This is a genomic window from Streptomyces sp. NPDC015532 (assembly GCF_043078065.1).
Taxonomy (GTDB): domain Bacteria; phylum Actinomycetota; class Actinomycetes; order Streptomycetales; family Streptomycetaceae; genus Streptomyces.
This window is the reverse complement of the sequence record NZ_JBIBSY010000007.1, coordinates 57,672-173,014: the sequence shown is the minus strand read 5'-3', so window position 1 is coordinate 173,014 and position 115,343 is coordinate 57,672. Positions and strand designations below refer to the sequence as shown.

At 70.9% G+C, this 115,343-nt stretch carries 94 protein-coding genes, 5 tRNA genes and 1 riboswitch (2 of these 100 cut by a window edge); of the genes, 29 read left to right on the top strand and 70 right to left on the bottom strand.

Features of this window, described 5'->3' with window-relative positions; genetic code table 11:
* The 4 genes from ACF07B_RS22700 to leuC all read right to left on the bottom strand — a co-directional run.
* Nucleotides 1-268: the start of an HU family DNA-binding protein gene (locus tag ACF07B_RS22700; protein ID WP_369485362.1), read on the bottom strand. The gene continues 371 nt to the left of window position 1, outside the view; 268 of the gene's 639 nt are visible here — the first part of the coding sequence; the start codon lies at nt 266-268; its stop codon lies beyond the left edge, outside the window.
* A 138-nt stretch (nt 269-406) separates the two neighbouring features.
* Nucleotides 407-637, bottom strand: a complete 231-nt coding sequence (locus tag ACF07B_RS22695; RefSeq protein ID WP_362391624.1) for a hypothetical protein — start codon at nt 635-637, stop codon at nt 407-409.
* A gap of 274 nt (nt 638-911) precedes the next feature.
* The gene (leuD, locus tag ACF07B_RS22690; RefSeq protein WP_369485363.1) at nt 912-1,505 is read right to left on the bottom strand and encodes a 3-isopropylmalate dehydratase small subunit; all 594 of its coding nucleotides are present in this window, start codon (nt 1,503-1,505) and stop codon (nt 912-914) included.
* Nucleotides 1,506-1,510: 5 nt separating this feature from the next.
* On the bottom strand, nt 1,511-2,935 hold the full coding sequence (leuC, locus tag ACF07B_RS22685; RefSeq protein ID WP_392180278.1) for a 3-isopropylmalate dehydratase large subunit: 1,425 nt from the start codon (nt 2,933-2,935) through the stop codon (nt 1,511-1,513).
* 191 nt (nt 2,936-3,126) lie between these two features.
* Between leuC and ndgR the strand changes: the two genes are divergently transcribed.
* Entirely contained in the window at nt 3,127-3,843 is a 717-nt protein-coding gene (gene ndgR, locus ACF07B_RS22680; RefSeq protein ID WP_081219617.1) for an IclR family transcriptional regulator NdgR, read from the top strand.
* Nucleotides 3,844-4,072: 229 nt separating this feature from the next.
* Here ndgR and ACF07B_RS22675 read toward each other — a convergent pair.
* The 9 genes from ACF07B_RS22675 to ACF07B_RS22635 form a co-directional block, all read right to left on the bottom strand.
* A tRNA-Glu gene (locus tag ACF07B_RS22675) sits at nt 4,073-4,145 on the bottom strand.
* Between the two features lie 29 nt (nt 4,146-4,174).
* Nucleotides 4,175-4,246, bottom strand: a tRNA-Gln gene (locus ACF07B_RS22670).
* Between the two features lie 16 nt (nt 4,247-4,262).
* Nucleotides 4,263-4,335, bottom strand: a tRNA-Glu gene (locus ACF07B_RS22665).
* Nucleotides 4,336-4,396: 61 nt separating this feature from the next.
* A tRNA-Glu gene (locus ACF07B_RS22660) sits at nt 4,397-4,469 on the bottom strand.
* A 42-nt stretch (nt 4,470-4,511) separates the two neighbouring features.
* Nucleotides 4,512-4,583 (bottom strand) — tRNA-Gln (locus ACF07B_RS22655).
* A gap of 90 nt (nt 4,584-4,673) precedes the next feature.
* Nucleotides 4,674-5,408: an HAD family hydrolase gene (locus tag ACF07B_RS22650; protein WP_392180277.1), complete on the bottom strand. Its 735-nt coding sequence runs from the start codon at nt 5,406-5,408 to the stop codon at nt 4,674-4,676.
* A gap of 203 nt (nt 5,409-5,611) precedes the next feature.
* Nucleotides 5,612-7,081: a glutamate--tRNA ligase gene (gene gltX / locus ACF07B_RS22645; protein WP_369485366.1), complete on the bottom strand. Its 1,470-nt coding sequence runs from the start codon at nt 7,079-7,081 to the stop codon at nt 5,612-5,614.
* A complete protein-coding gene (locus tag ACF07B_RS22640) occupies nt 7,074-7,850 on the bottom strand; it encodes a fumarylacetoacetate hydrolase family protein (RefSeq protein WP_362391634.1) in 777 nt (258 codons plus the stop codon). The genes gltX and ACF07B_RS22640 overlap by 8 nt, the downstream gene beginning before the upstream one ends.
* A gap of 231 nt (nt 7,851-8,081) precedes the next feature.
* On the bottom strand, nt 8,082-8,273 hold the full coding sequence (locus ACF07B_RS22635) for a hypothetical protein (RefSeq protein WP_362391636.1): 192 nt from the start codon (nt 8,271-8,273) through the stop codon (nt 8,082-8,084).
* Nucleotides 8,274-8,874: 601 nt separating this feature from the next.
* Here ACF07B_RS22635 and ACF07B_RS22630 point away from each other — a divergent pair.
* The 8 genes from ACF07B_RS22630 (at nt 8,875) to ACF07B_RS22595 (ending at nt 19,285) form a co-directional block, all read left to right on the top strand.
* A complete protein-coding gene (locus ACF07B_RS22630; RefSeq protein WP_392180276.1) occupies nt 8,875-12,540 on the top strand; it encodes a nitrate- and nitrite sensing domain-containing protein in 3,666 nt (1,221 codons plus the stop codon).
* Between the two features lie 9 nt (nt 12,541-12,549).
* Nucleotides 12,550-12,963, top strand: a complete 414-nt coding sequence (locus ACF07B_RS22625; protein WP_266765867.1) for a roadblock/LC7 domain-containing protein — start codon at nt 12,550-12,552, stop codon at nt 12,961-12,963.
* A gap of 111 nt (nt 12,964-13,074) precedes the next feature.
* A complete protein-coding gene (locus ACF07B_RS22620) occupies nt 13,075-13,473 on the top strand; it encodes a DUF742 domain-containing protein (protein ID WP_037624993.1) in 399 nt (132 codons plus the stop codon).
* On the top strand, nt 13,454-14,029 hold the full coding sequence (locus tag ACF07B_RS22615; protein ID WP_028802395.1) for an ATP/GTP-binding protein: 576 nt from the start codon (nt 13,454-13,456) through the stop codon (nt 14,027-14,029). The genes ACF07B_RS22620 and ACF07B_RS22615 overlap by 20 nt, the downstream gene beginning before the upstream one ends.
* A 351-nt stretch (nt 14,030-14,380) precedes the next feature.
* Nucleotides 14,381-17,614 carry a nitrate- and nitrite sensing domain-containing protein gene (locus ACF07B_RS22610; RefSeq protein ID WP_392180275.1) on the top strand — a complete coding sequence of 1,078 codons (3,234 nt, stop codon included), beginning with the start codon at nt 14,381-14,383 and terminating at the stop codon, nt 17,612-17,614.
* Between the two features lie 10 nt (nt 17,615-17,624).
* Nucleotides 17,625-18,038 (top strand): roadblock/LC7 domain-containing protein, encoded by a 414-nt coding sequence (locus ACF07B_RS22605; protein ID WP_261709979.1) that lies wholly within the window; start codon nt 17,625-17,627, stop codon nt 18,036-18,038.
* 94 nt (nt 18,039-18,132) lie between these two features.
* The gene (locus tag ACF07B_RS22600) at nt 18,133-18,723 is read left to right on the top strand and encodes a DUF742 domain-containing protein (RefSeq protein ID WP_362391644.1); all 591 of its coding nucleotides are present in this window, start codon (nt 18,133-18,135) and stop codon (nt 18,721-18,723) included.
* The gene (locus tag ACF07B_RS22595) at nt 18,704-19,285 is read left to right on the top strand and encodes an ATP/GTP-binding protein (protein ID WP_356469703.1); all 582 of its coding nucleotides are present in this window, start codon (nt 18,704-18,706) and stop codon (nt 19,283-19,285) included. The genes ACF07B_RS22600 and ACF07B_RS22595 overlap by 20 nt, the downstream gene beginning before the upstream one ends.
* A gap of 233 nt (nt 19,286-19,518) precedes the next feature.
* Here the strand turns inward: ACF07B_RS22595 and ACF07B_RS22590 are convergent, their stop codons facing one another.
* From ACF07B_RS22590 to ACF07B_RS22580, 3 genes are all read right to left on the bottom strand, one after another.
* Nucleotides 19,519-19,713, bottom strand: a complete 195-nt coding sequence (locus tag ACF07B_RS22590; protein ID WP_261709981.1) for an acyl-CoA carboxylase subunit epsilon — start codon at nt 19,711-19,713, stop codon at nt 19,519-19,521.
* 57 nt (nt 19,714-19,770) lie between these two features.
* Nucleotides 19,771-21,378, bottom strand: coding sequence for an acyl-CoA carboxylase subunit beta (locus ACF07B_RS22585; protein WP_328447759.1), 1,608 nt, complete (start codon nt 21,376-21,378; stop codon nt 19,771-19,773).
* Between the two features lie 251 nt (nt 21,379-21,629).
* Nucleotides 21,630-22,127: a hypothetical protein gene (locus ACF07B_RS22580; protein ID WP_369486709.1), complete on the bottom strand. Its 498-nt coding sequence runs from the start codon at nt 22,125-22,127 to the stop codon at nt 21,630-21,632.
* Between the two features lie 291 nt (nt 22,128-22,418).
* Here ACF07B_RS22580 and ACF07B_RS22575 point away from each other — a divergent pair, with 291 nt between their 5' ends.
* Entirely contained in the window at nt 22,419-23,051 is a 633-nt protein-coding gene (locus ACF07B_RS22575; RefSeq protein ID WP_392180274.1) for a YceI family protein, read from the top strand.
* A gap of 150 nt (nt 23,052-23,201) precedes the next feature.
* On the opposite strand, the gene ACF07B_RS22570 is transcribed toward ACF07B_RS22575, so the two are convergent.
* Both ACF07B_RS22570 and ACF07B_RS22565 read right to left on the bottom strand, forming a co-directional pair.
* Complete coding sequence (locus ACF07B_RS22570; protein WP_392180273.1) at nt 23,202-24,557, bottom strand: hypothetical protein; 1,356 nt, start codon at nt 24,555-24,557, stop codon at nt 23,202-23,204.
* Nucleotides 24,558-24,678: 121 nt separating this feature from the next.
* Entirely contained in the window at nt 24,679-27,720 is a 3,042-nt protein-coding gene (locus tag ACF07B_RS22565; RefSeq protein ID WP_392180272.1) for a glycoside hydrolase family 3 N-terminal domain-containing protein, read from the bottom strand.
* Between the two features lie 288 nt (nt 27,721-28,008).
* On the opposite strand from ACF07B_RS22565, the gene ACF07B_RS22560 reads away from it, so the two are divergent.
* Entirely contained in the window at nt 28,009-29,871 is a 1,863-nt protein-coding gene (locus tag ACF07B_RS22560; protein ID WP_392180271.1) for a lectin, read from the top strand.
* A gap of 88 nt (nt 29,872-29,959) precedes the next feature.
* On the opposite strand, the gene cimA is transcribed toward ACF07B_RS22560, so the two are convergent.
* The 5 genes from cimA to ureA form a co-directional block, all read right to left on the bottom strand.
* A complete protein-coding gene (cimA, locus tag ACF07B_RS22555; protein ID WP_392180270.1) occupies nt 29,960-31,564 on the bottom strand; it encodes a citramalate synthase in 1,605 nt (534 codons plus the stop codon).
* A 329-nt stretch (nt 31,565-31,893) separates the two neighbouring features.
* On the bottom strand, nt 31,894-32,484 hold the full coding sequence (locus ACF07B_RS22550; RefSeq protein WP_362391660.1) for a TetR/AcrR family transcriptional regulator: 591 nt from the start codon (nt 32,482-32,484) through the stop codon (nt 31,894-31,896).
* A gap of 15 nt (nt 32,485-32,499) precedes the next feature.
* The gene (locus tag ACF07B_RS22545) at nt 32,500-33,537 is read right to left on the bottom strand and encodes an agmatine/peptidylarginine deiminase (RefSeq protein WP_392180269.1); all 1,038 of its coding nucleotides are present in this window, start codon (nt 33,535-33,537) and stop codon (nt 32,500-32,502) included.
* Between the two features lie 23 nt (nt 33,538-33,560).
* Complete coding sequence (locus tag ACF07B_RS22540) at nt 33,561-35,270, bottom strand: urease subunit alpha (RefSeq protein WP_392180268.1); 1,710 nt, start codon at nt 35,268-35,270, stop codon at nt 33,561-33,563.
* On the bottom strand, nt 35,267-35,971 hold the full coding sequence (gene ureA, locus ACF07B_RS22535) for an urease subunit gamma (RefSeq protein ID WP_392180267.1): 705 nt from the start codon (nt 35,969-35,971) through the stop codon (nt 35,267-35,269). Before ureA ends, ACF07B_RS22540 begins: the two co-directional genes overlap by 4 nt.
* Nucleotides 35,972-36,135: 164 nt before the next feature.
* Here ureA and ACF07B_RS22530 point away from each other — a divergent pair, with 164 nt between their 5' ends.
* Nucleotides 36,136-37,569: a cytosine permease gene (locus ACF07B_RS22530; RefSeq protein WP_392180266.1), complete on the top strand. Its 1,434-nt coding sequence runs from the start codon at nt 36,136-36,138 to the stop codon at nt 37,567-37,569.
* 90 nt (nt 37,570-37,659) lie between these two features.
* On the opposite strand, the gene ACF07B_RS22525 is transcribed toward ACF07B_RS22530, so the two are convergent.
* Both ACF07B_RS22525 and ACF07B_RS22520 read right to left on the bottom strand, forming a co-directional pair.
* The gene (locus ACF07B_RS22525; protein ID WP_392180265.1) at nt 37,660-38,748 is read right to left on the bottom strand and encodes a branched-chain amino acid aminotransferase; all 1,089 of its coding nucleotides are present in this window, start codon (nt 38,746-38,748) and stop codon (nt 37,660-37,662) included.
* Nucleotides 38,749-39,023: 275 nt separating this feature from the next.
* Complete coding sequence (locus ACF07B_RS22520; RefSeq protein WP_362391678.1) at nt 39,024-40,067, bottom strand: 3-isopropylmalate dehydrogenase; 1,044 nt, start codon at nt 40,065-40,067, stop codon at nt 39,024-39,026.
* Nucleotides 40,068-40,242: 175 nt separating this feature from the next.
* Here ACF07B_RS22520 and ACF07B_RS22515 point away from each other — a divergent pair, with 175 nt between their 5' ends.
* Nucleotides 40,243-41,811 carry a purple acid phosphatase family protein gene (locus tag ACF07B_RS22515; protein ID WP_384240062.1) on the top strand — a complete coding sequence of 523 codons (1,569 nt, stop codon included), beginning with the start codon at nt 40,243-40,245 and terminating at the stop codon, nt 41,809-41,811.
* Between the two features lie 111 nt (nt 41,812-41,922).
* Here the strand turns inward: ACF07B_RS22515 and ACF07B_RS22510 are convergent, their stop codons facing one another.
* Together ACF07B_RS22510 and ACF07B_RS22505 are read right to left on the bottom strand one after the other, a co-directional pair.
* A complete protein-coding gene (locus ACF07B_RS22510; protein ID WP_103550476.1) occupies nt 41,923-42,054 on the bottom strand; it encodes a hypothetical protein in 132 nt (43 codons plus the stop codon).
* A 269-nt stretch (nt 42,055-42,323) separates the two neighbouring features.
* Nucleotides 42,324-42,866, bottom strand: coding sequence for a GNAT family N-acetyltransferase (locus tag ACF07B_RS22505; protein ID WP_369481741.1), 543 nt, complete (start codon nt 42,864-42,866; stop codon nt 42,324-42,326).
* Nucleotides 42,867-43,049: 183 nt separating this feature from the next.
* Between ACF07B_RS22505 and ACF07B_RS22500 the strand changes: the two genes are divergently transcribed.
* Entirely contained in the window at nt 43,050-43,937 is an 888-nt protein-coding gene (locus ACF07B_RS22500) for an alpha/beta fold hydrolase (protein ID WP_392180264.1), read from the top strand.
* A 136-nt stretch (nt 43,938-44,073) separates the two neighbouring features.
* Here the strand turns inward: ACF07B_RS22500 and pruA are convergent, their stop codons facing one another.
* Nucleotides 44,074-45,705, bottom strand: coding sequence for an L-glutamate gamma-semialdehyde dehydrogenase (pruA, locus tag ACF07B_RS22495; RefSeq protein ID WP_369481743.1), 1,632 nt, complete (start codon nt 45,703-45,705; stop codon nt 44,074-44,076).
* Nucleotides 45,706-45,835: 130 nt separating this feature from the next.
* Entirely contained in the window at nt 45,836-46,762 is a 927-nt protein-coding gene (locus ACF07B_RS22490) for a proline dehydrogenase family protein (protein WP_037622664.1), read from the bottom strand.
* A 164-nt stretch (nt 46,763-46,926) separates the two neighbouring features.
* Between ACF07B_RS22490 and ACF07B_RS22485 the strand changes: the two genes are divergently transcribed.
* Complete coding sequence (locus tag ACF07B_RS22485) at nt 46,927-48,171, top strand: PucR family transcriptional regulator (RefSeq protein WP_392180263.1); 1,245 nt, start codon at nt 46,927-46,929, stop codon at nt 48,169-48,171.
* A gap of 354 nt (nt 48,172-48,525) precedes the next feature.
* On the opposite strand, the gene ACF07B_RS22480 is transcribed toward ACF07B_RS22485, so the two are convergent.
* Nucleotides 48,526-49,101, bottom strand: coding sequence for a TetR/AcrR family transcriptional regulator (locus tag ACF07B_RS22480; protein WP_369481745.1), 576 nt, complete (start codon nt 49,099-49,101; stop codon nt 48,526-48,528).
* A gap of 123 nt (nt 49,102-49,224) precedes the next feature.
* On the opposite strand from ACF07B_RS22480, the gene ACF07B_RS22475 reads away from it, so the two are divergent.
* Both ACF07B_RS22475 and ACF07B_RS22470 read left to right on the top strand, forming a co-directional pair.
* The gene (locus tag ACF07B_RS22475) at nt 49,225-50,826 is read left to right on the top strand and encodes an MFS transporter (RefSeq protein WP_392180262.1); all 1,602 of its coding nucleotides are present in this window, start codon (nt 49,225-49,227) and stop codon (nt 50,824-50,826) included.
* 318 nt (nt 50,827-51,144) lie between these two features.
* Entirely contained in the window at nt 51,145-54,117 is a 2,973-nt protein-coding gene (locus ACF07B_RS22470; protein WP_392180261.1) for an AAA family ATPase, read from the top strand.
* A 102-nt stretch (nt 54,118-54,219) separates the two neighbouring features.
* Here ACF07B_RS22470 and serA read toward each other — a convergent pair whose 3' ends face one another.
* The 6 genes from serA to ACF07B_RS22440 all read right to left on the bottom strand — a co-directional run bounded on the left by serA (nt 54,220) and on the right by ACF07B_RS22440 (nt 64,422).
* Complete coding sequence (serA, locus tag ACF07B_RS22465) at nt 54,220-55,809, bottom strand: phosphoglycerate dehydrogenase (protein WP_362391700.1); 1,590 nt, start codon at nt 55,807-55,809, stop codon at nt 54,220-54,222.
* A 309-nt stretch (nt 55,810-56,118) separates the two neighbouring features.
* Entirely contained in the window at nt 56,119-57,120 is a 1,002-nt protein-coding gene (gene ilvC, locus ACF07B_RS22460; RefSeq protein ID WP_369482798.1) for a ketol-acid reductoisomerase, read from the bottom strand.
* 134 nt (nt 57,121-57,254) lie between these two features.
* Nucleotides 57,255-57,782 carry an acetolactate synthase small subunit gene (gene ilvN, locus ACF07B_RS22455; protein WP_266763065.1) on the bottom strand — a complete coding sequence of 176 codons (528 nt, stop codon included), beginning with the start codon at nt 57,780-57,782 and terminating at the stop codon, nt 57,255-57,257.
* 20 nt (nt 57,783-57,802) lie between these two features.
* A complete protein-coding gene (locus ACF07B_RS22450) occupies nt 57,803-59,656 on the bottom strand; it encodes an acetolactate synthase large subunit (protein ID WP_392180260.1) in 1,854 nt (617 codons plus the stop codon).
* A 233-nt stretch (nt 59,657-59,889) separates the two neighbouring features.
* The gene (locus tag ACF07B_RS22445; RefSeq protein ID WP_392180259.1) at nt 59,890-63,261 is read right to left on the bottom strand and encodes an EAL domain-containing protein; all 3,372 of its coding nucleotides are present in this window, start codon (nt 63,259-63,261) and stop codon (nt 59,890-59,892) included.
* Between the two features lie 219 nt (nt 63,262-63,480).
* Nucleotides 63,481-64,422 (bottom strand): 2-hydroxyacid dehydrogenase, encoded by a 942-nt coding sequence (locus ACF07B_RS22440; RefSeq protein WP_369482795.1) that lies wholly within the window; start codon nt 64,420-64,422, stop codon nt 63,481-63,483.
* 73 nt (nt 64,423-64,495) lie between these two features.
* On the opposite strand from ACF07B_RS22440, the gene ACF07B_RS22435 reads away from it, so the two are divergent.
* Both ACF07B_RS22435 and ACF07B_RS22430 read left to right on the top strand, forming a co-directional pair.
* The gene (locus ACF07B_RS22435; RefSeq protein ID WP_392180258.1) at nt 64,496-65,503 is read left to right on the top strand and encodes an aldo/keto reductase; all 1,008 of its coding nucleotides are present in this window, start codon (nt 64,496-64,498) and stop codon (nt 65,501-65,503) included.
* A 103-nt stretch (nt 65,504-65,606) separates the two neighbouring features.
* Nucleotides 65,607-66,779, top strand: coding sequence for a PQQ-dependent sugar dehydrogenase (locus ACF07B_RS22430; protein WP_392180257.1), 1,173 nt, complete (start codon nt 65,607-65,609; stop codon nt 66,777-66,779).
* Between the two features lie 61 nt (nt 66,780-66,840).
* Here ACF07B_RS22430 and ACF07B_RS22425 read toward each other — a convergent pair whose 3' ends face one another.
* The 15 genes from ACF07B_RS22425 to ACF07B_RS22355 all read right to left on the bottom strand — a co-directional run bounded on the left by ACF07B_RS22425 (nt 66,841) and on the right by ACF07B_RS22355 (nt 85,890).
* Entirely contained in the window at nt 66,841-69,936 is a 3,096-nt protein-coding gene (locus ACF07B_RS22425; RefSeq protein ID WP_392180256.1) for an AAA family ATPase, read from the bottom strand.
* Nucleotides 69,937-70,103: 167 nt separating this feature from the next.
* The gene (locus ACF07B_RS22420) at nt 70,104-70,298 is read right to left on the bottom strand and encodes a hypothetical protein (RefSeq protein ID WP_369482791.1); all 195 of its coding nucleotides are present in this window, start codon (nt 70,296-70,298) and stop codon (nt 70,104-70,106) included.
* A 210-nt stretch (nt 70,299-70,508) separates the two neighbouring features.
* Complete coding sequence (locus ACF07B_RS22415; protein ID WP_392180255.1) at nt 70,509-71,123, bottom strand: hypothetical protein; 615 nt, start codon at nt 71,121-71,123, stop codon at nt 70,509-70,511.
* 34 nt (nt 71,124-71,157) lie between these two features.
* Nucleotides 71,158-71,733 carry a GNAT family N-acetyltransferase gene (locus tag ACF07B_RS22410; protein ID WP_392180254.1) on the bottom strand — a complete coding sequence of 192 codons (576 nt, stop codon included), beginning with the start codon at nt 71,731-71,733 and terminating at the stop codon, nt 71,158-71,160.
* Between the two features lie 4 nt (nt 71,734-71,737).
* Nucleotides 71,738-74,038 carry an MMPL family transporter gene (locus tag ACF07B_RS22405; RefSeq protein ID WP_392180253.1) on the bottom strand — a complete coding sequence of 767 codons (2,301 nt, stop codon included), beginning with the start codon at nt 74,036-74,038 and terminating at the stop codon, nt 71,738-71,740.
* 183 nt (nt 74,039-74,221) lie between these two features.
* Nucleotides 74,222-74,815 carry a hypothetical protein gene (locus ACF07B_RS22400; protein WP_392180252.1) on the bottom strand — a complete coding sequence of 198 codons (594 nt, stop codon included), beginning with the start codon at nt 74,813-74,815 and terminating at the stop codon, nt 74,222-74,224.
* Between the two features lie 110 nt (nt 74,816-74,925).
* On the bottom strand, nt 74,926-76,440 hold the full coding sequence (gene gatB, locus ACF07B_RS22395) for an Asp-tRNA(Asn)/Glu-tRNA(Gln) amidotransferase subunit GatB (RefSeq protein ID WP_369482786.1): 1,515 nt from the start codon (nt 76,438-76,440) through the stop codon (nt 74,926-74,928).
* Between the two features lie 16 nt (nt 76,441-76,456).
* Nucleotides 76,457-76,687 (bottom strand): hypothetical protein, encoded by a 231-nt coding sequence (locus ACF07B_RS22390; protein WP_359019978.1) that lies wholly within the window; start codon nt 76,685-76,687, stop codon nt 76,457-76,459.
* Nucleotides 76,688-76,695: 8 nt separating this feature from the next.
* On the bottom strand, nt 76,696-78,201 hold the full coding sequence (gene gatA / locus ACF07B_RS22385; protein WP_392180251.1) for an Asp-tRNA(Asn)/Glu-tRNA(Gln) amidotransferase subunit GatA: 1,506 nt from the start codon (nt 78,199-78,201) through the stop codon (nt 76,696-76,698).
* Between the two features lie 5 nt (nt 78,202-78,206).
* Nucleotides 78,207-78,503: an Asp-tRNA(Asn)/Glu-tRNA(Gln) amidotransferase subunit GatC gene (gene gatC / locus ACF07B_RS22380; protein WP_015036350.1), complete on the bottom strand. Its 297-nt coding sequence runs from the start codon at nt 78,501-78,503 to the stop codon at nt 78,207-78,209.
* A gap of 351 nt (nt 78,504-78,854) precedes the next feature.
* Nucleotides 78,855-81,077, bottom strand: coding sequence for a putative bifunctional diguanylate cyclase/phosphodiesterase (locus tag ACF07B_RS22375; protein WP_392180250.1), 2,223 nt, complete (start codon nt 81,075-81,077; stop codon nt 78,855-78,857).
* Nucleotides 81,078-81,337: 260 nt separating this feature from the next.
* Nucleotides 81,338-83,533 (bottom strand): NAD-dependent DNA ligase LigA, encoded by a 2,196-nt coding sequence (ligA, locus tag ACF07B_RS22370; RefSeq protein WP_384234033.1) that lies wholly within the window; start codon nt 83,531-83,533, stop codon nt 81,338-81,340.
* Between the two features lie 15 nt (nt 83,534-83,548).
* Nucleotides 83,549-84,556: a methionine synthase gene (locus tag ACF07B_RS22365; RefSeq protein WP_392180249.1), complete on the bottom strand. Its 1,008-nt coding sequence runs from the start codon at nt 84,554-84,556 to the stop codon at nt 83,549-83,551.
* Between the two features lie 30 nt (nt 84,557-84,586).
* On the bottom strand, nt 84,587-85,285 hold the full coding sequence (locus ACF07B_RS22360; protein ID WP_392180248.1) for an SDR family oxidoreductase: 699 nt from the start codon (nt 85,283-85,285) through the stop codon (nt 84,587-84,589).
* Nucleotides 85,286-85,350: 65 nt separating this feature from the next.
* Entirely contained in the window at nt 85,351-85,890 is a 540-nt protein-coding gene (locus ACF07B_RS22355; protein ID WP_392180247.1) for a TIGR00730 family Rossman fold protein, read from the bottom strand.
* Nucleotides 85,891-85,940: 50 nt separating this feature from the next.
* Here ACF07B_RS22355 and ACF07B_RS22350 point away from each other — a divergent pair, with 50 nt between their 5' ends.
* A complete protein-coding gene (locus tag ACF07B_RS22350; RefSeq protein ID WP_392180246.1) occupies nt 85,941-86,264 on the top strand; it encodes a DUF427 domain-containing protein in 324 nt (107 codons plus the stop codon).
* A 64-nt stretch (nt 86,265-86,328) separates the two neighbouring features.
* A complete protein-coding gene (locus tag ACF07B_RS22345) occupies nt 86,329-87,114 on the top strand; it encodes an alpha/beta fold hydrolase (RefSeq protein WP_392180245.1) in 786 nt (261 codons plus the stop codon).
* 230 nt (nt 87,115-87,344) lie between these two features.
* On the opposite strand, the gene mnmA is transcribed toward ACF07B_RS22345, so the two are convergent.
* On the bottom strand, nt 87,345-88,466 hold the full coding sequence (gene mnmA, locus ACF07B_RS22340) for a tRNA 2-thiouridine(34) synthase MnmA (RefSeq protein ID WP_392180244.1): 1,122 nt from the start codon (nt 88,464-88,466) through the stop codon (nt 87,345-87,347).
* A 60-nt stretch (nt 88,467-88,526) separates the two neighbouring features.
* On the opposite strand from mnmA, the gene ACF07B_RS22335 reads away from it, so the two are divergent.
* A complete protein-coding gene (locus tag ACF07B_RS22335; protein WP_392180243.1) occupies nt 88,527-89,231 on the top strand; it encodes an N-acetylmuramoyl-L-alanine amidase in 705 nt (234 codons plus the stop codon).
* A 33-nt stretch (nt 89,232-89,264) separates the two neighbouring features.
* Here the strand turns inward: ACF07B_RS22335 and ACF07B_RS22330 are convergent, their stop codons facing one another.
* The 3 genes from ACF07B_RS22330 to ACF07B_RS22320 all read right to left on the bottom strand — a co-directional run bounded on the left by ACF07B_RS22330 (nt 89,265) and on the right by ACF07B_RS22320 (nt 91,249).
* Nucleotides 89,265-90,434 (bottom strand): cysteine desulfurase family protein, encoded by a 1,170-nt coding sequence (locus ACF07B_RS22330; RefSeq protein ID WP_362391744.1) that lies wholly within the window; start codon nt 90,432-90,434, stop codon nt 89,265-89,267.
* 191 nt (nt 90,435-90,625) lie between these two features.
* A complete protein-coding gene (locus tag ACF07B_RS22325) occupies nt 90,626-91,003 on the bottom strand; it encodes a DUF4190 domain-containing protein (RefSeq protein ID WP_392180242.1) in 378 nt (125 codons plus the stop codon).
* 78 nt (nt 91,004-91,081) lie between these two features.
* Nucleotides 91,082-91,249: a hypothetical protein gene (locus ACF07B_RS22320; protein ID WP_384234046.1), complete on the bottom strand. Its 168-nt coding sequence runs from the start codon at nt 91,247-91,249 to the stop codon at nt 91,082-91,084.
* Between the two features lie 185 nt (nt 91,250-91,434).
* On the opposite strand from ACF07B_RS22320, the gene ACF07B_RS22315 reads away from it, so the two are divergent.
* Nucleotides 91,435-92,061 carry a TetR family transcriptional regulator gene (locus ACF07B_RS22315; RefSeq protein ID WP_392180241.1) on the top strand — a complete coding sequence of 209 codons (627 nt, stop codon included), beginning with the start codon at nt 91,435-91,437 and terminating at the stop codon, nt 92,059-92,061.
* A 330-nt stretch (nt 92,062-92,391) separates the two neighbouring features.
* On the opposite strand, the gene ACF07B_RS22310 is transcribed toward ACF07B_RS22315, so the two are convergent.
* Together ACF07B_RS22310 and ACF07B_RS22305 are read right to left on the bottom strand one after the other, a co-directional pair.
* Complete coding sequence (locus tag ACF07B_RS22310; protein WP_362391748.1) at nt 92,392-92,754, bottom strand: hypothetical protein; 363 nt, start codon at nt 92,752-92,754, stop codon at nt 92,392-92,394.
* 135 nt (nt 92,755-92,889) lie between these two features.
* Nucleotides 92,890-93,852 carry a helix-turn-helix transcriptional regulator gene (locus tag ACF07B_RS22305; protein WP_392180240.1) on the bottom strand — a complete coding sequence of 321 codons (963 nt, stop codon included), beginning with the start codon at nt 93,850-93,852 and terminating at the stop codon, nt 92,890-92,892.
* A gap of 103 nt (nt 93,853-93,955) precedes the next feature.
* On the opposite strand from ACF07B_RS22305, the gene ACF07B_RS22300 reads away from it, so the two are divergent.
* Nucleotides 93,956-94,546, top strand: a complete 591-nt coding sequence (locus tag ACF07B_RS22300; RefSeq protein ID WP_369485660.1) for a TIGR03086 family metal-binding protein — start codon at nt 93,956-93,958, stop codon at nt 94,544-94,546.
* A gap of 325 nt (nt 94,547-94,871) precedes the next feature.
* Here ACF07B_RS22300 and ACF07B_RS22295 read toward each other — a convergent pair whose 3' ends face one another.
* A complete protein-coding gene (locus ACF07B_RS22295; protein ID WP_362391754.1) occupies nt 94,872-95,732 on the bottom strand; it encodes a thioesterase family protein in 861 nt (286 codons plus the stop codon).
* Nucleotides 95,733-95,905: 173 nt separating this feature from the next.
* Between ACF07B_RS22295 and ACF07B_RS22290 the strand changes: the two genes are divergently transcribed.
* On the top strand, nt 95,906-97,213 hold the full coding sequence (locus ACF07B_RS22290; RefSeq protein ID WP_392180239.1) for an alpha/beta hydrolase: 1,308 nt from the start codon (nt 95,906-95,908) through the stop codon (nt 97,211-97,213).
* Here ACF07B_RS22290 and ACF07B_RS22285 read toward each other — a convergent pair.
* From ACF07B_RS22285 to ACF07B_RS22240, 10 genes are all read right to left on the bottom strand, one after another.
* The gene (locus ACF07B_RS22285; RefSeq protein WP_326785392.1) at nt 97,113-97,778 is read right to left on the bottom strand and encodes a trimeric intracellular cation channel family protein; all 666 of its coding nucleotides are present in this window, start codon (nt 97,776-97,778) and stop codon (nt 97,113-97,115) included. The two genes, ACF07B_RS22290 and ACF07B_RS22285, sit on opposite strands and share 101 nt — an antisense overlap.
* Nucleotides 97,779-97,858: 80 nt before the next feature.
* On the bottom strand, nt 97,859-99,250 hold the full coding sequence (locus tag ACF07B_RS22280; protein WP_384233372.1) for a M1 family metallopeptidase: 1,392 nt from the start codon (nt 99,248-99,250) through the stop codon (nt 97,859-97,861).
* 106 nt (nt 99,251-99,356) lie between these two features.
* Nucleotides 99,357-100,616 carry an ABC transporter ATP-binding protein gene (locus tag ACF07B_RS22275; protein ID WP_384233370.1) on the bottom strand — a complete coding sequence of 420 codons (1,260 nt, stop codon included), beginning with the start codon at nt 100,614-100,616 and terminating at the stop codon, nt 99,357-99,359.
* A complete protein-coding gene (locus ACF07B_RS22270) occupies nt 100,613-101,710 on the bottom strand; it encodes an ABC transporter ATP-binding protein (protein WP_369485663.1) in 1,098 nt (365 codons plus the stop codon). The genes ACF07B_RS22275 and ACF07B_RS22270 overlap by 4 nt, the downstream gene beginning before the upstream one ends.
* Nucleotides 101,707-102,714, bottom strand: a complete 1,008-nt coding sequence (locus ACF07B_RS22265; RefSeq protein ID WP_369485664.1) for an ABC transporter permease — start codon at nt 102,712-102,714, stop codon at nt 101,707-101,709. The genes ACF07B_RS22270 and ACF07B_RS22265 overlap by 4 nt, the downstream gene beginning before the upstream one ends.
* Before the next feature lie 72 nt (nt 102,715-102,786).
* Nucleotides 102,787-104,559 carry an ABC transporter substrate-binding protein gene (locus ACF07B_RS22260; RefSeq protein ID WP_392180238.1) on the bottom strand — a complete coding sequence of 591 codons (1,773 nt, stop codon included), beginning with the start codon at nt 104,557-104,559 and terminating at the stop codon, nt 102,787-102,789.
* A 38-nt stretch (nt 104,560-104,597) separates the two neighbouring features.
* On the bottom strand, nt 104,598-105,596 hold the full coding sequence (locus tag ACF07B_RS22255; protein WP_369485666.1) for an ABC transporter permease: 999 nt from the start codon (nt 105,594-105,596) through the stop codon (nt 104,598-104,600).
* 475 nt (nt 105,597-106,071) lie between these two features.
* Nucleotides 106,072-106,872: an enhanced serine sensitivity protein SseB C-terminal domain-containing protein gene (locus ACF07B_RS22250; RefSeq protein WP_369485667.1), complete on the bottom strand. Its 801-nt coding sequence runs from the start codon at nt 106,870-106,872 to the stop codon at nt 106,072-106,074.
* A gap of 227 nt (nt 106,873-107,099) precedes the next feature.
* Nucleotides 107,100-107,873: an enhanced serine sensitivity protein SseB gene (locus tag ACF07B_RS22245; RefSeq protein ID WP_369485668.1), complete on the bottom strand. Its 774-nt coding sequence runs from the start codon at nt 107,871-107,873 to the stop codon at nt 107,100-107,102.
* A gap of 158 nt (nt 107,874-108,031) precedes the next feature.
* Nucleotides 108,032-108,697 carry an AAA family ATPase gene (locus ACF07B_RS22240; RefSeq protein WP_369485669.1) on the bottom strand — a complete coding sequence of 222 codons (666 nt, stop codon included), beginning with the start codon at nt 108,695-108,697 and terminating at the stop codon, nt 108,032-108,034.
* Between the two features lie 175 nt (nt 108,698-108,872).
* Nucleotides 108,873-108,969, top strand: a riboswitch (glycine riboswitch).
* A 145-nt stretch (nt 108,970-109,114) separates the two neighbouring features.
* On the opposite strand from ACF07B_RS22240, the gene gcvT reads away from it, so the two are divergent.
* The 4 genes from gcvT to ACF07B_RS22220 all read left to right on the top strand — a co-directional run bounded on the left by gcvT (nt 109,115) and on the right by ACF07B_RS22220 (nt 113,574).
* The gene (gcvT, locus tag ACF07B_RS22235) at nt 109,115-110,233 is read left to right on the top strand and encodes a glycine cleavage system aminomethyltransferase GcvT (protein WP_392180237.1); all 1,119 of its coding nucleotides are present in this window, start codon (nt 109,115-109,117) and stop codon (nt 110,231-110,233) included.
* A gap of 158 nt (nt 110,234-110,391) precedes the next feature.
* Nucleotides 110,392-110,769, top strand: a complete 378-nt coding sequence (gene gcvH, locus ACF07B_RS22230) for a glycine cleavage system protein GcvH (RefSeq protein WP_369485671.1) — start codon at nt 110,392-110,394, stop codon at nt 110,767-110,769.
* Nucleotides 110,770-110,783: 14 nt separating this feature from the next.
* Nucleotides 110,784-112,043, top strand: a complete 1,260-nt coding sequence (gene glyA / locus ACF07B_RS22225; RefSeq protein ID WP_392180236.1) for a serine hydroxymethyltransferase — start codon at nt 110,784-110,786, stop codon at nt 112,041-112,043.
* Between the two features lie 163 nt (nt 112,044-112,206).
* On the top strand, nt 112,207-113,574 hold the full coding sequence (locus ACF07B_RS22220; RefSeq protein WP_392180235.1) for an L-serine ammonia-lyase: 1,368 nt from the start codon (nt 112,207-112,209) through the stop codon (nt 113,572-113,574).
* 165 nt (nt 113,575-113,739) lie between these two features.
* Here the strand turns inward: ACF07B_RS22220 and ACF07B_RS22215 are convergent, their stop codons facing one another.
* Together ACF07B_RS22215 and ACF07B_RS22210 are read right to left on the bottom strand one after the other, a co-directional pair.
* Nucleotides 113,740-114,933 (bottom strand): hypothetical protein, encoded by a 1,194-nt coding sequence (locus ACF07B_RS22215; protein WP_392180234.1) that lies wholly within the window; start codon nt 114,931-114,933, stop codon nt 113,740-113,742.
* A protein-coding gene (locus ACF07B_RS22210) for an aspartate-semialdehyde dehydrogenase (protein ID WP_392180233.1) crosses the window boundary here: on the bottom strand, nt 114,930-115,343 show its 3' end. Its footprint extends 636 nt past the window's final position; 414 of the gene's 1,050 nt are visible here — the last part of the coding sequence; its start codon lies off the right edge, out of view — the gene reads right to left on this strand; its stop codon occupies nt 114,930-114,932. The genes ACF07B_RS22215 and ACF07B_RS22210 overlap by 4 nt, the downstream gene beginning before the upstream one ends.

Sequence of the window (115,343 nt, the reverse complement as noted above, 5' to 3'; positions counted from 1 at the left end):
CGCTCACCAGGTCCTTGAAGCCCTGGCCGGCGCGGAAGCGCGGCACGGAGGTCTTCTTGACCCGAACACGCTCACCCGTCTGAGGGTTGCGGGCGTAACGGGCGGGGCGGTCGACCTTCTCGAAGGAACCGAAGCCCGTGACCGAGACCCGGTCTCCGCCGACAACCGCACGGACGATGGCGTCCAGTACCGCGTCGACCGCGTCGGCGGCCTGCTGACGCCCGCCGACCTTGTCGGCAATCGCTTCTACGAGCTGCGCCTTGTTCACGTCTTCCCCTTCGGAGACATTGCCCGAACGAATGCGTTCAAGCTTTTTCGCACGTTAGGCAGATATATACCGCAAATCAAACACGAAACGGGCTAATCACCCTTGTGCCGCAACGAACTCGGGCCGTAGCGCAGTTCGTCAGTGATCCCCTTCGAGGAATCGACCCTCGTCGAGGTCGGTGGTGAACCGCTCCAGCCGCCTTGTCGCGTCGGCGAGATCGTGCTTGGCCGCGGCCGTAATGACCAGCAGCTTCCGGGTCAGCGCCATCCGTACGCCCTCCGGGACTTGCAGTGCGCGCACTCTTGTGTGCGCTTCCTTGAGTTGGGCCGCGACCGCCGCGTAGAGCTCGAGTTGGCCGTCACGTTCCATGCACAGATTGTGCCATCTGGGGCGAGTTGTCGCCTGCGCAGGGGGTAACTGCCGCCCACCGGAGGCCTTCTGACCCTCTTGGCCGGAAGTCGCCCGCGTAGCCGCCTACCCAGGCAACGCGCCTTGTAACTAAGGGAGTTGACCTGCCTCGTGAGGGTGCGCGGGGGCCCTTCGGGAGCGAAAACAGCTGTACCCCCAACCGTCCACGATTGGGGGTACAGAGAGGTGTCGCGTGGCTGAAATCAGCCGTGCCCGGCCGGGGCCGGGCCCGGTGTCAGACCTGGAGCGTCTTCGGCTTGTGCGAGGGCCGCTTGGCCTCGTAGGCCGCGATGTCGCCCTCGTTCTGGAGGGTGATGGAGATGTCGTCCAGCCCGTTCAGCAGCCGCCAGCGGGCGTTCTCGTCGAGCTCGAAGGCGGCGGTGATGCCCTCGGCGCGCACCTCACGGGCCTGAAGGTCGACCGTGATCTCGGCCTGCGGGTCCTTCTCCGACAGCTCCTGGAGCGCGTCCACGATCTTCTGGTCCAGAACCACCGTGAGCAGGCCGTTCTTGAGCGAGTTGCCGCGGAAGATGTCGGCGAACCGGGACGAGATGACGGTCTTGAAGCCGTAGTTCTGGAGCGCCCAGACGGCGTGCTCGCGGGAGGAGCCCGTACCGAAGTCGGGACCCGCGACCAGAACCGTGGCGCCCTGGCGCTCGGGCTGGTTGAGGATGAACGAGGCGTCCTTGCGCCAGGCCTCGAAGAGGCCGTCCTCGAAGCCGTCCCTGGTCACCTTCTTGAGCCAGTGGGCGGGGATGATCTGGTCGGTGTCGACGTTGCTGCGGCGCAGCGGGACCGCCCGGCCGGTGTGCGTGGTGAATGCTTCCATGGCTCTCAGACTCCAGCGGGCACGGGGGCGTCGGACAGGTCGGCCGGGGAGGCCAGGTGGCCGAGGACCGCCGAGGCGGCGGCGACCTGCGGCGAGACCAGGTGCGTACGGCCGCCCTTGCCCTGCCTGCCCTCGAAGTTGCGGTTGGAGGTGGACGCGGAGCGCTCACCGGGGGCCAGCTGGTCGGGGTTCATGCCCAGACACATCGAGCAGCCCGCGTGCCGCCATTCGGCGCCGGCCTCCTTGAAGACCACGTCCAGGCCCTCGGAGACGGCCTGGAGACCGACCCGCGCGGAGCCGGGGACGACCAGCATCCGTACGCCGTCGGCGACTTTGCGGCCCCCGACGATCTCGGCGGCCGCCCGCAGGTCCTCGATACGGCCGTTGGTGCACGAACCTACGAAGACGGTGTCGACCTTGATGTCACGCAGCGGCTGTCCGGCGGTCAACCCCATGTATTCCAGGGCCTTTTCGGCGGCGTGGCGCTCCGAAGCGTCTTCGTACGAAGCCGGGTCGGGGACGTTCGCCGAAAGCGGCGCGCCCTGGCCGGGGTTGGTGCCCCAGGTGACGAACGGCGACAGGGAGGCGGCGTCGATGACGACCTCCGCGTCGAATTCGGCGTCGTCGTCGGACTTCAGGGTCTTCCAGTACGCGACCGCGGCGTCCCACTCCTCGCCCTCGGGGGCGTGCGCACGGCCCTTGAGGTAGGCGAAGGCGGTCTCGTCGGGGGCGATCATGCCCGCGCGGGCGCCGGCCTCGATCGACATGTTGCAGATGGTCATCCGGGCCTCCATCGAGAGCTTCTCGATGGCGGAGCCGCGGTATTCCAGGATGTAGCCCTGGCCGCCGCCGGTGCCGATCTTGGCGATGATCGCCAGGATCAGGTCCTTGGCGCTGACGCCGTCGGGCAGCTCACCTTCGACCGTGATGGCCATGGTCTTCGGGCGGGCCAGCGGCAGCGTCTGGGTGGCCAGCACATGCTCGACCTGCGAGGTGCCGATGCCGAACGCCAGGGCGCCGAACGCGCCGTGCGTGGAGGTGTGCGAGTCGCCGCAGACCACCGTGGTGCCCGGCTGGGTCAGACCCAGCTGCGGTCCCACCACGTGCACCACGCCCTGCTCGACGTCGCCCAGCGAGTGCAGCCGGACGCCGAATTCGGCGGCGTTCTTGCGCAGCGTCTCCAGCTGGACCCGGGAGACCGGGTCCGCGATGGGCTTGTCGATGTCGAGGGTCGGGGTGTTGTGATCCTCGGTCGCGATGGTGAGGTCGAGGCGCCGCACCGGACGGCCCGCCTGACGCAGACCGTCGAAGGCCTGCGGGCTGGTCACCTCGTGCAGCAGGTGCAGATCGATGAAGAGGAGGTCGGGCTCGCCCTCGGCGCGCCGGACGACATGGTCGTCCCAGACCTTCTCCGCGAGTGTCCTACCCATCGCTTTCCCTCCGGCCGGCTTGTGTGGCGCCGGCCCAACTAGAGATTTCCGGGGCGGTGAACGTCCGCACCCCTCGTGCCGGACGTCGTCCGCCGGGCCCGTTGGTCCGCGGGCCGCTGTGCCTACAAGGGTGGCTCGTTTCACCGGAAATTGAACTTGCGTTTCACAGAGTGAGACGCGAGTATCGTTTCATGGACAACAGTAGCGGCGTCGGCGTTCTGGACAAGGCAGCCCTTGTCCTGAGCGCTCTGGAGTCCGGTCCGGCCACCCTCGCGGGCTTGGTGGCGGCGACCGGACTGGCACGACCCACGGCACATCGTCTCGCCGTGGCACTTGAACACCACCGCATGGTGGCGCGCGACATGCAGGGCCGTTTCATACTCGGACCCCGGCTCGCCGAACTGGCCGCGGCCGCCGGAGAGGACCGCCTCCTCGCGACGGCGGGCCCGGTGCTCACACACCTGAGGGACATCACGGGCGAGAGCGCGCAGCTCTACCGCCGCCAGGGCGACATGCGCATCTGCGTCGCCGCGGCCGAGCGGCTGTCCGGTCTGCGGGACACGGTCCCTGTGGGTTCCACCCTCACGATGAAGGCCGGTTCCTCCGCCCAGATCCTGATGGCCTGGGAGGAGCCGGAGCGGCTGCACCGTGGTCTCCAGGGCGCCCGCTTCACCGCCACCGCGCTGTCGGGGGTACGACGCCGCGGCTGGGCCCAGTCGATCGGTGAGCGCGAGCCGGGCGTGGCGTCCGTGTCCGCGCCGGTCCGCGGCCCCTCGAACCGTGTCGTGGCCGCCGTCTCGGTCTCCGGGCCGATCGAGCGCCTGTCCCGCCACCCGGGCCGTATGCACGCCCAGGCCGTCATCGACGCCGCCGGGCGGCTCTCCGAGGCCCTGCGCCGCACGGGCTGACCTCCGCTCCGTTCCCGCATGACGGGAGGGTCGGCCTCAACGCCGCGGCAGGCCCTTCCCGAAGCACACCGTCCCGTACGCGGGGTGTACCGGCTCACCGAGCCCGTGCACCCCGCGCCTTGTTTCCGGGGTGATCCAACTCACGGCGACCCGCTCCGTGTTGATCTCCGAAGTTGATCTCCGAACGCCGAAAGGGCCCCCACCGAAGTGGAGACCCTTGCGGACCATGTACCCCCGACCGGATTCGAACCGGCGCTACCGCCTTGAGAGGGCGGCGTGCTAGGCCGCTACACAACGGGGGCCTGCATCCTGCGTTTCCGCAGATGTAAAGCTGGGCTACCAGGACTCGAACCTAGAATGACGGTACCAGAAACCGTAGTGTTGCCAATTACACCATAGCCCATGGTGGTTTAGACCAGTACCCCCGACCGGATTCGAACCGGCGCTACTGCCGTGAGAGGGCAGCGTGCTAGGCCGCTACACAACGGGGGCCCTAGCGATCCTGCATGAGGGGCAGCGGGTGCGACCCGACTGCCTCCCTGGGAAGGATCTGTACCCCCGACCGGATTCGAACCGGCGCTACTGCCGTGAGAGGGCAGCGTGCTAGGCCGCTACACAACGGGGGCTTTGCGGATCTGGATCTCCGCGGTGCAGATGAGCTCTGCGAGCTGGCCTACCAGGACTCGAACCTAGACTAACGGAACCAGAAACCGTCGTGCTGCCAATTACACCATAGGCCACTGAAACACAACCCCACCTCGGGATTCTGTTTTAGCTAGCGCCTCCGAGCTCCGGCCTTTCGGCCCGCTCCCGGCGGCGCAGAAAGAACATTACCCGAAGGTGGACGGCGCTCCAAAACGGGTATCGGCGCCGAGGATCGCGGGCAACTCGGCGAGCGATCCGATGCGGTGCGGACCCGTCCGTCCGGCGGCGCCGGCGGCCTGGGCGCCGCCCCGGTCGATCCAGACCGAGAGCAGACCGGCGTCGGCGGCGCCGCGTCCGTCGATCTCCGGATGGTCCCCGACGTAGGCGACGCGGTGCGGCGGCAGCCCCAGGGCGTCGCAGGCCGCATGGAAGGCGGCCGCCGCGGGCTTGGAGACGCCGAGTTCGGCGGCGCACAGGATGGCCTCGAAGCGGTCGTGCACTCCGAGGACGCGCAGCTTGCGGTCCTGCACGAGGAGGCTGGAGTTGGACAGCACCGCGTGCCGGTGGCTGGCCACGAGCGCGTCCAGGACGGGCAGGACGTCCGGGAAGAGCGCCCAGGCGCCCTCGTAGTGCGTGACGTACCGGTCGAACCACGCGTCGGCCTCGGTGTCGCTCAGCGACTCCCCCAGGAACACCCGGACGCGGTCCCGCCGCTGGCCCTGCCAGTCCGTCTCGCCGGCCGCGTACCTCGCCCACTGGGCGTCGGTGATCTCCCGCCAGCGCGTGAGGGCCTGCTCGACGGTCGTACCGCCGTCGAGCAGGCCCTCGGCCGCGAGATGGTCCCGGATGCCCGCCCGGTCCGCGCTCGTGTAGTCGAAGAGCGTGTCGTCGATGTCCCAGACCACGGCGTCGATGCTCATGCGCCGACGGTATCGCCGAGAGCGGGCGGCTGTCCCTCGGGCGGTGACGATCGCCGAGGCTCATCCGGCACGCGCCCCCCTGGCACAGGCGAGAGTTGATGGCCATCGACGGGAACAGGGAACTCCCGGTGGCGGGCCGGGGCGCACACGTGACAGGGGCGGTGCCCGAACCGGACACCGCCCCTGTCGCGTACAGCTGTCGGCTAGGCCGCGAGCCGCTCCAGCGCGGCGTCGACGCGCGCCAGCGTCTCGTCCTTGCCCAGGATCTCCAGGGACTCGAAGAGCGGCAGGCCGACCGTGCGGCCGGTGACGGCGACGCGGACCGGGGCCTGCGCCTTGCCGAGCTTGAGGCCGTGCGCCTCACCGGCGGCCAGGACGGCCTCCTTCAGGGACTCCGGAGAAGTCCAGTCGGCCGCCTCCAGCTTCTCGCGGGCGGTGCGCAGCAGGGCGTCGCTGCCCTCCTTCATCGCCTTCGTCCAGGACGCCTCGTCGACGGCCGGCTTCGGCAGGAACAGGAAGTCGACGTTGTCCGTGATCTCGGAGAGGACCTTCATCCGCGACTGGGCGTGCGGGGCGATCGCCTGCCACTTCGCCTCGTCGAAGTCCTCCGGCGCCCAGGGCGCGAAGGGGGCGCGCAGCCACGGGGCGCAGCGCTCGGTGAAGTCCTTCACATCGAGCATGCGGATGTGGTCGGCGTTGATCGCCTCGCATTTCTTCAGGTCGAAGCGGGCCGGGTTCGGGTTCACGTCCGTGACGTCGAACGCGGCGACCATCTCGTCGATCGAGAAGATGTCGCGGTCCGCCGCGAGCGACCAGCCGAGCAGGGAGAGGTAGTTCAGCAGGCCCTCGGGGAGGAAGCCGCGCTCCCGGTAGAGGTTGAGCGAGGACTCCGGGTCGCGCTTGGAGAGCTTCTTGTTGCCCTCACCCATCACGTACGGGAGGTGGCCGAAGGCCGGGGTCTCCTTGGCGATGCCCAGCTCGGTCAGCGCCTTGTAGAGGGCGACCTGCCGGGGGGTGGAGGAGAGCAGGTCCTCGCCGCGCAGGACGTGGGTGATCTCCATCAGGGCGTCGTCGACGGGGTTGACGAGCGTGTACAGCGGGGCGCCGTTGGCACGGACGATGCCGTAGTCCGGAACGTTCTCCGGGAGGTACGTGATCTCGCCGCGGACCAGGTCGTCGAAGGTGATCGCCTCGTCGGGCATCCGGAAGCGCACGATGGGCTTGCGGCCCTCGGCCTCGTAGGCGGCCTTCCGCTCGGCGGACAGGTCGCGGCAGTGGCCGTCGTAGCCGGAGGGCTTGCCGGCGGCGCGGGCCGCGTCGCGGCGGGTGTCCAGCTCCTCGGTCGAGCAGTAGCAGCGGTACGCGTGGCCCGCGTCCAGGAGCTTGGCGGCGACGTCCGCGTAGATGTCCATGCGCTGCGACTGGCGGTACGGCGCGTGCGGGCCGCCGATCTCGGGGCCCTCGTCCCAGTCGAAGCCCAGCCAGCGCATCGAGTCGAGGAGCTGGTCGTACGACTCCTCGGAGTCGCGGGCCGCGTCGGTGTCCTCGATGCGGAAGACCAGGGTGCCTTCGTTGTGCCGGGCGAACGCCCAGTTGAACAGGGCGGTGCGGACCAGCCCGACGTGGGGGTTGCCGGTCGGGGAGGGACAGAAACGTACACGGACGTTAGCCACGCTTGATCACCTTGTTGGTGAGAGTGCCGATGCCTTCGATGGTGACGGCGACCTCGTCGCCGACGTTCAGGGGGCCGACCCCAGCCGGGGTGCCGGTGAGGATCACGTCGCCGGGGAGCAGCGTCATGGCCTCGGTGATGTTGACGATGAGGTCCTCGATGGAGTGGATCATCTCGCTGGTGCGGCCGAGCTGCCGCTGCTGCCCGTTGACCGTGCACTGGATGGTCAGGTCGGCGGGGTCGAGGTCCGTCTCCACCCAGGGGCCGAGCGGGCAGGAGCTGTCGAAGCCCTTGGCGCGGGCCCACTGCTTCTCGCGCTTCTGCACATCGCGGGCGGTGACGTCGTTGGCGCAGGTGTAGCCGAGGATGACGTCCTTGACGCGCTCGCGCGGGACCTCGCGGCACATGCGGCCGATGACGACGGCGAGCTCGGCCTCGTGGTGCAGCTCGCTGGAGAAGGAGGGGTACTGGATCGGGTCGCCGGAACCGATCACCGAGGTCGACGGCTTGAAGAAGGCGAACGGGGCGTCGGGCACCTCGTTGCCGAGCTCCTTGGCGTGCTCCGCGTAGTTGCGGCCGAAGGCCACGACCTTGTTCGGGAGCACCGGCGGCAGCAGCCGGACCTTGTTGAGCGGGACCTTCGTACCGGAGAGCTCGAAGTCCGCGAACGGGATGCCCTTGATGATGTCGAGGACGAGCTCGTCCGGCTTGTCGCCCTCGACCGCGCCGAAAGCGACGTTGCCGTCGATGGAGAATCTGGCGATGCGCACGGGATCCTTGCGCCCCTCACTGAGCTGGCTGGAGTCTGACGCTCCAGGCTAACGCGGCAAGGGCTGCGGGCTTCGCGTATATCCGCCGGGACGGTGAGCGGCGGGGCGCGGTCCGGGGCGGGCGGCGGACGGCGGCGCGCCGGTCCGGGCGAGGGGTGACGGCGCCCTCGTGGAGGGAGGGCCGTGACCGGCCGGGCCGCGCGGTGCGCGGCCCTTCGCCGGTCGCCGCGTTCACTCCGCGGCGGCGGAGACCGCGACCGGAGCGTCCATCAGGACGGTGCGGCGGGGGTTGGCCGTCTGGACGGGGAGCTCGACCGAGTGCTCCGGCCGTTCCGGCGTGCGCAGGGCATCGGCGTCCTCGAGGTGCGCCAGCGTCGTGCGTCGCGGATTGGCAATGTTGCGGAACATCATCGTCGTCTTCACCGTTTTGCTCGACCTTGTCGTCCTGGGCGCCGGTCGGGGTCAAAGAGCCCCACATAGGCGCGGGTTGTCGGATTCGCCATCTCTGTAAAGCGTCAGGCTAAACATTCAATTCCCTGGCGATGCCGTGAAGAGGCCATGATCGCTGTGTGAGTTTGCTCACTCGGCTAGGGGCAAACCGGTCAATCGAGGCCCCCAATGCGGCCCGACCAAACGGACATTACTCCACTGAACCAGTCATTCCGCTCCTGATCATCGCGACTGGGACACGGTGGTGGCGCCCATGGCTCGTAGGCCTATGCCCGGTATGTACGAGAACCCCTTACACGCCTCGTGACCTGTCACTCACATGCTGTCACGGAGGTCACAGCCTGGTACACGGGCCTTGTTGGAGATCCTGCACTGTGCTGGAATTCCTCGGACCGCCGCGGATTCACGAATCCGGCGCGCAGGGGCGCTACTCAGCGCCGAGTGGCGGCGGGAAGGGGGAACCTGCGCCGGTCACTCAGACCACATACACAGGGCGCATCTGCGTCCGTGTACAACGCCGACACCGTCCCGCCGTTCCAGCGGAGGGGCGCCTGGTCCAGAGGTTGCGACGCTAGTGCAGGGACGTTTCAAGAGGGATGGCAGCGCTTCGGCGGAGCCGGAGCCGCGCGGCGGGACCGACCGCGGTTCCTCGCCCCAGCACGCCCAGAACCCGGGACCGGCAGAGGTCGGCGGCAGCGGTGAACACTCCGCTCGCGCCGGCGCGAAGCCCAAGGCTCCCGCCACCACGACCGACGCCACGTCGACGGGTACGCCGAGCTACGGCTCGCGTCTAGCCCTGCGGAACTGGCGCATCTCGACGCGACTTGTCTCGCTGCTCGCGCTCCCCGTGGTCGCCGCGACCTCGCTGGGTGCGCTCCGCATCAACGAGTCGATGGACAACATCCAGCAGCTCGACAACATGCGGCTGCTGACCGAGATGACCAAGCAGGCCACCGAGCTCGCCGCCGCGCTCCAGAAGGAGCGCGACGAGTCGGCCGGTCCGCTGGCACACGGCGCCCTGGCCAACGACTACGAGGTCAAGTCGGTGCGCGACGCCACCGACGTGGCGAAGAAGCACTTCCTCCAAGGCACGCAGCAGGTCGACGACGCGACGGCCAAGGGCCAGCTCTCCGGCGTGCACGACAGCCTCGTCGGTGTCGTGGCCGAGCTGTACAAGCTGAACCAGATCCGCAGCAACGCCTACAACGACCCGCAGAACTCGACCCAGACGGTGGACGCGTACCACCGCCTGGTCACCGAGCTCCTCGCGCTGTCGCAGGACATGGCCGAGGCGACCAGCAACCCGGAGATGATCCAGCGCACCCGCGCGCTGGCCGCGTTCTCCTCCGCCAAGGAGTACGCCTCCGTCCAGCGGGCGATCATCGCCGCCGCGCTTCCCACGCAGCCGAAGGTCTTCGGAACCCTCTCCAAGAACGACCAGCAGTACGCGCTGTCCGCGTTCGAGAGCCAGGATTCCGAGAACCAGGCCTTCAAGAACATCTACGGCGACGGCAACACGGAACTGCTCCTGCCCATCGAGGGTGACAACCCGACGATCAAGTCGGCCGACCAGTACGCCAAGCGCGTGCTGAGCAACCCCGAGGGCCTCAAGACGCAGAACAAGCGGTCCTACAAGGACTGGCTCGACGACGATTCGTCCAAGATCGACCAGATGTCGAAGATCGAGACCACGCTGCTCAGCGAGATGGAGCAGAAGGCCCGTGAGCTGCGTAACGAGTCGCAGAGTGAAGCGATCATCTCCGGTGTACTGATCCTGCTCGTCCTCGGCGTCTCGCTCGTCGGCGCCTTCGTCGTGGCCCGGTCCATGATCCGCTCGCTGCGCCGCCTGCAGGACACCGCCACCCGGGTCGCCTCGGACCGTCTGCCCGAGCTCGTCAAGCAGCTCTCGGAGTCGGACCCGCAGGACGTCGACACCTCCGTGGAGTCGGTCGGTGTGCACTCCCGGGACGAGATCGGCCAGGTGGCCGCGGCCTTCGACGACGTGCACCGCGAGGCTGTCCGCCTCGCCGCCGAGCAGGCCCTTCTGCGAGGCAACGTCAACGCGATGTTCACCAACCTCTCGCGCCGTTCCCAGGGTCTTATCCAGCGCCAGCTCTCGCTCATATCCGAGCTGGAGTCCCGTGAGGCCGACCCCGACCAGCTCTCCTCGCTGTTCAAGCTCGACCACCTCGCGACCCGCATGCGCCGTAACGGTGAAAACCTTCTCGTTCTCGCCGGTGAAGAGCCCGGTCGCCGCTGGACCCGTCCGGTCCCGCTGGTCGACGTGCTCCGCGCCGCCGCCTCCGAGGTGGAGCAGTACGAGCGCATCGAACTCTCCTCGGTGCCTGGCACCGAGGTCGCCGGCCGGGTCGTCAACGACCTCGTCCACCTGCTCGCAGAGCTGCTGGAGAACGCCACGTCGTTCTCCTCCCCGCAGACCAAGGTCAAGGTCACCGGTCACGCCCTGCCCGACGGCCGCGTGCTGATCGAGATCCACGACACCGGTATCGGCCTGTCCCCCGAGGACCTGGCCGCGATCAACGAGCGGCTCGCCGCTCCGCCCACGGTGGACGTCTCCGTCTCCCGACGCATGGGTCTGTTCGTGGTCGGTCGTCTGTCGCAGCGTCACGGCATCCGCATCCAGCTTCGTCCGTCCGACTCCGGTGGTACGACCGCGCTGGTCATGCTGCCGGTGGACGTCGCCCAGGGCGGCAAGAAGCCGATGCCGAACAAGCCCGGCCAGAGTGCCGCCGGCGGCGGCCCCGCCGCGGCGCAGGCCTCGGCCGGTGTGGCCGCGGCCCGTCGATCGAGCGGTCCCTCGCTCGGTGCCGGTGCTCCCTCCGCTCCCGGCGGTCCCCTCGGGGCCCCGCCGCAGCGCGGACAGGTCGGCGCGGGCCAGGGTCCGCGGGCCGCACTGCCCGGCAGCAACCAGGGCGGTCGCCCGGGCGGCTCCGGCGGTGCCCGTGGTCCGCAGGGCCAGGGCGGCGGTCAGCAGGGCAGGCAGGCTCCCGCCGGTGCGAACGCCTTCGGGCAGAGCCCGCAGCAGGGCTTCCCCGCTCAGAACGGCTCGCAGCAGCAGGGCTTCGGCAACGGAAACGGCGCCGGACAGAACGCCTTCGGCGACAGCAACGCGGCTCCGGCCGCTCCCGCGAAGGCCCCGTCCAACGGCAAGGGCGGCCGTCGCCGGCCGCAGCTTCCGGGACGCGGTGGCGCGCGCGCCGAGCTGCCCGGTGGCAACACCGGTTCCCGCACGCCGAGCTGGAGCGACGACAACGCGCAGCCTCCGGTCCCGCGGACGTCCCCCGACACCCCGCGTGGTCACGAGGACCCCGACGCCACGTCCCGCATGCCGCGGGTCGACGACCGGCAGAACCCCGCCTCCACCGCGGAGTTCCCCCGTCCCGACTTCGACGCCCCGCGCCCCGGCGCGAGCGCGCCGCAGAACAACGGCCAGAACAACGGCCAGTACGGCTACGCCTCCGGCAACCAGTCCCCGGCCGGCCAGAACCCGGCCGCCACGGGACAGTTCGCCGCCCAGGGCTACGGCGCCTCCCAGTCGCCGTCGTCCACCGGCCAGTTCGCCCAGCCGGGCTACGCGCCTTCCCAGGACCCCGCGTCCACCGGGCAGTTCGCGGCACCCGGCTACGGCAACGGGCAGGGTTCGTCCACCGGACAGTACGAGCGACCGGCAACCCCACAGCCGCCCGCCCGTCCGCAGGCCCCCGAGGCGCTTCCCCCGGCCTCGAACCCCGGTGACGGCCGTACCCCGCTGTACGACACGCTGGAGACCAACTGGTTCCACGGTCAGGCGAACGGCTCGGACGGTGCGCCGGTCAACGGCACCGCCCCCCAGAACAACGGTTCCCAGGGATATCCGCAGGCCGCCCCCCAGCAGCCTCAGACTCCCCCGGCTCCGCAGCGGCCGGCCGCCGCACCGGCCGCCACCACGACGTGGCGCAGCTCTCCGAACGACGACCTCGTCAAGCAGGCGGAGCGTTCCCGTAAGCCGTCGGCAGGCGGGGTCACCACCTCAGGCCTGCCGCGCCGCGTCCCGCGAGCCAACCTCGTCGCGGGCACGGCACAGCAGCAACAGCACCAAAGCGGTCCGCAGGTCTCGCGTGCGCCCGATGACGTACGCGGCCGGCTGACCAATCTCCGTCGGGGCATTCAGCAGGGTCGACAGGCCGGCAACGGCCAGACCGGCAGCTTCCCCAGCCCCACTCACCAGCAGGAGCGTTAGTTGAGCCCGATGAGCCAGGCGGCACAGAACCTCAACTGGTTGATCACCAACTTTGTGGACAACACCCCCGGGGTGTCCCACACCGTCGTCGTGTCCGCCGACGGACTCCTTCTGGCAATGTCCGAAGGCTTCCCCCGCGACCGCGCGGACCAACTGGCGGCCGTCGCCTCCGGACTCACCTCGCTGACTGCCGGGGCTTCCCGGATCTTCGAAGGCGGGGCGGTGGCCCAGACGGTCGTGGAGATGGAGCGCGGTTTCCTCTTCCTGATGTCGGTTTCGGACGGATCGTCTCTCGCGGTCCTCTCCCACCCGGAATGCGACATCGGCCTCGTCGGCTACGAGATGGCACTGCTCGTCGACCGTGCGGGCGCCGTCCTCACGCCGGACCTGCGTGCCGAACTACAAGGCAGTCTGCTTCACTGACCGCCGCCGGATCCAGACACCGCACGAAATCACCGTCCGGCCGCCACAATCCCCCCACCGGCCCCAACAGACGGCACGACTGACCGACTTGCTGTCCCGCCCGGAGGATTCATGACCCCGCCCCCCGCCTCTCATGATCCGTACGCCGAGTCGTACGGGGATGAAGGCGACCAGCCGCTGGTACGTCCGTACGCGATGACCGGCGGCCGGACCCGGCCGCGGTACCAACTGGCCATAGAAGCTCTGATCAGCACCACGGCCGATCCGGCCCAGCTGATGGGACTGCTGCCCGAACACCAGCGCATCTGCCATCTGTGCCGGGAAGTGAAGTCGGTGGCCGAGGTGTCGGCCCTCCTGTCCATGCCGCTCGGCGTGGCCAGGATCCTTGTCGCGGACCTCGCCGAGGCCGGACTTGTCGCCATTCACCAGCCTGGCGGCGATGAGAACAACGGCGGCGCGCCGGACGTGACACTGCTCGAAAGGGTGCTCAGTGGACTTCGCAAGCTCTGACGGAGGCCGGGCGACCACCTCCGCGAAGATCGTCGTAGCGGGTGGCTTCGGTGTCGGCAAGACCACGTTCGTGGGTGCCGTCTCCGAGATCAACCCTCTGCGCACCGAGGCCGTCATGACCTCCGCTTCGGCGGGCATCGACGACCTCACCCACACCGGGGACAAGACCACCACCACGGTGGCCATGGACTTCGGCCGTATCACCCTCGACCAGGACCTGATCCTGTACCTCTTCGGTACGCCGGGCCAGGACCGCTTCTGGTTCATGTGGGACGACCTGGTCCGCGGCGCCATCGGCGCGGTGGTCCTGGTGGACACCCGGCGTCTCGCCGACTGCTTCCCGGCGGTCGACTACTTCGAGAACAGCGGCCTGCCGTTCGTCATCGCCCTCAACGGCTTCGACGGTCACCAGCCGTACAACCCGGAGGAAGTGCGCGAGGCTCTTCAGATCGGCCCGGACGCTCCGATCATCACGACGGACGCGCGACACCGTGCAGATGCGAAGAGCGCTCTCATCACCCTGGTCGAGCACGCTCTCATGGCACGGCTGCGGTAGCAGCCAAGTAGACGACTCTGTATGGAAGTTGTCGTAGACGCATTGGAGCCGGCTGTGTCATTTGACACGGCCGGCCTCAGTGTTCATAACGTTTCGACAGAGAATTTCGCCGGCCCCGACACGCATAGCGGTCGCCCGGTACCCCTGCGTTCATGAAGGCCCCGCCTTTTGGCGGGGCTCGCTCTTTATGACCGTTTTGTCTGTGGTCAGCGCCACTCGGAATCATCCGTTCCGAGTGTTTGGAAGGGCGCTGCTTGACGTGCTGGAATGCGCTGAACTGCCCAGTAGTCAAGGGCGCTGGTAGATACGGCGGCACACAGTAGGTGCCGACGCCGAGAGGTTGTTGGTCGAGTGAGGCGAAGCATGAACGGTCCCGAGCCGTCGGCACGGGGCAACTTCACCCCGCCGGCGCGCGGAGCGGCGCCCGCACAAGTCGCCGGCCCGGAGCCCACGCCGGCACCCGCGCCGAGCGGGAGCCGATTCTCCCCGCGTAACTGGCGTGTGCCGACCAGGCTGAACGCGATCCTGCTCATACCCGTGGTGGTCGGCCTCGTCATGGGCGGCTTCCAGGTGAAGAGCTCGATCGACACCTGGCAGGAAGCGCAGGACGCCGAGAAGACGGCGCGCCTGGTGCAGGCGGCACTGAACTACGGCGACAAGCTGTTCGTCGAGCGTGACCTCAGCGCCTACCCCCTGCTGTCCGGCAAGGGCGCCAAGGACGCGACCGTCATCAAGGTCCGCCGCGACACCGACCTGGCCGCCGACGCCTTCGACGAGGCCGCCCAGGACATGCCCGAGACTCCGGGCCTGGAGCGCCGCCTCTCGGTCTTCCGCAACGTCGAGCCCGGTCTCGAGAAGCTGCGGAAAGCCGCGTACACCACAGCGCTTCCCGGCGTGAAGACCGAAGAGGGCTACCTCCAGATCCAGCACCCGCTGATGGAGTTCGCCAACGAGCTCGGTCTGGGCACCGGAAACATCACCAGCTACGGCCGTACGGTCTACGCGATCTCGCTGTCCAAGGCCGCGCTGTCGCTGGAGCGGTCGATCGGCATGCACATGCTGATCAAGCCGGGTCCCGGCGTCAGCAGTCTCGCCAGCCAGCGCGTCGCCCTGTCCTCGTACGCCTACCTCGAAGGCATCGCCATCGAGGAGTACAAGGGTGGTGGCACCGAGCAGGACTCGGCCACGCTCGAATCCGCGGCGGCGAAGGTCAAGTCGGAGCTGACCGCGAAGGCGCGCGAGGCCGCGGCCGCCGACCCGAACTACGTGCCGCCGCCCTCCGGCGACACCGAGATGGTCAAGGAACTCGCGGGGCTCAAGTCCCCGCTGGAGAGCGACCGCGCGGTGCTCGCCGCGGGGGGCGTCACCGCCCAGAACTGGATGGCGGTCAACACCGCCAAGTACAACGCCTACCGCCAGATCGAGTCGGACCTCTCCGACAAGGCCGTGGCCGAGGCCGGCGACATCTCCGACACCGCCAGGACCGACGCCTTCATCACCGGCGCCGTCGTCGTGATCGCCCTGCTCGCCGCGTTCATCCTGGCCGGCATGGTGGCCCGCCAGATGAGCCGCGCGATGCGCCAGCTCCGCAACGCCGCCTTCAACGTCGCCGAGCAGCGTCTGCCGATGCTGGTCGACCAGCTCTCGCGCACCGACCCCGGCCGGGTCGACACCCGCGTGCAGCCGATCCCGATCACCACCACGGACGAGATCGGCGAAGTCGCCCGCGCCTTCGACCAGGTCCACCGCGAGGCCGTACGACTGGCCGCCGAGCAGGCCCTCCTGCGAGGCAACATCAACGCGATCTTCACCAACCTCTCGCGCCGCAACCAGTCGCTGATCGAGGGCCAGCTGACCCTGATCACCGACCTGGAGAACAACGAGGCCGACCCGGACCAGCTGGAGAACCTCTTCCGCCTGGACCACCTCGCGACCCGTATGCGCCGCAACGGCGAGAACCTCCTGGTCCTCGCCGGCGAGGAGCCCGGACGCCGCTGGGACCAGCCCGTCCCGCTGGTCGACGTCCTGCGCGCCGCCTCCTCCGAGGTGGAGCAGTACGAGCGCATCGAGCTCTCCGGTGTCCCGGAGGCCGAGATCCACGGCCGCGCCGTGACCGACCTCGTGCACCTGCTCGCCGAGCTCCTGGAGAACGCGACCACGTTCTCCTCCCCGCAGACCAAGGTCCGTGTCACCGCGACCCGTCTTCCCGACGGCCGCGTCATGGTCGAGATCCACGACAAGGGCATCGGCCTCACCGCCGAGGACTTCGCGGACATCAACCACAAGCTGGCCAACCCGCCGACCGTGGACGCCGCGATCTCGCAGCGCATGGGCCTCTTCGTGGTCGGCCGGCTGTCCGACCGGCACGGCATCCGCGTCCAGCTCCGCCCCTCGGGCGAGCAGGCCGGTACCACCTCCCTGGTCATGCTCCCCGACGCCATCACCCACGGTGGCGGTGGCGACTACCAGCCGATGGCCGACGAGTTCACCGTGTCGCAGATCATTCCCGAGCAGCAGCAGCAGTCGTTCCAGGGCGAGAACTTCGGTGTCCCGCAGCAGCAGCCCGTGCTGACCGCCGCGGACCTCGGCTTCGACGACAGCCGCTACGAGGTCCCGGACGACATCCGCGATCTGGACCCCGTGGGCCGCTCCCTGATGCGCGAGGAGCGCCGTGCGGCCCTGGAGGCCCAGGCACAGGGTCCGGAGGCCATCGAAGGCCCCCAGGCCTACGCCGAGGGCTTCGACGGACAGCCCGCCGGCACGTACGACAACGGGCAGGCGTCCTTCGACGGCGCCCCTGCGTACGACGGCGCCCAGGGTGTGCACGAGGAGCAGCAGACCACGTACGACCAGCAGACGTCCTACGAGGCGCCGCAGCAGGCCGCGTACGACGAGGCGTACTTCCCGTCCAACGGTGGCTACCCCGACCCCTCCTACACGGAGCCGGTCCAGCAGGAGCACACCGGAATGGGCGGATCCGCCCCGGAGACGCTGGCCGGTTTCGGCGAGCCGTCCTACCAGGACGACTGGCCGCAGCAGGACGCGCGCCAGGACGCGTACCAGGGCGGGTACCGGCCCGACTACGCTCCGCAAGCGGAATCTCCGCAGGTCGCTGACGCGGGCGAGCAGAACAGCGTAGGCTTTGGTCGTCCGGGTCCGGCCTCTTCGGCCCCCCACACGATGACCGGCGCGGGGCTTCCCCGTCGCGGTGCCGCCCCCGCCGGCAACGCCCGGCGCCCCGCGGAGCCCGCGAGGGAGCAGGCGGCGCCCATGTCCTCCGGGAACACGGGCGACGACTGGCGGTCGTCGAACGACGACCGGTGGCAGCGCGCCGAGCAGCTGAAGAAGCCCAAGGCCGGCGGGGTCACCCCGTCCGGTCTGCCGCGGCGGGTGCCCAAGGCCAACCTGGTCGAGGGAACCGCGGAATCGACCCCCCAGGGAGGCCCCCAGGTCTCCCGTGCTCCCGAAGACGTCCGGGGCAGGCTGAGCAACCTGCGTCGCGGTGTCGAGCGGGGACGCAGTGCAGGTAGTGAGACGAACGGTCAGGGCCTCGGTCCTGACAGCACCTACAACCAGGAGCGTTAGTGTGAGCCCGATGAGCCAGGCGGCACAGAACCTGAACTGGTTGATCACCAACTTCGTGGACAACACCCCTGGGGTGTCCCACACAGTGGTGGTCTCCGCCGACGGACTCCTTCTGGCTATGTCCGAAGGCTTTCCCCGCGACCGCGCCGACCAGCTGGCGGCCGTCGCGTCCGGTCTGACCTCTTTGACCGCGGGCGCGTCCCGTATCTTCGAGGGTGGCCACGTGAACCAGACCGTTGTGGAGATGGAGCGAGGATTCCTCTTCCTCATGTCCGTTTCGGATGGTTCTTCACTCGCAGTACTTGCACACCCTGAGGCGGACATCGGTCTCATTGGGTACGAGATGGCGCTTCTGGTGGACCGTGCGGGCACGGTTCTCACTCCGGACCTTCGTGCGGAGCTCCAGGGCAGCCTTCTCAACTAATAGACAGACGGTGCGAATTGGCGTCCCGGGGCCGTAAGGTTTCGGGACGCGGTCCCAGCGTTGGGTGCCCGGCACGGTCGGAGGAGGAGAGAGAGTGGTAACACCCCCAGGCGGTTCGTCTTCGGGCAACTGGTCGTACGGCCCCGGCCAGGGGCAGGGCGGCCAGGGCGACGGTTCACAGAACCCGTACAACTTTCCCTCCGCACCCGGCCAGCGACGGCAGTACCCGCCCCAGGGTCCGCAGGGCCCCGGGCCTTCTCCCTACGACCAGCCGTCGGCGCCGCGCATCCAGCCCGTGCAGCCGCAGCGGCGCTCCCCCGAGGCCTCACCCGCCGGGAGTGCCAGTAATCCCCTGGTGCGTCCCTACGCCATGACGGGTGGCCGCACCAGGCCCCGCTACCAGCTCGCCATCGAGGCGCTGGTGCACACGACCGCGCAGCCGCACCAGATGCAGGGCCAGTTGCCCGAACATCAGCGCATCTGCAACCTCTGCCGGGAGATCAAGTCGGTGGCCGAAATCTCGGCCCTGCTGACCATCCCTCTCGGCGTAGCCAGGATCCTCGTCGCCGACTTGGCGGAAGCGGGCCTGGTCGCCATTCATCAGCCGGGCGGCGACGAGAGCGCCGGCGGCCAGCCAGCCGTGACATTGCTCGAAAGGGTGCTCAGTGGACTTCGCAAGCTCTAGCGGAGGGCCTTCCCGCTCCACCACGTCCGCGAAGATCGTGGTGGCGGGCGGCTTCGGCGTGGGCAAGACCACGTTCGTCGGCGCCGTCTCGGAGATCAACCCGCTGCGCACCGAGGCCGTCATGACGTCCGCTTCGGCGGGCATCGACGACCTCACGCACACCGGAGACAAGACGACGACGACCGTCGCCATGGACTTCGGCCGTATCACCCTCGACCAGGACCTGATCCTGTACCTCTTCGGTACGCCGGGCCAGGACCGCTTCTGGTTCATGTGGGACGACCTGGTCCGCGGCGCCATCGGCGCCATCGTTCTGGTGGACACCCGGCGTCTCGCCGACTGCTTCCCCGCGGTCGACTACTTCGAGAACAGCGGCCTGCCGTTCGTCATCGCCCTCAACGGCTTCGACGGCAACCAGCCGTACCAGCCCGAGGAAGTCCGCGAGGCTCTCCAGATCGGCCCGGACGCCCCGATCATCACGACGGACGCCCGCCACCGCGCGGACGCCAAGTCGGCGCTGATCACGCTGGTCGAGCACGCCCTCATGGCGCGCCTGCGCTAGCGTCCCCCGCTCGTACGGCAACGGCCCCCGCTTCTCCGTCCGGAGAAGCGGGGGCCGTTGCTCGTTCCCCGGCCGAACTCCTGCCCCGTACGGCCCCGTTGGACGGCGGGACGGCCGGGAGTGTCCGAACACCCGTCACAGAGCCCCCTGTCGGCCCTGGAGGGCGTCCTCGGGCTCCGGACACACCGCAGCCCCGCCCTCCACCGGAGGACGGGGCTGTCGGCGTCAGACCCTCAGTGCCAGCTGTGCGGCGCCCGGAAACCGGGCTCCCGCTCCAGTCGGCGCCAGCCCGCCTTGCGGTGGGCGCGGTGGGCGGGAGCGGCATCAGTGGGAGCGGCGGCGGCACGGGCCAGGAGGATCGCCGTGATGGCGGCGACCTCCTCGGGCTCGGCGTGGCCCTTCTCGACGCGGATGTCAGCGTTGCTCATAGGTTTCAGTCTCCATGAGAGAGGTTTCCGCGGGGGTACCGCGGAGAATCCGCAGGGTTACTGCGGGGGGTTGCCGTGCTTGCGGGAGGGCAGGTCCGCGTGCTTGGTGTGCAGCATCGCGAGCGACTTGACCAGGACCTCGCGGGTCTCGGCGGGGTCGATGACGTCGTCGACCAGACCGCGCTCCGCCGCGTAGTACGGGTGCATCAGCTCGGCCTTGTACTCCTTGACCATGCGAACGCGCATCGCCTCGGGATCGGCGGCATCGGCGATCTGACGGCGGAAGATGACGTTGGCGGCGCCCTCGGCGCCCATCACGGCGATCTCGTTCGTCGGCCAGGCGTAGGTGAGGTCGGCCCCGATGGACTGGCTGTCCATGACGATGTAGGCACCTCCGTACGCCTTGCGCAGGATGAGAGAGATACGCGGCACCGTCGCGTTGCAGTACGCGTAGAGCAGCTTCGCGCCGTGCCGGATGATCCCGCCGTGCTCCTGGTCGACACCCGGGAGGAACCCGGGCACGTCCAGCAGCGTGATGATCGGAATATTGAAAGCGTCACACATCTGGACAAAGCGTGCAGCTTTTTCGGAGGCCTCGATGTCGAGGACACCCGCCAGGCTCTGCGGCTGGTTGGCGACGATGCCGACGACCATGCCGTCGAGGCGGGCCAGCGCGCAGATGATGTTGCGGGCCCAGCGCTCGTGGATCTCCAGGTAGTCGCCGTCGTCGACGAGCTCCTCGATGACCTTGGTCATGTCGTACGGACGGTTGCCGTCGGCCGGGACCAGGTCCAGCAGCACCTCGCTGCGGCGGTCGGCCGGGTCCGCGGACTCCGCGCGCGGCGGGTTCTCGCGGTTGTTCTGCGGCAGCATCGACAGGAGGTAGCGCACCTCGGCGATGCAGGTCTCCTCGTCGTCGTACGCGAAGTGGCAGACGCCGGAGGTCTCCGCGTGGACGTCGGCGCCGCCCAGGCCGTTCTGGGTGATCTCCTCGCCCGTCACCGCCTTGACCACGTCGGGACCGGTGATGAACATCTGCGAGGTCTCGCGGACCATGAAGACGAAGTCGGTCAGCGCCGGGCTGTAGGCCGCGCCGCCCGCGCACGGGCCGAGCATCACCGAGATCTGCGGGATGACGCCGGAAGCCTTGGTGTTGCGCTGGAAGATGCCGCCGTAGCCGGCGAGGGCCGAGACGCCCTCCTGGATACGGGCGCCGGCGCCGTCGTTCAGGGACACCAGCGGCGCGCCGGCCGCGATGGCCATGTCCATGATCTTGTGGATCTTCGTGGCGTGGGCCTCGCCGAGGGCGCCGCCGAAGATACGGAAATCGTGGGCGTACACGAAGACCGTGCGGCCCTCGACCGTGCCCCAGCCGGTGATGACACCGTCGGTGTACGGCTTCTTGGCCTCCAGGCCGAAACCGGTCGCCCGGTGCCGGCGGAGCTGCTCGACCTCCTGGAACGAGCCCGCGTCCAGCAGCAGCTCGATGCGCTCCCGGGCGGTCAGCTTGCCCTTGGCGTGCTGCGCCTCGGTCGCCTTCTCGCTGGGACCCCGCAGCGCCTCCGCACGGATGGCGTGCAGTTCGGCCACACGGCCACGCGCGTCCGTCGGTTCGCCTGCGGGGATCGTGGAGCTCGCGGTGTCGGCCTCGTCCAAAACGGTCATGTAGCGACCATACGAAGTCCACCTGGGAAACAGGCCCGTCGACTCTGCACAGTCTCCGGACCGTTTTCCTGGTGCCCCTGAACAGAACCACCATCTTATGCAGGCGATCCGACTGCCAGGAGGGGCTCGGGCTTGTGGAGGTCTCACAAACCGTTCGGCCGACTGCCCTCTCACATCCCTGAGTGGCACATGCCATCACCGGGGTGACGCGGACCCCCGTTCGGCGGTCCGCGCACCCTGGAGGCGCCGGCTCAGCAGCCGCCGCAGTTGTAGTAGAGGACGTCCCAGTGGTTGCCCTCGTCGGCGTAGATGTTGCCGGCACCGGACTGGTACTGCGGAGCGCCGTCGCCGCGCAGACCTATGTAGCTGAAGGTGTTCTTGATGTAGCCGGTGACGCAGGTGTTCTTGCCGTAGTCGAGCTTGTAGCCGTTCCAGTGGGAGTAGGTGCCGCTCGCGTGGCCGGTCTCGGTGCCGCCGGTGATGTTGAGCGCGCAGCCGCTGGACCCCTTGAGGGTCTGGGCGCCCTGCGCGGTGGCGAGGTTGAGCTGGTCGAACGACGTGCAGGTGGAGTTGTTGCGGTCGGAGCAGCCACCGCTGGAGGACCAGGTGATGCCGACCTGGCGGAACATCGAGGTAGCGGTCGCGTGGCTGATCTTGGTGGCGGCGAAGGCGTCGGTGGACGTGCCGACGACGGCGACACCGGGGGCCACGACAAGGGCGAGGGCGGTCAACGTGGACCTGAGCTTCATCTGGGGGGACCTTTCCTGCTGAGGACCGTGGGGCGACCGCACGGACGTACGGCCGTGTTTCCTGTGGGGCGGCTGTGCAGGGGGTGCACGCAGATGGTGCCCGAGTTCTACGCGCGTCCGCCAGAGGCCGGACAGAGGCGACCCACCGTGACTCCATGCACACGCTCCGCGCAAGGTTGAAACTTGAACGGAATAGGTCTACGGTTGCCCTCGTTGACCTCGTTGAACATTCAACAGATTCACGCCGTGGCTCTCCCCGGAACCGCGGCCCGTCCCCCCAAGGAGCACCTCATGGGCATCTTCGGCCGCAAGACCACCGACACCGCCGCGACCCCCGCCACCTCGACGGCCACCACGACCGCCGGTGCCGTCAGCCCGGACCTGGCCGCGCTGACCGGCGACTACACCATCGACCCGTCCCACTCGGCGATCGGCTTCGTCGCCCGGCACGCGATGGTGACCAACGTCAAGGGCACGTTCAACGAGTTCGAGGGCACGCTGCACCTGGACGGCACCGACCCGTCCCGGTCCACGGCCTCCCTGGACATCACGATGGACAGCATCGACACCGGCTCCGCCGACCGCGACGGTCACCTCAAGAGCGCCGACTTCTTCAAGACCGACGAGTTCCCGGCGATGACCTTCCGCTCCGTCAAGGCGGAGGCCCTCGGCGGTGACGACTACCGGATCACCGGCGATCTGGAGATCCTCGGCACCACCAGGCAGATCAGCATCGATCTGGAGTTCAACGGCGCCGCCAAGGACCCGTTCGGCAACGAGCGCGTGGGCTTCGAGGGCAAGGCCGAGATCCTGCGCTCCGACTGGGGCCTCACCTGGAACGCGGCTCTGGAGACCGGTGGCGTCCTCGTCTCCGACAAGATCAAGCTGAACTTCGACATCTCGGCGATCAAGAACGCCGGCTGAGCCGCGGGCCTTCGCCCCGCGCCGCCGAGCGCCTTCTCCGACGCCGAGCTCCCCCGGACAGGGGCGCTCGGCGTCGCCGTGTACGCGGCCCCCGGCCGGCCCGCGCGCGGCCCGACGGGCGCGCCAGCCCTCAACGGGGTGCGCCACCCCTCAGAAGCCGCCGCCGAAGTCGCCGCCGCCCCCGCCGAAGTCGCCTCCCCCGCCGTCACCGAAGCCGCCGCCGAAGTCACCGGGGTCGAAATCGGCACCGGAGACATCGCCTCCGTCGTAGCCGCCGCCGAAGTCGCCGTAACCGGTGCCGTACGCGGCGCCGTATCCGGGGCTCGCCATCATGCTGCCGAGCACGGTTCCGACGAGCAGGCCCGGCAGCAGGCCGCCGCCGAAGTAGCCGCCCGCCCAGGGGCCGTACGCCGGGCCCGCGTCCCAGTACGGGCGGCGGCCGTACTCCGTCTCGACCTCGCGCACCGCCGGCTGTTCGCCGCCGGTGAGACGCATCCAGTCCGCCTTGCAGACCGGGACCTCGCGGGGCGCGCCCCCGTCGGGTGTCCAGGCCGCGTCGGCGACGGACGGACCGTGCCGCGGGTCGAAGAAGCAGGGCGCGCGGCGTTCGGGGACCGGGCGGCCCTCGCGGCGTGCCGCGAGCACGGCGAGGGAGAAGCGGCCCTCCTCCAGGGACTGGGTGACGGCGCGCACGTCCTCGGGGCGCCGGGCCCCGGCCATGAACGACTTCGCCTGTTCGTAGGCGTCCAGCCCGCGTTCGTAGTCCGCGCGCATCACGTCGTCCGCGCCGGCCTCCGCGGGGTGGAAGTCGAGGCGGTCGAGTTCCTCGCCGAAGGCGGTGATGTCCTCGTCCACGACCACGCGGAGCCTGTCGAGCGCGGCGCGCTGCTCCTCCTCCTTGCGGCGCCGGTTGCGGCGCACGACCGTGTAGGCGCCCGCTCCGCCGACGACGGCCACGGCGCCGACCGCGATCAGCGCTCCCGTGGAGACGCCTCCGTCGTTCGTGCCGCCGCCCCAGCTCGCGGGGGCCGAACCGCGGAGGCCGGCGAGCGCGTTGTCGGTGAACCGGTTCAGCTGGGTGCTCGCGTCGGAAACGCCCTGGACGCTGGTGACGAGGTTCTGCACGGCCGAGCGGGACATCACCGCGGAGTCGGCGCGGGCGTCGAAGCGGTCGCCGAGCCTGATCGCGTAGAGGCCCGTGACACCGGTGTCGGTGCGCAGGTTCCGGAAGAGGTTCTCGGTGGGGAAGTCCGCGGGAAGCACGGCGACGAAGAGCGGCTTGTCGGCCTTCTCGGTCTTGGCGGCGAGGGCGTCCGCCTCCGCCGCGGAGAGCTGGCCGGAGGCGGCCGGGTCCACGTAGACAGGGCCCTTCCGCAGGGCCGCGGCGACCGTGGAGACGTCCGTCGCGGCATGGGCCCGGGGCGCCGGGAGCGACACCAGCGCCAGGGCCGCGAGTATCAGTGCGACCAGCAGGCCTGGAAGTCCTCGGGTGTATGCGGCCCTCATGCCTTGAAGCTACCCGAACCAGAGCAAAACCGGACATCGGGAGAGCGTCGGCCCGCTGCCGCCGGAACGCGGGCCGGCCGGGGCTGGTGTCCCGCCCCGGCCGGCCCTCCACGTTCTCCCTCTATCCCGCTCGGTACGCCTGGGCCAGCTTCGCCACCGCCTCTCCGTAGTGGCCGGTCAGCAGAAGGTGATCCGCGTCCGCGAAGGGTGCGGCGTTCGCCGCGGTGACCGACGAGCCGATCTTCTGCTGGACGAGCAGACGGGCCTTCGTCACGGCCGCGCGGGCCGTCCCGTCGGCGCCGTGCCGCTCCGCCGCCGAGGCCACCAGGGCCAGCGCCCGCAGTGTGGCGGCGCCACCCCCCGGCGCCTTCGTCAGCGTGGTGAGACCCCATCCGTAGGGGAACTGCGGATCGTAGGAGGTGTCACCGACGTTGATCGGGAGCTGGGACTCCGACTTCGGCCAGGTGACCGGGAGCTGCCCGGTGAAGGCGCGCTTTCCGTAGAGGACGTCCGCGACCCCGTCGCCCTCGGTGCCCGGCAGCCAGGAGGCCACCAGGGCGTCGACGGCTCCGAGCCGGTCGCCGATGAGCTGCGGGCGGCCCGAGACGATCAGCACCGCGCACGTCATCGCCGCGCAGACCTTGTCGACGGCCGCCTTGTCGGCCGCGGTCAGCTCCAGGTCGTTGCCGTTGCCGACATCGCCGACGCCCTCCGCGTACGGGGTCTCGCCGACGACGACCACGCCCACGTCGTAGCCGCCGGTCGGAGCCGAGGCGTCCTTGGAGTAGGTGACGTCACCGCCGGCGTTCCGCATGCCCTGGAGAATCGTCGTGCCCTTGGTGATCGGGCCGGACGAGCCCTGCCAGGTGAGGGTCCAGCCGCCGGTCTGGTTGCCGAGGTCGTCGGCGTTCGAACCGGCGACGTACACCTTCTGGGACTTCTTCAGCGGCAGGACGCCGTCCGCGTTCTTCAGCAGGACCTGGGACTCGGCCGCCGCCTGCCGCGCCACGGCCCGGTGAGCGGCCGAGCCGATCCTCGACGCGCCGCTCGTGTCCGCGTACGGCTTCTCGAAGAGGCCCAGCTCGAACTTCTGGGTGAGGATGCGCGACACGGCGTCGTCGATCCGCCGCCCGGTGACGCGGCCCGCCTTCACCTCGTCCGTGAGCGTCGTGCGGAAGTCCTTGTACGAGTACGGCACCATCATCATGTCCACGCCCGCGTTGACCGAGGTACGGACGTGCGAGGCGTAGTCGCCGGGGAGCTGGTCGATGGCGTTCCAGTCGCTGATCACGAAGCCGTCGAAGCCCATCCGGCCCTTGAGCACGCCGTTGATCATGTCGGCGCGGGCGTGCATCTTCACCGGTCCCTGGCCGTCGCCGATGATGTCGAGCGAGGAGTAGGACGGCATGACCGAGCCGACGCCCCGGTCGACCGCCGTCTTGAAGGGCGCCAGGTGCACGGCTTCCAGCTCCTGCCGGGTGACCTTGGTGACGCCCTGGTCGACGGTGTACGAGCCCGTCGTGGACGTGCCGTAGCCGGTGCCGCCGTCGCCGACGAAATGCTTGGCGGTGGCGAGGACCTTGTCGTCGTCCTTCAGGTCCCTGCCGTCGCGGGCGCCCTGGAGTCCCTGGACGACCGTCTCCATGGACGTCACGAGCGCAGGGTCCTCGCCGAAGGACTCGTAGGAGCGGCCCCAGCGTTCGTCGCGGGTCACGCACAGGCAGGGGGCGAAGTCCCAGGGGATGCCGGTGGCGCGGACCTCGGCGGCGGTCACCGCGCCCGTGCGCTCCGCCAGAGCGGGGTCACGGGTGGCGCCGATACCGATGTTGTGCGGCATGACCGTCGCGCCGGCGAGGTTGTTGTGGCCGTGCACCGCGTCCACGCCGTAGATCAGCGGGATCTGGAACCGTGTGGCCTGCGCCCGCAGCTGGTAGCCGTCGACCATCGCCGCCCAGGCCCCGGCGGTGTTGGGGGTCGGCGTGGAGCCGCCGCCGGAGAGCAGCGACCCGAGGTCGTAGGCCGCGATGTCGCCGCCCGTGCCGATCGCCCCGCGCTCGGCCTGGGTCATCTGGCCGGTCTTCTCCTCCAGGGACATCCGGGAGACCAGGTCGGCGACCCGCTTCCTGACGGACAGTTTCGGGTTCAGGTACGGCAGCCCGTGGGCGTCGATGACGACCTGCGGGGTCTCGGCGGGGGCCTTGGCCCCGGTCACCGTGAGCTTGAGGGGGATCGTCTCGGCCGCTTCGGCGGACCGGTCGCGCAGGGTCGGGACGGTGACGGTGCGGCTCGCGCCGGACGTCGTGCCCGCCGGGAAGGTGATCTCGCCCTTGACCGAGGCGTAGTCCCTGCCCGGCTCGGCGCTGCCGCCCGCGCTCTCGTACGCGACGGTCACGGGCTCCTCGATCGGGGCGGAGCCGGTGGTGGCGACGGAGACCTTCACCCGCGCGGTGCCGCCCTCCTTCACCGGGTAGACCGCCGAGTCGGTGGTGACGGAGGCCCGCAGGGACTGGTCGGCCTTGCCGTACAGCTCGACGTCGTCCAGAGCGAACTGCCCCTGGACGCCGACCGGGAGGGTGAGGGCGTAGCCCCACATCTGCGTCAGGCCGAGGACGTGGTCGATACCGCCCACCGGCTGGTAGTCCGTGCGATAGACGAAGTCGGCGAACGGGATCTCGATCTGTTTCCAGCCGCTGAAGTCATCGGTGAAGGAGGTCGTCCACAGCTCCGAGGCCTCGCCGTTGACGCCGCCGTCCTTGATCTCGAAGGCGATCTTCTTGGCGGTGTCCCGGCCCTCCCACCAGAGGCGGATGCCCTTGTGCGCGGACCAGTCGTGGGCCGGCTGATCCGCGGCGAAGTCGTGGGTGAACCCGCCGTAGCCGCTGATGTCGTAGTCCCCGGTGAGGACCTTGGCGCCCTCGGGCGCGTCGGACCGTGCGGTCAGTGCCAGCTTCGGCGCGTCGTCGCTGTCGCCGCCCCAGGTGAAGATGCCCTCGGCCGGCTGGGTCGCGAAGGGCACCTCGCCCTCGAAGCGGTCGACCGGGACGGGTGCGGGATCATCGGCCGCCGCCGTTCCCGCCGTAGCGAGCGGAAGCAGTCCGGCGATCAGCGCGGCACCGGCCAGCAGAGCGGTTCTTCGTACGGAATTCCGATCGAGCCCGGTCAATGGGGTCCCCTCGACTCTCACGTCGTTCGACCGACGTGCTTCCTGACGATGATGTGCTGGCTCTGTTCCCTCGCCCTTCTCACGACTTAGATCACGGCGTGAGTTAACTGGCGCCCCGGCAACCCGTCAAGACTTCACGTCGGAACCGGTACAGACTCAAGTCCCGGCCGAATCAGAGCAGTTGTTCCTTCAGAGTCTGAACGCGCAACCCCTTGACGCGGCTCCGCAGCCGTCATTTACTCACGCCTCGCACGCCCCCACCCCCCACCTCCAGAAGGGCGGCGCTCCATGAGGAGATCCACTCGGGCGGCCCGGCTGATCGTCGCCGGGCTGCTCGCCACCGCGGGATTCACGGCGGCCGCGCCCGCGCACGCCGCGGGCGAACAGGTCACCGCGTACCTGACGACGACGGACGACGACGGCGGACGTCATGTCGTCCGCGGGCTCCAGGCCCAGGCGCCGTTCGCCTTCCAGTCGGGCAGCGGCGGCAGCGGCGAGAACATCACCGTCGACGAGAACACGCGGTACCAGACCTTCACCGGCGGTGGCGCGTCCTTCACGGACACCGCCGCGTGGCTGATGAACAGCAGCGGCGCCCTGTCGCAGAGCACCCGCGACGCGACGATGCGCAAGCTGTTCTCACCGACGGACGGGATCGGGCTCTCCTTCCTGCGCAACCCGATGGGTGCCTCGGACCTCGCGCGCTACGGCTACAGCTACGACGACGTGCCGGCCGGGCAGAGCGACGCCGGTCTGGCGCAGTTCTCCATCGCGCACGACCTGGCCGACGTGGTGCCGCTGACCAGGCAGGCGCTCCAGCTCAACCCCTCCCTGACCGTGATGGCCTCGCCGTGGACCGCGCCGGCGTGGATGAAGGACAGCGGGTCGCTGAACGGCGGCTGGCTGAAGTCGGAGGACTACGGCGCCTACGCCTCGTACTTCGTGAAGTACCTCCAGGCGTACCGGGATCAGGGCGTCCCCGTCTCGTACGTCACCGCCCAGAACGAGCCGACCTGCTGCTCGGGCTATCCCTCGATGAGCTGGAACGCCTCGGGACTCGCCTACTTCACCAAGAGCGAGCTCCTGCCCAAGCTCCAGGCGGCCGGTCTGTCCACCAAGGTGCTCGCGCACGACTGGAACTGGGACGTGTACGACTCCTACGCCGCCCAGACCGTCGACGACGCGGCGGTCCGCTCGCACCCGAACTTCGGCGGGATCGCCTGGCACGGGTACGGCGGCGACATCGCCAAGCAGACGAGCGTGCACAACCAGTACCCGGGCCTCGACGCCTTCGGGACCGAGCACTCCGGCGGCACCTGGATCGCCAACCAGCAGCGCGAGGACATGCTCAACATCGTCGACTACACCCGCAACTGGGCGAAGTCGGTGACCAAGTGGTCGCTCGCCGTGGACCAGAACAAGGGCCCGCACAACGGGGGGTGCGGCACCTGCACCGGACTCGTCACCGTGCACAACGGGGACGGGGCGAGCGGGACGGTCGACTACACGATCGAGTACTACACGATGGGCCATCTGACGAAGTTCGTCCGGCCGGGAGCGCAGCGGATCGCCTCCACGGCGTCCTCGGCCGTCCCGAACGTCGCCTGGCGCAACCCGGACGGCACCAAGGCGCTGATCGCCTACAACGACGCGTCGAGCGCCAGGACGGTGACCATCAACTGGGGATCCCAGCACGCCACCTACTCACTGCCGGGCAAGACCTCGGCGACCTTCACCTGGTCCGGCACCCCGTCGGGCGGGGGCAGTCAGTCGGGCGCGTTCGCCGGACTGGCCGGCAAGTGCCTCGACGTGGCGGGCGCGTCGAGCGCCAACGGCACCGCGGTGCAGCTCTACGACTGCAACGGAACCGCCGCGCAGACCTGGACCGTGGGGGCCGACGGATCGGTGCGCTCGCTCGGGAAGTGCCTCGACGTCACGTCGGGCTCGACGTCCGACGGCGCCAAGGTCCAGCTCTACGACTGCAACGGCTCCGGCGCCCAGCAGTGGTCGTACAGCTCATCGACGGGTGACGTGGTCAACACCGCGGCGAACAAATGCCTCGATGTGACCGGCAACTCGTCGGCGAACGGCGCACGGGCGCAGATCTGGTCGTGCACGGGGGCCGCGAACCAGAAGTGGCAGCTCCGCTAGCCGTCCCGTACGCCGGACCGGCGAGACGCCGTGAACGCCGTGAACGCCGGAGGGTGCGGGAACCGCGCCCTCCGGCGTTCGGGCGGGTTCACGACGCGGGTTCCACCCCGGCCCGCAGCAGACCGTAGGTGTACGCGTCCTCCAGTGCCTGCCAGGACGCGGCGATCACGTTCTCCGCCACGCCGACCGTGGACCACTCCCCCGTGCCGTCGGACGTGGAGATCAGGACGCGGGTCGTGGACTGCGTGCCGTGCTTGCCCTCCAGGATGCGGACCTTGTAGTCGACCAGCTCCAGCTTGGCGAGCTGGGGGTAGATCGTCTCCAGGGCGACGCGCAGGGCGCGGTCCAGGGCGTTGACCGGGCCGTTTCCCTCGGCGGTGGCGACGATGCGCTCGCCCTTGGCGAAGAGCTTGACCGTGGCCTCGTTGGCGTGGCTGCCGTCGGGGCGGTCCTCGACGATGGCCCGCCAGGACTCGACCTCGAAGTAGACGCGCGCCCTGCCTTCGACCTCGGCGCGCAGCAGGAGTTCGAAGGAGGCGTCGGCGGCCTCGTAGGTGTAGCCCTTGAGTTCGCGTTCCTTGACGCGCTCCACGACGCGGGCGACGAGTTCGCGGTCGTCGCCGAGGTCGACGCCGAGCTCCTTGCCCTTGAGCTCGATGGAGGCGCGGCCGGCCATGTCGGAGACCAGCATCCGCATGGTGTTGCCGACCTGCTCGGGGTCGATGTGCTGGTAGAGATCGGGGTCGACCTTGATCGCGGAGGCGTGCAGGCCCGCCTTGTGCGCGAACGCCGACACGCCCACGTAGGGCTGGTGGGTGGAGGGGGTCAGGTTGACGACCTCGGCGATGGCGTGCGAGATCCGCGTCATCTCCCGCAGCGCGCCCTCGGGGAGCACCTTCTTGCCGTACTTGAGCTCCAGCGCGGCGACCACGGGGAAGAGGTTGGAGTTGCCGACGCGTTCGCCGTAGCCGTTGGCGGTGCACTGGACGTGGGTGGCGCCCGCGTCGACGGCGGCCAGCGTGTTGGCGACCGCGCAGCCGGTGTCGTCCTGCGCGTGGATGCCCAGCCGGGCGCCGGTGTCCGCCAGGACCGTGGAGACCACGGCCTGTACCTGGGCCGGGAGCATCCCGCCGTTGGTGTCGCACAGCACGACCACGGAGGCGCCCGCCTCGTGAGCGGCCCGCACCACGGACTTCGCGTACTCCGGATTGGCCCGGTAGCCGTCGAAGAAGTGCTCGCAGTCCACGAACACCCGCCGGCCCTGCGCCACGAGGTGGGAGACGGTGTCGCGGACCATCTCCAGGTTCTCCTCCAGCGTGGTGCGCAGCGCCAGCTCCACATGCCGGTCGTGGGACTTGGCGACCAGCGTGATCACCGGGGCGCCGGAGTCCAGGAGTGCCTTGACCTGGTGGTCCTCCGAGGCCTTGCCGCGGGCCCTGCGGGTCGCTCCGAAGGCCACGAGCTGCGCGTGCTTGAAGTCGATCTCCTGCTGGGCGCGGGCGAAGAACTCGGTGTCGCGGGGGTTGGCGCCGGGCCAGCCGCCCTCGATGAAGCCCACCCCGAAGTCGTCCAGGTGCCGCGCGATGGCCAGCTTGTCCGCCACGGTGAGGTTGATGCCCTCGCGCTGCGCGCCGTCGCGCAGCGTCGTGTCGAAGACGTGGAAGGAATCGTCGACTTCGCTGGTTTCCGTCATGGTCTCAAGGCTCCTGTATTGAATCTCGGTCTACCGGAATGACCGGCTCCACCGTCCTCCAATGATCCCGCGCGCTGCGCTCCCGGCTGAAGGTGGGCCAGAAATGCGAAAAACCCCTCGCGGGTGCGAGAGGTCTGCGCGCGGGTCGAGAACGACGGTGTCCGCCCGTACCTGGTCGTACGTGGCGGTCACTGCGGACCGGCGCGCCTGCTGCCAATAATCGTGGCGAACGAGAGCACGGGGGCAGTCTGGCACAAACCGCTTCCGTGATCACACGGTGTCTCAGGATGCGAGCACTGGGCTACGTGCCGGTGCGGATGGAGGACCGGTCAGCCCAGCGACGCGTCGAGGAACTCCTTCACGTGGGACAGGACCTGCTCGCGGCTGGTGCCGCGCAGACCGATCGCCACGTGGATGGAGAAGCCGTCCATCAGGGCGCGCAGCCGGGCGCCGAAGCGGTCCGCGTCGACGGGGCGGAACTCGCCGCGCGAGACGCCCTCGGCGAGCAGCGCGACGAGGTCCCGGTGCCAGGCGCCCTCGATGGCGGCCTGCCGTTCGCGGGCGTCGTCGTCCGCGTTCTGGGAGTGGTTCCAGACCTCGAGCCACAGGGTCCAGTGCGGGTCCCGGTGGCCGTCGGGGACGTACAGGTCGACGTAGGCGTCGAGGCGTTCGCGGGCGGTTCCGCGCGCGGCGAGCAGCCGGCCGCGCTCGGCGCCGAGGCGGCCCTCGCTCCACTCCAGGGTGCGCAGCAGCAGCTCGTCCTTGGAGCGGAAGTAGTAGAGGAGATGGCCGCTGCTCATGCCGACCTCACGGCCGAGCGCCGCCATGGTGAGGTTCTCCAGACCGCGCTCGGCGATCATCTCCATGGCGACGGCGAGGACCTCCTCGCGCGGTGGCGCGTTCTTCCGCGCACCGGCCATCCGTGACTCCCGTTGTCAGACCTTCGGCTGCTGCTGGGTGATGCAGTGGATGCCACCGCCGCCCGCGAAGATCGTACGTGCGTCCACCAGGGTCACGGTCCTCTCGGGGAAGAGCCGGCGGAAGATGCCGGCCGCCGTCTCGTCGCGCGGGTCGTCGAAGCCGCAGAGCACGACGCCGCCGTTGCACAGGTAGTGGTTGATGTACGAGTAGTCGGCCCAGTGCCCGTCGGCCTCCAGGACCGTCGGGGCGGGGACCTCGACGACCTCGATGCCGCGGCCGCGCGCGTCGGTCTGGGCCCTGAGCAGCCCGATGACCTCCTTGCTGACCTCGTGGTCGGGGTGCGCGGGGTCCTGCTGGGAGTGGGCGACGATCACGCCGGGCCGGGCGAAGGCGGCGACGATGTCGACGTGGCCGAGGGTGCCGAAGCCGTACGGGGGGTAGTCGCCGGTCAGGCCGCGCGGCAGCCAGATGGCCTTCTCGGTGCCGAGCTGGGCGTGGATCTCCGCCTCGACCTGCTCGCGGCTCCAGCCGGGGTTGCGCTCGGGGCCGAGCTGCACGGTCTCGGTGAGCAGCACGGTGCCCTCGCCGTCGACGTGGATCGCGCCGCCCTCGTTGACCAGCCGGGAGGCGTACGCCTTCGCTCCGGCCAGTTCGGCGACCTGCGCGCCGATCGTGGAGTCGTGCTCCCAGCGGGCCCACTCCTGGGCGCCCCAGCCGTTGAACGTCCAGTCCACGGCGGCCAGTTCACCCCGTCCGTTGGTGAGGAAGGTGGGGCCGATGTCGCGCATCCAGGCGTCGTCGAGTTCCCGCTCGACGGTGTCGACGCCGGGGCCGAGGAGTTCGGCGGCCGGTGCGGACTGGCCCGGGCCGCACACGACGGTGACCGGCTCGAAGCGGCGGACGGCGCGGGCCACGGCCGCCCAGGCCGCGCGGGACGCGGCGAGGTCGTCGGGGTGGTCGAAGGTGGGGTTGGGCCCCGGCCACGCCATCCAGGTGCGCTCGTGCGGGGTCCACTCGGCGGGCATGCGGAAGCCGTCGGCGGCAGCAGACATGGGTGATCCTTAGAGGCTGTCGATTACAGGAAGTACAGGCGGTTGAGGGAGACCGAGTCGGCGGGATCGGAGCGCAGCGGTTCGCCGTCGAGGGTGACCAGGCCGGTGCGCCCGTCCACGTCGACCGCTCCGGTACGGGAGTTGAGGCGCAGGTCGGCGGGGCCGATACCCCGGGTGCCGCGGACCGCGACGCGGCGGCGGCGGGTCGGCATGGTGTCGTTGCCCTGGTCGAGCGCGGCCTGGGCGACGAAGGCCACCGAGATCTCGGCGGGGGTCGCGCCGTGCGCCCCGAACTGCGGCCCGAGGACCAGGGGTTCGCAGGTGTCGGTGGCGGCGTTGGGATCGCCGACAACGCCGTACGCCGGGAAGCCGGACTTCAGGACGAGCTGCGGCTTGGCGCCGAAGTATTCGGGGCGCCACAGCACGATGTCGGCGAGCTTGCCCACCTCGATGGAGCCGACCTCGTGGGCGAGGCCGTGCGCGATGGCCGGGTTGATGGTCAGTTTGGCCATGTAGCGCAGGACGCGTTCGTTGTCGTGGTCCTCGGGGGCGCCGAACTGGGCCTTCATCTTCCCGGCCATGGCGAAGGTACGGCGCACGGTCTCGCCGGCGCGGCCCATTCCCTGGGCGTCGGAGGAGGTGATGCCGATGGCGCCCAGGTCGTGCAGCACGTCCTCGGCGCCCATGGTCCCGGCGCGGATGCGGTCGCGGGCCATGGCGGCGTCGCCGGGCAGGTCGGTCTTCAGGTCGTGGACGGAGACGATCATGCCGTAGTGCTCGGCGACCGCGTCCCGGCCGAAGGGCAGGGTCGGGTTGGTGGAGGACCCGATGACGTTCGCGACGCCCGCCATCTTCAGCACGTTCGGGACGTGTCCGCCGCCGCAGCCCTCGATGTGGAAGGCGTGGATGGTGCGCCCGTCGAGCACCCTGAGGGTGTCCTCGACCGACAGGCACTCGTTCAGTCCGTCGCTGTGCAGGGCCACTTGGACGTCGTGGTCCTCGGCGACCCGCAGCGCGGTGTCCAGTGCGCGGGTGTGGGCGCCCATGTCCTCGTGGACCTTGAAGCCGCTCGCGCCGCCCTCGGCGAGCGCCTCGATCAGCGGGGCACCGTCGGAGGACGAACCCCGGCCCAGGAAACCGATGTTGACCGGCCAGGCGTCGAAGGCACCGAAGGCGTGACGCAGCGCCCAGGGGGAGTTGACGCCGACGCCCCACACCGGGCCGAACTCCTGGCCGATGATCGTCGTCACGCCGGAGGCGAGCGAGGCCTCCATGATGCGCGGCGAGAGCAGGTGGACGTGGGTGTCCACGGCTCCGGCGGTGGCGATGAGGCCCTCGCCGGAGACGATGGACGTGCCGGTGCCGACCACGACGTCGACGCCGTCGAGGGTGTCGGGGTTGCCGGCCCGGCCGATCGCGTGGATGCGGCCCTCGCGGATGCCGATGGACACCTTCCGGACGCCCTGGACGGCGTCGATCACCACGACGTTGCTGATGACGACGTCGCAGGTGTCCCGGACGGCGGCGGCCTTGAGGTGCAGTCCGTCGCGGGCGGTCTTGCCGAATCCGGCGAGGAACTCGTCCCCGGGGAGCTGGGCGTCGGACTCGACGCGGACGGTCAGCCCCGAGTCGCCGAGCCGGACCCGGTCACCGGCGCGGGGGCCGTGGGTGGCGGCGTACTCGTAGGGGCTGAGGCGGCGGGCCTCGGCGGGGTGGCCTCCTGGGCGGCTCATCGCTCGGCCTCCTGGTCACGGATGTCCGGTACGCCGAGGTATCCGCAGGCGGCGGCCCGGCGCAGGGCCTCTTCCCGGGCGCCGGGCGCGTCCAGCGGCCCGTCGACCAGACCGGCGAAGCCGATCGCCACGCGCGCTCCGCCGATGGGCAGCAGCCCCACCTCGGCGCTCTCCCCCGGGCCGAAGCGGACGGAGGAGCCGGCGGGCACGGCCAGCCGCATGCCGTAGGCGGCCGGCCGGTCGAAGTCGAGCCGCGGGTTGGCCTCGAAGAAGTGGAAGTGGGAGGTCACGGAGACGGGGACGGGGGCCGTGTTCGTCACCGGCAGGCGGACGACGGCCTCGGGTTCCGCGTGCTCCGGGCCCGGCAGCAGGGCGCCGGGTGCCCGCTCGCCGAGGCCGCCTCCGATGGGGTCGCTGACCACCGCGAGGCGTGAGCCGTCCTCGAAGACGGCCTCGACATGCACCTCGGTGACGATGTCCGCGACGCCGGGCAGGACGTCCTCGGGGCCGAGGACGGACCGGGCCGCCTCGACGGCCTCGGCCAGCCGTCCGCCGTCGCGGGCGGTCTCGCAGACGGTGTCCGCGATCAGGGCGGTGGCCTCCGGCACGTTGAGCCGCAGCCCTCGCGCCCGGCGCGCCCGGGCCAGCTCGGCCGCCGAGAACAGCAGCAGTCGGTCACGTTCCGTGGGGGTCAGTCTCACGCCGCGACACCTCCTCGCCTTCCTCCGTTTAGAGCATCACTCTAAACGTCGGATTCATGGAAGGGAAACATTGACGGATAAGCATCGGAGACGCCACATTGAGCGTCGCTCTAACTCGTGATGCTGCCCGCACCACTCCAGGCGGCCGTCAAAGGAGACCAGCCATGCCGATCGAACAGCGCGGAGTCGACACCATCCCCGAGGAGGAACGCACCAGCGGGCCGCGCGACCTCGTATCGATCCTGCTCGGTTCCAACCTCTGCCTCGGGGTGATCATCTTCGGCTGGCTGCCGCCCTCGTTCGGGCTCGACTGGTGGTCCTCCGTGAGCTCGATCGTCGCAGGCACGGTCGTCGGGACGGCGCTCACCGCGCCGCTGGCCCTGGTCTCCCTGCGGACCGGCACCAACCTCTCCACCTCCTCCGGCGCGCAGTTCGGCGTGCGCGGACGACTGGTCGGCTCGGTCGTCGGCCTGCTTCTCGCGCTCGGCTACACCGCGCTGACCGTGTGGATCGGCGGCGACGTGATGGTCGGCGTCCTCGGCCGGCTCTTCGGCCTGGAGGCGGACGGCCTGGCGTACGCCGTCGTGTACGCGCTGCTGGCCGCCGCCACCGTCGCGGGCGCCGTCTACGGCTACCGCGTGCTGCTCGCCATGTCCCGCGCTCTCGCGATCGGCATGTCGGCCCTGCTGGTGGCCGGCGTGATCGCGTACGCCCCGCACTTCAGCACCGCGGCACTCCCGGAGGCCGGCGGCTATCTGCTCGGCTCGTTCTGGCCCACCTGGCTGCTCGCGGCGGTGGCGGCCGGCCTGTCGGGCCCGATCGCGTTCATCACGCTGCTGGGCGACTACACCCGCTACATCTCCCCCGAGCGCCACTCCTCCCGTACGGTCCTGCACGGCACCTGGCTGGGCCTGATCGCCGGTCTCCTCGTCCCCCAGCTCTTCGGCACCTTCACGGCGTACGGGGCCCGCGCGGCCCTCGACTACGCGGGACCGCTGGTGTCCGCGTCCCCCGGCTGGTACCTGGTCCCGCTGCTGCTGGCCGCCTCCGCGGGCTCGGTGGGCAACGCCGGTCTGATGCTCTACTCGATGGGCCTCGACCTCGACGCGATCCTGCCCCGCGCCTCGCGCGCCCGCGCCACCTGCGCGGTCGCCGTCGTCGCCATGCTCTGCGTGTTCGTCGGCCACTACGCCTGGAACGCCCAGTCCGCGATGACCTCCTTCGTCCTGCTGCTGACCGCGATCGGCACCCCGTGGGCGGTCATCACCCTGATCGGCTTCGTCCGCTGCCGCGGGGTCTACGATCCCGACGCCCTCCAGGTCTTCAACCGCCGCTCCCGCGGCGGCGTCTACTGGTACCGGGCCGGCTGGAACGTCCGGGCCACGGCGGCCTGGGCCCTGGGCGCCTTCGTCGGACTCCTGGCCGTGTCACTGCCGTCGTACGAGGGCCCGCTGCTGTCCCTGACGGGCGGGGTGGACTGCAGCTTCGTCCTGTCCGGCCTGGTCGGCGGCCTCGTCTTCCTGGCGCTCACGGCGAAGGAGGCCTCACACCGGGTCGAGCCCCGGCGGGAACCGGATCGCGCCGAAAGCCGGCTCTAGGCCGCTGAACCAGGGAGTGCGCAGGGTGCGCGGCAGCCGGTCCCCGCGACCCTGTCGGGCAGTCGGGGACCGGCGGGAGGACCGGGGGGATCAGCCCAGGGGGTGCATCCAGCCGTGGGTGTCCTCGGTGATGCCGCGCTGGATGTCGAGCAGGGCCTCACGCAGGCGGAGGGTGACCTTGCCGGGCTCGCCACCGGACTGGCGCCACTCGGTGCCGTCGCGCTTGACCGTGCCGACGGGGGTGATGACGGCGGCGGTGCCGCAGGCGAAGACCTCGGTGAGGGTGCCGTTCTCGGCGTCGGTCTGCCACTGGTCGATGGACACGCGGCCCTCCTCGGCGGTGTAGCCGAGGTCGCGGGCGACGGTCAGCAGGGAGTCGCGGGTGACGCCCTCCAGGATGGAGCCGGTGAGGGACGGGGTGACGATCCGGTCGCCGTACACGAAGTACAGGTTCATGCCGCCGAGCTCCTCGATCCACTTGTGCTCGACCGCGTCGAGGTAGCAGACCTGGTCGCAGCCCTTGGCGGCGGCCTCCTTCTGGGCGAGCAGCGAGGCGGCGTAGTTGCCGCCCGTCTTGGCGTCGCCCATGCCGCCGGGAACGGCGCGGACGCGGTCCTCGGAGAGCCAGATCGACACCGGCTTCACGCCGCCGGCGAAGTAGGCGCCGGCGGGCGAGGCGATGACGAGGAAGAGGTACTCGTTGGCGGGCTTCACACCGAGACCGACCTCGGTCGCGATCATGAAGGGGCGCAGGTAGAGGGACTCCTCGCCGCCGTGCGAGGGAACCCAGTCCCGGTCCTGGCGGACGAGCGCGTCACAGGCCTCGATGAAGGTGTCCACGGGCAGCTCGGGCATGCCGAGCCGGCGGGCGGAGGCCTGGAAGCGCTTGGCGTTCTTGTCGGGACGGAACGTCGCGACGGAGCCGTCGGGCCAGCGGTAGGCCTTGAGTCCCTCGAAGATCTCCTGCGCGTAGTGCAGGGTCATGTTCGCCGGGTCGAGGGAGAGCGGTCCGTACGGGACGAGCTGGCCGTCGTGCCAGCCACGGCCCTCGGTCCACTTGATGGTCACCATGTGATCGGTGAAGTGGCGGCCGAACCCGGGGTTGACCAGGATCGCCTCGCGCTCGGCGGCGGAGAGCGGACTGGCGGAGGGCTTGAGCTCGATCGTGGGCTGCGTCATGAGTGGTTTTGTCCTTCACCGGTTGTATGTGACGGGCCGCGCTCACATCCGAACCGTCCGTGGCCAGTGCTAGGACGTCCGAGCATTCCCTCGTTCCGCGGCTCCGCTGTCGATTATCGCGCGCGGAGGACCGTGGACGAAACATGTGAATACGGCCCTGGGAATGACCCAGGGGTGACCCAGGGACTGATGGTGGCACCCGGCGAGGGCACAGCAAAGCCGCCGGGTGCGGATGCGACCCGGCGGCTGCTACGGAACGTAGGTGGTGCGCCGGGTCAGCCGGCTACTCGCAGGGCGAGCGCGTCGCCGATCTCCTCGGTGCCGCGGGCGGGCTTGCCGACCCGCTCGGCGAGGTCGGCCGCGACGGCCTCCTCGATCCGGGCCGCCTCGGCCTCGTAGCCGAGGTGGCGCAGCAGCAGGGCGACGGACAGGACGGTGGCGCTCGGGTCGGCCTTGCCCTGGCCCGCGATGTCCGGTGCCGAGCCGTGCACGGGCTCGAACATCGAGGGGAACTCGCCGCTGGGGTTGATGTTGCCCGAGGCGGCGACGCCGATACCGCCGGAGACGGCCGCGGCCAGGTCGGTGATGATGTCGCCGAAGAGGTTGTCGGTGACGATCACGTCGAAGCGCTCGGGCTGCGTGACGAGGAAGATCGTCGCCGCGTCCACGTGGAGGTAGTCGGTGGTGACCTCGGGGAACTCCTCGGCGACCTTGTTGAAGATGTTCGTCCACAGGTGGCCCGCGAAGGTCAGCACGTTGTTCTTGTGGACCAGCGTCAGCTTCTTGCGCGGGCGGGCCTGGGCGCGGGCGAAGGCGTCACGGACGACCCGCTCGACGCCGAAGGCCGTGTTGACGGAGACCTCGGTGGCGATCTCGTGCGGAGTGCCCTTGCGGATGGTGCCGCCGTTGCCGGTGTACGGGCCCTCGGTGCCCTCACGGACCACGACGAAGTCGATCTCGGGCTGACCGGCCAGCGGGGTCTCGACACCCGGCAGGAGCTTCGAGGGACGCAGGTTCACGTGGTGGTCGAAGGCGAAGCGGAGCTTGAGGAGGAAACCGCGCTCCAGGACACCGGAGGGGACCGAGGGGTCGCCGATCGCGCCGAGCAGGATGGCGTCGTGCCCCTTCAGGGCGTCGAGGTCGGCGTCGGTGAGGGTCTCACCGGTGGCGTGGTAGCGCCGGGCGCCGAAGTCGAACTCCTTGGTCTCCAGCTTCACGTCCTGCGGGAGGACGGCGGAGAGGACTTTGAGCCCCTGGGCCACGACTTCCTGGCCGATGCCGTCACCGGGGATCACTGCGAGATCGATGCTGCGAGACATGACGGCACCGTACTCCTTCGTCCCATGGAATGACACGCGATGTCCGCCATACGGACAGACGGTGTCGCGGCGCGTCCATCCTTCGGCTCACGTTCACCCGCATGTATGAACGCCGTTGGCGCAGGCTGGGAACTTTCCAGACATGACCGCTCCCTCCACGGGGACTTCCCCCGAGCTGCCCGTCCCCGATGTCGGCATCCCCCACGAGCTCGCACGCGAACTGAGCATGCCGGAGCAGTACGAGTACCTGCGGACACGGCTCACACGGCGCCGGGCGCTCGTCGCGGCGAGCGCCTTCGCGGGCGGCGGGCTGCTGGCCGGCTGCGCCCAGGGCGCCGGGGCTCCCGCGCGGGTGGCGTCCGGCTCCTCGCCGTACCCGGCAACCAGCCGGGTGCCCGGCGCCGCCGTCACGCCGTTCGGCCGCCACCTCGCCTTCGGCGCGGACCCGAAGACCCAGATGCGGATCTCCTGGCAGGTGCCGTTCGCGGTCAGGAAGCCCTACATCCGGGTGGGTCCGACGCCCTGGGCCCTGAGCCACAGGATCGAGGCCGAGGTCCGCCATCTGCACACACCGGGTCTCACCGGGCAGCGGGCGGCCCTGGACCAGTTCTACCTGCACGCGGCGCTCGACGGGCTGCGCCCCGGGACGACGTACTACTACGGCGTCGGCCACGAGGGCTTCGACCCGGCGGGCACGTCACGGCACTCCACCGTCGGCCGTTTCCGCACCGCGCCCGCGCACCCCGAGACGTTCGTGTTCACCGCCTTCGGCGACCAGGGCGTCACCCCCGACGCGCTGGCCAACGACCAGGTGCTCCTCGGCCGCGGTCCCGCCTTCCATCTGCACGCGGGCGACATCTGCTACGCGGACGGGATCGGGCTCGGCCAGGAGTCGGACGTCTACGACCCGGCCGCCTGGGACCTGTTCCTCAAGCAGACCGAGACGGTGGCGAAGACGGTGCCGTGGATGGTGACGACCGGCAACCACGACATGGAGGCCTGGTACTCGCCGAACGGCTACGGCGGCCAGTCGGCGCGCTGGACGCTGCCCGGCAACGGCTTCGACCCCCGCGACGCGCCGGGCGCCTACTCGTTCGTCTACGGCAACGTCGGCATCGTCGCGCTGGACGCCAACGACGTGTCGTACGAGATCCCCGCCAACAAGGGCTACTCCGAGGGCAGACAGACGGCCTGGCTCGACAAGCGGCTCGGGGAGCTGCGCCGTCAGGCCGATTTCGTCGTCGTCTTCTTCCACCACTGCGCCTACTCGACGTCGACGCACGCCTCGGACGGCGGGGTGCGTGACGCCTGGGTGCCGCTGTTCGCCAAGCACCAGGTGGACCTGGTGATCAACGGGCACAACCACGTGTACGAGCGCACCGACGCCATCAAGGACGGCAGGGTGGGCAAGCAGGTGCCGGTGGGCGCCTCGACCGATCCGACCCGGGACGGGATCGTCTACGTCACGGCGGGCGGCGCGGGCAAGAGCCTGTACCGCTTCCCCAGCGGGGTCAAGGACAGTCACGAGGGCAAGGTCACGCGGCGCGAGTCGGTCGAGACCTTCCACTGGACGAGGTCGAAGCGGCAGAAGGCGGAGACCGTGGAGTGGTCCAGGGTGCGGTACACCGGCTTCTCCTTCCTCTCGGTGGAGGCGCAGGCCGGCCCTTCGCCCCGGCTCACGGTGTCCGCGCTGGCGCAGAGCGGCGAGCGCATCGACCACTTCGAGGTGCGGCGCGGGAGCTGAACACCGAGGCACCGTGCGGCGTTCGGCGCCGCCGGACCCAGGTGCGGCGCGGGGCAGCGCCCCACGCCGCACCTTCGCGGGCGCGGCTCCCGGATTCGAGGGCGGCGGGCCTCAGTGGCCCGTCGCTCCGCCGTTGTCCCTGCGGTCGAGGGCGCGCTGGAGCGCGGCGGCGGCGTTCTTGCGGTCGGACTCGCTGCTCGTGCGAGAGAGATGACGGACTCGGCGGACGGTCGTCTCGGCCATGATGAATCGACTCCTTGCCTCCGGCGGCGCCCGCACGGGCGGCCGGAAGTGCGATGAGGGATTTACGAGACGCCGGAAGGGGCGGGGAGCGGTGCCGCAGGGGTTGCCTGCCAGGGGCTCCGGCTCACGACCGCCATTCGCTTGGTCGAGCGAGACGTTCGGCTCCTACCAAGCTAGGTGAGGACCGCGCATCTGTCTCCACAATTACTCGGACTTCCTACTATCTGAGACGGCGGATTACGTCACAGGGCCGCGACCTGGGACTTCGGTCAGAGCACGTCGCCGTCACGCCAGTCGAAGACCAGCGCGTACGCCGGGTCGAGGGGGTCCCGCGCGGTGCCGGGGCGGACGAAGGTGGCGCCCTCCTCCTCGGGGAGACGGACGGCCCCGCCCGGAGCGAGCACACACACGTGACCCGGCCAGAGCCGCCAGCCCCGCGCCGCGTAGAGAGCGGCCCCGTCCTCGCTCGCGGAGAGCGCGCCGAGCCCGTAGGCGCCCTCGATGATCCGTTCCAGCTCGGCCATGACCCGTCCGCCGAGCCCCGTGCGGCGCACATCGGCGCGTACGCCGACCGCCTCCACGTAGCCGACCCGCAGCGAGCGGCCGCGATGCAGGACGCGCCGCTGGATCACCGAGCCGTGCGCCGCGAGGCCCCGGCCGTCGCGGACCAGGACGTGCAGGCCCCCGAGCGCGTGGTCCCAGTCCTCGTCCCTGAGGTCACCGTCGAAGGCGTCCTCCAACAGGGCGCGTGCGGCGCGGAGTTCGGCGGGGCCGAGATCCGCCGTATGGGCGATCCGCAGTCGGGGGGCCATGCGGCCAGTATTCACACGGAACACGGGAATCCCAGCCCTCCGGCCGGCCGGCGACGGCCTTCGTGTCCGAGTGCCGACACCTCCGAAAAATCTAACCCTTAAAAGTATCTTGACCAGTTAGGTGCGGACGTGCTGGACTGTTCTCACCATCAAGAAGACTTTCAGGGGTTAGGGGATCCGATCATGAGCAGTCACCCGGTCCGCCACAGCCAGTCGGTCCACCACCGCGCCACCACCGTCGGCGGCCACCGCGTCGCCTATCGCGAGGCGGGCCCCGCGGACGCTCCCGTCCTGCTCCTGCTGCACGGCTTCCCGACCAGTTCGCACATGTTCCGGGACCTGCTGCCGCTGCTCGCCGACCGCTACCACCTGATCGCCCCCGACCACCTGGGCTTCGGCCGCTCGGACGCCCCGGCGGCCGCCGACTTCCCGTACTCCTTCGACCGGCTGGCCGAGATCACCGGGGAGTTCACCGAGCGGCTCGGCCTCAAGGAGTACGCGCTCTACATCCAGGACTACGGCGCCCCGATCGGCCTGCGTCTGGCACTCGCGCAGCCCGAGCGGGTGACCGCGATCATCACGCAGAACGGCAACGCGTACGAGGAGGGTCTGGGCGCGGACGCCTGGGCGCCGGTGCTGGCGCTGATCGCGGAGCGCACACCCGGGACGGAGGCGCCGGTCCGGGCGATCAGCGGCCCGGACGGGATCCGGTGGCAGTACCTGACCGGCGTGCCGGACCCGACCCTGGTCAGCCCCGACGCCTACGAGCACGACGCGGCCCTGATGGCCCGCCCCGGCCAGCCGGAGATCCAGCTCGACCTGATCGCGGACTACGGCTCCAACTTCGCGCTCTACCCGGCGTTCCAGGAGTTCTTCCGCACCAGCCAGGTCCCGCTCCTGGCCGTCTGGGGAGCCGGCGACGAGATCTTCGTCCCGGAAGGCGCGCTCGCCTTCCGCCGCGACCTCCCGGACGCCGAGATCCATCTGCTCCCCACGGGGCACTTCGCCCTGGAGACGCACAGCGGCCAGGTGGCCGCGCTGATCGGGGACTTCCTCGGACGGCACCTGTGAGACGGCGGCACGCCGTACGGCCGTGGCTCACCGCGGAACTGGAACCGCCCCCGCTCCACGGACGGGGGAGACCGTGGGGCGGGGGCGGAGTGGGTGACGGGCGGCCGGCCCGGGGGCCGGCCGCCGCGTTCGGCTGTCAGCCCATGTGCGGGTAGCCGTAGTCGGTCGGCGGAACCAGCGTCTCCTTGATGGCGCGGGTCAGCGTCCAGCGCATCAGGTTCTGCGGGGCGCCCGCCTTGTCGTTGGTGCCGGAGGCACGGCCGCCGCCGAAGGGCTGCTGGCCGACGACGGCGCCGGTCGACTTGTCGTTGATGTAGAAGTTGCCCGCCGCGTAGCGGAGCTTCTCCATCGTGTACGCGGCCGCCGCGCGGTCGCCGGAGATGACCGCGCCGGTGAGCGCGTAGTCGGACGCCGACTCCATCTGGGTCAGCATCTCGTCGTACTGGTCGTCCTCGTAGACGTGCACGGCGAGGAAGGGGCCGAAGTACTCGGTCGTGAAGACCTCGTTCTCCGGGTCCGAGCACTCCACGACGGTCGGGCGCACGAAGTAGCCCACGGAGTCGTCGTACGAGCCGCCCGCGACGATCGTGCAGGTCGGGTCGGCCTTCGCGCGGTCGATGGCGGCCTTGTTCTTGGCGAAGGACCGCTCGTCGATGACCGCGCCGATGAAGTTCGACAGGTCGGTGACGTCACCCATGGTCAGGTAGTCGACCTCGGCCGCGAACTCCTCCTTGAAACCGGAGTTCCAGATGGAGGCCGGGATGTAGGCGCGGGAGCTCGCCGAGCACTTCTGGCCCTGGTACTCGAAGGAGCCGCGGGTCAGGGCGGTCTTGAGGATCGCGCGGTCCGCCGACGGGTGGGCGACCACGAAGTCCTTGCCGCCGGTCTCGCCGACCAGACGCGGGTAGGAGCGGTACTTCTCGATGTTGTTGCCGACCGTCTTCCACAGGTACTGGAAGGTCTTGGTCGAGCCGGTGAAGTGGATACCGGCGAGGTCGCGGTGCTCCAGGGCGACCTTGGAGACCTCGATGCCGTCACCGGTGACGAGGTTGATGACGCCCTTGGGCAGGCCCGCCTCCTCCAGGAGCTGCATCAGCAGCACGGCGGCGTGGGTCTGCGTCGGGGACGGCTTCCACACGACGACGTTGCCCATGAGCGCCGGAGCGGTGGGCAGGTTGCCCGCGATCGCCGTGAAGTTGAAGGGCGTGATCGCGTAGACGAAGCCCTCCAGCGGACGGTGGTCCATGCGGTTCCACACGCCCGGGGAGTTCGCCGGCGGCTGCTCGGCGAGGATCTGGCGGGCGTAGTGGACGTTGAAGCGCCAGAAGTCGACGAGCTCGCACGGGGTGTCGATCTCGGCCTGCTGGGCGGTCTTCGACTGACCGAGCATCGTGGAGGCGGCCAGCGTCTCGCGCCAGGGGCCGGCCAGCAGCTCGGCGGCGCGCAGGATGATCGCGGCGCGGTCGTCGAAGGCCATCGCGCGCCAGGCGGGAGCGGCGGCGAGGGCCGCGTCGACGGCGTCCTGGGCGTCCGCCTGCGTGGCGTTGGCGTAGGTGCCGATGCGCGCCTTGTGGTTGTGCGGCTGCACGACGTCGAAACGGGCGCCGCCGCCCATGCGCCGCTCGCCGCCGATCGTCATCGGCAGGTCGATCGGGTTCTCGGCCAGCTCCTTGAGCCTGGCCTCCAGGCGCGCGCGCTCGGGCGAGCCGGGGGCGTAGCCGTGCACCGGCTCGTTGACGGGGGTGGGGACCTGGGTCACAGCGTCCATTTTTTCCGTAACTCCTTGAGTCGAGCGGGCGGTTCGGTCTCAGCCCTTGGTCAGGATCGAGCGGGCGCTGTGCCTGCCCGGGGGACAACCCCCGGACCCCCGGCCGAAGCCGCGGCACAGCCAAGTGGAATCAGCCACGTGTGATCATGCTTCGCAGGAAGAACACGAGGTTGGCCGGCTTCTCCGCCAGGCGCCGCATGAAGTAGCCGTACCAGTCGGTGCCGTACGCGGTGTAGACGCGCATGCGGTGGCCCTCGGCGGCGAGCCGCACGTGCTCGTCGCTGCGGATGCCATACAGCATCTGGAACTCGTACTCGTCCAGTTTGCGCCCGGCCGTCCGCGCCAGCTCCTGGGCGATCGAGATGAGACGGGGGTCGTGGGACCCGATCATCGGGTACCCCTCGCCCTCCATCAGGATCTTCAGGATGCGGACGTACGCCTTGTCGGTCTCCGCCTTCTGCTGGTACGCGACCTCGGCGGGCTCCTTGTAGGCGCCCTTCACCAGACGGACGCGGCTGCCGCTCTCGGCGAGGCGGCGGGCGTCGGCCTCGGTGCGGAAGAGGTAGGCCTGGATCACACAGCCGGTCTGCGGGAAGTCCTTCCGCAGCTCCTCGTGGATCGCGAACATCGAGTCGAGGGTGGTGTGGTCCTCGGCGTCCAGCGTGACGGTGGTGCCGATGGCGGCGGCGGCCTCGACGACCGGACGGACGTTGGCCAGGGCCAGCTCGTGGCCGCCCTCCAGCGCCTGTCCGAACATGGAGAGCTTGACCGACATCTCGGCCTTGGTGCCGAGGCCGAGCTCCTTGAGGCGGCCGATCAGCTCCAGGTACGCGTCACGGGCGGCGTACGACTGCTCGGGGGTCGTGATGTCCTCGCCGACGACGTCCATCGTGACTTCCAGGCCCTTGCCCGTGAGGTCCTTGATGATCGGGACGACCTGGTCGACGGTCTCACCCGGGATGAAGCGGTCGACGACCGGCTTGGTCACCGGGGCGGCCGAGATCAGACGGCGCATCTTGTCGCTGCGCGAGGCGGCGAGAATCACGGGACCCAGCACGGGGCACCTCCACAACGAAGTCAGCAGGAGGCCGAATCCCGATGATTCGGGTACGGCACGGAGAACCACCGTGAAACCTAGGGATATCTCCGATCCTGGGCCATCGACAGCTGTCACGCATCCCTGCCCCGGATCTCAGACATATGTATGAAGGGCTCGCGGAAATGCGCGAGAATGCCGGGGTGAGCGGTGAACACAGAGGCGACTACCAAGAGCTGGTCGACGAGATCTCGGCGCTCCTCGGCGTCCCGGCGACGCTGGAGAACCGCGATTTCGAGCTGATCGCCTTCGGTGCGTACGACAGCGAGGGCGACCTCGACCCGTCCGCCCTGGACCCCGTGCGCACCCGCTCGATCCTCACCCGGCGTTCCACCACCGCCGTCCGCACCTGGTTCGAGGGCTTCGGCATCACCCGCGCGACCGGACCCGTCCGTATCCCGCCGGCCCCCGAGGCCGGGGTCTACCGGGAGCGGATCTGTCTCCCGGTGCGCCATCGGGGCGTCGTCCTCGGCTATGTCTGGCTGCTCGACGACGACCCGGGACCCACCGACGCCCAGCTCGCCGGGGCGATGCAGGTGACCTCCCGCATCGGCGCGCTGCTCGCGGACGAGGCCCAGGCCGGCGCGGACCTCACCCGGGAACTGCGGGCCGTCCTGACCGCCGAGCGCGGGTGGCAGCGGGACATGGCGGTGGCCGAGCTGCGCACGGCGCTCGGCCCGCGCGGCGAGGGTCTGCACACGGTGGTGTGCGTGGCCCCGTGGCCCTCGGCCGACCCGGACGACGCCCCTTCCGCCCGTACGGTGCAGGGCGCGACCGCGCTGTGCACCATCCCGTGGGGCACCACCGCCCAGAGCCTGGCCCTGCTGGTCCGGCTGCGTTCTCCCGACGTCCTGACTCCGGCCCTCACCGCGGCAGGCCGGTTCGTACGGGAGGCCGCGGGCGTCCGCGGCGAGGGTTCCGTCCCCGGCGCCTCTCCGACAGCCGCCTCCCCGGGCGGGACGGCGGCCGCCGGGGTGGCCGGGGCCCGGGAGGGACTCGGGGAGCTGGGCGCCGCCTGGCGCGAGGCCGCCGCGGCCGCGCGCGCGGCGCTGGCCGAACCCCGGCTCGGTCCGGTCGCCGAGTGGGGGGCGATCGGTCCCTTCCGCCTCCTCACCGCCCTGCCCCCGGACGCGGCCCACGACCCCGCCGTGAGCACCCTGTTGGGCACCGCGCACCGCGAACTCGCCCGTACGGCGGAGGTGTTCCTCGACCGAGCGGGCCAGGCCGGGCGCACGGCCGCCGAGTTGGGCATCCACCGCCAGACGCTCTACTACCGCCTGTCCCGCGTGGAGCAGCTCACCGGCCTCGACCTGGACGACGGCGAGGACCGGCTGCTGCTGCACATGGCCCTGAAGGGAGCCCGGCTCTAGAGGGCCACGGGCTCCGGCACGGGCTACGGCACGGGCTCCGGCACGCGCGGCGGGCCACGGCACGGGCGCCCGGCTCAGGCACGGGCGCCCGGCTCAGGCACGGGCGCCCGGCTCAGGCGCCTGCTCCAGCACGGGCTCCGGCACGGGCTCCAGCACGGGCTCCGGCTCAGGCACGGGCTCCGGCTCCGGGCTCCGGCTCCGGGCGCTGCCGCGGGTGCCCGGTGGTCTCAGGTGCGGCCCGGCGGGCAGACGTCGCCGGTCAGCAGGTCCCCGACGGCCGCCACGCCCTCGGCGATCGCCCGCTCCCCCACGTCACCGAAGCCGGGCACCAGCCATGACGGGCGACTCCCCCGTTCACCCCGCCGCGCGCACCCCTTCGATCACCCGCCGCAGCCCCTCGGTGAGGGCGTCCCCGTCCGGGGCGGTCTTCGGGTCGAAGGTCCACTGCGCGATGAGGCCCGTCATCAGGGTCAGGTAGAAGCGGCCGAGCGTGTCCGCGGTCTCGTCGGTCACCTCCTCCTCGGGCACACCCATGAGGATCGCGACCAGACCCCGCCCGCCCTCCCGCTGGGCGCGGGCCAGATGGTCGCGCACCTCGGGCAGTTCGATGGTCATGACCTCCATGCTGAGCCGCCACAGCGAGCCGGGCTCGCGCATGGTGCCGACGATGTTCGACCACACCTCGCGGAACCGCTCCAGCGAGCCGGGCGCACCGCTGATCCCGGTCACCCCGTCACCGTCGAAGGGCATCTCCTCCACCAGCGCGACGTAGGCCTGCGCGAGCAGCGCGTCCTTCGATCCGTAGTGGTAGCCGATGGACGCCAGGTTCGTCCCCGACTCCTTGACGATGTCGCGCGCCGTGGTGCGCGCGAAGCCCTTCCGCAGCAGGCAGCGCTTGGCGCCTTCGAGCAGATCCTCACGATGTCCCATGCCGGCGAGCCTACCCCCGATTCAGACAACCGTCCCATACGGGCGTCAAAGACAGCCGTGTAATACGTACGTTTTAAACGAGCGTACTAGACACCCGTTTAATACGTGCGTACAGTCCCTGCCATGACGAACCCGACGAGCACGACCCGCGCCTCCGGCGCCCCCGGCGCCCTGGCCGGCCGTCGCGAATGGACCGCCCTCGGCGTCCTGATGCTTCCGCTGCTCCTGGTCTCGATGGACGTCTCCGTCCTCTACTTCGCGATCCCCTCGATCAGCGCGGACCTGGAGCCGAGCGGCACCCAGCAGCTGTGGATCTTCGACATCTACGCCTTCGTGCTCGCCGGCCTGCTGATGACGATGGGCTCCCTCGGTGACCGCGTCGGGCGCCGCAAGCTGCTCCTGTTCGGCGCCGCCGCGTTCGGCACCGCCTCGGTGCTGGCCGCCTACGCGAACAGCGCCGAGATGCTGATCGCGGCCCGCGCGGTCCTCGGCGTGGGCGGCGCGACCCTCATGCCGTCGACCATGGCGATCATCCGGACGATGTTCACCGACCCCGGACAGCGCACGAAGGCGATCGGCCTGTGGTCCGGCGTCATGACCGGCGGCATCGCCCTCGGTTCGGTGATGAGCGGAGTCCTCGTCCAGTACTTCTGGTGGGGCTCGGTCTTCCTGGTCAACCTGCCCGCGATGGCGCTGCTGCTGGTCCTCGGCCCGTTCCTGCTGCCCGAGTCCAGGAACCCTGAGCCGGGCCGCTTCGACCTGCCGAGCGTTCCGCTGTCGATGGCCGCCGTCCTGCCGGTGATCTACGGCATCAAGGAGATCCCGTCCGAGGGCTGGAAGACCGAGTACGTCGTCTCGGTCCTCGTCGGCCTGGTCTTCGCCGCCCTGTTCGTCCACCGCCAGCGCACCGCGAAGTCACCGCTGATCTCCCCCGCCGTGTTCCGCGGCCGCGGCTTCGCACCCGCGGTCGTCCTCAACCTGATCTCGTCCTTCGGCATGATGGGCTCGGCGTTCTTCACCACCCAGTACCTCCAGTCGGTGCTCGGGAAGAGTTCCATGGCGGCCGCCCTGTGGTCCCTGCTTCCCACCGTCCTGGTGGGTGTGGCCGCGCCGGTCGCCGCGCAGCTCGTGCAGAAGGGCGTCCACCGCGCCCACGTCGTCTCCGGCGGATTCGTCGTCGCCGCCTGCGGCTACGGCCTGCTGGCCCTCGCCGGCACCGACTCCCTGTGGCTCGTGCTGGCCGGCGCCGGCGTCCTCGCCTCCGGGATCGTCACCGTGATGTCGCAGATGATGGACCTGGCCCTCGGCACCGTGCCCCTCGGCAACACGGGCGCCGCCGCCTCCCTGCTGGAGACCGGCGCCGAGTTCGGGGGCGCCCTCGGCATGGCGGTCCTGGGCTCCATCGGCACGGCGGTCTACCGCCACGACGTCCCGGCCGGCGTCCCGGCCGCGGCCCACGAGACACTGGGCGGCGCGCTGGCCGTGGCCGGACAGCTGCCGGGCGACGCCGGGCGGGCGCTGACCGACGCCGCGCGGGAGGCGTTCACCCACGGCATGCAGGCGGCGGCCGTGGCGGGCGCGGTCCTGCTGCTGGGCGCCGCCGCCCTCGCCGCGGCGAGCCTGCGCACGGTGGCGGTGCGCGAGAGCGGCGACGTCCTCGACGCCGGGACCGAGCCTCTCCCGGCGGCGGCGTCGGAGCAGAGCAACGGTCTGACGCCCGCCTGACACCCGCCCCCCGGGCGAACGACGACCTGAACACCCGTCCGCCGGGCGGGCCGGACGACTCCGGCCCGCCCGGCACCCGCACACACCACGAAGGCCCCACCCGGACAGGCCCCGGCACACGCCCGGAAGCCCACCCGGCCTGGCAGCGCCACATGCTCGGAACCCCCGCCAGGCACGGGCACATGTCCGGAAGCCCCCCGCCCGGCACCGGCACCGGGCGCTCCGGGAATCCCTTCCCGGCCGGACGGCCGCCGGCATGGGTCCCGATCAGGGCGGCGACGCCGGGGAGTTGTCGGCGGGGCGTGCCAGGATGGGCGTGTGACACAGACATTCGGTACGCCGTTCATCGGCCGGGGTGACGAACTCTCCCGGCTCACCGGCGTGCTGGAGCGCGCCAGGGGCGGCGAACCGCGCGCGGTCCTGGTGGCCGGAGACGCCGGTGTCGGCAAGACCCGCACGCTGACGGAGGCCGCGGCACGGGCGGCCGCCTCCGGGACGACCGTCCTGACCGGGCACTGTGTGGACCTCGGCGACGTGGGTCTGCCGTACCTCCCCTTCACGGAGATCCTGGGCGCGGCGGCCGACGACGACCGCTTCGCGCCGGCGTTCGCGGCCCACCCGGCGGTGGACCGGCTGACCGGCTCCGGTCCGGGGCCCGGCGGCGCACCCGACGCCGGCGGCAGGCTCCAGCTCTTCGAGGCCATCACGGGCCTCCTCGCCGACCTGGCCGACATCACCCCGCTCCTGCTGATCCTCGAAGACCTCCACTGGGCGGACCAGTCCTCCCGCGACCTGCTCCGCTTCCTGCTCAGCCGCGGCGTGCTCCAGGGGCCCGGGGCCGGCGGTCCCGCCCGGCGTCTGGCGGTCTTCGCCTCGTACCGCGCGGACGACCTGCACCGCCGCCACCCGCTGCGCCCCCTGCTCGCCGAGCTGATCCGGCTGCCGGCCGTCGACCGGCTGGAGCTGCGGCCCATGGCCGACGCCGATGTGGCCCGGCTCGTGCGCGCGCTGCGCACCGGCCCGGTCTCCGACACCACGGTCACCAGCATCGTCGAGCGCGCCGAGGGCAACGCCTTCTACGCCGAGGAACTGCTCGCCGCGCTGCCCGGCGACGACGCCCCCGTCTCCCCCGCCATGCCCAGCGGACTGGCCGACCTCCTGCTCATCCGCATCGAGCAACTCTCCGGCACCGCCCAGCAGGTGCTGCGCACGGCGGCCGTCGCGGGGCGCCGCGTCGAGCACGAACTGCTGCGTGGCGCCGTACAACTCCCGGAGGACGAACTGGAGTCGGCGCTGCGCGAGGCCGTCGGCCACCAGCTGCTGGTTCCCGGGGACGACGCGACGTACTCGTTCCGGCACGCGCTCACCCGTGAGGCCGTGTACGCGGACCTGCTGCCCGGTGAACGGGTCCGGCTGCACCGGCAGTTCGCCGGACTGCTCGCGGGAGACGCCCGTTCGGCGAAGACCGCGGCGGAGCGCGCCCACCACTCACGCGAGAGCCACGACCTGGCCGACGCGCTCACCGCCTCCCTCGAAGCCGCCGATCACGCCCAGTGCGTCGGCGCTCCCGCCGAGGAGCTGCGCCATCTGGAGGCCGCGCTCGAACTGTGGCCCGCGGTGGACGCCGGAGCCCGCCCCGACGGCGGCACGGTCACCCTCACCCTGCGCGCCTCGGCCGCCGCCGCCAGCGCCGGGGAGACGCATCGCGCGGTCCACCTCACCCGTGACGCGCTCGCCAGGGCCGGCTCGGACGCCGACTCCGAGCTCGCCGCCCGGGTCCGGTACACCCTCGCGGGCAACCTGATGCGGATCGACAGCCTGAAGGACGCGTTCACGTACAGCAGCGAGGCACTCGCCCTGATCCCCGCCGAACCGCCCTCGTACACCTGGGTGTGGGCGGCGGCGACCCATGTCATGGCGGCCCGCCTGGTGGGGCGGGACGAGGACGCCGAGCGGGTCGCCCGGCAGGCGCTCGCCACCGCCGAACAGCTCCGGCTGGCCGACGCCCAGGCCGACCTGACGATCTCCCTGGTCGGCATGGAAGCGGACAACCGGCGCACCCCGAAGGGCCGCGAACGCCTCCGCCGGGCCCGTGAACTGGCCCACGACGCCAAGAACTTCCCGGTCGAGATGCGGGCGCTGTTCAACCTGGCCATCGGGTCCTACGAATCCGGCGACCTGCAGGAATCCCTGACCTGGCTCGGCGACGGTGTGGACCGCGCCCGCCGCGCCGGCCTCCTGCCCTCGCCGTACGCCCTGGAGCTGCGCTATCTCCAGTCGCTGGTGCTCTACACGCTGGGCCGCTGGGACGCGTGCGCGCGAGCGGCCGCCGACGACGCCGAACTGCTGCCGGCGGCGGCCGGGTTCGCGACGGGCCCCGCCCTGTACGTCGCCCTCGCCCGCGGTGGGCACGAGGCGGCCGTCACGGGAGCCCGCGCTCTGCTCGACCGGCCCTTCGACTGGATGTCGACGCTCGTCGCGAGCATCGTCCTGACCGACGCGGCGGCCCGGAGCGGCGACGCCGAGGAGGCCGTACGGCGGCTGCGCACCGCGGCCGAGGACCTCACCGACGTCTCCGGCACCGGCCCGCCGCCGGTCGTGGTGCGGCTCGCCGCGCTCGCCCTGGCGGCGGTCGCGGACGCGGCGGAGGAGGCACGCCGCCGCGGCGACGTGGCCGACGGCGAGCGCTGGGCGGACACCGCGACCGAGCTGATGGAGCTGGCCGGGGCCGCGGCGGACCGCGGGGGGAAGGGCGCCGAGCAGGGGCCCGAGAGCCTGGCCTGGTTCGCCCGTGCCGAGGCGGAGTCGCAGCGCGCCCGCACGGGTCCGGACGTCGCGGCCTGGGAGCGGGCCGTCACGGCCTTCGGCTACGGCGATCCGTACGAGCTGGCCAGGAGCAGACGGCGGCTCGCCGAGGCCCTGCTCGCGGCGGGCCGCCGCGAGGAGGCCGGCGAACAGGCCCGCGCGGCCCACGACACCGCCGTACAGCTCGGCGCGGTGCCGCTGCGCGAGGCCCTGGAGGCGCTTCTGCGGCGCGGCCGCCTCACCGGGTCACCGGCCGCCGAGCGGCGCGTCGCCGCGCTGACCGCCCGGGAGAGCGACGTGCTGCGGCTGCTCGGCCACGGGCGCACCAACCGCCAGATCGGCGAGGAACTGTTCATCAGCGGCAAGACGGCGAGCGTCCATGTCTCCAACATCCTCGCCAAGCTGGGTGCCGCGAGCCGCACCGAGGCCGTGGCCATCGCCTACCGCGAGGGCCTGATCGAGCCGGAGACGACACAGTCCGCCTGACCGGGCCGCCACGGACCCGGACGTCCCGCGACGCGCGAGGGCCGGGACACCCGTGGGTGTCCCGGCCCTCGCTCGCTCACGGCAAGCCGTCGCGGATCCGCCTCAGACGAGGTTGACCGACCGCGCCGACGTCGCGCCGATCTCCTCGGACAGCTCGGTGAGGACGCCCTGCGGCACGGTGTCGTCGACGGTGAGGACCGCGAGGGCCTCGCCACCGACGGCCGCGCGGGCGACCTGCATGCCGGCGATGTTGATGCCGGACTCGCCGAGGATGCGGCCGACGGTGCCGACGACACCGGGACGGTCCTCGTAACGCAGGACGAGCATGTGGTCGGCGAGCGCGAGGTCCACGTCGTACTCGCCGACGGCGACGATCTTCTGGAGGTGCTTCGGGCCGGCCAGCGTGCCGGAGACCGAGACCTCCTGGCCGTCGCCGAGCGTGCCGCGCACGGTGACGACGTTGCGGTGGTCGGGGGACTCCGAGCTCGTGGTCAGCCGGACCTCGACGCCGCGCTCCTGCGCGAACAGCGGGGCGTTGACGTACGAGACCGTCTCGTCGACGACGTCCTCGAACACGCCCTTGAGCGCGGAGAGTTCGAGCACCTTGACGTCGTGCTGGGTGATCTCGCCGTACACCTCGACGTCGAGGCGGACCGCGACCTCGCCGACGAGGGCGGTGAAGATGCGGCCGAGCTTCTCGGCGAGCGGCAGACCGGGCTTGACGTCCTCGGCGATGACACCGCCCTGGACGTTGACCGCGTCGGGGACGAGCTCACCGGCGAGGGCGAGGCGCACCGAGCGGGCGACGGAGATACCCGCCTTCTCCTGCGCCTCGTCCGTGGAGGCGCCGAGGTGCGGGGTGCAGACGACCTCGTCGAGCTCGAACAGCGGGGAGTCCGTGCAGGGCTCCTTCGCGTACACGTCGAGGCCGGCGCCCGCGACGCGGCCCTCCTTGAGCGCCGCGTACAGCGCCTCCTCGTCGACGATCCCGCCGCGCGCGGCATTGACGATCCGCACCGTCGGCTTGACCTTGTGCAGAGCCTCGTCGCCGATGAGACCGAGGGTCTCGGGGGTCTTCGGCAGGTGCACGGTGATGAAGTCCGCGACCTCGAGCAGCTCGTCGAGGGTGAGGACCTTCACGCCCATCTGCGCGGCCCGCGCGGGCTGGACGTAGGGGTCGTAGGCGACGACCTTCATGCCGAACGCCGACATGCGCTGCGCGACGAGCGCGCCGATGCGGCCGAGGCCGACGACACCGAGGGTCTTCTCGGCGAGCTCGACACCGGTGTACTTGCTGCGCTTCCACTCGCCGTTCTTCAGCGCGGTGTTGGCCTGCGGGATGTGCCGCGCGGTGGCGAGGAGGAGGCCGCAGGCCAGCTCGGCCGCGGTCACGATGTTGGAGGTGGGGGCGTTGACGACCATCACGCCGGCCTTGGTGGCGGCGGAGACGTCGACGTTGTCCAGGCCGACGCCGGCTCGTGCGACGACCCTCAGCTTCTTGGCGGCGGCGACGGCCTCGGCGTCCACCTTGGTGGCCGAACGGATCAGGATGGCGTCGACGTCGGCGATGGCGGGCAGCAGTTCGGCACGGTCCGCGCCGTTGCAGTGCCGGATCTCGAAGTCCGGGCCCAGGGCGTCCACGGTCGCGGGCGACAGCTCTTCAGCGATGAGTACGACAGGTTTCGAGCTCACGTGAGTCCTCACAAGTCCAATGCGGACGGCCGTCCCGACGGCCGCAGGCGGTGGAGGGTTTACAGCGGCCCCGGGGTGTGCCTGCACTTCTGGGGAGCCGCTTGAGCCGCGTGGAAGACGCACGACGCTGTGGGCCTGACGCGTTGTTGATGTGCAGCAGTGTAGTGGCGCCGCGGAGGTCGTCCTGCGCCTCCGCGGAAGGATCACCCGTCCGTGGCTGGACGGGATGTCCAACACCGAGTCCACCGGGGTTACCGGGGGTTCGACGAAGGGGCCGGAGCGTGCCGCCCCGGCCCCCCGTCGTACGGCTCACGCCTCGTCGTCGTTGACCCACGACATGAGCTTGCGCAGCTCCTTGCCGGTGGTCTCCAGGAGGTGGTTCTCGTCCTGGGTCTTGTACTCGTTGTACTTCTTCAGGCCCGAGTGGTACTCGTCCATCCAGTTACGGGCGAACGTGCCGTCCTGGATCTCGGCGAGGACCTTCTTCATCTCGGCCTTGGTGGCGTCCGTGATGATGCGCGGGCCGGTGATGTAGTCGCCCCACTCGGCGGTCTCGGAGACGGACCAGCGCATCTTCTCCAGGCCGCCCTCGTACATGAGGTCGACGATGAGCTTCAGCTCGTGCAGGCACTCGAAGTACGCGATCTCCGGCTGGTAGCCGGCCTCGGTCAGCGTCTCGAAACCGGCCTTGACCAGGGCGGCGGTGCCACCGCAGAGGACGGCCTGCTCACCGAACAGGTCGGTCTCGGTCTCCTCGGTGAAGGTCGTCTTGATGACGCCGGCGCGGGTGCCGCCGATGGCCTTGGCGTACGAGAGGGTGAGCGCGAAGGCGTCGCCGGTCGCGTCCTGCTCGACGGCCGCGATACACGGAACGCCGCGGCCCTCCTCGTACTGGCGGCGCACGAGGTGACCCGGGCCCTTGGGAGCGACCATGCAGACGTCGATGCCGGCCGGGGGCTTGATGAAGCCGTAGCGGATGTTCAGGCCGTGGCCGAAGAACAGCGCGTCGCCGTCGTTGAGGTTGTCCTTGATGGACTCCTCGTAGACCTGGGACTGGATCGGGTCCGGCACGAGGATCATGATGACGTCGGCCTCGGCGGCGGCCTCCGACGGCGTCACCACGCGCAGGCCCTGCTCCTCGGCCTTCGCCTTGGACTTGGAGCCCTCGTGCAGACCGACGCGGACGTCGACACCCGAGTCGCGCAGCGACAGCGCGTGGGCGTGGCCCTGGCTGCCGTAGCCGATGACCGCGACCTTGCGGCCCTGGATGATGGACAGGTCGGCGTCGTCGTCGTAGAACAGCTCGGCCACTGGGGTTCTCCTTGTTTTCCGGTATTTCCGGTGTTGCGTCCCACCGTACGGCGGGCGGGGGAAGTGAAGTTCTCGGGTCTCGGCATACGGGCGGACCGGGTGAGCGGTCCGCCCGTGGACCGGTGTCTTCTGGCTTAGGCCGACCGGTCCAGTGCGCGCAGCGACCGGTCGGTGATCGAACGCGCCCCGCGTCCGATCGCGATGGTGCCGGACTGGACGAGCTCCTTGATGCCGAACGGCTCCAGCATCTTGAGCATGGCCTCCAGCTTGTCGGCGCCGCCGGTGGCCTCGATGGTGACGGCCTCCGGGGAGACGTCGACGGTCTTGGCGCGGAACAGCTGAACGATCTCGACGATCTGGGAGCGCGTCTCGTTGTCGGCGCGCACCTTCACCAGAACGAGTTCCCGCTGAACGGCCGAACCGGGTTCCAGTTCGACGATCTTCAGGACGTTGACGAGCTTGTTGAGCTGCTTGGTGACCTGTTCGAGCGGGAGTGCCTCGATCACGTTCACCACGATGGTGATGCGGGAGATCTCGGGGTGCTCGGTGACACCGACGGCGAGGGAGTCGATGTTGAAGCCGCGCCGGGAGAACAGTGCGGTGATCCGGGCGAGGACACCGGGCTTGTTCTCGACGAGGACGGAGAGGGTGTGCTTGCTCATGGGTCTGACTCGGCTCTCTCTCAGTCGTCTTCGTTGTCGCCGAAGTCGGGGCGGACGTCCCGGGCGAACATGACCTCGTCGTTGGAGGTGCCGGCGGCGACCATCGGCCACACCATCGCGTCCTCGTGGACGATGAAGTCGACCACGACCGGGCGGTCGTTGATCGAGTTCGCCTCCTCGATCACCTTGTCGAGGTCGTCCGGGGACTCGCAGCGGATCGCGTGGCAGCCCATGGCCTCCGACAGCTTCACGAAGTCGGGGACGCGGGTGCCAGCGCTCGGCTGCTTGCCGTCCGCGTCCGGGCCGCTGTGCAGCACGGTGTTGGAGTAGCGCTGGTTGTAGAAGAGGGTCTGCCACTGGCGGACCATCCCGAGGGCGCCGTTGTTGATGATGGCGACCTTGATCGGGATGTTGTTCAGGGCGCAGGTGGTGAGCTCCTGGTTGGTCATCTGGAAGCAGCCGTCGCCGTCGACCGCCCAGACCGTGCGGTCCGGCCGGCCCGCCTTGGCGCCCATCGCGGCGGGGACCGCGTAGCCCATCGTTCCGGCGCCGCCGGAGTTCAGCCAGGTGGCGGGCTGCTCGTACTGGATGTAGTGCGCGGCCCACATCTGGTGCTGGCCGACGCCGGCCGTGAAGATCGTGCCCGCCGGGGCGAGCTCTCCGATGCGCTCGATGACCTGCTGCGGCGAGAGCTGGCCGTTGTCGGGCTGTTCGTAGCCGAGCGGGTAGGTCTCGCGCCAGCGGTTGAGGTCGCTCCACCAGGCGGTGTAGTCGCCGGTGTTCCCCTCGCTGTGCTCCTTCTGGACCGCCTGGACCAGGTCGGCGATGACCTCGCGGGCGTCTCCGACGATCGGCACGTCGGCGGCGCGGTTCTTGCCGATCTCGGCCGGGTCGATGTCGGCGTGGACGACCTTGGCGAACGGGGCGAAGCTGTCCAGCTTACCGGTGACGCGGTCGTCGAAGCGGGCTCCGAGGGCGACGATCAGGTCGGCCTTCTGCAGCGCGGTGACGGCGGTGACCGAACCGTGCATGCCCGGCATTCCCACGTGCAGCGGGTGGCTGTCGGGGAAGGCGCCGAGCGCCATCAGGGTGGTGGTGACGGGCGCTCCGGTGAGTTCCGCGAGGATCTTCAGCTCGGCGGTGGCGTGCGCCTTGAGGACGCCGCCGCCGACGTACAGCACGGGCCGCTTGGCCTGGCTGAGCAGCTTGGCGGCCTCGCGGATCTGCTTGGCGTGCGGCTTGGTCACCGGACGGTAGCCGGGCAGGTCGCTCTGCGGCGGCCACGAGAACGTCGTCTGGGCCTGCAGCACGTCCTTCGGGATGTCCACGAGGACCGGGCCCGGGCGGCCGGTCGAGGCGATGTGGAAGGCCTCGGCGATCGCCTTCGGGATGTCCTCGGGCTTGGTGACCAGGAAGCTGTGCTTGGTGATCGGCATCGTGATGCCGACGATGTCCGCCTCCTGGAAGGCGTCCGTGCCGATCGCCTTGGTGACGACCTGGCCGGTGATGGCGACCAGCGGGACGGAGTCCATCATGGCGTCCGCGATCGGCGTCACCAGGTTCGTCGCACCCGGACCCGACGTGGCCATGCAGACACCGACCCTGCCGGTGGCCTGCGCGTAGCCGGTGGCCGCGTGACCCGCACCCTGCTCATGACGGACGAGCACGTGGCGCAGCCTGCTCGAGTCCATCATCGGGTCGTACGCCGGAAGGATCGTCCCACCGGGGATGCCGAATACGGTGTCGGCCCCGACCTCCTCGAGCGAGCGAATGAGGGACTTCGCACCCGTGACGTGCTCGACGGGTGCGGACTGCTGTCCTCCGGAACGGGGCCGCGGCTGCGGATGGTGGGCCCCGGTGGCCTGCTCGGTCATCGGCATTCTCTTCTCGATGCTGAGGGTTTTTGCGACTTTTGTGCGGTGTACGACTGATGCCTGTGCAACAAAAAACCCCTCGTGCCGTGAGGCAAGCGAGGGGAGCGCGCCGGGTGCGGTCGCTGGGTGTTCCGGAGCTTTCCGGTGACCACCTAGCTTCAGCCGACGCGCTTTCCAAGTACGAGAATTCGGGTGCGCATGGCATTGACCCTCCCCCCGGCACGCACCGACTGTCAAGTGGGTGGGACGGGAGTCTCATTATGTGAGCGGAGGGCCGTTCCGCCCCCGAGGGCGACGGGCACTCCCCCCGTATACACCCCGGCGCCCCCGCCGCCCGCGAACACCGGCTCGGCGGGTCCGTTCGGCACCGGATAGTGGCCGGAAGAGAGCGCTCTGCGCAGCCGGTACTCGTCCAGCGGCCCGGAGAAGGCCATGCCCTGCCCGTGGGTGCAGCCCATCGCGCGCAGGGCGACGACCTGCTCCGGGAGATCCACCCCGTCGGCCACGGACTGCAGCCCCAGATCGGCGGCGATCCGCAGCAGACCGCTGGTGATCTTGTGCAGCCGGGCTGACTCGACGACTCCCTCGATCAGACTCCTGTCGAGGCGCAGGACGTCCACGGGCAGCCGCCTCAGTGCCGTGATCGCCGCGTAGCCGCTGCCGAAGCCGTCCAGGGCGATCCGCACACCGAGACGTCTGAGCGCGTTCAGCCGGCGCTCCAGCTCGTCCAGGGGGACCCGCGGATCGGTGTCGGACAGCTCGATGATCAGGCCGCCGGAGGCGAGCCCGTGCCGGGTCAGCAGGGACTCCACGGAGCCCAGCGGCATCGAGCGGTCCACCAGACGCCGGGCGGTCATCCGGACCGAGACCGGCACGGAGATCCCCGCGGCGGTGCGCTCGGCGGCCTGCTCGACGGCCTCGTCGAGCATCCAGCGGCCGAGTTCGGCGGTCTTCTCGGCGTCCTCGGCGACCCGCAGGAACTCGGCGGGCGTGAACAGCACCCCCTGGGAGGAGCGCCAGCGCGCCTGTGCGGTGACCGACGCGATCAGGCCGTTCTCCAGCGACACCACGGGCTGGTGCAGCAGGGCGAACTCGCCGTCCTGGAGCGCGGAGCGCAGCCGGGTCGCCAGTTCCGCCCTGCGGACCACGTCCTGCTGCATCTGGGGCGCGTACAGCTCGACGCGGCCCTTTCCGGCCGCCTTCGCGCGGTACATCGCGAGGTCGGCGTTGCGCAGCAGTTCGCCCGCTCCCAGGCCGGGTTCGGCGAAGCCGACGCCGATGGACGCGGCGACCCGGACATCGTTGCCGTCGATGCAGTAGGGCTGGGAGAGCCTGATGCGCAGACGGTCGGCGAGTTCCCGTACCTGCTGCTCACGGGCGCCACGGTCGCGGCCTCCGTCACCGACGATGAGGGCCGCGAACTCGTCGCCGCCGAGCCGTGCGGCGGTGTCGCCGTGCCGCACGGAGTCCTGGAGTCTGCGGGCGGCCTGGACGAGCAGCTCGTCGCCGGCCTGGTGCCCGATGGTGTCGTTGACGGCCTTGAAGCCGTCGAGGTCGATGAAGAGGACGGCGGCGCCCCGGTCGGTGGAGCGGCGCCCGGACAGGGCCTGCTGGACACGCCGGGTGAACAGCGCGCGGTTGGGCAGGTCGGTGAGCGGGTCGTGCTCGGCGTTGTGCTGCAACTGTGCCTGGAGCCGCACGCGTTCGGTGACGTCACGGCTGTTGAAGATGAGGCCGCCGTGGTGCCGGTTGACGGTGGACTCCACGTTGAGCCAGCCGCCGTCGCCGGACCGGAACCTGCACTCGATCCGGGTGGTGGGCTCCTCGGCGAGGCTGGCCGCGAGGAAGCGCCGCACTTCGTGGACCACGCAGCCGAGGTCCTCGGGGTGGATGAGGGAGGCGAGTTCGGAGCCGACGAGTTCCTCGGCGTCACGGCCGTAGACCCCGGCGGCGGCCGGACTGACGTACCTCAGGATGCCGTTCGGCGCGGCGATCATGATGACGTCGCTCGACCCCTGCACCAGGGAGCGGAAGTGGTTCTCCTTCTGGGCCAGTTCCTGGGTGAGGGTGATGTTGTCGAGCAGCATGATGCCCTGGCGCACCACGAGGGCGAGCACGACGAGCCCGGCGGTGACGAGCACCACGCGGTCCACCCGGCGTCCGTTCAGGATGTTGTAGAGGATCCCCAACGTGCAGACGGCGGCGGCCAGATAGGGCGTCAGCGCGGCCAGCGATCCCGTGATCGGACGCGCCGCCGGAGAGCGGCCGGGTCCGTGACCCTCGGGGTGCGCGGGCGCGGAGCCGTCCTGCCGCGGTGCGCCGGAGGGGTCCGGCTCCTCGTGCTGCCCCTGGCCCTCGTGGGATCCGGCCCCGTCCTGCGGGGCTCCCGGTCCGTACGGCGGACGGGTCCCCTGGGGTCCGGGGGACGTGTGGCTTCCCGGCGGCCCGTACTGCCCGTCCCTGCGCTGGCCCGGGATGCCCTCGTGCGCCACGCGCGCGTGCTCCCGCGAGTCCTGCTCGTCGGGTCCGCGCGGGTCCGGCCCCCGCGGGTCCGGGCCGTACGCGTCGATGCCGTGCTCGCCGGCGGCGTGCTCCTCGGTGCCGGACTCCTCGGCCACGTGCTCGTCCGCCTCGTTCCCGTGCCGGGTGACGACCCAGGGGGCGTACGCGAGGAGCAGCGAGCCGGCGAACCAGCCCGCGTCGAGGAGCTGGCCCGAGTGGTAGCTGTTGTGCAGGAGGGGCGAGGTGAACAGCGCGTCGCACATCACGGTCAGGGCGAGCGCCCCGATCGCCGTGTTCACCGCCGACCTGTTCACCGACGAGCGCCTGAAGTGCAGGGCGAGCACCATGCTGACCAGCGCGATGTCCAGCAGCGGGTACGCGAGCGAGAGCGCGGTGTGCGCGACGCTGGGCCCGTCGAACTTCGCGGCCTGGGCGAGCGCCAGACTCCAGGACAGCGTGAGCAGCGATCCGCCGATCAGCCAGGCGTCCAGCGCGAGACACACCCAGCCCGCCCTGGTGACGGGCCGCTTGGCGAGCACCAGCAGTCCCACGATGGCGGGCGGCGCGAAGCAGAGGAAGAACAGATCGGCGTAACTCGGCGTGGGCACGGGGCGGTCGAGGACCACCTCGTACCACCCCCAGACCAGATTTCCGAGCGAGGCCATCACCGAGGAGAGCGCGAACAGCAGCCACGCGGGTCGAAAGCGGCTGCGGCGGCCACGGGCGTAGAGGAGGCAGGAGACCGCCGCGGTGCCCGCGGCGGCGCTCAGCCCGAAGTCGCCCATGACCAGCGCCATACTCGTGGAGCCCCAGCCGAGCGCCGAACCGACGGCGTAGGCCGCGCAGACCAGGGCCAGCACGAGTTGTGAGAACAGGCCCGTCACCCCGTCGAACACCGTCCGGCGGGTCAGCAGCGCTCCTGGGGAGCTCACCGGGCCCACCCGGTCCGCGCCCCGGGGTCCCGCTGGTCCTGGTGCGCCGGATGTCCGTGCCTCCGGCGGCCCTGGTGCCTGCGGTGGTGATGGCTGCCGTGACCGCGGCTGTGCGTGGCCGCGCGCCAGGGTCGTCGGCGGCGGCCCCGCCGCGTCGGATCGTCGGTCCATAGGCCGTGCATCGCCCGTCGCCCCCCTCGCAGTCTCAATGTCCGTCCCCGGCGCCGAACGGTGCGCGGCGCAGCCCCTGTCGGGACGATACACCAGTCTCGTCACTCAGGGACATAGTTCCTCTACGCTGCGTAACGACCAGGGACTATGTCGGCACTGCCCGCATCCGGGGGACTGCGGAGCGTGCCCGAGGCGGACGGCGAGCGGACAGGGCGTCGCTCAGGTGCCGGTGGTAAGGACCACGTTGCGCAGCGGCTCCCGGTTCACGAAACGGGTCAGCTGATCCGCGAGCAGTCGCTTGGCGCGCGGCCAGAACGCCGAGGTCGGCCCCCCGACATGGGGGCTGATGAGCACGCCGGGCGCGTGCCACAACGGGTGGCCCGGGGGCAGCGGTTCGGGGTCGGTGACGTCGAGGGCCGCGGTGATGCGCCCGCTCTTCAGCTCGCCGAGCAGCGCGTCCGTGTCGACGACGGGGCCGCGGGCCACGTTCACCAGGAGCGCGCCGTCCTTCATCCGGGACAGGAAGTCGGCGTTCACCAGGCCGCGGGTGCTGTCCGTCAGCGGCGTGGACAGTACGACGACGTCGAACTCGGGCAGCAGGGAAGGCAGTTCGGCGAGGGGGCGCACGGGACCGCGCGCCGTGGCACGGGCGGAGCGTGCGACGCGCGCGACCCGCGCGAGCTCGAACGGCGCGAGCCTGTCCTCGATGGCCGACCCGATCGACCCGTAGCCCACGATGAGAACGGACTTGTCGGCCAGCGAGGCGCGGAAACCCGTGCGCCACTCCTGCTTGTCCTGGCCCCGCACGAAGTCGGGGATCCCGCGCAGCGAGGCGAGGATCAGGGCGAGCGTGAGTTCCGCCGTGCTCGCCTCGTGCACCCCGCGGGCGTTGCACAACACCACGCCGGGCGGCAGGGAGTTGAGGCTCGGCAGGACGTGGTCGACGCCGGCGGAGAGGGTCTGCACGGCCCGGAGCGAGGTCATTTCGGCCATCGGCCGCCGCGAGACGGCGGGCGGCTTCATGTAGGGCACGACGTAGAAGACGCAGTCGGCTGGGTCCGCGGGGAACTCCTGGCCGCCGTCCCAGAAGCGGTAGTCGGGGCCCTCGGGGAGTCCGTCGATCTCGTCCGTGTGAAAGGGGAGCCAGACATCGGAAGTCATGGTCAGGAGGTTATGCCAGGCGCCCATGCGCACAGGTTAGGTTGGGGGCCGGCAGAAGGAGGATCACGGCCAGGTGGAGCGCAGAACGATCGGGGCCGCGGCGCTCGGTGTGGGGGCGGTCGGACTCGGATGCATGCCGATGAGCTGGGCCTACACCGGGTCACAACGGCGTGGCGAGGAGTCGCTGCGCGCGGTGAACGCGGCACTGGACCGGGGGTTGACGCTGCTCGACACGGCCGACATGTACGGGCCGTTCACCAATGAGCTGCTCGTCGGGCGTGTATTGAAGGAGCGGCGCTCCGAGGCCTTCGTGTCGACCAAGGTCGGCCTGCTGGTGGGTGATCAGCATCTTGTGGCCAACGGCCGCCCCGGTTATGTGAGGCGGGCCTGCGACGCGTCGCTGCGCCGGCTCCAGACGGACGTGATCGATCTCTACCAACTGCACCGCGCCGACCCGGAAGTGCCGGTCGAGGAGACGTGGGGCGCGATGGCCGAGCTCGTCGCGGCCGGAAAGGTCCGCTCGCTCGGGCTGTGCGCGGTCGGCGCGGGGTCCGGCCGCCGGGCGGGGGCGCGGTTGCACGACGGAACGATCCGGCTGCTGGAGCGGGTGCAGCAGGTCTTCCCGGTGAGCACCGTGCAGGCCGAGCTGTCGGTGTGGTCGACGGAGGCGCTGGAGGCGCTGCTGCCGTGGTGTGCGGCGCGCGGCGTCGGGTTCCTGGCCGCGATGCCGCTCGGCAACGGCTTCCTGACCGGCACGCTGACCCCCGGCGAAGGCTTCGAGCCCGACGATCCGCGGGCCCGCCATCCCCGTTTCACCGCCGAGATGATGGCGGCGAACCAGCCCATCGTCGTCGGTCTGCGGCGCGTCGCGCGGCGGCACGGGGACGGTGTCCGCCCCGCGACACCCGCGCAGGTGGCGCTGGCGTGGGTGCTGGCGCAGGGTCCGCACGTCGTCCCGGTGCCGGGGGCCAAGCGGGAGCGCTGGGTCACCGAGAACGCGGGGGCGGCCGGGCTGCGGCTGACGGCGGAGGATCTCGCCGAGGTGGCGGCACTGCCAGGGGCGCTGGGATCCTGGGACTGACCGGCGCTTGCCGAGCCCGGCGCGGATTGCCCGGCCGGGACCGGGAACCCAGGGAACGCGAGCGGTGTATGAACAGGAGGACCGCCGCGTCGAAGGGACTTTGATGGTGCAAGTTCGAGCAGTGACCGTCGTGTTGGCCACGACCGCCCTCCTGGTGACGGCAGGGTGCTCCTCCGGCGGCCGGCCGGGCCCGGCGGGGCCGGGCACGTCCGCGGGCACCGGGAGCACGGCCCCGCAGTCGTCGTCCGCTCCGCGCGCCACGGCCGAGGACACACCGCCCGCGAAGGGCTCGGTGAAGGTCCTGCGCACGGTCACCGAGGGCCTCGACACCCCCTGGGGCCTCGCGCCGCTGGCCGGGGGCGGTCTGCTGGTGTCCTCGCGGGACAAGGGGACGATCACCCGGATCGACGAGAAGACCGGCAGGAAGACACTGCTGGGCGAGGTGCCCGGGGTGGCCCCGGCAGGCGAGGGCGGCCTCCTGGGCATAGCACTCTCGCCGGACTACGCCTCCGACCACATGATCTACGCGTACCTGACCACGGCGTCCGACAACCGCGTCGTCCGCATGCTGTACGACGAGCGGAGGCCGTCCGGCGAACAGCTGGGCGCACCGGACACGATCTTCAAGGGCATCCCCAAGGGCATGATCCACAACGGTGGCCGGATCGCCTTCGGCCCGGACAGGATGCTGTACGCGGGCGCGGGCGAGACGGGTGACCGGGGTCTGGCCCAGGACAGGAAGTCGCTGGCCGGGAAGATCCTGCGCATGACGCCGGAGGGCGAGCCCGCGCCGGGCAATCCGTTCCCCGACTCGGTCGTGTACTCGTACGGGCACCGCAACGTCCAGGGTCTCGCCTGGGACGACAAACAGCGGCTGTGGGCCTCGGAGTTCGGCCAGGACACCTGGGACGAGCTGAACCAGATCAAGCCGGGCGACAACTACGGCTGGCCGGTGGTGGAGGGCATCAGCCACGACTCCAAGTACCACGATCCGATCGTCCAGTGGCACACCGCCGAGGCCTCACCGAGCGGGATCGCCTACGCCGAGGGGTCCCTGTGGGTGGCGGCCCTCAAGGGGGAGCGCCTGTGGCGCGTCCCGTTGAACGGCACCGAGGCGTCCGCGGCACCCGAGGCCTTCCTGAAGGGCAGGTACGGCCGCCTGCGCACGGTCGTCTCCGCGGGCGGCGACCGGCTCTGGCTGATCACGAGCGAGACCGACGGCCGCGGCACCCCCGGGAAGGGCGACGACCGGCTGGTGGAGCTGGAGGTGAAGTAGGACGGCGGGCCGAGGGGCGGACGCGGCACGGCCCCCGGCCGGTTTCCTCACGGGCGCGCGCTCAGCCGGCCGCTCGGGCGGCCGGGGTGTCCGGGGTGTCCGGCGGGAACAGCCGCAGTCTGTGGGCCAGTGCGGCCGCCTCGCCCCGTCCCGAGACATCCAGCTTGGCCAGAATGTTCGAGACATGGACGCTGGCCGTCTTCGGGGAGATGAAGAGTTCCTCGGCGATCTGGCGGTTGCTGCGCCCGGCCGCGACCAGGCGCAGGACATCGCGCTCGCGGCTGGTGAGCCCGAAGGCGGCGGCGGGGTCGGCGGGAGCGGTCCGGGACCGTTCACGGGTGTGTTCCAGGGCGATGCGGCCGCGCTGGGCGAGCAGCGCGACCGCGTCGGCGAGCGGGCGGGCGCCGAGGTGTTCGGCGGCGGCGCCGGCCAGTCGCAGGAGTGCCGTGGCGCGGGCGCGCTCGTCGTCGTCCGCGCCGGTGAGCAGCAGGGACTCGGCGAGGCGGAGGCGGACCCGGGCGAGGTCGTAGGGGCGCTCCAGGGGTTCGAGGGCCTCGACCACCTCCGACCACTCGTCCGGGGTGCCCGCGCCGTCGGCCCGCCGGAGTTCGGCGCCCACCCATGCGGCGTGGGCGAGCCAGACGGGCGCTCCGGTGGCCAGCGTCCGCGCGGCCGTGCGGATGCGTTGCAGGGCCGGGGCGCGGCCGGGGGCGGCGACGGGCAGGCCGCGGGCGCCGTCCTCCGCGGTGACGGCGGCCAGCAGCAGCGGCCAGGCGTAGCGCTGCGTGCCGGGCGGGAAGCCCGCGGTCAGTGCCTCCTCCAGGGCGGTACGGGCGTCGAGGAAGCGGCCCTCGCCCGCGGCGATGCCGATGGTGGTGCACAGCAGCGGCAGGGAGTGCTGGGGCATCGGGTCGTGGGTGCCGAAGTGTTCGCGGGCGGCGGTCAGTTGGCGCCCCGCCTCGATGAGGTCGCCGCGGGCCAGGGCCACGGGCGCGAGCCGGGACGCGCCCACCCCGGAGGCCTTGCCGCCGAGTCCGATGGCCAGGGCGTTGCGGGCGGCCTCGGCGGCCTCGTCCCAGCGGCCGAGCGCGTACAGCGATTCGGAGAGGTTGCCCCACACCCAGGCCTGGGTGTCCAACAGGCCGTTCCGGCAGGCGAGTTCTATACCCTCGCGCAGGATGTCGACGGCCTCGCGGGAGCGGCCGACGGACTCCAGATGGGAGGGCAGGTTGATGTGCAGACGGCCCACGACGTACGCGGCGCCCTGGCGGTTCGCCCGCTCCCTGACCCCGTACATCTCCGCGAGCCCGGCCTCGGTCTGCCCCGCGTCGACCATCAGGCCGCCGAGGGTGAGCCGGGCGTTCAGCTCGGTGTCCCGGGCGCCCACCATGTGCGCGTACTCCACGGCGCGTTCGGCCGCGGAGAGGGCACCGTGGCCCGGCTGGTGCACCATGCACCAGGCCGCGACCATGGACAGGACCTCTGCGTGCACCTGGGAGGGCGGCAGACCGCGTACCAGGTCCTGGGCGGTGGCGAGTTCCTTCCAGCCGTCGCCGCGGACCTGCGCCTGGACGAGCCGGGAGCGCTGGATCCAGAACCAGGCGGCGCGCAGCGGGTCGCCCGCGTCCTCCAGGAGGTGCAGCGCCCGTCTCGTCGTCTTCAGGGCGCGTTCGCGTTCCCCGCACAGCCGGCCCGCGACGGCGGCCTCGGCCATCAGGTCCAGGTAGCTCAGGGGTGGCGTCACGCAGCCGCGGCCGTCGGGGGTCTGCCCGTGCCCCTCGGGCAGGGGAGGGGGGTAGGCCTCCACGTAGTCGATGGGGCGCAGTGCGGCCCGTACGGTGTCGGGGACCGTCTCCCACAGCTCCATCGCCCTTTCCAGGAGCCGCAGTTGCTCGGAGTGGGCGTGACGGCGGCGGGCCTCGACCGAGGCGTCGAGGACGGCGGGCAGGGCCTTGGCGGCATCGTGGGCGTGGTACCAGTAGCTGGCCAGCCGGGTGACGCGCTCGTCGGCCGGTACGAGCGCCGGGTCGGCCTCCAGGGCCTCGGCGTAGCGGCGGTTGAAGCGGGAGCGCTCGCCGGGCAGCAGGTCGTCGCTGACGGCCTCGCGGACCAGGGAGTGGCGGAAGCGGTAGCCGTCGCCGCCGGGCGAGGCGGTCAGGATGTTGGCGCCGACGCAGGCGCGCAGGGCCTCGATGAGGTCGTCCTCGGCGAGCCCCGCCACCGCGGCGAGCAGGGGGTACTCGACGGTGCTGCCTCCCTCGGCGACGATCCGGGCGACCCGCTGGGCGCTCTCGGGCAGTCCTTCGACGCGGACGAGGAGCAGGTCGCGCAGGGTGTCGGTGAGTCCGGTGCGACAGCCTTCGCGGGCGGCGACGGCGAGCTCCTCGACGAAGAACGCGTTGCCGTCGGAGCGGGCGAAGATCTCGTCGGTCTGGGCGGTGTCGGGTTCGCGGGCGAGGATTCCGGCGATCTGGCGGCCGACCTCGGCCCGGTTGAAGCGGCCCAGCTCGATGCGGCGGACCGTACGCAGGCGGTCGAGCTCGGCGAGCAGGGGGCGCAGCGGATGACGGCGGTGGATGTCGTCGGCGCGGTAGGTGGCGATCACGACGAGGCGGCCGCTGCGCAGGGTGCGGAAGAGGTAGGCGAGCAGATGGCGGGTGGAGGCGTCGGCCCAGTGCAGGTCTTCGAGGACGACGACGACCGTACGGTCCGCGGCGACCCGTTCCAGGAGGCGGGCGGTCAGCTCGAAGAGGCGGGCCATGCCGTCCTCCTCGTACTGCCGTCCGCGGGTCGTCTGCGCGAGCTCGGGCAGGAGGCGGGCGAGTTCCTCCTCCTGCCCGGCGGCCGCGGCGGCGAGTTCGTCGGGCAGGGCGCGGCGCAGGGCGCGCAGGGCGGTGGAGAAGGGTGCGAAGGGCAGTCCGTCGGCGCCGATCTCGACGCAGCCGCCCAAGGCGACGACGGCGCCCCGGCGGGTGGCGGCGGCGGAGAACTCCTCCAGGAAGCGGGTCTTGCCGACGCCTGCCTCGCCGCCGAGCAGGAACGCCTGCGGTTCTCCCCCGGCGGCGGCGCGGGCGAGCGCGTCGTTCAACACCTCCAGTTCGTCGGCGCGTCCGACGAACACCGGGCTGACGGACCTGGTCTCCACGGGCCCGAGCATGGCACAGGGCTCCGACAGGGGGGCACCGGTCGTCGGGACGGCGATCAGTGTTCCGCCCGTCGGCCGGCCGCCGCCCGGTGGGAGACGGCCGGTCGCGGCGGGGGCGCCGTCCCGCACAGCCTGTGGACGGCCGGACGGCGCCCGGCCGTCCACGGGCGCCGCGGCGCTCACGCTGTGCGGGCCGACCGGTGCCGGCGGGGGCGGCCGCTATGGGCCCGTTCCTCGGTGTCTCCCTGGGCGGACCGGAGGGCGGCACGGCGGGCGGCACGGCGGCCGCTCACGGCCTCCTTGGCGAGCCGGTACGTCTGGGCCCTGCGGATCAGTTCCTCGGACCGGGCCTGCTGAAGCTCGAACTCGAACATCTCGTACCCCTGGTGAAGAGTCGGTTTCGGTCTCGCTTGTTCGCGATGCCTCAACCTTCGTCTCCCAGGGGGGTGCGCCACATCGGGAGAGTTCCGCATCTTGGGAGCGCGAAGGGCCTTAGGGCGGCGGCCGGTTTCCCGTGCCGGCCCTAAGGCCCCTCTGAGTCGTCGCGTTCGTCGGTGGTGTCGGTGGTGTCGGCGCTGCGGGTCTCAGCTGGTGGAGGGCAGTCCGAGGAGGATGTCGGAGTACTTGGCGACCGCGAGCACCAGTCCTACGACGCCGAGCGAGACGCCCGCCCAGGCGACGGACTTGATCCAGGCGGCCTGCGGCTTGCCGGGGGCGCCGAACGCGGGCCGGACCAGCACGACGACGCCGACGATCAGCGCGGCCAGTGCGAAGAGGCCGCCGACCAGCGCGGTGGTCGCCCAGGCATCGCCGTAGACCTCCTTGACCTGCGTGGCGACGCTCGCGGACGACGAGGTCTGGAGCTGGCCGATCAGGGTCTCCCGGGCGGCGGCCACGGTGGCGACCCAGCTTCCGGTCAGCGACACCACGCCCAGTCCGGCGGACACCACGGCGGCGGCACCCTGGCCGACACCGGCGTCCCGGCCCGTTCCGGAGTCCTCGGGGCCGGCGAGGTCCTCGTCGGCCCCGTCCTGCCCGTCCAGGTCCTCGTCCCGCTCCTCGGCCTCGGCCTCGGTCCCCTTCACCTCGTCCGTGGACGCCCCGGCCGTGCCGGCCTCGGTGACGTCCCCGGTCCGCTCGTCGCGCTCCGCCTCGGTGCCGGTCTCGGCCCCGGCCTCGTCAGCTGTCTTGGTTCCCATACGGGCACCGTACGGATGCCGTCTGAGAGGTTCCTTAATGATCCTTGTGGGCGGTGTCCGCGCGTGCGGCACGCCACTCGGGCGCGAGCAGGGACCACACTTCGAGGTCGTGCCGGACCCCGTGATGGGGGTGCTTCTGCCGGAGCACGCCGTCCCGGCTCATGCCGAGCCGCCGGGCCACGTTCAGGCTCGGGACGTTGCCCGCCGCGGCGACCCACTCCACACGCTGGATCCCGCGCTCCTCGACCGCCCAGTCGATGAGGATCCGCATCGCGCGCGTGACCAGACCACGCCCCGAGGCGGCGGGTTCCAGCCAGCAGCCGACCTCGCAGTTGCCCTGGTCCGCGTCGAAGTTCAGGAAGAGCACGCCGCCCACGAGCTTCCCGTCCAGCCACAGGCCGTGCAGGGACCCGGTGTCGGCACAGCGCATGTCGGCGTACCTCTGGAGCTGCGCCCGCGCGGACGGCACGTCCGTGGACCGGGAGCCGAAGGGGATGAACTGCCCGATGAACTCGCGCCCGCGCTCCAGGTGGGCGAGGAACTCCTCGGCGTGCCAGGGCTCCAGGGGCCGCAGTTCGGCTCCGTCGTCGCCCAGGGATATCGCGTACATCCCGTCATCGCTCCTTCGTCGTCACGTCGGTGCCCCGGGCGTCCTTCACCCCGGCGTCCGTCATCTCGGCGTCGGGGATCCCGGCATCGACCGCCCCGTGGCCCAGTACGTCCGCCGCCTCGGCGTCCGTGGCCTCGGCCAGCCTCTCATGCGCGGCCCGGCATTCGGGAGGCTCGATGCTGATACGCGGCAGCCTCCGGTCGAGCGCCCGGGGCAGCCACCAGTTGGCGTCGCCGAGCAGGTGCATGAGGGCGGGGACGAGGAGCGTACGCAGGACGAAGGCGTCCAGGGCGACGGCGGCGGCGAGGGCGATCCCGAACATCGCGATGACACGGTCGCCGCTGAGTACGAAGGCGAGGAAGACCGAGATCATGATGACGGCGGCTGAGTTGATCACCCGGCTGGTCTCGGCGAGGCCGACGCGGACCGCGCGCCGGTTGTCACCGGTCTCCAGCCACTCCTCGTACATCCGGCTGACCAGGAAGACCTGGTAGTCCATGGAGAGCCCGAAGAGCACCGACACCATGATCACGGGCAGGAACGGCTCGATCGGGCCCGCGCGGCCGAGACCGAGCAGTTCGCTCCCCCAGCCCCACTGGAAGATCGCGACGACGACTCCGAAGGCGGCGGCGACGGCGGCGATGTTCATGACCGCGGCCTTGAGCGGGATGCCGATCGAACGGAACGCGAGCAGCAGCAGGACACAGCCGAGGCTGATCACGACACCGACGAAGAGCGGGAGCTTGCCGATGATGACGTCGGCGAAGTCGTCGTAGCTCGCCGTGACGCCGCCGACCTGTACGTCGAGGGAGGTGCCCGACTCGGCGCGCGGCAGGACGTCGGCGCGCAGCCGGTCCACCAGGTCGCTGGTCTTCTGGGACTGCGGCGCGGAGGCCGGGACGACGGTGAGGAAAGCGGTGTCACCGGTGCCGTTGTAGGTCACCGGGGTCGCCGAGGCGACGCCCTCGGTGGCCCGCAGCGTGGCGTCCAGGTTGTCCAGGGCGAGCCTGTCCCCGGCGCCGCCGACCTTGGTGACGAGGGTCAGGGGCCCGTTCACTCCGGGACCGAAGCCCTCCGAGATCCGGTCGTACGCCTGCCGGGTGGTCGTCGTCCTCGGGTCGTTGCCCTGGTCGGACGTGCCCAGGTGGAGGGAGAGCGTGGGGAGGGCGAGCACGGCCATCACGACGACGGCCACGGCGCCGAGCAGCTTGGGGTGGCGCTCCACGAAGGCGGACCAGCGGGCGGCGAACCCCGTGGCCACCTCCGGCTGGGGCCCGTGCTCCTCCAGTCGTCGCCGCTCGCGGCGGCTCAGCGCGCGTGGACCGATGAAGGAGAGCAGCGCGGGCAGCAGGGTCACGGAGGCCGCGACGGTGAGGACCACGGTCAGGGAGGCGGCGATCGCCACACCGTTGAGGAAGCTGAGCCGCAGGATGAGCATGCCCAGCAGGGCGATGCAGACGGTGGCGCCGGCGAAGACGACCGCGCGTCCTGTGGTGGCCACGGCGTTCTGCGCCGCCTCGGCCACCGGCAGTCCGCGTTTGAGGCCGCGCCGGTGTCTGGTCACGATGAACAGCGCGTAGTCGATCCCGACGCCGAGGCCCACCAGCATGCCGAGCATGGGGGCGAAGTCGGCGACGGTCATGGCGTGTCCGAGGAGCACGATGCCGAAGTAGGCCGTGCCGACGCCGACCAGGGCGGTGGCGATGGGCAGCATGGAGGCGGCGAGCGAGCCGAACGCGAGGAAGAGGACCACCGCCGCCACGGCCACGCCGACGATCTCGGCCGTGTGCCCGCCGGACGCCTTGGTGAGGGAGATGGCGGTGCCGCCCAGCTCGACGTCGAGACCCTTGGCCTCGGCGGACTTGGCGGCGTCGACGACGGCCTCGACCTCGCCCTTGTCGAGGTTCTCGGCCCGGTCGGCGAAGGTGACGGTCGCGTACGCCGTCCGGCCGTCCTGGCTGATCCGGCCCGGTCCCTGGTGCGTGTACGGGCTGTCGACGGAGGCCACTCCGGGGAGCTTCTCGATCGTGTCCAGGGCGCGGGTCATCGACTGTTCGACGTCGGCGGAGCGCACGGTGCCCGCGTCGGTGTGCCAGACAACGGTGTCACTGTCGCCGCCGAGCCCGGGGAAGCCGCTGTTCAGGAGCTGCGTCGCGTGGCCCGATTCGGTGCCGGGGACCTCGTAGTCGTTGGAGTACGCGGAACCCGTCACGGCAGCGGCCGCGGTCACACCGCCGAAGGCGAGGAGCCAGAGCAGTACGGCGACGAGGCGATGCTGGACACACCACCGTGCAAGGGCTGCCACGAGCGAGCTCCCTGGGGGATTTGTGGATCTTTATCGGGAACTGCCCGCAAAGAACACATGACTAATGCGTCATCACTCTTACAGCCTGAAGTGATCCTTTGTCGCATTCGTGGGCTTACTCACAGGGTCGCGTCCCACGTCACAGCGCATACGTGTGGCCTCTGCCACCCCGCCGGCCACACCTCAGTCGAGCTGGTCACCCACAGCCATGACCATCACCCCGGCGATCATCAGCCACAGCGCCCGCCGAGTGCGGCCCTTGGCCCCGAGCGCCGACGCGCCGGCACACAGGACGGCCCCCGCGGCATAGGAGAGCGGTATGAGCGCGGTGCCCGACCCGGAGGTGCGCATCACCGACGCGGCGAGTCCGGCGACGGTCAGCAGCACGCCCGTCCCGACCGCGCCCCAGCGCGCCCGGCGCGCCTCCGGGTCCGGATCCTCGTCGTCGGCATCCGCCGGGTCATGGTCCTCGCGGCCGGAACCGCCGGTGCCCGGGTTCTCGGGATCCGGTTCGCCGGAGGCCGGATCGTCGGCGTCCTGATCGTCAGGGTTTTGGGACTCGGGACCCTGATCATCGGGGTCCTGCGCTTCTCGGTCCTGCGCTTCTCGGTCCTGCGCTTCTCGATCCTGCGCTTCTTGTTCCCGTGCTTCTCGGTCCTGCTCGCTTCGATCCTGAGCCTTCGGGGTCCGGACCCCCGGAGTCCGGCCCCCGTCGTCGCGGGTCTCGCGGTCCTGCGTCGTGCGGTCGTGCGTCTCGGAGTCGGTGCTTCCACTCATGGCGCGCGAGCGTAGCGCGTTGACCTGAGCACGCCGACACAGACCCCAGGGGGTGCATCGGTTGCGATGCACCCCCTGGGATGTGGGAAAACCCGGATCTCAGCCGGAGATCAGCCTTCGGAGACGCCCAGCTTCTCCAGGATGAGCTCCTTGACGCGAGCGGCGTCGGCCTGGCCGCGGGTGGCCTTCATGACCGCGCCGACGAGCGCGCCGACGGCCTGGACCTTGCCGCCACGGATCTTGTCGGCGACGCCCGGGTTCCCGGCGATGGCCTCGTCGACGGCGGCGGTCAGCGCGCCCTCGTCCGAGACGACCTTCAGGCCGCGCTTGTCGACGACCTCGTCCGGGGTGCCCTCGCCGGCGAGGACGCCCTCGATGACCTGACGGGCCAGCTTGTCGTTGAGGTCACCGGCGGCGACCAGCTCGGCCACCCGGGCGACCTGCGCCGGGGTGATCGGCAGGTCCTCCAGGGCCTTGCCCGACTCGTTGGCGCTGCGGGCCAGCTCACCCATCCACCACTTGCGGGCGGAGGCGGAGTCGGCACCGGCTTCGATGGTCGCGACGATCGAGTCGATGGCACCGGCGTTGAGGATCGACTGCATGTCGTGGGCGTTCACGCCCCACTCCTCGCGCAGCCGGTTGCGGCGGGCCAGCGGCTGCTCGGGCAGCGTGAGGCGCAGTTCCTCGACCCAGTCACGGGACGGGGCGACGGGGACGAGGTCGGGCTCCGGGAAGTACCGGTAGTCCTCGGCCTCCTCCTTCACGCGGCCCGAGGTCGTGGACCCGGTGTCCTCGTGGAAGTGGCGGGTCTCCTGGATGATCGTGCCGCCGGAGTTCAGCACCGCGGCGTGGCGCTGGATCTCGAAGCGGGCGGCACGCTCGACGGAACGCAGGGAGTTGACGTTCTTCGTCTCGGAGCGCGTGCCGAACTTCTCGCGGCCGTGCGGGCGCAGCGAGAGGTTCACGTCGCAGCGCATCTGGCCCTGCTCCATACGGGCCTCGGACACACCGAGCGCCTTGATGAGCTCGCGCAGCTCGGCGACGTACGCCTTGGCGACCTCGGGAGCACGCTCACCCGCGCCCTCGATCGGCTTGGTGACGATCTCGATGAGCGGGATGCCCGCCCGGTTGTAGTCGAGCAGCGAGTGGGACGCGCCGTGGATACGGCCGGTGGCACCGCCGACGTGCAGCGACTTGCCGGTGTCCTCCTCCATGTGGGCGCGCTCGATCTCCACGCGGAAGACCTCGCCGTCCTCCAGCTGGACGTCCAGATAGCCGTTGAAGGCGATCGGCTCGTCGTACTGGGAGGTCTGGAAGTTCTTCGGCATGTCCGGATAGAAGTAGTTCTTCCGGGCGAAGCGGCACCATTCGGCGATCTCGCAGTGCAGCGCGAGGCCGATCTTGATGGCGGACTCGACACCGGTCGCGTTGACGACCGGGAGGGCGCCGGGCATGCCGAGGCAGGTCGGGCACGTCTGCGAGTTGGGCTCGGCGCCCAGCTCGGTCGAGCAGCCGCAGAACATCTTCGTCTTGGTGCCGAGTTCGACATGGACTTCGAGGCCCATGACGGGGTCGTACGACGCGAGCGCGTCCTCGTACGACACCAGGTCGATCGTGGTGGTCACGGTGAAAACTTCCCTCTCAGCCCAGCAGGACGTCGTCGTCGCCCAGGCGCTTGAGCTCCCGGTAGAGGATGGCGAGGCCGGTGACGATGGCGGCGGCGGACACGGCCGCGTCGATGAGGCGGAGCGTGTCGTTCTCCTTGCGGGCCTTCTTGACCTGCTTCGCGACACCGAGGGCGCCGAACGCCGTGCCCGCCATGGACAGATACGTGCCGGACTTGGACTTCTTGAAGCCCTTGGCCTTGGACATTGCCTTGCTCACAACGACGGAGCCTCCTCAAGCAGCGGGTGCCCCCACTTTTCCACGAAGGCTGCCTCGACGGCGGCTCCGACCTTGTACAGACGGTCGTCCTTCAGCGCCGGAGCGATGATCTGCAGTCCGACCGGGAGGTTGTCCTCCGGGGCGAGACCGCAGGGCAGCGACATGGCGGAGTTGCCGGCCAGGTTGGTCGGAATGGTGCACAGGTCCGCGAGGTACATCGCCATCGGGTCGTCGGCGCGCTCGCCGATCGGGAAGGCGGTGGTCGGCGTGGTCGGGGAGACGATCACGTCGACCTGCTCGAACGCCTTCTCGAAGTCGCGCGTGATGAGCGTGCGGACCTTCTGGGCGCTGCCGTAGTACGCGTCGTAGTAGCCGGAGCTGAGCGCGTACGTGCCGAGCATGATGCGGCGCTTGACCTCGGGGCCGAAGCCGGCCTCACGGGTCAGCGCGGTGACGTCCTCGGCGGAGCGCGTGCCGTCGTCGCCCGCGCGCCGGCCATAGCGCAGGCCGTCGAAGCGGGCGAGGTTGCTCGAACACTCCGACGGGGCGATCAGGTAGTACGCGGAGAGCGCCAGGTCGAAGGACGGGCAGTCCAGCTCGACGATCTCGGCGCCGAGTTCCTTGAGCATGGCGACGGCCTCGTCGAAGCGCTGCACGACACCGGCCTGGTAGCCCTCGCCGCGGAACTGCTTGACGACACCGACGCGCATGCCCGTCACGCTGCCGTTGCGGGCGGCCTCGACGACCGGCGGGACCGGGGCGTCGATGGAGGTCGAGTCGAGCGGGTCGTGCCCGGCGATGACCTCGTGGAGCAGGGCCGCGTCCAGGACCGTACGGGCGCAGGGACCGCCCTGGTCGAGGGAGGACGAGAAGGCGACCATGCCGTAGCGGGAGACCGCGCCGTACGTCGGCTTGACGCCGACCGTGCCGGTGACGGCGGCCGGCTGGCGGATGGAACCGCCGGTGTCGGTGCCGATGGCGAGGGGCGCCTGGTAGGAGGCGAGGGCCGCGGAGGAGCCGCCGCCCGAGCCGCCGGGGATCCGGGTGAGGTCCCACGGGTTGCCGGTCGGGCCGTACGCGCTGTTCTCGGTGGAGGACCCCATGGCGAACTCGTCCATGTTGGTCTTGCCGAGGATGACGACGTCGGCGGCCTTGAGCCGCTTGGTGAGCGTCGCGTCGTACGGAGGGATCCAGCCTTCGAGGATCTTCGAACCGACCGTGGTCGGGATGCCCTCGGTGGTGAAGATGTCCTTGAGCGCGAGGGGAACTCCGGCGAGCGGGCCGAGCTTCTCGCCGGCCTCCCGCTTGGCGTCCACGGCACGCGCCTGGGCGAGGGCGCCCTCGCGGTCGACGTGCAGGAAGGCGTGCACCTTCTCGTCGACGGCCTCGATCCGGGCGAGGTGGGCCTCGGTGACCTCGACGGCGGTGAGTTCGCCGGCCGCGATCTTCCCGGCGATCTCGGCCGCGGTGAGCTTGATGATGTTGACGTTGGTGTCCGTCATGGTGATTAGTCCTCCCCCAGGATCTGCGGCACCTTGAAACGCTGCTGCTCCTGGGCCGGGGCGCCGGAGAGCGCCTGCTCGGGGGTGAGCGACGGACGGACCTCGTCCGCGCGCATGACGTTCGTCAGCGGCAGCGGATGAGAGGTCGGCGGTACGTCTTGGTCGGCGACCTCGCTGACGCGGGCGACCGCGCCGATGATGTCGTCGAGCTGGCCTGCGAAGTGGTCGAGCTCTTCGCCCTTCAGCTCCAGACGCGCCAGCCGTGCGAGGTGGGCGACCTCCTCGCGCGTGATGCCAGGCATGCAGCGATCCTCTGGGGTGAGTGCGGTGTGGTGTGGCCCAATCCTATGGGGCCCGGGCCGATGCCCGCGCCCGGGTTTGCCGGGGCACGCCCGCGGCCCGGCCTCCGGCCGGTCGTCTCCCACCCGCGCGCGCCACCCGTTCACCGTTCACCGCCAAGCCGGGCTCCCCCGTTCGGCCGTCCCGCCGTCGGCGACGACCGGCCGACCGGCTCCCCGGCCTCCGGCCTGTCGTCTCCCGCCCACGCGCCACCCGTGACTGTCTCCGGACAGGTGAGCTCTCCCCCGGGGCCTCTCGCCGTCGGCGTCCGCCGCGTCTGCGGCGGGAAGGCACCACGAGGGGCCCGAGCAGAGCTACTCCGCGGCGGGCAGGGCGGCACGCGGGCGCTGCCAGCCGCGGGAACCGCGGGCCAGCAGCCACGCCGTGGCCTCCTCCGGAGGCATCGCCGCGGCGACCAGCCACCCCTGAACGGCGTCACAGCCCAGGTCCCGCAACCGCTCCCACGTCTCGTCGTCCTCGACGCCCTCCGCCACGACGAGAAGCCCGAGCGAATGGGCGAGATCGACGGTGCACCGCACGATCTCGGCGTCCTCGGTGTCCACGGCCAGGCGCGCGACGAACGAACGGTCGATCTTCAGTTCGCTGACCGGAAGCCGCCGCAGATGGACCAGGGAGGAGTACCCGGTGCCGAAGTCGTCCAGCGACATCTTCACGCCGTGCCCGGTGAGAGCCGCGAGGGTGTCGGCGGCCCGCTGCGGGTCCTCCAGGAGCACGTGCTCCGTTATCTCCAGCTGGAGCGCCGCCGCGGGGACTCCGTGCCGGGCGAGCCGGGCGGCGACGGCGCCGGCGAACCCCGGCGTGTGCACGTCGCGCGGCGACACGTTCACCGCGACCGGCACGTACAGGCCCTGTGCCCGCCAGCGCGCGACCTGCCCGAGGGCCGTCTCCAGGACGTACTCGGTGAGGTGCGGCATCAGCCCGGACGACTCGGCTATGGCGATGAACTCGTCCGGCGGAACCTTCCCGCGCTCGGGATGCACCCAGCGCACCAGGGCCTCCAGACCGGCCACCTGTCCGTCGAAGCGGACCTTGGGCTGGTAGTGCAGTTCGACGTCCCCGGTGTCCAGGGCCCGGCGCAGATCGCCCAGCAGGCCCAGCCGGTCGGGGGTGTTGGAGTCCCGCTTGGACTCGTACACCTCCACGCCCGTACGGTCCCGCTTCGCCTGGTACATCGCGATGTCCGCCCGGCGCAGCAGCCCCTCCGCGTCGAGCGCGTGGTCGGGGAAGACGGCGAGCCCGGCGCTGGCCTCCAGGACGAGGGTGAGCCCGTCCAGGTCGAGCGGCGAGCCGAGGGTGGCGACCAGGCTGCGGGCGATCCGCGTGGCCGACGTGGTGGAGTCCGCGACCGGCAGTAAGACGGCGAACTCGTCACCGCCGAGCCGCGCGGCCTCCGCCCCGCGCGGCAGTGCGAGCCGCAGCCTCTCGGCTATCTGGAGAAGCAGCCGGTCACCGGCGAGGTGTCCCAGCGTGTCGTTCACCGAACGGAAGCGGTCCAGGTCGATGAGCAGGAGGGCGGAGCGGGCGCCGATGCGCTCGGCGTCGTCCAGGGCCGTCCAGGTGCGCTCCAGCAGCCACTGACGGTTCGGCAGCCCGGTCAGCGGGTCGCGCAGTTGTTCCTCGGCCCGCGCGCGGGCTATCCACAGGGTGGAGTCGAGGGCGATCAGCGGGATCGAGAACAGGGGCAGCAGCGTGGGCTGGGCCACCGCCACGACACAGATCAGCGGCGCGATGCCGAGCAGCGCGACGGCGACGAGCCCGTGTCTGACCAGGGCCGTACGGGCGACGGTGGGCAGGCCCCAGCCCGGCGTGTTCAGGTACCAGAGCAGGGCGCGGGTGACGGCGAGATAGGCGCCGGCGACCAGGACGACCTGGGGAGCGGCGTAGAACGTCCAGGTGTCGGGGGCCCAGGGGGTCTCGACGCTCGGGTACCGCCCGAACGACGCGAGGACCAGGGCTCCGGCACCGATCCCGAGGATGTCGGCGGCGCCGTGCAGGACGGCTTGGCGCCAGCGGTTGCGGCGGGCCGTGCCCACCAGGACGACGACGGTGAGACTGACCATGCCGGCCGGGACCCAGCCGTACAGCAGCAGGACCGCGAGGGTCAGCGCGGCGCCGGAGCCGGTGCCGCCCCACCAGCGGGCGCGGCCGAGGGCGACCAGGTGACCGACGATGACGCCGGTGAGCAGGGCCAGCGCCCAGCCGACGGCGCCGCACGGGAAGAGGGCGTGATAGCCGGTGAACGCCCGGTAGAAGCCCGCGCCCAGGACGAAGGCGGCCGTGGCCACGACCGCCGACGGCAGCGCGGGCCAGGACAGTTGGCGTTCGGGTTCCTGGCCGGGCAGGCCGGTGCCGCGTCCGGCGGTGAGGGCGCCGGGAACGGGGAGCGGCGCGGCGCCGAGCCCGCTCCGGACGGCGCGCTCCGAAGGCCGTCCCGTCCGCAGACCGGTCAGCCATGCGCCGGTCGTCCGGCGCGGGCGCAGCCGTGGGTCGGGAGCGGCGCTCTCGGTCGGTTCCATTCCCGTCCCTCTCACTGCCGGCGGTGCCCACGCCACACGATCCGTTGCCGGCGACAACGGCCAACGGTGCCGCGTCGGAAAACCCTTCCCCCGGCTCGTGCGGAGCGAGGGATGCGCCGACCGAGGCCGGGCACGGCGGGCGCACACGTCAACAGTAGGCCGCGGAAGGCTTCCACGGGCAGCGGTCGTCGACGGTTGCCCGAATGCGGCCTGGTCACCCGTATGTCACCGATATGCGCCGAACGGGTGGTCTTCAACCCCTATTCCTCGATCGGAAGCGCGGCGTCCGCCGCCGCGTCCGGTCCCTGCTCCAACAGGACGGCGAAGCCCTCCTCGTTCAGCACGGGAACCTTCAACTGCATCGCTTTGTCATACTTCGAGCCGGGATTGTCGCCCACCACGACGAAGGACGTCTTCTTCGAGACCGAGCCGGTCACCTTTGCTCCACGGCTCTGGAGTTCCTCCTTCGCCCCGTCCCGCGTGTGGTGTTCGAGCGTGCCCGTGACCACGACGGTGAGGCCTTCGAGCGGACGGGGCCCCTCGTCCTCGCCCGCGCGCTCGTCCTCCATCCGCACACCGGCCGCCTTCCACTTGCGGATGATCTCGCGGTGCCAGTCCTCGGCGAACCACTCCTTGAGGGACGTCGCGATGATCCCGCCGACCCCGTCGACCGCGGCGAGTTCCTCCTCCGTGGCCTGCTCGATGCGGTCGATGGAGTGGAACTCGCGGGCCAGGGCCTCGGCGGCCACCGGGCCCACGTGCCGGATGGAGAGTCCGTTGATGAAGCGGGCGAGCGGACGGCTCTTCGCCTCGGCGATCCTCTCCAGCATGGCAAGCGCGTTCTTCTTCGGCTCGCCCTTCTGGTTGGCGAAGACCGTCGCGATCTTCTCCTCGCCGGTCTTCGGATCGCGCTTGGGCAGGCCGCTGTCCTGGTCGAGAACGTACGCCCTGATGGGAAGCAACTGCTCGATCGTGAGGTCGAAGAGGTCGCCCTCGTCGACGAGCGGCGGGGCCGTGGGCTCCAGCGGACGGGTCAGCGCCGCCGCGGCCACGCCGCCGAAATGGTCGATGTCGAGGCACTCCCGGCCCGCGAGATAGGAGACCCGCTCTCTCAACTGGGCCGGGCAGGAGCGGCCGTTGGGACAGCGGAGGTCGACATCGCCCTCCTTCATGGGCCGCAGCGCCGTACCGCACTCGGGGCACTCGGCCGGCATCACGAACTCCCGCTCGCTGCCGTCGCGCAGGTCGGCGACCGGTCCGAGGATCTCGGGGATGACGTCACCGGCCTTGCGCAGCACCACCGTGTCCCCGATGAGGACGCCCTTGGCCTTCACCACGTCCTGGTTGTGCAGGGTGGCGAACTCGACCTCGGAGCCCGCGACCGTGACCGGCTCGACCTGCGCGTACGGCGTGACCCGGCCCGTACGGCCCACGCCGACACGGATGTTGACGAGCTTGGTGTTGACCTCCTCGGGCGCGTACTTCCAGGCGATCGCCCAGCGGGGTGCGCGCGCGGTGGAGCCGAGCCGGCCCTGGAGGGGGATCTCGTCCAGTTTGACGACCACGCCGTCGATCTCGTGCTCCACGGAGTGACGGTTCTCCCCGTAGTACGCGATGAACTCCCGTACGCCGTCGAGGTCGTCGACGACCTTGGCGTACCGCGTGGTCGGCAGTCCCCAGGTGTGCAGCAGGCCGTAGGCCTCGGAGAGCCGGCCGAGGCCCTCGAACCCCTCCAGGGCGCCGATGCCGTGGACGACCATGTGCAGCGGGCGGGTCGCGGTGACGCGCGGGTCCTTCTGGCGCAGCGAACCGGCCGCCGCGTTGCGGGGGTTGGCGAAAGGCTTGTCGCCCCCCTTCACCAGCCGGGCGTTGAGCTCCTCGAACTTCTCCATCGGGAAGTAGACCTCGCCGCGGATCTCGACGAGGTCGGGGACGTGATCGCCGGTCAGACGGTCCGGGATCTCCGTGATCGTACGGACGTTGGGCGTGATGTCCTCGCCCGTACGGCCGTCGCCGCGGGTCGCCGCGCGCGTGAGACGGCCGTGCTCGTACGTGAGGTTGACGGCGAGGCCGTCGACCTTCAGCTCGCACAGGAAGTGGTGGTCGGAGGCGCCCACGTCCTTGGCCACGCGCTCGGCCCACGCGGCCAGTTCCAGGTCGGAGAACGCGTTGTCGAGCGACAGCATCCGCTGCCGGTGCTGGACGGAGGTGAATTCCGTGGCGTACGCCCCCGCGACCTTCTGGGTCGGCGAGTCCGGTGTCCGCAGCTCGGAGTACTCCTCCTCCAGCGCCTCCAGGGAACGCAGCAGCGTGTCGAACTCCGCGTCGCTGACGACCGGGGCGTCCCTCACGTAGTACCGGAAGCGGTGCTCCTCGATCTCCTCGGCGAGCCGCGCGTGCCGCTCCCGTGCGTCGGCGGGTACCGATGTGGGCTCTGCGTGCTGTTCGCCGGCCACCGTTGTGTCCTCCCGTTACTCTGGGTTGTCCGCGAGAGATCTCGCCGCCCGGACGCAGTGGGCCAGCGCCTTGCGCGCGAAGTCGGGGGAGGCCCCCGCGAGTCCGCACGACGGAGTGAGCGTGACCGCCTCCGCGAGAAGACCCGGCCGCAGCCCCAGCCTGCGCCACAGCGTCCTGACACCCATGACGCTACCGGCAGGGTCCGACAATGGGACGTCCACGCCGGGAACGACACCGGCGAACAGACGGGTGCCGCCTTCGACCGCTTCTCCGATCGCGTCGTCGTCACGCTCGGTGAGAAGAGAGAAGTCGAACGAGATCGCCGCCGCGCCCGCCCGGCGCAGCAGGGCGAAGGGGACGTCCGGCGCGCAGCTGTGGACGACGACGGGACCGCCCGCGTTCACGCCGACGACGTCCCGGAGCGTGGCCTCGGCGATCTGGCGGTCGACCGAGCGGTGGGTGCGGTAGCCGCTGGCGGTCGGCACCTGGCCGCGGAGCACGGAAACGAGGGAGGGTTCGTCGAGCTGGAGGACGACCTCGGCCCCGGGGACGCGCCGGCGGACGTCTTCGAGGTGGAGGCGCAGTCCCTCGGCGAGCGAGCCGGCGAGGTCGCGGCAGGCGCCGGGGTCGGAGAGGGCGGACTCGCCGTTCCGCAGCTCCAGCGCGGCGGCCAGGGTCCAGGGACCGACGGCCTGCACCTTGAGGGGGCCCTCGTACCCCTGGGTGTACTCCTCCAGGGCGTCGAGGTCCTCCCCCAGCCACGACCTGGCCCGCTTGGTGTCCCGGCCCGGCCGGTCCCCGAAGCGCCAGCCGCTGGGCTCCACGCGCGCGTACAGCTCGACGAGCATCCCCGCGGTCCGGCCGATCATGTCCGCCCCGGGCCCGCGTGCGGGCAGTTCGGCGAGGAAGGGGAAGTCCTCGAAGGAACCGGTGACGGTCTTGGCGGCCTCCCGCGCGTCGCCACCCGGCATGGACCCGACCCCGGTGGCGGGACCGAACCTGAACTCGCTGTTTTCGCTCACTCCGGAAGCCTACGGAATCCCCCGGGGAGGTCAGCCTCCCGGGCGCACCGTCAGATCGTTGACCTCGGCGTCCCGGGGCAGGTCGAGTGCCATCAGGATCGTCGTCGCCACCGACTCGGGGTCGATCCACTTCGAGGCGTCGTACTCCTTGCCCTCCTGCTGGTGGACCTTGGCCTGCATGGGGCTCGCGGTGCGGCCGGGGTAGACGGAGGTCACCCGGACCCCGGCCGCGTGCTCTTCGTGGCGCAGGGAGTCGGCGAGGGCCTTCAGGCCGTGCTTGGAGGCGGCGTAGGCGGACCAGTCGGCGTGGGCGTTCAGACCGGCGCCGGAGTTCACGAAGAGCACGTGGCCCTGGGCCAGGCGGAGCTGGGGCAGGAAGTGGCGGGTCAGCTCGGCGGGGGCGATCAGGTTGACGTCGAGCTGATGGCGCCAGGACTTCGGGGTCAGTTCGCCGACCGGACCGAGGTCGACCACGCCCGCGATGTGCAGCAGGGAGTCGATCCGGCCGGGGAGCGACTGGTGCGAGAACGCCCAGGAGAGCTTGTCGGGGTTCGCCAGGTCGCCGACCAGGGTCTTCGCCCCGGGGAACGCGGCGCCCAGTTCCTTGGCGCGGCCGGCGTCACGCGCGTGGAGCACGAGGTCGTCCCCGCGCGCGTGCAGACGGCGGGCGACGGCCGCGCCGATTCCGGAACCGGCCCCGGTGATCACATGTGTAGCCATGGACGCCATGCTCGCATCACCGGGCGCCGGTCCCGAAACGCCTGCCCGGCACCTCACGGGGCGCCGGTCGCTCCTCAGCGGATGCCGACGCTCTCCTCCAGGTAGGCCAGCGCCCCCACCGGCTCCTCGGCGAAGAACACCAGGTCGGTGAGCGGGCGCGGCAGGAAGCCCTCGTCGTCCATCCGCCGGAACTGCTCCTTGAGGCCGTCGTAGAAGCCGGCCGTGTTGAGCAGGACCACCGGCTTCTCGGTCTTCCCGTGCTTCTTCAGCTCCAGGATCTCGGTGGCCTCGTCGAGGGTGCCGGTGCCGCCGACCATGACGACGACCGCGTCGGCCTTGGCCAGGAGCAGCGCCTTGCGTTCGGCCAGGTCCCGGGCGACGACCATCTCGTCGGCGCCGGAACGGGCCTTGGCGGCCAGGAAGTCCACGGAGACGCCCACCAGCCGTCCGCCCGCCTCCTGAACGCCGTCGGCGACCACCTTCATCAGCCCGACGTCGGAGCCGCCCCACACCAGCGTGTGGCCGCCCTTGCCGAGGAGTTCGGCGAACTCCCGGGCGGGGCGCGTGTAGCGGTCGTCGAGGTCGGCGGCGGAGAGGAAGACACAGATGTTCATGACTTCACCGTACGCGGGAAGGATTCAGGGCCCGCGAGCGCTTTCCCGGTATGGCTGAAGGACACACGATCACGATCGAGCAGGGCACGCGGCACGTCCGCGTCGTGCACGGCGGCCAGGTCCTGGCGGAGAGCGACCGCCCCCTGGTGCTGCGCGAGACGGGCTGTCCGGTCCGCTACTACCTCCCGCCCGAGGACGTCCGTCTGGACCTGCTGACACCCTCCGACACCCACACGTACTGCCCCTTCAAGGGCACGGCGTCCTACTGGTCGCGTCCCGGAGCGGCCGATCTCGTGTGGGCCTACCCCGATCCCAAGCCCGACGTCGCCGGGATCAGGGACCACCTCTGCTTCTACGAGGCGGACGTGTCCTGAGATCGGGGCGGACGCGGGCGTGGTGACGCGATGAGTTCCCGTCGGCCCGGCAGTCTCTACAGGCATGGACAACAAGACGATCTCGCGCGACGGGACGCCCATCGCGTACGAACGCCACGGTGACGGCCCGACGGTCGTGCTGGTGGGCGGCGCCATGTGCACGGGCGCCACGCTCGCGCCGCTCGCCGAGGCCCTCTCGGACCGCTTCGGCGCCGTCACCTACGACCGGCGGGGCCGTGGCGGCAGCGGCGACACGGCGCCTTTCGCGGTGGCCCGCGAGGTCGAGGACATCGCGGCGCTGATCGAGATCTTCGGGGACGGCGCGGCGCTCTACGGCATCTCGTCGGGCGGCGCGCTGGCCCTGGAGGCGGCCGCGAGCGGGCTGCCCGTCCGCGAAGTCGCCGTCTACGAGACGCCGTTCGCCGTGGACGAAGTGGCGGCCGAGCAGCGGGCCGAATACACCGGGCGGCTGACCGAGCTGCTCGGCCAGGGTCGTCGCGGCGACGCGGTCGAGCTGTTCCTGACCCTCGTGGGCACGCCCCCGGAGATGATCGCCGGGGTGCGCATGTCCCACGCCTGGCCCGGCATGGAAGCCCTCGCGCCGACCCTGGCCTACGACGACGCCGCGATGGGCGGGGGCCGGGTGCCCCGCGAACGGCTGGCCGCGCTCTCCGTGCCGCTGCTGTCCCTCGCGGGCGACGCGAGCCCCGCGTGGATGCGCGAGGCGGCGCGGACCATCGCGGAGACGGCGCCGAACGCGTCGTACCGCACGCTGGAGGGACAGACCCACATGGTGGATCCCGGAGCGCTCGCGCCGGTGCTGGCGGAGTTCTTCGGCACGGACGGTTAGACGCGGACCGTCAGACGCGGACCGTCAGACGCGGACCGTTGGACGCGGACTGTCAGACGCGAACTGTTGGACGCGAACGGTCCGACCAGAACGGTCCGACGCGGTCACTCACCGCGGTCCTTCACCGACCCGACCGAGCCGGCCACGGAGGTCCCTCACGTACGGGGTGCCGCGGCCGGGCTGCTGCGGTCGGGCCAGCCGTGTCGGTCGGGCCGGTCCGGCCGGTCGGCCTAGACGTCCGCCGTCGCGCGCGTGGTCGTCGCGATCGTCGCCGAGCCCACCACGCGGGTGCCGTCGTACAGGACGATCGCCTGGCCGGGGGCGACGCCCCGGACCGGCTCGGTGAAGGTCACCCGCAGCTCGCCGTCGACCAGGCCGGCGCTCACCTCGGTCTCGCCGCCGTGGGCCCGCAACTGCGCGGTGTAAGTACCGGGACCGGCCGGGGCGGCGCCGCACCAGCGGGGCTTGATCGCGGTCAGGGCGGACACGTCCAGGGAGGCCGCCGGGCCGACCGTGACCGTGTTGTTCACCGGCGAGATGTCCAGGACGTAGCGCGGCTTGCCGTCGGCGGCCGGGGTGCCGATGCGCAGGCCCTTGCGCTGGCCGATCGTGAAGCCGAAGGCACCCTCGTGGGAACCGATGACCGCTCCGGCCTCGTCGACGATGTCGCCCTCGGCCTTGCCGAGCCGGCCCGCGAGGAAGCCCTGGGTGTCGCCGTCGGCGATGAAGCAGATGTCGTGCGAGTCCGGCTTCTTGGCGACGGCCAGGCCCCGGCGCTCGGCCTCGGCGCGGATCTCGTCCTTGGTGGTGACCGTGTCGCCGAGCGGGAACAGCGCGTGGGCGAGCTGGCGGTCGTCCAGGACGCCGAGGACGTACGACTGGTCCTTGGCCATGTCCGAGGCCCGGTGCAGCTCGCGCGTGCCGTCCTCGCGGACGATGACCTGCGCGTAGTGGCCGGTGCAGACCGCGTCGAAGCCGAGCGCGAGCGCCTTGTCCAGCAGGGCGGCGAACTTGATCTTCTCGTTGCAGCGCAGGCACGGGTTCGGGGTGCGGCCGGCCTCGTACTCGGCGATGAAGTCCACGACGACGTCCTCGCGGAAGCGCTCGGCGAGGTCCCAGACGTAGAACGGGATGCCGATGACGTCGGCGGCCCGGCGGGCGTCGCGCGAGTCCTCGATGGTGCAGCAGCCGCGCGCGCCTGTCCTGAACGATTGCGGGTTCGCCGAGAGGGCGAGGTGCACACCCGTCACGTCGTGCCCGGCCTCGGCGGCACGGGCGGCGGCTACGGCGGAGTCCACTCCGCCCGACATGGCGGCGAGGACGCGGAGGGGGCGCTGCGAGGTGTCAGTCATAACCCCTCCAGGGTACGGGGCCGCGGGAACCGGATCCCGCGAGTATCCGTTGAAGATCGCATGGGGGCGAAAAAGGGGAAGCCTGGAGAGCCGCGGAGCCGTGCGGCCGCGGCGGGAGCCAAGGACGGCGACCGGCCGCCCGGTCGCCGTGTGCTGCTCCTCGGCGGCCTGGCGGCGGCCGTGAGCGCGGCCGGGCTCGCCCGGGAGGAGCTGTCGCACCTGTGGTGGCGGCTGCCGGGTGTGGAGAAGCCACGCGTCGCGGGGGCGGTGGACTTCCGGGGCGCGCGGTGGGTGGCGGCCTCGGCGGCGAACTGGCGGCGGGCCGACCGTCCCGACGACTACGGGATAGACCGGGTGGTCATCCATGTCACCCAGGGCAGCTTCGCGAGCGCGGTGCGGGTCTTCCAGGACCCGAAGCACGGGGCGGCCGCTCACTACGTGGTCCGCGGGGACGGTCATGTCACGCAGATGATCCGCGAGCTGGACGTGGCGTTCCACGCGGGCAACCGCGCGTACAACGAACGCAGCGTCGGCATCGAGCACGAGGGTTTCGTCGACCGCCCCTCGTCGTTCACGGACGCGATGTACGAGGCCTCGGCGCGGCTGACGGCCAGGATATGCGGGCGGTACGGCATCCCCGTGGACCGCGAGCACATCATCGGACACGTCGAGGTCCCGGGCACGGACCACACGGATCCCGGACGGTACTGGGACTGGGACCGGTATCTACGGCTCGTACGGCGGGCCCGGTCGGCGGCGGCCTGACGCGGAATCCCCCGGTGCCTCACCGGGGGGACGTCAGGTCAGGCCCGCCCTGCGCGCCCGCTCCACCGCCGGGCCGATGACCCGCGCCACCGCCGCGACGTCCGCCCGTGTGGAGGTGTGGCCGAGGGAGAAGCGCAGGGTGCCGCGGGCGAGGTCCGGGTCGGTGCCGGTGGCGAGGACGACGTGGCTCGGCTGGGCCACGCCCGCCGTGCACGCCGAGCCGGTGGAGCACTCGATGCCCTGCGCGTCGAGCAGCAGGAGCAGCGAGTCGCCCTCGCAGCCGGGGAACGTGAAGTGGGCGTTGGCGGGCAGCCGGCCCCCGGGTTCCGGGTCCCCGCCGAGGATCGCGTCGGGCACGGCCTTGACGACGGCGTCGGCCAGGTCGTCGCGCAGGGCGCCGATCTCGCGGGCGAACCACTCCTGCCGTTCGGCGGCCAGCCGCCCGGCGACCGCGAAGGACACGGTGGCGGGCACGTCGAGGGTGCCGGAGCGCACGTGGCGCTCCTGGCCGCCCCCGTGCAGCACGGGCACGGGGCTGTACTCGCGGCCGAGAAGCAGCGCGCCGATCCCGTAGGGACCGCCGATCTTGTGGCCCGAGACCGTCATCGCGGCGAGGCCGGAGGCCGCGAAGTCGACCGGGACCTGACCGAAGGCCTGGACCGCGTCGGCGTGCAGCGGGATACCGAACTCGGCCGCGACGTCCGCCAGTTCACGGACCGGCATGATGGTGCCGATCTCGTTGTTGGCCCACATGACGGTGGCGAGGGCGACGTCCGCGGGGTCGCGGGCGATGGCCTCGCGCAGGGCGTCGGGGTGGACGCGGCCGTAGGCGTCGACGGGCAGGTACTCGACCGTGGCGCCCTCGTGCTCACCGAGCCAGTGGACCGCGTCGAGGACGGCATGGTGCTCGACGGGGCTCGCGAGAACACGGGTACGGGCCGGATCGGCGTCTCTGCGGGACCAGTACAGGCCCTTCACCGCGAGATTGTCGGCCTCGGTGCCGCCGGAGGTGAGGACCACCTCGCTGGGGCGGGCGCCGAGGGCGTCCGCCAGGGTTTCGCGGGCCTCCTCGACCGCCCGCCGCGCGGTGCGGCCGGCGGCATGGAGGGAGGAGGCGTTGCCCGTGACGCTCAGTCGGGCGGTCAGAGCCTCTACTGCCTCGGGAAGCATGGGGGTGGTCGCGGCGTGGTCGAGGTAAGCCATGGTGGGCTCGATTCTACGGGCCCGCTCCCCCCTACTCCCCTGCCCCCGGCGGCATGACGGCCGCCCCGGCTCGCGCGCGGGCCGGCGGTGCGCTCCACGGCGCCGCGCCCGGGCCCTCGCACGGCGGCCCGGCGCCGCTCGCCGTGGGCCGTGACCGCGCCCCGGTCGCCGCCCCGGCCGTCGCGGCGGCCTCAGAAGCTCCAGGACACCGTGTTGTCGACCTGCATGAAGGCGACCAGGACCACCAGGTCGGCGATTCCCAGGCCGAGGCCGAGGAAGGCGCGGCCCCGGCGGTCCGTGCCGCGCCAGAGGGCGACGGAGGCCAGGACGATGGCGATGGGGCCCAGGAAGACGTTCAGCACGAGCAGGCCGAGCAGCCCGAGGACGAAGGAGGCCACGGCCATGCCGTCGGCGTCCTTGACGCCGGTCCGGCGCGCGGCGCGGACGCTCTCGGCGCCGTCGGCGGCGCGGACGGTTTCGGCCGTGCGGACGGCTTCGGCGGTACGGGGCGTCGCGGTGGTACGGGTCGAGCGGGTCGTGCCGGTGGTGCGTCGCGCGGTGAGTTCCATGACGTGAGTCAGCTCCCAACGGTCAGTTGGTGAAGGTGTGGGACCAACGGCCGGTCGGCGAAGGTGCGGGACCGACGGTCAGTTGGTGGACGGGTGACGCCGGCGGGCGCCGCGCTCGCGCAGCGCGAAGACGATCAGCCAGACGCCGATGACGGCCGCGGCGGCGAGGGTGAAGGACAGCGGCGCGTGCGCCACGGAGCCCATCACAACGCCGAGCAGCAGGAGTGCGGCGACGAGGAACAGCATGAGATGCCTCTCGAAGAAGTCTCGAAGTCCGGTCCTGGAACCTCCGGGACCTCAACGGTGAGGGCCCGATGTTTCCGGGACTTGACAGCTCAGTGAACGGTTGTAGTAACAGTTGTTCACTGACTCTTGAGTCTAGCGCGCTCCACGGCTTTAAAATTCCGGAGAACAGTTGTTAACTGCATGGCATGAGTCACACTCTCGGCATCCGGCAGGCGCAGAAGCAGAAGACCAGACAGGCGCTGCTGGACGCCGCGTTGGGGCTTCTGGAGGATCAGAGCCTGAGCAGCCTGGGGCTGCGGGAGGTCACCCGTGCCGTCGGAGTCGCTCCGACCGCCTTCTACCGGCATTTCCGCTCGACGGCGGATCTCGGTGCGGCGCTGGTCGAGGAGGCGCTCGGCAGTCTGCACCCGATGATCGAGGACATCGTGTCGACGGCCGGCGACGGCGACGAACGCATCGCCCGCGCCGTGGAACTGATCGCCCACCACGTCGCGACGCACCCGGCGCACGTCCGTTTCATCGCGCGCGAGCGGCACGGCGGTGTCCAGCCGGTGCGGGACGCGATCAGCGAGCAACTGGCCCGGTTCGCCGAGGAGGTCAAGGACGCGCTGGCCGAGCACCCCGAGTCGGCGGGGTGGAGCGACGACGATCTGCTGATGCTGGCGGGCCTGTACGTCGACCACATGCTGATGGCGGCCTCGGCCTTCCTGGAGGCGCTGGAGGGCTCCCCCGCGGAACGCGAACGGGTGGCCAGGACGGCGAGCCGTCAGATGCGGCTGATCAGCATCGGCCGCCGCCACTGGCTCGGCTGATCGACACCGGCCACCACCACCAGCCCGGCCGCGCCGTCGCGCCGCGACACCAGCTCGACTGATCGACATGGACCGTCGGCCGCCACCACCGGCTCGACTGTGATCGCCACCGGGCCACCGCCGGGCCGACCGCGCCGCCGACACAGGCTCGACTCCCCGCCCCGCCGCACTCCGCCGCCACTGGCTCGACTCCCCGCCGCACCCCGCCGTGCCACCGACACAGGCCCGCGGCGCGCCCGTTGCCCGGACGCGCCGCATCGTCACCCGCCCCCGCGGGCCGCGCCGTACCGGCGTGACATCGCCTCGTACGGCAGCGGGTCCTCCCCCGCCTCAGCCCTGAGCGGCCGACTGCCCCTGGCCCTGGCCCATCTGGCCGCCGCCGGGGCCACCGCAGCCGCCCTGACCGCCGCCCGCGCCACCGCCGGGGCCACCGCTCGGCATGCCCGAGGGGAACCCGGAGGGAGCCTTCCCGGTGGGCATGCCCGAAGGGGCACCGGACCGCGAGGGCATGCCCGAGGGCGCGCCGCTGGGGCGCCCGGAGGCTCCGCCCGGCATCCCGGACGGGCGCGTGCAGTTCTGCCCGCCGGAGGTCTTGCCGTCCGAGGACGACGAGTCACCGGAGCCGCAGGCCGCCAGCAGGGGCGAGAGCGCGAGGACGGCGACGAAGGGAACGAGTCGTGCACGACGGTTCATGGGGCAACTCCCGGTCAGGTCACGTAAGTCGGCCGACGAGAGCCGGACGAGCGGGAGACAGCGGACCAGATCCACGTAGGGCCCCGCTGTGCCGGAGCTGTGCCTTGCTGTGCGGCGCGGGTCCGGCGCCGGCCCTCAACCCCCCTCGTACACCGCGCTGATGGCGGCCGCCGTCGCCGCCAGCTCATCGCGCGCCTCGGCCGGCGCGAGGACCTCCAGCGCGTCCCCGAAGGCCAGCAGCGTGCGGGCCTCACGTACGGAGCCGAGGCAGAGGCGCGCGGTCACCCACTCACCGGCGCCGTCGTCCTCGGGCAGCTCCGCGAGGGAGGCCGCGTGGAGGCGTACGAACATGTCGAGGCGGGAGCGCCGTACCCGGACCGTGACGTCGACGCCCCCCGGCCGCTCCTCGACCTGACGGCGCAGCACCTCCCAGGCGTCGGCGAGTTCGACGCCCGGACGGCGCCTCACCGGGTCCGGCAGCGGGGTGGCCGAACGGACCCGGTCGGCGCGGAACAGCCGCGGAGCTCCGCGCCGGTCGGCGACCAGGTACCAGACACCCGCCTTGGAGACGAGGCCGTACGGGTCGACGGTGCAGGTGCGCGGTTCGGTGTCCCCGCCGTGGCGGTAGCTCAGCCGGAGCCGGCGGTCGGAGAAGACGGCGTCCTGCAGCACCTCCAGATCCACCGCCCGCCGGGGACCGCCCCTCCAGCGGGTGGCGTCGACGAGGATTCGTCGGCTGGTGACCTCGGCGGCGGGTCTGAAGGGCGCGGGCAGCGCGGCCATCACCTTGCGCAGCGCCGAGCCGAGCGCCGCGTCCAGGCCGAGGGCGGCGTGCGCGCCCTGCGCGGCCAGGATGAACAGCGAGCGGGACTCGTCCGCGGTCAGTCCCGTGACGTCCGTACGGAATCCGGCGAGCAGCTCGATACCACCGTGCCGCCCGCGTTCGGCGTAGACCGGGACGCCGGAGGCGGACAGGGCCTCGATGTCCCGGTAGATGGTGCGCACCGACACCTCCAGCCGTGCGGCGAGTTCGTGCGCCGGGACGCGTCCGCGCGTCTGGAGCAGCAGCAGGATCGAGAGCAGTCGGTCGGACTTCACGCGCCCAGGATCGCGCCCGCCTCGGTCCGTCCACAAATGCTGACGGAAACTGTCAGGTTATGCGTCGAGGGTGAGGGCACACCGAGACACGGAAGAGGTCGTCATGAACGCCATGGATCCCCGCCCCCTGTACGCCCGCGCCGCCGCTCAGATCGCGTCGCTGATCGCCACGGTCCGGCCGGAGCAGCTCGGCGGTGTCACCCCGTGCGCCGAGTTCGACGTACGACTGCTGCTGTCGCACATGGTCGGCGGCACCCGGCGGATCGCCGTGATCGGGGAGGGCGGCGACGGGCTCGCGGTGCGGCCGTTCGCCGACGGGGTGCCGGACGACGGCTGGAGCGCCGCGTACGAGGAGGTCAGGGCTCAGGTCCGCGCCGGATGGGCGGACGACGCGCGGCTGGAGGCGCCGGTGCGGGTGCCGTGGGGTGAGGCGACCGGACGGATCGCCCTCGCCGGGTACGTCATGGAGGCCGTCACGCACACCTGGGATCTCTCGGAGGCGCTGGGCCGGCCGCTCGAACTGGATCCGGAACTGGCCGAGTTCGCCCTGACGATCGCGGCCCGGGTGCTGCCCGACGAGGGGCGCGAGGACCCCGAGCTGCCCTTCGGCGCGGTGGCACCGGTTCCCGAGGGCGCCGACGCCTACGGGCGGCTGGCGGCCTGGACGGGCCGCCGCCCGCTGGTGGCAGCCTGACCGAGGCCTCCCGCCGGTGACCACGTGACGGTCGCCGGCGGCCTGGCCCACCGGTGGCCGCCTGACGGTGGCCTCGCCTGCCGGTCACCACCCACCGGTGGCCGCCTGACGGTGGCCTCCCCCACAGGCGGTCACCCGCGGGTGACCGCCTGACGGCGCGGAGCATCGAGCCACGGGGGCGGGACGGGGGCGCACCGGGCGGGGAGGGTGCCTCCGAAGCAGCCGTAAGGCGGGCCCTGGGTGACCGTGCGGCGCGCTCAGGGCTTCGGGGGCCGTGGTCCGGAGAACCGGCCCTCCGGGGTGGGCCGGACGTGGCCGGGGCGGGTCAGGCGAGGCGGGCGCGGGCGAGTTGGCGGGACTGGGCGACCAGGCGGTCCGCGCTGTCCCAGACCTCCGCGTCCTCCTCCAGGAAGCCCCCGGCGAGGTTGCGGGTGGTGATCGACACCCGCAGCGGGCCGGGCGCCGGGCGGGACCGCACGTGCACGGTCAGCTCGACGGTCGGCACCCAGCCGGAGAGGCCGATCTCGAACGCCGTCGGCGGCAGCGCGTCCACCGCGAGGAGCAGCGAGAGCGGGTCCGCGTCACGGCCGTCGGCGAGTCCGAACCACGACCGCATCTCGCCCTTCCCGGACGGAGCGCCGAGCGCCCAGCCGAGGGTCGCGGGGTCGAGCTTGAGGAACAGTCGGTCGGTGATCGCCGAGCTGCCGGGGATGGGGGCGGGCGCGTCCTGCGGTCCGAAGCACTGGTCCATGGGCGGGATCGCGGGCGGCACCGCGGTCGTGCGGACGTCGTCGGGCAGCGAGTCGAGGTCGCCGTACGAGGCGAGCACGCGGATGCGTTCGATCTCGCGGCCCTCGTCGTCGTACTGGAAGAGGGAGGCCTGTCCGGTCGACAGTGTCCGGCCGGTGCGTACGACGTCCGTGCGGATGACCGCGGGGCCCGGCTGGGACGCGGTCAGGTAGTGCGCGGAGACCGTGAACGGGTCGGAGTGCGGGAGGGCGTCGGCGAGCGCCCGGCCGAGGACGGCCAGCAGATAGCCGCCGTTGACGGCGTTGATGATCGTCCAGCCGGCGGAGAGGTCGACGTCGTAGACGCCGGCCCCGCGCGGGGTGACGGCGGTGTCCCGGTCGAACTCGCTGTCGCCGATCGTGGCCCGTACGGCCTGTACCGAAGCTGCTTCTGGCATACGTGAACGGTACAACAGGAAATTACTAAGCGGTAGCTTTCACCCCTTCGGAGGCATGGGCACCTCCGCCGCCTCCCCCGTCGTCCGACCATTCAGGTGAGGATTCGACAATTTCTTGTCAAGTGTCCGTAATTATCCGTAACCAATCGGTCCAGGTTCACCTCTGATGGGACATGAGCCTCACCGGGACATCATTCCTCCTGACCTCCTTCGTGCTGTGCGCCGTCGCCCTTCTGCTGCCCCTGGTCCTGTGGTCCCGGGTGCCAGGACCGGCGCCGGTGCGCGCCGCGGCCCGGCTCCTGATGCTGCTGTTCACCCAGGGGACGGCGATCAGCCTGGTGTTCGTCCTCGTGAACAACGCCAACAACCTGTACGACGACTGGGCCGACCTCCTGGGCACCGGCAACCACGTCCAGCGGGCCGCCGACCTCGGCGCGGACGGCACCGGAGGGATCTCCCCGAAGGACCTGCCCCCGGTGCGGCAGATCTTCCGGGAGGCCGGCGGGCCGCGCATGCGGCAGGCAGGCGGGGTGCGCGTCACCGACCTGAGGGGACGGATCTCCGGGGTGAACGCCGAGGTCTACGTCTGGCTGCCACCGCAGTACGACGAACCCGCGTACCGGCACCGCGCGTTCCCCGTCGTGGAGCTGCTCCCGGGATATCCGGGCTCCGCCAAGGCGTGGTTCGGCTCCCTGAGGGTGCACGAGCAACTGCTGCCGATGATGCTCGACGGCCGGGTCGCGCCCTTCATCCTGGTCGCGCCGCGCACCAACCTGCTGGCCCGCGCGGACACCGGCTGCGCGAACATCCCCGGAACCGTGAACGCGGAGAGCTGGCTGAGCATCGACGTGCCGCGGATGGTCATGGACAACTTCCGCGCCGAGCCCGCCCCGGACGGCTGGGCCACCGCCGGATACTCGGCCGGGGCGCACTGCGCCACCAAGCTGGCCGTCGCCCACCCCGACCGCTACCGGGCCGCCGTGAGCATGTCCGGCTACAACGACCCCCGGGGCGAGCGCAGTTCACTCGCCGGGCGGACCCTCGACCTGCGCCGGCGGAACAATCCCCGCCTGCTGCTGCGCGCCGCCCCCGTCCACCCCCGGATCGCCCTCTACTTCTCCGGCGAGTCCGGTGACGGATACCAGGCGGGCACCGCGATCCAGGCGATCGCGAAGCCGCCGACGAGCGTGGACGTGGTGCTGCTGCCGCGCAGCGCGGGCGGCCACGACATGGGACTGTGGCGGCCGCAGCTCCCGGAGGTGTTCCACTGGCTGACCGAGCGGTTCGCCTCCGGCGGGGTCGGCACGGCAGGGACTCCGGGGACGGAGGGCGGAACCGGCGGTCCCGGGGACGCCGGCGGACCGGTCGGCGCCGACCGGATCAGGGGCTCTCTTCCTCACGCACCGTCGAACGGCGGTTCCACGCGCGTGGAGCCCGCCAGTGGAACCGCATCGCGAACAGGCGCAGCACGAAGGCGGTGACGACGGCGAGGCCGCTGGTGAACGGGGTGAGCGCGTCGAAGCGGATGCAGAGCACCACCATCGTGGCGCCGACCATCGCCGGGACCGCGTAGAGGTCACGGTCCCAGCGCAGCAGGGAGGGGACCTCGTTGGCGAGGACGTCACGCAGCACACCGCCGCCCACGGCGGTCGCGAGGCCGAGGGCGGCGGAGGCGGTCAGGCCGAGCCCGTAGTCGTACGCCTTGACGGTGCCGGTGACACAGAACAGTCCGAGCCCGGCCGCGTCGAAGACGTTCACGCCGACCTGGATGCGTTCCACGTGCGGGTGCATGAAGAACACGAGCAGGGCGGCGACGAGCGGTGTGGTGAAGTACCCCAGGTCGGTGAAGGCGGCCGGGGGTACGGCGCCGATGATCACGTCGCGCAGCAGCCCTCCGCCCAGCGCGGTGATCTCCGCGAGGACGGCTATCCCGAAGACGTCGAAGTTCTTTCGGACGGCCAGCAGGGCGCCGGAGATCGCGAAGACGAAAATGCCGATCAGGTCGAGCGTGTGCTGGACGGAGGGATTGAAGAGTTGCTGGAGCACCCCCACATTCTCACCTGTCGCGGGGTGTGCGCCTTACGAAGGAAGGTCGGGACGGGCGGCTCGACCCTGCGAAGGAAGGTCTAGACGGCCGGCTTGCCGGTGGTGAACAGCCAGGTCCCGAAGAGGTCGTCGAGCTGTTGGCCGGAGATCCGCTCGGCGAGGGCGATGAAGGCGGCGGTGTCCGCGTTCCCGTACCGGTGCAGCTTCGTCCACGCCGGCAGGAGCTTGAAGAAGGCGGTGTCGCCGATGCGCTCGCGCAGCATCTGGAGCGTCATGGCGCCCCGCTGGTAGACCGCCGAGGCGAACATCGTGTCCCGCTGCGGGTCGCCGACCGTGGTCTGCCAGAAGGCGGAGTCCGCGGGCCGCTGGTTGTACCCGGCGACGAACGAGTCGTGCGCCGAGCGGACGCCCTTGTGCTCGGCCCACAGCCACTGGGCGTAGGTCGCGAAGCCCTCGTTGAGCCAGATGTCCTTCCAGTGCGCCACCGAGACGGAGTCGCCGAACCACTGGTGGGCCAGCTCGTGCACGATCGTCGACTCCGAACGCACCGCCGAGTACGCCGGCTTCGACTGGACCTCCAGCGAGAAACCCGCCTCGGGCATGTCGTCGACGATGGCGCCGGTCTCCTCGAAGGGGTACGGGCCGAACACCTGCGACCAGTAGTCGGTGGCCTCGGCGGTGACGGCGTACACGTCGACGCTGTTGCTGTTGGCGAGCACCGGGTCGATGGCCACGTAGATCGGTGTCCCGGCCGGGGTCGTGCCGGTCCTCACGTCGAACTTCCCGATGGTCGCCGTCGCGAGATAGGTGGCCATGGGGCGGCTCTCGCGCCAGTGCGTGACCGTGACGGCGCCCTTGTCCCGGGTCGATATCAGGCGTCCGTTGGACACCCCCGTCAGGCCCTTGGGGGCCGTGATGCGGATGTCGTAGGTCGCCTTGTCGGACGGGTGGTCACTGGAGGGGAACCAGGTGGAGGCGGCGTTGGGCTCGCAGGCGACGAACACGCCGTCCGTGGTCTTCATCCACCCGTAGTCGGAGCCGAACACGATCGGGCCGTTCAGCGCCTCGGGGACTCCGCCGTAGGTGACGGTCACCGTGAAGTTCTTGCCCTTGGGCAGCGTCCCGCGCGGGGTGACACGGATCTCGTCGCCCTCCCGCGTGAAACGGGCCGCTCTGCCGTTCACTTCGACCCTCGTGACGTCCAGCTTCTGGAGGTCCAGGTCGAAGGCGGAGAGGTTCTGGGTGGCGCGGGCGGTGAGGGTCGTACGGCCGTCGAGGCGGTCGGTGTCGGGGTTGTACGCCACGTCGAGGGCGTAGTGGCGGGCGTCGAAGCCGCCGTTGCCGAGTTGAGGGAAGTACGTGTCACCGATGCCGTCCGCGCCGGGGGTGGGGGCGGAGGAGGCGGCGACGATGAGTAAGGAGGCGATCGCGGTCGCGAGCGCCCCTGAACGTGCCGAACGGGAGAGTGCCATCAGCGTCCCTTTCGTACGTGTGCCGATCGTTTCCGATCAGACGGACACGCAGGACTCTGCACTCTCCCGTTCGGGCATGTTCATGACTTTGCCAAGTCGTCACGGCCTACTTGCCGGTTGACTCCTGACGATCGGCTTCCGCAACCGCGGAGTCCGACGCGGAGCCGGACTCCTCACCGGTGGCGGCGAGCTCGGCCGGAGCCTCGCCCGACACCTCGGCGGATTCCACGCCGGACACCAGCTCGACGGCCTCGCGGGCGGCCGAGAGCAGGACGACGTCCTGCGGAGCCTGGTCCGCGGCGTTCTCCGGGTGGTGGCAGGCGACCTGCTGACCGGGCTTCAGCTCGATGAGCGGCGGCTCGGTCGTCTTGCAGACCTGCGTGGCCTTCCAGCACCGGGTGTGGAACCGGCAGCCGCTCGGCGGCGCGATCGGCGAGGGAACGTCTCCCTTGAGCAGGATCCGCTCGCTCTTGGCGCCACGGCGCTTGGGGTCCGGCACCGGCACGGCCGACATCAGGGCCTTGGTGTACGGGTGCATCGGCGCCTCGTACAGCGAGGAGCGGTCGGCGAGCTCGACGATCTTGCCGAGGTACATCACCGCGATGCGGTCCGAGACATGGCGCACGACGGAGAGGTCGTGAGCGATGATCACGTACGTCAGGCCCAGCTCGGCCTGGAGGTCGTCCATCAGGTTCACGACCTGCGCCTGGATCGACACGTCGAGCGCCGAGACCGGCTCGTCCGCCACGACCAGCTTCGGCTTCAGGGCGAGCGCGCGGGCGATGCCGATGCGCTGGCGCTGACCGCCGGAGAACTCGTGCGGGTAGCGGTTGTAGTGCTCGGGGCTCAGACCCACCAGCTCCAGGAGCCGCTGGACCTCCCGCTTCACACCGCCCTCGGGCTGCACGTTCTGGAGCCGGAATGGCGCCGAGACGATCGAGCCGATGGTGTGACGGGGGTTCAGCGACCCGTACGGGTCCTGGAAGATCATCTGGATGTCACGGCGCAGCGGGCGCATCTTCGAGGCGCTGAGCCGGGTGATGTCCTGGCCCTCGAACTCGATGCTGCCGCCGGTCGGGTCCTGGAGACGGGTGATGACCCGGCCCATGGTCGACTTGCCGCAGCCGGACTCGCCGACGACGCCGAGCGTCTCGCCCTTGCGGACCTCGAAGTCGATGCCGTCGACCGCCTTGACCGCACCGACCTGACGCTGGAGAACGCCCTTCCGGATGGGGAAGTGCTTCTGCAGCCCCTTGACCCGGAGCAGGACCTCGCGGTCCTCCGAGGACTTCGCGCGGTGCTCGGGAGCCGCGGCCTGCTGCGGGATGACCGCGCCGGCGCCGTCCGTCTTGTTGTTCTCACTCACAGCTTCGGCGCAATCTCTTCGGTCCAGATCCGCGTGCGGTCCTCCTGCGAGAGGTGGCAGGCGGTGTAGTGATCGCTGCCAACCAGCTGCAGTTCGGGGCGCACGGTGCGGGTGACATTGCCCTTGGGCAGGTCCGCGTACGGGCAGCGCGGGTGGAAGGCGCAGCCAGAGGGGACGTTGATGAGGCTCGGCGGCTGGCCCTTGACCGGGATGAGCCGGTCGGAGGTGTCGCGGTCGATACGCGGCATCGAGCCGAGCAGACCCCAGGTGTAGGGGTGCTGCGGCTGCTCGAAGACCCGCTCGACGGAGCCGCGCTCCACGCACCGGCCGCCGTACATCACGAGGACGTCGTCGGCGATCTCGGCCACCACACCCAGGTCGTGGGTGATGAGGACGACCGCGGAGCCGAACTCCTTCTGCAGGTCGCGGATGAGGTCGAGGATCTGCGCCTGGACGGTGACGTCGAGGGCGGTCGTCGGCTCGTCCGCGATGAGCAGCTCGGGGTTGTTGACGAGCGCCATCGCGATCATCGCGCGCTGCCGCATACCGCCCGAGAACTCGTGCGGGTAGCTGTCGACGCGCTTGCCCGGCTCGGGGATGCCCACGCGGTCGAGCATCTCGATCGCCCGCCGGCGGGCGGTCTTCTTGTCGACCTTGTGGTGGTTGCGGTACGCCTCCACGATCTGGTTGCCGATCGTGTAGTACGGGTGCATCGCCGACAGCGGGTCCTGGAAGATCATCGCCATCTCGCGGCCGCGGAGCTTGCGCACCTCGTCCGGGTCGGCGTTGACCAGTTCCTTGCCGCCGAGCCAGATCTCGCCGGACATCTGGACGTTCTTGCCGCGCGCGCCGAGGCGGTGCAGGCCCATGATCGCCAGAGAGGTCACGGACTTGCCGGAACCCGACTCGCCCACGACGCAGAGGGTCTTGCCCTTCTCCACCGAGAAGCTGAGCCCGTCGACGGACTTGACCAGACCGTCGTCGGTCGGGAAGTGCACCTTGAGGTCACGCACTTCGAGGAAGGCGCTCGGGGCGTTCGAGGGCGAGGAGACGGGCTCGCCGAGCGCGGCGCCGGTCTTGGACAGTTCGGTCATGAGAGCCTCACCCGCGGGTCGGCGGCCGCGTAGAGCATGTCCACCAGAAGATTTGCCACGACGACGAAGAACGCGGCGAGAAGGGTCACGCCGAGGATCTTCGGCAGATCGTTGTCGGTGATGCCCTGCACCGCGTACTGGCCGATGCCGTGCAGAGAGAACACGTATTCGGTGATCACGGCGCCGCCGAGCAGCAGACCGATGTCCATGCCGAAGACGGTGATGATCGGGGTGAGGGCGGCGCGCAGTCCGTGCCGGAGCACGACCTTGCCCTCGCGCAGGCCCTTGGCACGGGCCGTGCGGATGAAGTCCTCGTTCATCGTCTCCAGCATGCCCGAGCGGGTGAGCCGCGCGTAGATGGCGGAGTACAGGAGAGCGAGAGAACACCACGCGGGGAAGAGGGTGTTGGCCCACTGGGCGGGGTTCTCGGTGAACGGGACGTAAGTGCGGCCGAAGATCGGCCAGTTGATGGTGAAGAGCAGCAGCGCCAGGTTGCCCGTGAAGAACATGGGCAGCGAGACACCGGCGAGCGCGATGCCCATGAACGTGCGGTCGAGGACCGAACGCGGCTTGAGCGCCGAGATCACACCGGCCGTCACACCGGACACCAGCCACAGCACGGCGGCACCGACGGCGAGCGAGAGGGTCACCGGGAGGCGCGAGGTGAGCTCCGGCCAGACAGCCTGGTGCGTCTTGAAGGAGTACCCGAAGCACGGTGCGTCGCAGTGCGCCGTGGTGGGACCCAGGTCATAGGTCGCGCCGCTGACGATCCCCTTGATGAAGTGCCAGTACTGGACGTAGACGGGCTGGTCCAGACCGAGGTTGTGCTTGACCGCGAGGATGTCGGCCTTCGACGGGCTCTTCCCGATGTACTGCTGCGCGAGCTGGTCGGCGGTCTGGCCGGCCAGTCTTGGCAGCAGGAAGAAGATGGCGAAGGTGACCGCGGAGACGACCAGGAGCAGGATCACTGCCGCTGCCGTCCGACGGAGGATGTACGAGATCACGGGGATCGGCGCTGGTGCCCGCGGGCCGCTAAGCCCGCGGGCACCAATGCCTTCACCTGCCTTCCGGGGCTGCTACTTCTTCGTGGTGCCGATGTTGAGGTAGTCGTACTGACCGCTGAAGGCCGCCGTGGAGACCAGGTTGGTCGCGTACTGCGGGCGGGCCAGCAGAACCTTGAAGTAGGTCAGCGGCACGAGGACGGCGTCGTCCATGGTCTTCTTGTCGATCTCGGTGTACAGGGCGTTGCGCGCGGCGGTGTCCTGCGTACCGATCGCCTTCTCGAGGAGGGCGTTGACGTCCTTGTTGTCGTACTGCGACAGGTTGGTGTTACCCGAGGCGCCGATCGCCGAGCCGTTCAGGATCTGCTGCTGGAAGCCGTAGCCGGAAGGCCAGTCGGCACCCCACTGCATCATGATCAGACCGATGTTGTTCTTCTCGGTGAACTTCGGGACACCCGCGTAGTCGGTGAAGTACTTGCCCGACGGGTACTGCTTCAGGCTGGCGTTGATGCCGACCTTCTTCAGCGAGTTGATGATCGCGGTGGCCGCGTCGATCTCCTGCGGGCGGTCGCTGCGAGCCGAGATGTTGGTGTTGATCGACGACTTGCCGCAGGCCTTGAGCTGGTCCTTGGCCTTGGCCGCGTCACCCTTGCTGCCGGCGGACGCGTAGACGTCCGACTTGGCGTAGCCCGGGATGTCCGGCGGGAGGACGGTGGAGGCGATGTCGCCGCGGACCGGACCACCCTCGGCGGTCTGCACCGAGACCTTGTCGATCGCGAACTGCACGGCCTTGCGGCACGCGACGTTGTCGAACGGCTTCACCTTGGTGTTGATCGCCATGTAGACGAGACGGCCACCGTAGGTGTTGTCCGTGTTGGCCTTCTTGTCGGCCGAGCTCAGGACCTGAGCCTGGGTCGCGGCCTGGACACCGCCACCACCGAGGTCGATCGCGTCGCCCGCGAGGACGTCCTTGTCGATCGTCTCAGCGGCGACCTTCAGGTTCACGACGATCTTGTTCGGGTACTGCTTGCGCAGCGGGTCCGTCTTCGCGTCCCAGTTCTCGTTGCGCACGAGGACGGCCTGCTTGCCGTCCGCGTAGCTCTCGAACTTGTACGAGCCCGAGGACACGATGTTCTTGACGTAGTCGACGCCGTTGTCCTTGGCCTGCGGGACCGGCGCCGTCTGCGGAGAGGCGACCAGGTAGTCGAACTCCTGGAAGGCGGTCTTCAGGTGGAAGACGACGGTGGTGTCGTCCGGGGTCTCGATGGACGAGAGGCCCTTGGCGCTCTTGTCCTTGTAGGGACCCTTGTACTTGTCGCCGCCCACGAGGAACTGCTGGAAGTAGTTCGGACCGAGGGAGAGCACGTCACGCGCGAAGTTGGAGCGCTCGACCGCGTACTTGACGTCCTTGGACGTGATCGCGGTGCCGTCCTGGTACTTCAGACCCGCACGCAGCTTGTACGTCCAGGTCTTGCCGCCGTCGCTCGGGACACCAGCGCTGGCCGCGAGGTCCGGGACAAGGGTGTTGCCCTTCTCGCCGGCGCCGGGCTGGAACGTCATCAGCGGGCGGGCGTACAGACGCGAGAGGTTGTACATGTACGCGTAGTACGTGTTGCCCGGGTCGAAGGAGTCCGGCACGTCGGAGTACTCGTACGTGACCGTGCCCCCCTTCTGGGTGGAGGCGTTGACGACGTCCGTGGTCGCTGCGTTGGCCCCAGCTGACTTCGTGTTGTCGGTGTTCTTGTTGTCATCGGCCTTGCTGCAGCCTGCAACGAGCAGACTCGCGGAGCCGATGGCCGCAATTGCGGCCAGCGCTGACCTTCGCATGATGGGCGGGTTCCCCTCCATTGTCGGAAACTTGGTGGTCTCTCGGTGTCCGTCAGGCATCAACGGCTGCGCGGGTCGAGAGCATCGCGGAGACCGTCGCCCAGCAGGTTGAAGGCGAGGACGGTCACGAAGATGGCGAGGCCGGGCACGATCATGAACTGCGGGTCGACCTCGTAGTAGGTGACCGCTTCACGGAGCATGCCGCCCCAGGACGCCTGCGGGGGCTGGATGCCGACCCCGAGGAAGCTGAGGGACGCCTCGAAGAGGATGTTGGTCGGGATGAGCAGCGTCGAGTAGACGATGATCGGGCCGACCAGGTTGGGAAGCAGTTCCCGGAACAGGATGTAGGGGCCCTTGGCGCCCATGCCCCGGGAGGCGTCCACGAATTCCCGCTCGCGCAGGGCGAGGGTCTGGCCTCGGACGATCCGGCCCAGGTAGGGCCAGTTGAAGAAGCCGATCACGAAGATCAGCACGCTCAGGTGGAGCGGGAGCCCTTCGAGGCCGAACGCGCCGCCCTGCAGCGTCGCCGAGATGGCGATCGCGAACAGCAGGAGGGGGAAGGCGAGGAAGGTGTCCATCAGGCGGCTGATGATCGAGTCGACCCGCCCGCCGTAGAAGCCCGCGACGACGCCCAGGATCGCGCCGATCACGTTCGACAGGATGGTGGCGCCGAAGGCGACGACCAGCGACACCCAGGAGCCCTCCAGGAGGCGGGTGGCGAGGTCACGTCCGAACTTCGGGTCGATGCCGAGCGGGTGGTCACCGCTCATGCCGCCCATTCCGCCCTTGGGCAGGGAGGTGTTCGGGTCGATCAGGTCCTGGTTGAAGGCGTTCGGGTCCAGCCCCAGCATCGACTGAAGGGGCCGGGCGAGGATCGCCACCAGGATGAGCAGTACGACGATGACACCGCCGGCGACCGCCACCTTGTCACGCTTGAAGCGCGTCCAGGCGATCTGTCCCAGGGAACGGCCCTCGATCTGCCCCTTGCCGGCTCCGGCAAGCACAGCCTCTGGCTGCGCTTCCGATGCCGCCGCGGTGGTCTCGATCGGTGCGGTCACAGTGACCCGACCCCTCTCGCCGGTGGTGACCGGCCTACGACTGCCGCTGTCTGCGGCTTGGTTCACTTGCCCGCCGGGAGGTTGACCGCAGATGGTGCGGTCCGATGACCCGGCTGATGATTCGACTAGCACTCGCTCACAGGAGCGATGTCCCGTGTCTGATGGGCGAGTCTTCAGTGCCGCCACGATCAGTTGCCAGGCCTCATGGAGAAACTATGCGCAACCGTGATGCTTGTTGGGGGATTCCGTTATCCGAACAGTGGGTAACAGGAGTCGGACGACTGTCAATTACCGTCAAAGAACCCATAGGTGTCTTTTGACTAAGAAGTCCCGCCAAAACGGGACAATTGACACATGCGTCCGCTTCCCCGCAGGTCAGCAGCATGGAGCGCACACCTCGTGAAGGCCGTGTGCAGACTCATGATGCCAGCCGTTCTCGCACGGGCATGCGACAGGTCCGTAATTCGGGACGCTCTCAGTAGCCGCCGCGGGCCGGCGGATAGCCGTAACCGCCCGCTGTCGGCGCCTGCGCGGGAGCGGCGTGCGCCTCGCGGTCGTAGAACGGGCGAGCGTTGGCGCGCAGCCACATCGCCACCGGGTCGAACTCGTCCGACATCGCGACGGTGGAGACGGGCAGCCCGTCCGGGACGGCGCCGATGGACTGCTGCATCATCGCCCGCACCGAGTCGACGGCGGGCGGTGAGGTGTCGTACACGTCAAGGCCGATGGCCAGATACGGCGCCCCGAGGGTCGGTTGGACCCAGGCGCGGCGCAACGACCGTACGGCCGGGGTGAGATGGGCGTTCTGCGTGAGCAGGGCGTAGAACTGCGGAATCTCGATGGCCGGTTCGGACAGCCGCAGCGGGCCCGCGGGCTGCCGCTCCAGGCCCGTGGCGATCCGGCGCAGATCCAGCCACGGGATGCCGAGGCCGCCGTTCGGGGCGTGCGGATTGAGCCAGAGCCCGAAGTGGTCCGGGTACAGGGTGCGGGCGACGTCCAGCCCGTCCACGACCTCGTAACTGCGGTTCCAGCCACTGGCCGAGAGCTCCTGCGCGGAGGTGACACAGGGCGCGTACCCGAAGCCGTCGACCTGCATGTTCCCGTACTGGGCGTCCGGGGAGCCGGCCTGGCCGTGCCAGAGCAGCATCCACACCTGGCCGGACGACGGGGTCGCGAGCGCGCGAAGAAGCGCCTCGTAGGCGTCGTAACGCCCGGGAGTCACCTGGCGCAGCATGTGCTCGACCTGCCCGGCCGCGGCCGTGCCCGACGCGCTCACCTTCAACCGCCCCTTCGCGAACAATTCACGACGAACTCATCCCTTACGCCCGAGGCGCCGGTTACCGACATGCGTCAACACCTCGACCGGGCCATGAAACCAGCTTATGCGGCGATCGCGCTCCGCCGGGGGAAGCAGTCGAGAGCCGGGAACCGCAGCGCGGGGCGGCCGAGGGCCCCGCGCGGCGGGCGTGCGGTCCCGCCCGGCACGCCCGGCGCGGGCGCCGTTCAGTGACCGCGCTGGTAGAAGGGGCGCACCTGGGCCCGCATCCAGTCACCGACCGGGTCCTGCGCCACGTCGAGAAGGACCAGGTTCACCGGAATGTTCACCGGGACGCGGCCGAGGGCGCGGCCCAGGGCGTCCAGGGGCACGGCGCGGGCGTCGCCCTCCCACATCGAGAGCTCGACACCGATGAACATGACCGGCTCGTCGCCCTCGATGCTGGCCAGACAGCGGCGGGCGCTCAGGACGACACCCGTCGCGGCGAACTCCGCCGAGGCCGCGGCGAGGAAGTCCACCGGATCGTCCTGCCAGTCGGGCTCGAAGAGCCGCACCCGGCCGCCGCTGGCCGCCCCGTCCAGTTCGGTGCGCCCGGCCCGGCACAGTTCGGCCACGGCCATCGGCGGCAGCGGCACGCCGACCACGCCGTCCGGGTTCACCGCGATACCGACCTGCGGGGGAAGCCCGCGGGCGAACTCCACGGCGGGCGCGATCGTGTACGACATGTGACCGCCGACGACCTGGCGGAACTGCTCCTCGGAGCTGAAGACGGGGACGTAGATCTGGCCCCCCAGGTCCATCGTGGGCAGATCGAGCGCACCGCTCTGCGGGCCGCCGCCGTTGGGCAGCGGCACCCACACGAAGCTGCGGCCGAGCACCTCGACGATGCGCGCGGCCGCCGAGGGTCCGGGCACGCCGAAGGAGGCGGACAACACCTCCTCCAGCTCGTTGCCCGGCCAACCGCCGTGCGGATGGGGGTGTGCCTGTGCCGGAAAGTCCATCTGTCTACCGCCCGCTTCGAACCACTGTTCCGGCTGGAAAGATTAGGGCCTGTCCGGCGGATCAGGTCGGACGAAGCCGACAGCGCCGTACAGACCGAGGTGAGCCCCGCGTCTCCGGCGTGCTCCGCCGGACAGGCCCTGTGCGCCACCGGGACCGGTCAGCCGAAGTCGATCCTGCGCAGCACGTCGGCCGCGTCCCGGTCGATCAGGACCGCCGAGCCGCACCCCTCGGGCAGGTCTCCCCGCTCGGCGGAGCGCAGCAGCCGGGCGACCGCGCCGCGATGGCGGGCGAAGGCGTAGCGCGAGACGCCCCGGCCGCGCTCGCGCTGGCCGTCCAGCGCGGTGCCGGGTGTGACGTCGAGCAGCAGCAGGTGCAGCGCGCCGCCACGGCGCCGGGCCTCGCGGGCGAGCCAGCGGCGCACCCAGGCCTGCGTGCCGCAGTCGTGCACGACGAGTCCGCCGCCCTCGCGCAGGGCGCGGCGCAGGCCGGCGTAGTGCGCGAGGCGGACGAGGGGGCGGTAGAGCGCGTACGGCAGCAGGCCGGCCATCCGGCCGTCCCAGCGCTCGCGGGTGTCCTGCGAGTCGACACGGGTGCCCCGCACGGCCCGCCGCATCAGCGTCGACTTGCCGCTGCCGGGCAGTCCGGTGACGACGACGAGGTCCCGCGCCCCGAAGCGCAGACCGTGCGGACTGCGGCCGACCCGGTCACGGAGATCCCGTACGACGGCCGCGGGCCGCGGTCCGCGGGCCTCCCGCGCCGGTGCGCCGGGCTGCTCGGGCAGTGCGAGACCCGAGGTCGTCGCGTACGCCCTGGTCCTGTTCACCGTGACCGTCCTCCCCTTGGATGTGCGGTCCCATCCCCGTCGAGTGTAAAGAGAAGGTAATGCCCGGCGCTTCCTGTTTCCGTACGCGGACTGCCACAGCCCCGTCACAGATGGCGGGCTGCCGTGATCCGACAGCGCGTGCGATGATGGCCGCGCCAACTGCATACCGGCCGCTTGAATCCGCGCGGGAGAGTCCTGGGTACGTGTACCCGGGCGCCGAAGGAGCAAGTCCCTCCCTTGAATCTCTCAGGCACCGTTACCGCGCGGGCGAGGCACATCTGAAAAGCGGGCCGCTCCGGCGGCTCCACCCAAGGTGCAAGTCAGGACCACCGATTCGTGTGGTCGTGATGAACCTCTCAGGTTCCGATGACAGATGGGGAGGAACGACCTCGCCGTCATGCCTTGGGAGCCAGACCGATGAGCAGCAACGCACCCCGTCACACCGCGCTCGATGCCCTGCATCGTTCGCTCGGCGCGACCATGACCGACTTCGCGGGCTGGGACATGCCCCTGCGCTACGCCTCGGAGCGTGACGAGCACGTCGCCGTCCGCACGAAGGCAGGTCTCTTCGACCTCTCCCACATGGGCGAGATCACCGTCACCGGACCGCAGGCGGCGGCTCTCCTGAACCACGCGCTGGTCGGCAACATCGCCACCGTCGGCGTCGGCCGCGCCCGCTACACCATGATCTGCCAGGAGGACGGCGGCATCCTGGACGACCTGATCGTCTACCGGCTCGCCGAGCAGGAATACATGGTCGTCGCGAACGCCTCCAACGCCCAGGTGGTGCTGGACGCGCTGAGCGAGCGCGCCGCCGGTTTCGACGCCGTGGTGCGCGACGACCGTGACGCGTACGCGCTGATCGCCGTGCAGGGCCCCGAGTCCCCCGGCATCCTCAAGGCGGTCACCGACGCGGACCTCGACGGCCTGAAGTACTACGCGGGCCTGCCGGGCACGGTGGCCGGCGTTCCGGCCCTGATCGCCCGCACCGGCTACACCGGCGAGGACGGCTTCGAGCTGTTCGTCGCCCCCGCCGACGCCGAGAAGGTGTGGCAGGCGCTCACCGACGCGGGCACCCCGGCCGGTCTCGTCCCCTGCGGTCTGTCCTGCCGCGACACGCTGCGCCTGGAGGCCGGCATGCCGCTGTACGGGCACGAGCTGACCACCGCGCTGACCCCCTTCGACGCGGGCCTCGGCCGGGTCGTGAAGTTCGAGAAGGACGGCGACTTCGTGGGGCGCGCGGCCCTGACCGAAGCCGCCGAGCGGGCCGCCTCCGAGCCGCCGCGTGTGCTCGTCGGACTGATCGCCGAGGGCCGCCGCGTGCCGCGCGCCGGGTTCTCGGTCGTCGCCGGCGGCGAGGTGATCGGCGAGGTCACCTCCGGTGCCCCCTCCCCGACGCTGGGCAAGCCGATCGCCATGGCGTACGTCGACACCGCGCACGCCGCGCCGGGCACGGCCGGTGTGGGCGTGGACATCCGGGGCAGCCACGAACCGTACGAGGTCGTGGCGCTGCCGTTCTACAAGCGCCAGAAGTGACACTGGTCCGCACCGGCCGGACATGAACCGGATCCCCGTCGGGCGCCGGTACCGACGGGCGCCCTTCGCCGGGCCCCGGACGTGACCCTGGGCACATCCGCCCGGTCACCCACGCCTCCCTCCATCAGCACTCCACCGCGTACAGGAGAATTCAGGTCATGAGCAACCCCCAGCAGCTGCGTTTCAGCAAGGAGCACGAGTGGCTGTCCGTCGCCGAGGACGGCGTCGCGACGGTCGGCATCACCGAGTTCGCGGCCAACGCGCTCGGCGATGTCGTCTACGCCCAGCTCCCGGAGGTCGGTGACACGGTGACCGCGGGCGAGTCCTGCGGCGAGCTGGAGTCGACCAAGTCGGTCAGCGACCTGTACTCCCCGGTGAACGGCGAGGTCGTCGAGGCCAACCAGGACGTCGTGGACGACCCTGCGCTGGTGAACTCCGCGCCCTTCGAGGGCGGCTGGCTGTTCAAGGTGCGCGTCGCCGGCGAGCCCGAGGACCTGATGTCCGCCGACGAGTACACCGCCTTCACGGCCGGCTGAGGAGTCCACCGCACATGTCGCTCATGAACACCCCCCTGCACGAGCTCGACCCGGACATCGCCGCCGCCGTCGACGCCGAGCTGCACCGCCAGCAGTCCACGCTGGAGATGATCGCCTCGGAGAACTTCGCTCCGGTCGCGGTCATGGAGGCCCAGGGCTCCGTCCTGACCAACAAGTACGCCGAGGGCTACCCGGGCCGCCGCTACTACGGCGGCTGCGAGCACGTCGACGTGGCCGAGCAGATCGCCATCGACCGGGTCAAGGACCTGTTCGGCGCCGAGTACGCCAACGTGCAGCCCCACTCGGGTGCCTCCGCCAACCAGGCCGCGCTGTTCGCGCTGGCCCAGCCCGGCGACACCATCCTCGGCCTGGACCTGGCGCACGGCGGTCACCTGACCCACGGAATGCGCCTGAACTTCTCGGGCAAGCAGTTCGACGTGGTCGCGTACCACGTGGACGAGGCCGGCCTGGTCGACATGGCCGAGGTCGAGCGGCTCGCCAAGGAGCACCGCCCGAAGGTGATCATCGCGGGCTGGTCGGCGTACCCGCGCCAGCTCGACTTCGCCGAGTTCCGCCGGATCGCGGACGAGGCCGGCGCCTTCCTGTGGGTCGACATGGCCCACTTCGCGGGCCTGGTCGCGGCGGGTCTGCACCCGAACCCGGTGCCGTTCGCGGACGTGGTCACCTCCACCACGCACAAGACGCTCGGCGGTCCCCGCGGCGGGATCATCCTCGCGAAGAAGGCCTTCGCGAAGAAGCTGAACTCCTCGGTCTTCCCGGGCTTCCAGGGCGGCCCCCTGGAGCACGTGATCGCGGCCAAGGCCGTCTCCTTCAAGGTCGCCGCCACCGGCGACTTCAAGGAGCGCCAGCAGCGCACGCTGGACGGCGCGCGCATCCTGGCCGAGCGTCTGGTCCAGGACGACGTGAAGGCCGTCGGCGTGGACGTCCTGTCCGGGGGCACGGACGTGCACCTGGTCCTGGTCGACCTGCGCAACTCCGACCTGGACGGGCAGCAGGCCGAGGACCGCCTCCACGAGGTCGGCATCACGGTCAACCGCAACGCCATCCCGAACGACCCGCGCCCGCCGATGGTCACCTCCGGCCTGCGCATCGGCACGCCCGCCCTCGCCACCCGCGGCTTCACGGCCGAGGACTTCACCGAGGTCGCGGACATCATCGCCGAGACGCTGAAGCCGTCCTACGACACGGAGGCCCTGAAGCTCCGCGTGTCCGCTCTGGCCGACAAGCACCCGTTGTACCCCGGCCTGAAGTAGTTTCGTAGGCTCTTCGCCATATGTTTTCACCCGTACGGTTTCTCTTCGTACGGATATCCGGGGCACCGCGCACACTGGAAGCAGAGCGCGGTGCCCCGTTCCATGCAGTCCCGCACCACCTCCGTCGGACAACGGCGTCCGGCGAAACCAGCAAGGAGTTCCCGTGGCCATATCGGTCTTCGACCTGTTCTCGATCGGCATCGGCCCGTCCAGCTCCCACACGGTGGGTCCGATGCGCGCCGCGCGCATGTTCGCCCGGCGGCTGCGCAACGAAGACCTGCTGGCCCCGGTCACCTCGATACGCGCCGAGCTGTACGGCTCCCTGGGCGCGACCGGCCACGGCCACGGCACCCCCAAGGCGGTGCTGCTCGGCCTGGAGGGCTCCTCGCCCCGGACGGTGGACGTGGAGGGCGCCGACGAGCGGGTCGAGCAGATCAAGACCTCGGGGCGGCTCAACCTGCTCGGCGAGCACGAGATCGGCTTCTCCTTCGACGACGACCTGGTCCTGCACCGCCGCAAGGCCCTGCCGTACCACGCCAACGGCATGACGATCTTCGCGTACGACGCCTCGGGCGAGCTCGTCCTGGAGAAGACGTACTACTCGGTGGGCGGCGGGTTCGTCGTCGACGAGGACGCCGTCGGCGAGGACCGCATCAAGCTCGACGACACGGTCCTGAAGTACCCGTTCCGCACGGGTGACGAGCTGCTGCGGCTCACCAAGGAGACCGGTCTGTCGATCTCCGCCCTGATGCTGGAGAACGAGCGGGCCTGGCGCACCGAGGAGGAGATCCGCGAAGGGCTCATCGGCATCTGGCGCGTGATGCAGGCCTGCGTCTCGCGCGGCATGGCCCGCGAGGGCATCCTGCCGGGCGGCCTCCGGGTCCGCCGCCGCGCCGCCCACTCGGCCCGCCAGCTGCGCGCCGAGGGCGACCCGCTGGCCCACGCGATGGAGTGGATCACCCTCTACGCGATGGCGGTCAACGAGGAGAACGCGGCGGGCGGACGCGTGGTCACCGCCCCCACCAACGGCGCGGCGGGCATCATCCCGGCGGTGCTGCACTACTACATCAACTTCGTGCCGGGCGCCGACGAGGAGGGCGTCGTACGGTTCCTGCTCGCGGCCGGGGCGATCGGCATGCTCTTCAAGGAGAACGCCTCCATCTCGGGCGCCGAGGTCGGCTGCCAGGGCGAGGTCGGCTCGGCGTGCTCCATGGCGGCCGGCGCGCTCGCCGAGGTGCTGGGCGGCAGCCCCGAGCAGGTCGAGAACGCCGCCGAGATCGGCATGGAGCACAACCTCGGCCTGACCTGCGACCCGGTCGGCGGCCTGGTCCAGATCCCCTGCATCGAGCGCAACGGCATGGCCGCCGTGAAGGCCGTCACGGCCGCCAGGATGGCCATGCGCGGCGACGGCTCCCACATGGTCTCCCTCGACAAGGTCATCAAGACCATGAAGGAGACCGGCGCCGACATGAGCGTCAAGTACAAGGAGACGGCCCGGGGCGGGCTGGCGGTCAACATCATCGAGTGCTGAGCAGCCGGCCGGGCGGGGCGTCGTCCCGCCCGCGGTCGGGCACGCCGCGGTTTCCCGGCGGGGGCGCCGGACGGGTGCTGCCAGCGGTCCGGCCGGCCGCCGCTTCTCTGCCGGCGGCGCCGGGCGGGCCTGCCGCCGCCTCGGCGCGGTGGGCGGCGGCCGCGGTCAGTCCGGTCGTGGTGTCTCCGCGACGGGCGCCGGGCCGACCAGGACGTCGCTGTGCGCGGAACGGGCCTTGGCGGTCGGGGGGACGGACTGTGCCCGGGCGCCCGCGGCCCGCGGGTACAGCAGCGCGTGGCGCCTGCGGGCCTCGGCCGCGGCTTCCGCGCGCGGCACCAGGGTGTGTTCGGCCCTGCCGTCCGCCCGCAGGGTCGTGACCAGGCAGAGGCCGCCGAGGCGGCGTGCGGTCCGCAGGTGCGGGGCCGCGCCGCGCGCCCCGGCCGGCACCGCCAGACACACCTCGGTCCCGGTGTCGAACTCCGTGACCGTCAGGCCCTCGGACCGCAGCCGTCCCCCCACCGACCGGCGTTCCCGGCCGGACCGGAAGCACCACACGTCGCTGTCCTTGTGCACGACGACCGCGGCCGCCGCCGGACCCGTCCCGACGGCCGTCCCGCCCTCCGGACCCCCGCTCCAGGGAAAGGGCCGGCACAGCAGCCGCACCCCCGCCCGCTCCGCCCAGTCCACGGCGCCCTCGTGGACGACCTTGGCGCCGTGGCGGGACATCCGGCGCACTCCCTCGTAGCTGATCCGGGAGAGGGTGCGCGCCTCCGGCACCAGGTAGGGGTCGGCGGTGCACACACCGGGCACGTCGGAGAACAGCTCGCAGGTGTCCGCGCCCAGCGTCGCGGCCGTCGCCACCGCGGAGAGATCCGAGCTGTTGCGGCCCAGCATGACGATCCGGCCGGCCGCGTCGACCGCCTGGCCGCCGGGGACCACCGCGACCGGGCAGTCGGCCAGCGCCCTGGACAGCGTCTCGGCACTGGCCGAGACCAGCTCCGCCCGGTCGCCGGGTCCCTCCGCGAGAAGCCCGGTGGCCGCCGCCGGAAGCGGGCACCCGTGCACCCCCTCGGCGTCGAGCGCGGCCGCGAGCAGGGCGACGCTCACCGTCTCCCCGGCGGTCAGGAGCATCGCCGCGGCGCGGGCGGGCGGGTCGGCGGACAGGGCGTCCAGGGTCTGCTGGAGTCTGCCCGTCGTACCCGACATCGCGCTCACCACGACGACCAGCGGGCGCTTCGCCTCGGCACCGCGGCGCACCGCGTACCGGGCCACGCGGCGGTAGCCGTCGAGGTCGGCGAAGGCGGAGCCGCCGAACTTCAGCACCAGCGGCCGGCCGTCGGACGCGGGGCGGACGGTCATCCCAGCCACCCGTTCTTCGCTGCCAGTTCCACGATCTGCAGCGCGTTCAGCGCGGCCCCCACCCACAGGTTGTCGGCGACCACCCAGAACGCCACCGCCCGGTGGTCGTCCGGCTCGACGCGAACGCGGCCGACGTGGACCAGTGCCCGGTCCTCGGGGCGCGCGAAGACCGTACGGGGCATGGGGTACGAGGGGCTGTGCGCGCGGCGGTACACCCGCAGGCCGGGCGTCGCGGCCAGGGCCTCCTCGACGGACACGGCCGTGACCGGCTCGCGCGAGCGAAGGTGCACGGCCTCGGAATGGCAGTCGAAGACCGGCACCCGCACCGCGGTGGCGCTCACCCGCAGATCCGGCAGACCGAGGATCTTGCGTGGCTCGCGGACGAGTTTGCGCTCCTCGTGCGTGAACCC

Excerpts from the sequence above, each read along its gene's own strand:
- ACF07B_RS22695 (WP_362391624.1), bottom strand. The coding sequence starts at position 637 with ATGGAACGTGACGGCCAACTCGAGCTCTACGCGGCGGTCGCGGCCCAA.
- leuD (WP_369485363.1), bottom strand. The coding sequence starts at position 1,505 with ATGGAAGCATTCACCACGCACACCGGCCGGGCGGTCCCGCTGCGCCGC.
- leuC (WP_392180278.1), bottom strand. The coding sequence starts at position 2,935 with ATGGGTAGGACACTCGCGGAGAAGGTCTGGGACGACCATGTCGTCCGG.
- ndgR (WP_081219617.1), top strand. The coding sequence starts at position 3,127 with ATGGACAACAGTAGCGGCGTCGGCGTTCTGGACAAGGCAGCCCTTGTC.
- ACF07B_RS22650 (WP_392180277.1), bottom strand. The coding sequence starts at position 5,408 with ATGAGCATCGACGCCGTGGTCTGGGACATCGACGACACGCTCTTCGAC.
- ACF07B_RS22625 (WP_266765867.1), top strand. The coding sequence starts at position 12,550 with ATGAGCCAGGCGGCACAGAACCTCAACTGGTTGATCACCAACTTTGTG.
- ACF07B_RS22620 (WP_037624993.1), top strand. The coding sequence starts at position 13,075 with ATGACCCCGCCCCCCGCCTCTCATGATCCGTACGCCGAGTCGTACGGG.
- ACF07B_RS22605 (WP_261709979.1), top strand. The coding sequence starts at position 17,625 with ATGAGCCAGGCGGCACAGAACCTGAACTGGTTGATCACCAACTTCGTG.
- ACF07B_RS22590 (WP_261709981.1), bottom strand. The coding sequence starts at position 19,713 with ATGAGCAACGCTGACATCCGCGTCGAGAAGGGCCACGCCGAGCCCGAG.
- ACF07B_RS22585 (WP_328447759.1), bottom strand. The coding sequence starts at position 21,378 with ATGACCGTTTTGGACGAGGCCGACACCGCGAGCTCCACGATCCCCGCA.
- ACF07B_RS22580 (WP_369486709.1), bottom strand. The coding sequence starts at position 22,127 with ATGAAGCTCAGGTCCACGTTGACCGCCCTCGCCCTTGTCGTGGCCCCC.
- ACF07B_RS22575 (WP_392180274.1), top strand. The coding sequence starts at position 22,419 with ATGGGCATCTTCGGCCGCAAGACCACCGACACCGCCGCGACCCCCGCC.
- ACF07B_RS22570 (WP_392180273.1), bottom strand. The coding sequence starts at position 24,557 with ATGAGGGCCGCATACACCCGAGGACTTCCAGGCCTGCTGGTCGCACTG.
- ACF07B_RS22560 (WP_392180271.1), top strand. The coding sequence starts at position 28,009 with ATGAGGAGATCCACTCGGGCGGCCCGGCTGATCGTCGCCGGGCTGCTC.
- cimA (WP_392180270.1), bottom strand. The coding sequence starts at position 31,564 with ATGACGGAAACCAGCGAAGTCGACGATTCCTTCCACGTCTTCGACACG.
- ACF07B_RS22550 (WP_362391660.1), bottom strand. The coding sequence starts at position 32,484 with ATGGCCGGTGCGCGGAAGAACGCGCCACCGCGCGAGGAGGTCCTCGCC.
- ACF07B_RS22545 (WP_392180269.1), bottom strand. The coding sequence starts at position 33,537 with ATGTCTGCTGCCGCCGACGGCTTCCGCATGCCCGCCGAGTGGACCCCG.
- ACF07B_RS22540 (WP_392180268.1), bottom strand. The coding sequence starts at position 35,270 with ATGAGCCGCCCAGGAGGCCACCCCGCCGAGGCCCGCCGCCTCAGCCCC.
- ACF07B_RS22530 (WP_392180266.1), top strand. The coding sequence starts at position 36,136 with ATGCCGATCGAACAGCGCGGAGTCGACACCATCCCCGAGGAGGAACGC.
- ACF07B_RS22525 (WP_392180265.1), bottom strand. The coding sequence starts at position 38,748 with ATGACGCAGCCCACGATCGAGCTCAAGCCCTCCGCCAGTCCGCTCTCC.
- ACF07B_RS22520 (WP_362391678.1), bottom strand. The coding sequence starts at position 40,067 with ATGTCTCGCAGCATCGATCTCGCAGTGATCCCCGGTGACGGCATCGGC.
- ACF07B_RS22510 (WP_103550476.1), bottom strand. The coding sequence starts at position 42,054 with ATGGCCGAGACGACCGTCCGCCGAGTCCGTCATCTCTCTCGCACGAGC.
- ACF07B_RS22505 (WP_369481741.1), bottom strand. The coding sequence starts at position 42,866 with ATGGCCCCCCGACTGCGGATCGCCCATACGGCGGATCTCGGCCCCGCC.
- ACF07B_RS22500 (WP_392180264.1), top strand. The coding sequence starts at position 43,050 with ATGAGCAGTCACCCGGTCCGCCACAGCCAGTCGGTCCACCACCGCGCC.
- pruA (WP_369481743.1), bottom strand. The coding sequence starts at position 45,705 with ATGGACGCTGTGACCCAGGTCCCCACCCCCGTCAACGAGCCGGTGCAC.
- ACF07B_RS22485 (WP_392180263.1), top strand. The coding sequence starts at position 46,927 with ATGCGCGAGAATGCCGGGGTGAGCGGTGAACACAGAGGCGACTACCAA.
- ACF07B_RS22480 (WP_369481745.1), bottom strand. The coding sequence starts at position 49,101 with ATGGGACATCGTGAGGATCTGCTCGAAGGCGCCAAGCGCTGCCTGCTG.
- ACF07B_RS22475 (WP_392180262.1), top strand. The coding sequence starts at position 49,225 with ATGACGAACCCGACGAGCACGACCCGCGCCTCCGGCGCCCCCGGCGCC.
- ilvN (WP_266763065.1), bottom strand. The coding sequence starts at position 57,782 with ATGAGCAAGCACACCCTCTCCGTCCTCGTCGAGAACAAGCCCGGTGTC.
- ACF07B_RS22450 (WP_392180260.1), bottom strand. The coding sequence starts at position 59,656 with ATGACCGAGCAGGCCACCGGGGCCCACCATCCGCAGCCGCGGCCCCGT.
- ACF07B_RS22445 (WP_392180259.1), bottom strand. The coding sequence starts at position 63,261 with ATGGACCGACGATCCGACGCGGCGGGGCCGCCGCCGACGACCCTGGCG.
- ACF07B_RS22440 (WP_369482795.1), bottom strand. The coding sequence starts at position 64,422 with ATGACTTCCGATGTCTGGCTCCCCTTTCACACGGACGAGATCGACGGA.
- ACF07B_RS22430 (WP_392180257.1), top strand. The coding sequence starts at position 65,607 with ATGGTGCAAGTTCGAGCAGTGACCGTCGTGTTGGCCACGACCGCCCTC.
- ACF07B_RS22425 (WP_392180256.1), bottom strand. The coding sequence starts at position 69,936 with ATGCTCGGGCCCGTGGAGACCAGGTCCGTCAGCCCGGTGTTCGTCGGA.
- ACF07B_RS22420 (WP_369482791.1), bottom strand. The coding sequence starts at position 70,298 with ATGTTCGAGTTCGAGCTTCAGCAGGCCCGGTCCGAGGAACTGATCCGC.
- ACF07B_RS22415 (WP_392180255.1), bottom strand. The coding sequence starts at position 71,123 with ATGGGAACCAAGACAGCTGACGAGGCCGGGGCCGAGACCGGCACCGAG.
- ACF07B_RS22410 (WP_392180254.1), bottom strand. The coding sequence starts at position 71,733 with ATGTACGCGATATCCCTGGGCGACGACGGAGCCGAACTGCGGCCCCTG.
- ACF07B_RS22400 (WP_392180252.1), bottom strand. The coding sequence starts at position 74,815 with ATGAGTGGAAGCACCGACTCCGAGACGCACGACCGCACGACGCAGGAC.
- ACF07B_RS22390 (WP_359019978.1), bottom strand. The coding sequence starts at position 76,687 with ATGTCCAAGGCCAAGGGCTTCAAGAAGTCCAAGTCCGGCACGTATCTG.
- gatA (WP_392180251.1), bottom strand. The coding sequence starts at position 78,201 with ATGACGGACACCAACGTCAACATCATCAAGCTCACCGCGGCCGAGATC.
- gatC (WP_015036350.1), bottom strand. The coding sequence starts at position 78,503 with ATGCCTGGCATCACGCGCGAGGAGGTCGCCCACCTCGCACGGCTGGCG.
- ACF07B_RS22375 (WP_392180250.1), bottom strand. The coding sequence starts at position 81,077 with ATGGAACCGACCGAGAGCGCCGCTCCCGACCCACGGCTGCGCCCGCGC.
- ACF07B_RS22360 (WP_392180248.1), bottom strand. The coding sequence starts at position 85,285 with ATGGCGTCCATGGCTACACATGTGATCACCGGGGCCGGTTCCGGAATC.
- ACF07B_RS22355 (WP_392180247.1), bottom strand. The coding sequence starts at position 85,890 with ATGAACATCTGTGTCTTCCTCTCCGCCGCCGACCTCGACGACCGCTAC.
- ACF07B_RS22350 (WP_392180246.1), top strand. The coding sequence starts at position 85,941 with ATGGCTGAAGGACACACGATCACGATCGAGCAGGGCACGCGGCACGTC.
- ACF07B_RS22345 (WP_392180245.1), top strand. The coding sequence starts at position 86,329 with ATGGACAACAAGACGATCTCGCGCGACGGGACGCCCATCGCGTACGAA.
- mnmA (WP_392180244.1), bottom strand. The coding sequence starts at position 88,466 with ATGACTGACACCTCGCAGCGCCCCCTCCGCGTCCTCGCCGCCATGTCG.
- ACF07B_RS22335 (WP_392180243.1), top strand. The coding sequence starts at position 88,527 with ATGGGGGCGAAAAAGGGGAAGCCTGGAGAGCCGCGGAGCCGTGCGGCC.
- ACF07B_RS22330 (WP_362391744.1), bottom strand. The coding sequence starts at position 90,434 with ATGGCTTACCTCGACCACGCCGCGACCACCCCCATGCTTCCCGAGGCA.
- ACF07B_RS22325 (WP_392180242.1), bottom strand. The coding sequence starts at position 91,003 with ATGGAACTCACCGCGCGACGCACCACCGGCACGACCCGCTCGACCCGT.
- ACF07B_RS22320 (WP_384234046.1), bottom strand. The coding sequence starts at position 91,249 with ATGCTGTTCCTCGTCGCCGCACTCCTGCTGCTCGGCGTTGTGATGGGC.
- ACF07B_RS22315 (WP_392180241.1), top strand. The coding sequence starts at position 91,435 with ATGAGTCACACTCTCGGCATCCGGCAGGCGCAGAAGCAGAAGACCAGA.
- ACF07B_RS22310 (WP_362391748.1), bottom strand. The coding sequence starts at position 92,754 with ATGAACCGTCGTGCACGACTCGTTCCCTTCGTCGCCGTCCTCGCGCTC.
- ACF07B_RS22300 (WP_369485660.1), top strand. The coding sequence starts at position 93,956 with ATGAACGCCATGGATCCCCGCCCCCTGTACGCCCGCGCCGCCGCTCAG.
- ACF07B_RS22295 (WP_362391754.1), bottom strand. The coding sequence starts at position 95,732 with ATGCCAGAAGCAGCTTCGGTACAGGCCGTACGGGCCACGATCGGCGAC.
- ACF07B_RS22290 (WP_392180239.1), top strand. The coding sequence starts at position 95,906 with ATGAGCCTCACCGGGACATCATTCCTCCTGACCTCCTTCGTGCTGTGC.
- ACF07B_RS22280 (WP_384233372.1), bottom strand. The coding sequence starts at position 99,250 with ATGGCACTCTCCCGTTCGGCACGTTCAGGGGCGCTCGCGACCGCGATC.
- ACF07B_RS22270 (WP_369485663.1), bottom strand. The coding sequence starts at position 101,710 with ATGACCGAACTGTCCAAGACCGGCGCCGCGCTCGGCGAGCCCGTCTCC.
- ACF07B_RS22260 (WP_392180238.1), bottom strand. The coding sequence starts at position 104,559 with ATGGAGGGGAACCCGCCCATCATGCGAAGGTCAGCGCTGGCCGCAATT.
- ACF07B_RS22245 (WP_369485668.1), bottom strand. The coding sequence starts at position 107,873 with ATGGACTTTCCGGCACAGGCACACCCCCATCCGCACGGCGGTTGGCCG.
- gcvT (WP_392180237.1), top strand. The coding sequence starts at position 109,115 with ATGAGCAGCAACGCACCCCGTCACACCGCGCTCGATGCCCTGCATCGT.
- gcvH (WP_369485671.1), top strand. The coding sequence starts at position 110,392 with ATGAGCAACCCCCAGCAGCTGCGTTTCAGCAAGGAGCACGAGTGGCTG.
- glyA (WP_392180236.1), top strand. The coding sequence starts at position 110,784 with ATGTCGCTCATGAACACCCCCCTGCACGAGCTCGACCCGGACATCGCC.
- ACF07B_RS22215 (WP_392180234.1), bottom strand. The coding sequence starts at position 114,933 with ATGACCGTCCGCCCCGCGTCCGACGGCCGGCCGCTGGTGCTGAAGTTC.